Source organism: Kribbella rubisoli (assembly GCF_004217145.1).
Taxonomy (GTDB): domain Bacteria; phylum Actinomycetota; class Actinomycetes; order Propionibacteriales; family Kribbellaceae; genus Kribbella; species Kribbella rubisoli.
Genome location: NZ_SHKR01000018.1, coordinates 286,126 through 399,848, shown reverse-complemented (window position 1 = coordinate 399,848; position 113,723 = coordinate 286,126). Strand labels below are relative to the sequence as shown.

105 protein-coding genes and 6 pseudogenes (2 of these 111 only partly in view) are annotated in these 113,723 nt (G+C 68.4%); 64 read left to right on the top strand and 47 right to left on the bottom strand.

The genetic code is table 11. The features are described from left to right. A protein-coding gene (locus EV645_RS39970) for a helix-turn-helix domain-containing protein (protein ID WP_198682168.1) crosses the window boundary here: on the bottom strand, window positions 1-888 show its 5' portion. Its footprint begins 87 nt before the window's first position; the window shows 888 of its 975 coding nt (coding positions 1-888); its start codon is at window positions 886-888; the stop codon falls past the left edge of the window. Window positions 889-1,004: 116 nt separating this feature from the next. Here EV645_RS39970 and EV645_RS39965 point away from each other — a divergent pair, with 116 nt between their 5' ends. Further along, entirely contained in the window at window positions 1,005-4,334 is a 3,330-nt protein-coding gene (locus tag EV645_RS39965) for a S8 family serine peptidase (protein WP_130450169.1), read from the top strand. 175 nt (window positions 4,335-4,509) lie between these two features. Here EV645_RS39965 and EV645_RS39960 read toward each other — a convergent pair whose 3' ends face one another. Beyond that, window positions 4,510-5,124 (bottom strand): hypothetical protein, encoded by a 615-nt coding sequence (locus EV645_RS39960; protein WP_242000957.1) that lies wholly within the window; start codon window positions 5,122-5,124, stop codon window positions 4,510-4,512. Between the two features lie 149 nt (window positions 5,125-5,273). Between EV645_RS39960 and EV645_RS39955 the strand changes: the two genes are divergently transcribed. The 17 genes from EV645_RS39955 to EV645_RS39875 all read left to right on the top strand — a co-directional run bounded on the left by EV645_RS39955 (window position 5,274) and on the right by EV645_RS39875 (window position 23,188). After that, on the top strand, window positions 5,274-5,501 hold the full coding sequence (locus EV645_RS39955) for a hypothetical protein (protein ID WP_130450165.1): 228 nt from the start codon (window positions 5,274-5,276) through the stop codon (window positions 5,499-5,501). 26 nt (window positions 5,502-5,527) lie between these two features. Further along, complete coding sequence (locus EV645_RS39950) at window positions 5,528-5,923, top strand: hypothetical protein (protein ID WP_242000948.1); 396 nt, start codon at window positions 5,528-5,530, stop codon at window positions 5,921-5,923. Between the two features lie 82 nt (window positions 5,924-6,005). Then, complete coding sequence (locus EV645_RS39945; protein WP_130450163.1) at window positions 6,006-7,115, top strand: GNAT family N-acetyltransferase; 1,110 nt, start codon at window positions 6,006-6,008, stop codon at window positions 7,113-7,115. Further along, window positions 7,087-8,037: a potassium channel family protein gene (locus EV645_RS39940; protein WP_130450296.1), complete on the top strand. Its 951-nt coding sequence runs from the start codon at window positions 7,087-7,089 to the stop codon at window positions 8,035-8,037. The genes EV645_RS39945 and EV645_RS39940 overlap by 29 nt, the downstream gene beginning before the upstream one ends. Before the next feature lie 102 nt (window positions 8,038-8,139). Further along, a complete protein-coding gene (locus tag EV645_RS39935) occupies window positions 8,140-9,129 on the top strand; it encodes a LacI family DNA-binding transcriptional regulator (RefSeq protein WP_130450161.1) in 990 nt (329 codons plus the stop codon). Between the two features lie 235 nt (window positions 9,130-9,364). After that, window positions 9,365-10,282, top strand: a complete 918-nt coding sequence (locus EV645_RS39930; protein WP_130450159.1) for a carbohydrate ABC transporter permease — start codon at window positions 9,365-9,367, stop codon at window positions 10,280-10,282. Next, window positions 10,279-11,112 carry a carbohydrate ABC transporter permease gene (locus EV645_RS39925; protein WP_130450157.1) on the top strand — a complete coding sequence of 278 codons (834 nt, stop codon included), beginning with the start codon at window positions 10,279-10,281 and terminating at the stop codon, window positions 11,110-11,112. The genes EV645_RS39930 and EV645_RS39925 overlap by 4 nt, the downstream gene beginning before the upstream one ends. A gap of 20 nt (window positions 11,113-11,132) precedes the next feature. After that, window positions 11,133-12,413: an ABC transporter substrate-binding protein gene (locus EV645_RS39920; protein WP_130450155.1), complete on the top strand. Its 1,281-nt coding sequence runs from the start codon at window positions 11,133-11,135 to the stop codon at window positions 12,411-12,413. Continuing rightward, a complete protein-coding gene (locus EV645_RS39915) occupies window positions 12,410-13,549 on the top strand; it encodes an ADP-ribosylglycohydrolase family protein (RefSeq protein ID WP_242000947.1) in 1,140 nt (379 codons plus the stop codon). Before EV645_RS39920 ends, EV645_RS39915 begins: the two co-directional genes overlap by 4 nt. Beyond that, a complete protein-coding gene (locus EV645_RS39910; protein ID WP_130450151.1) occupies window positions 13,546-14,844 on the top strand; it encodes an ADP-ribosylglycohydrolase family protein in 1,299 nt (432 codons plus the stop codon). The genes EV645_RS39915 and EV645_RS39910 overlap by 4 nt, the downstream gene beginning before the upstream one ends. Beyond that, window positions 14,834-15,745 carry a ribokinase gene (locus EV645_RS39905; protein WP_130450149.1) on the top strand — a complete coding sequence of 304 codons (912 nt, stop codon included), beginning with the start codon at window positions 14,834-14,836 and terminating at the stop codon, window positions 15,743-15,745. The genes EV645_RS39910 and EV645_RS39905 overlap by 11 nt, the downstream gene beginning before the upstream one ends. After that, the gene (locus EV645_RS39900) at window positions 15,742-17,730 is read left to right on the top strand and encodes an SUMF1/EgtB/PvdO family nonheme iron enzyme (RefSeq protein WP_130450147.1); all 1,989 of its coding nucleotides are present in this window, start codon (window positions 15,742-15,744) and stop codon (window positions 17,728-17,730) included. The genes EV645_RS39905 and EV645_RS39900 overlap by 4 nt, the downstream gene beginning before the upstream one ends. Continuing rightward, complete coding sequence (locus EV645_RS39895) at window positions 17,727-18,914, top strand: CaiB/BaiF CoA transferase family protein (protein ID WP_130450145.1); 1,188 nt, start codon at window positions 17,727-17,729, stop codon at window positions 18,912-18,914. Before EV645_RS39900 ends, EV645_RS39895 begins: the two co-directional genes overlap by 4 nt. Window positions 18,915-18,948: 34 nt before the next feature. Further along, window positions 18,949-19,776, top strand: a complete 828-nt coding sequence (locus EV645_RS39890) for an HpcH/HpaI aldolase/citrate lyase family protein (RefSeq protein ID WP_130450143.1) — start codon at window positions 18,949-18,951, stop codon at window positions 19,774-19,776. 9 nt (window positions 19,777-19,785) lie between these two features. Then, complete coding sequence (locus tag EV645_RS39885) at window positions 19,786-21,378, top strand: phytoene desaturase family protein (protein WP_130450141.1); 1,593 nt, start codon at window positions 19,786-19,788, stop codon at window positions 21,376-21,378. Window positions 21,379-21,418: 40 nt separating this feature from the next. Further along, a complete protein-coding gene (locus EV645_RS39880; RefSeq protein ID WP_130450139.1) occupies window positions 21,419-21,826 on the top strand; it encodes a TIGR03668 family PPOX class F420-dependent oxidoreductase in 408 nt (135 codons plus the stop codon). 129 nt (window positions 21,827-21,955) lie between these two features. Continuing rightward, a complete protein-coding gene (locus EV645_RS39875; protein ID WP_130450137.1) occupies window positions 21,956-23,188 on the top strand; it encodes an RNA polymerase sigma factor in 1,233 nt (410 codons plus the stop codon). On the opposite strand, the gene EV645_RS39870 is transcribed toward EV645_RS39875, so the two are convergent. The 4 genes from EV645_RS39870 to EV645_RS39855 all read right to left on the bottom strand — a co-directional run bounded on the left by EV645_RS39870 (window position 23,178) and on the right by EV645_RS39855 (window position 27,275). After that, window positions 23,178-24,239 carry a class I SAM-dependent methyltransferase gene (locus EV645_RS39870; protein WP_130450135.1) on the bottom strand — a complete coding sequence of 354 codons (1,062 nt, stop codon included), beginning with the start codon at window positions 24,237-24,239 and terminating at the stop codon, window positions 23,178-23,180. The two genes, EV645_RS39875 and EV645_RS39870, sit on opposite strands and share 11 nt — an antisense overlap. Window positions 24,240-24,258: 19 nt before the next feature. Further along, complete coding sequence (locus tag EV645_RS39865) at window positions 24,259-25,224, bottom strand: Gfo/Idh/MocA family protein (RefSeq protein WP_130450133.1); 966 nt, start codon at window positions 25,222-25,224, stop codon at window positions 24,259-24,261. Beyond that, a complete protein-coding gene (locus EV645_RS39860; RefSeq protein ID WP_130450131.1) occupies window positions 25,221-26,228 on the bottom strand; it encodes an alcohol dehydrogenase catalytic domain-containing protein in 1,008 nt (335 codons plus the stop codon). The genes EV645_RS39865 and EV645_RS39860 overlap by 4 nt, the downstream gene beginning before the upstream one ends. A gap of 63 nt (window positions 26,229-26,291) precedes the next feature. Continuing rightward, window positions 26,292-27,275 (bottom strand): LacI family DNA-binding transcriptional regulator, encoded by a 984-nt coding sequence (locus EV645_RS39855; RefSeq protein ID WP_130450129.1) that lies wholly within the window; start codon window positions 27,273-27,275, stop codon window positions 26,292-26,294. Between the two features lie 75 nt (window positions 27,276-27,350). Between EV645_RS39855 and EV645_RS39850 the strand changes: the two genes are divergently transcribed. Both EV645_RS39850 and EV645_RS39845 read left to right on the top strand, forming a co-directional pair. Continuing rightward, window positions 27,351-28,655, top strand: a complete 1,305-nt coding sequence (locus EV645_RS39850) for an acyl-CoA dehydrogenase family protein (RefSeq protein WP_130450127.1) — start codon at window positions 27,351-27,353, stop codon at window positions 28,653-28,655. Beyond that, window positions 28,655-29,857, top strand: coding sequence for an acyl-CoA dehydrogenase family protein (locus EV645_RS39845; RefSeq protein WP_130450125.1), 1,203 nt, complete (start codon window positions 28,655-28,657; stop codon window positions 29,855-29,857). Before EV645_RS39850 ends, EV645_RS39845 begins: the two co-directional genes overlap by 1 nt. A gap of 39 nt (window positions 29,858-29,896) precedes the next feature. On the opposite strand, the gene EV645_RS42070 is transcribed toward EV645_RS39845, so the two are convergent. Beyond that, on the bottom strand, window positions 29,897-31,024 hold the full coding sequence (locus tag EV645_RS42070) for a tyrosine-type recombinase/integrase (RefSeq protein ID WP_157997270.1): 1,128 nt from the start codon (window positions 31,022-31,024) through the stop codon (window positions 29,897-29,899). Window positions 31,025-31,627: 603 nt separating this feature from the next. Here EV645_RS42070 and EV645_RS39835 point away from each other — a divergent pair. The 6 genes from EV645_RS39835 to EV645_RS39810 all read left to right on the top strand — a co-directional run bounded on the left by EV645_RS39835 (window position 31,628) and on the right by EV645_RS39810 (window position 37,663). Then, complete coding sequence (locus EV645_RS39835; protein ID WP_130450121.1) at window positions 31,628-31,936, top strand: PadR family transcriptional regulator; 309 nt, start codon at window positions 31,628-31,630, stop codon at window positions 31,934-31,936. Then, on the top strand, window positions 31,933-32,604 hold the full coding sequence (locus EV645_RS39830; RefSeq protein ID WP_130450119.1) for a hypothetical protein: 672 nt from the start codon (window positions 31,933-31,935) through the stop codon (window positions 32,602-32,604). Before EV645_RS39835 ends, EV645_RS39830 begins: the two co-directional genes overlap by 4 nt. A gap of 1,701 nt (window positions 32,605-34,305) precedes the next feature. After that, the gene (locus EV645_RS39825) at window positions 34,306-34,743 is read left to right on the top strand and encodes a hypothetical protein (RefSeq protein WP_130450117.1); all 438 of its coding nucleotides are present in this window, start codon (window positions 34,306-34,308) and stop codon (window positions 34,741-34,743) included. A gap of 292 nt (window positions 34,744-35,035) precedes the next feature. Then, a complete protein-coding gene (locus tag EV645_RS39820; protein WP_157997269.1) occupies window positions 35,036-36,160 on the top strand; it encodes an AI-2E family transporter in 1,125 nt (374 codons plus the stop codon). A 150-nt stretch (window positions 36,161-36,310) separates the two neighbouring features. After that, the gene (locus tag EV645_RS39815) at window positions 36,311-36,595 is read left to right on the top strand and encodes a DUF308 domain-containing protein (protein WP_130450113.1); all 285 of its coding nucleotides are present in this window, start codon (window positions 36,311-36,313) and stop codon (window positions 36,593-36,595) included. Window positions 36,596-36,721: 126 nt separating this feature from the next. Further along, complete coding sequence (locus EV645_RS39810) at window positions 36,722-37,663, top strand: magnesium and cobalt transport protein CorA (protein WP_157997268.1); 942 nt, start codon at window positions 36,722-36,724, stop codon at window positions 37,661-37,663. A 533-nt stretch (window positions 37,664-38,196) separates the two neighbouring features. Here the strand turns inward: EV645_RS39810 and mhpA are convergent. From mhpA to EV645_RS39785, 5 genes are read right to left on the bottom strand one after another with little or no spacing between them, the layout of a single operon-like run. Then, window positions 38,197-39,732: a bifunctional 3-(3-hydroxy-phenyl)propionate/3-hydroxycinnamic acid hydroxylase MhpA gene (mhpA, locus tag EV645_RS39805; protein WP_130450109.1), complete on the bottom strand. Its 1,536-nt coding sequence runs from the start codon at window positions 39,730-39,732 to the stop codon at window positions 38,197-38,199. Continuing rightward, window positions 39,729-40,082, bottom strand: coding sequence for a DoxX family protein (locus tag EV645_RS39800; protein WP_130450107.1), 354 nt, complete (start codon window positions 40,080-40,082; stop codon window positions 39,729-39,731). Before EV645_RS39800 ends, mhpA begins: the two co-directional genes overlap by 4 nt. Next, on the bottom strand, window positions 40,079-41,959 hold the full coding sequence (locus tag EV645_RS39795) for an acyl-CoA synthetase (RefSeq protein ID WP_130450105.1): 1,881 nt from the start codon (window positions 41,957-41,959) through the stop codon (window positions 40,079-40,081). The genes EV645_RS39800 and EV645_RS39795 overlap by 4 nt, the downstream gene beginning before the upstream one ends. Beyond that, window positions 41,959-42,897: a fumarylacetoacetate hydrolase family protein gene (locus EV645_RS39790; protein ID WP_130450103.1), complete on the bottom strand. Its 939-nt coding sequence runs from the start codon at window positions 42,895-42,897 to the stop codon at window positions 41,959-41,961. The genes EV645_RS39795 and EV645_RS39790 overlap by 1 nt, the downstream gene beginning before the upstream one ends. Continuing rightward, a complete protein-coding gene (locus EV645_RS39785) occupies window positions 42,894-44,027 on the bottom strand; it encodes a VOC family protein (RefSeq protein ID WP_130450101.1) in 1,134 nt (377 codons plus the stop codon). Before EV645_RS39785 ends, EV645_RS39790 begins: the two co-directional genes overlap by 4 nt. Window positions 44,028-44,171: 144 nt before the next feature. Here EV645_RS39785 and EV645_RS39780 point away from each other — a divergent pair, with 144 nt between their 5' ends. The 3 genes from EV645_RS39780 to phaZ all read left to right on the top strand — a co-directional run bounded on the left by EV645_RS39780 (window position 44,172) and on the right by phaZ (window position 47,543). Continuing rightward, window positions 44,172-44,834 carry a TetR/AcrR family transcriptional regulator gene (locus EV645_RS39780; protein ID WP_130450099.1) on the top strand — a complete coding sequence of 221 codons (663 nt, stop codon included), beginning with the start codon at window positions 44,172-44,174 and terminating at the stop codon, window positions 44,832-44,834. Window positions 44,835-45,024: 190 nt separating this feature from the next. Beyond that, window positions 45,025-46,716 carry a PHA/PHB synthase family protein gene (locus tag EV645_RS39775; protein WP_130450097.1) on the top strand — a complete coding sequence of 564 codons (1,692 nt, stop codon included), beginning with the start codon at window positions 45,025-45,027 and terminating at the stop codon, window positions 46,714-46,716. After that, window positions 46,713-47,543, top strand: a complete 831-nt coding sequence (gene phaZ, locus EV645_RS39770; RefSeq protein WP_130450095.1) for a poly(3-hydroxyalkanoate) depolymerase — start codon at window positions 46,713-46,715, stop codon at window positions 47,541-47,543. The genes EV645_RS39775 and phaZ overlap by 4 nt, the downstream gene beginning before the upstream one ends. Window positions 47,544-47,650: 107 nt before the next feature. Here phaZ and EV645_RS43530 read toward each other — a convergent pair whose 3' ends face one another. Beyond that, window positions 47,651-47,944: an AtuA-related protein gene (locus EV645_RS43530; protein WP_422386674.1), complete on the bottom strand. Its 294-nt coding sequence runs from the start codon at window positions 47,942-47,944 to the stop codon at window positions 47,651-47,653. A 306-nt stretch (window positions 47,945-48,250) separates the two neighbouring features. Between EV645_RS43530 and EV645_RS39760 the strand changes: the two genes are divergently transcribed. From EV645_RS39760 to EV645_RS39745, 4 genes are all read left to right on the top strand, one after another. Beyond that, a complete protein-coding gene (locus EV645_RS39760) occupies window positions 48,251-48,697 on the top strand; it encodes a hypothetical protein (protein ID WP_130450093.1) in 447 nt (148 codons plus the stop codon). 115 nt (window positions 48,698-48,812) lie between these two features. Continuing rightward, the gene (locus EV645_RS39755) at window positions 48,813-49,016 is read left to right on the top strand and encodes a hypothetical protein (protein ID WP_130450091.1); all 204 of its coding nucleotides are present in this window, start codon (window positions 48,813-48,815) and stop codon (window positions 49,014-49,016) included. Then, the gene (locus EV645_RS39750; protein ID WP_130450089.1) at window positions 49,013-49,369 is read left to right on the top strand and encodes a DoxX family protein; all 357 of its coding nucleotides are present in this window, start codon (window positions 49,013-49,015) and stop codon (window positions 49,367-49,369) included. Before EV645_RS39755 ends, EV645_RS39750 begins: the two co-directional genes overlap by 4 nt. A 13-nt stretch (window positions 49,370-49,382) precedes the next feature. After that, on the top strand, window positions 49,383-50,192 hold the full coding sequence (locus EV645_RS39745; RefSeq protein WP_130450087.1) for an AMP-binding protein: 810 nt from the start codon (window positions 49,383-49,385) through the stop codon (window positions 50,190-50,192). 421 nt (window positions 50,193-50,613) lie between these two features. Here the strand turns inward: EV645_RS39745 and EV645_RS43525 are convergent. Beyond that, a pseudogene (locus tag EV645_RS43525) lies at window positions 50,614-51,066 on the bottom strand (SDR family oxidoreductase); the annotation flags it as partial. Next, window positions 51,038-51,256, bottom strand: coding sequence for an SDR family NAD(P)-dependent oxidoreductase (locus EV645_RS43520; RefSeq protein ID WP_130450083.1), 219 nt, complete (start codon window positions 51,254-51,256; stop codon window positions 51,038-51,040). The pseudogene EV645_RS43525 and the gene EV645_RS43520, both read right to left, overlap by 29 nt. Window positions 51,257-51,334: 78 nt before the next feature. Between EV645_RS43520 and EV645_RS39725 the strand changes: the two genes are divergently transcribed. After that, window positions 51,335-54,106: a helix-turn-helix transcriptional regulator gene (locus tag EV645_RS39725; protein WP_130450081.1), complete on the top strand. Its 2,772-nt coding sequence runs from the start codon at window positions 51,335-51,337 to the stop codon at window positions 54,104-54,106. A gap of 41 nt (window positions 54,107-54,147) precedes the next feature. Here the strand turns inward: EV645_RS39725 and EV645_RS42490 are convergent, their stop codons facing one another. The 8 genes and pseudogenes from EV645_RS42490 to EV645_RS39695 form a co-directional block, all read right to left on the bottom strand. Continuing rightward, entirely contained in the window at window positions 54,148-54,333 is a 186-nt protein-coding gene (locus EV645_RS42490) for a hypothetical protein (RefSeq protein WP_198682167.1), read from the bottom strand. 180 nt (window positions 54,334-54,513) lie between these two features. Then, window positions 54,514-54,888, bottom strand: coding sequence for an FAD-dependent oxidoreductase (locus EV645_RS39715; RefSeq protein WP_130450079.1), 375 nt, complete (start codon window positions 54,886-54,888; stop codon window positions 54,514-54,516). Window positions 54,889-54,891: 3 nt separating this feature from the next. Continuing rightward, window positions 54,892-55,662 carry an SDR family oxidoreductase gene (locus EV645_RS39710; RefSeq protein WP_130450077.1) on the bottom strand — a complete coding sequence of 257 codons (771 nt, stop codon included), beginning with the start codon at window positions 55,660-55,662 and terminating at the stop codon, window positions 54,892-54,894. A 134-nt stretch (window positions 55,663-55,796) separates the two neighbouring features. Next, on the bottom strand, window positions 55,797-56,030 hold the full coding sequence (locus tag EV645_RS43055; RefSeq protein WP_242000945.1) for an alpha/beta fold hydrolase: 234 nt from the start codon (window positions 56,028-56,030) through the stop codon (window positions 55,797-55,799). A 161-nt stretch (window positions 56,031-56,191) separates the two neighbouring features. Next, window positions 56,192-56,611, bottom strand: a complete 420-nt coding sequence (locus EV645_RS43050) for an alpha/beta fold hydrolase (protein ID WP_242000944.1) — start codon at window positions 56,609-56,611, stop codon at window positions 56,192-56,194. Between the two features lie 115 nt (window positions 56,612-56,726). Next, window positions 56,727-57,353: pseudogene (locus EV645_RS43515) on the bottom strand (alpha/beta fold hydrolase); the annotation flags it as partial. A 214-nt stretch (window positions 57,354-57,567) separates the two neighbouring features. Next, a pseudogene (locus tag EV645_RS43510) lies at window positions 57,568-57,756 on the bottom strand (nuclease-related domain-containing protein); the annotation flags it as partial. 50 nt (window positions 57,757-57,806) lie between these two features. After that, window positions 57,807-58,442, bottom strand: a complete 636-nt coding sequence (locus EV645_RS39695; RefSeq protein WP_130450073.1) for a substrate-binding domain-containing protein — start codon at window positions 58,440-58,442, stop codon at window positions 57,807-57,809. 113 nt (window positions 58,443-58,555) lie between these two features. Between EV645_RS39695 and EV645_RS39690 the strand changes: the two genes are divergently transcribed. After that, window positions 58,556-60,211: a tannase/feruloyl esterase family alpha/beta hydrolase gene (locus EV645_RS39690; protein WP_157997266.1), complete on the top strand. Its 1,656-nt coding sequence runs from the start codon at window positions 58,556-58,558 to the stop codon at window positions 60,209-60,211. 503 nt (window positions 60,212-60,714) lie between these two features. Here EV645_RS39690 and EV645_RS39685 read toward each other — a convergent pair. The 3 genes from EV645_RS39685 to EV645_RS39675 form a co-directional block, all read right to left on the bottom strand. Next, entirely contained in the window at window positions 60,715-63,462 is a 2,748-nt protein-coding gene (locus EV645_RS39685; RefSeq protein WP_130450068.1) for an AAA family ATPase, read from the bottom strand. Between the two features lie 75 nt (window positions 63,463-63,537). Beyond that, on the bottom strand, window positions 63,538-63,954 hold the full coding sequence (locus tag EV645_RS39680) for a hypothetical protein (protein ID WP_130450066.1): 417 nt from the start codon (window positions 63,952-63,954) through the stop codon (window positions 63,538-63,540). Window positions 63,955-64,006: 52 nt separating this feature from the next. Further along, on the bottom strand, window positions 64,007-64,591 hold the full coding sequence (locus tag EV645_RS39675; RefSeq protein WP_130450064.1) for an HdeD family acid-resistance protein: 585 nt from the start codon (window positions 64,589-64,591) through the stop codon (window positions 64,007-64,009). Window positions 64,592-64,768: 177 nt separating this feature from the next. On the opposite strand from EV645_RS39675, the gene EV645_RS39670 reads away from it, so the two are divergent. From EV645_RS39670 to EV645_RS39645, 6 genes and pseudogenes are all read left to right on the top strand, one after another. Next, window positions 64,769-65,158 (top strand): nuclear transport factor 2-like protein, encoded by a 390-nt coding sequence (locus tag EV645_RS39670; protein WP_130450062.1) that lies wholly within the window; start codon window positions 64,769-64,771, stop codon window positions 65,156-65,158. A 6-nt stretch (window positions 65,159-65,164) separates the two neighbouring features. Continuing rightward, window positions 65,165-66,004: an alpha/beta fold hydrolase gene (locus tag EV645_RS39665; RefSeq protein ID WP_130450060.1), complete on the top strand. Its 840-nt coding sequence runs from the start codon at window positions 65,165-65,167 to the stop codon at window positions 66,002-66,004. Window positions 66,005-66,348: 344 nt separating this feature from the next. Beyond that, window positions 66,349-66,534 (top strand): annotated as a pseudogene (locus EV645_RS43505) (muconolactone Delta-isomerase family protein); the annotation flags it as partial. A 52-nt stretch (window positions 66,535-66,586) separates the two neighbouring features. Continuing rightward, entirely contained in the window at window positions 66,587-66,784 is a 198-nt protein-coding gene (locus EV645_RS39655; protein ID WP_130450058.1) for a three-helix bundle dimerization domain-containing protein, read from the top strand. 101 nt (window positions 66,785-66,885) lie between these two features. Next, on the top strand, window positions 66,886-67,212 hold the full coding sequence (locus EV645_RS39650; RefSeq protein ID WP_130450056.1) for a hypothetical protein: 327 nt from the start codon (window positions 66,886-66,888) through the stop codon (window positions 67,210-67,212). A 108-nt stretch (window positions 67,213-67,320) separates the two neighbouring features. Then, window positions 67,321-68,130 carry an alpha/beta fold hydrolase gene (locus EV645_RS39645; protein WP_130450054.1) on the top strand — a complete coding sequence of 270 codons (810 nt, stop codon included), beginning with the start codon at window positions 67,321-67,323 and terminating at the stop codon, window positions 68,128-68,130. Here EV645_RS39645 and EV645_RS39640 read toward each other — a convergent pair. From EV645_RS39640 to EV645_RS39625, 4 genes are all read right to left on the bottom strand, one after another. Beyond that, window positions 68,114-68,506, bottom strand: coding sequence for a VOC family protein (locus EV645_RS39640; protein WP_130450052.1), 393 nt, complete (start codon window positions 68,504-68,506; stop codon window positions 68,114-68,116). The two genes, EV645_RS39645 and EV645_RS39640, sit on opposite strands and share 17 nt — an antisense overlap. A gap of 4 nt (window positions 68,507-68,510) precedes the next feature. Beyond that, entirely contained in the window at window positions 68,511-68,879 is a 369-nt protein-coding gene (locus EV645_RS39635) for a VOC family protein (RefSeq protein WP_130450045.1), read from the bottom strand. 95 nt (window positions 68,880-68,974) lie between these two features. Continuing rightward, window positions 68,975-71,701, bottom strand: a complete 2,727-nt coding sequence (locus EV645_RS39630) for an ATP-binding protein (protein WP_130450043.1) — start codon at window positions 71,699-71,701, stop codon at window positions 68,975-68,977. Between the two features lie 52 nt (window positions 71,702-71,753). After that, entirely contained in the window at window positions 71,754-72,626 is an 873-nt protein-coding gene (locus EV645_RS39625) for a universal stress protein (protein ID WP_130450041.1), read from the bottom strand. Window positions 72,627-72,841: 215 nt separating this feature from the next. Between EV645_RS39625 and EV645_RS39620 the strand changes: the two genes are divergently transcribed. Then, entirely contained in the window at window positions 72,842-73,387 is a 546-nt protein-coding gene (locus EV645_RS39620) for a phosphoribosyltransferase family protein (protein WP_130450039.1), read from the top strand. On the opposite strand, the gene EV645_RS39615 is transcribed toward EV645_RS39620, so the two are convergent. The 3 genes from EV645_RS39615 to EV645_RS39605 are packed head-to-tail and all read right to left on the bottom strand — an operon-like array spanning window position 73,388 to window position 76,001. Beyond that, window positions 73,388-73,918: a DUF1440 domain-containing protein gene (locus EV645_RS39615; protein ID WP_130450037.1), complete on the bottom strand. Its 531-nt coding sequence runs from the start codon at window positions 73,916-73,918 to the stop codon at window positions 73,388-73,390. Window positions 73,919-73,931: 13 nt separating this feature from the next. Continuing rightward, entirely contained in the window at window positions 73,932-74,252 is a 321-nt protein-coding gene (locus EV645_RS39610; RefSeq protein WP_130450035.1) for a Rieske (2Fe-2S) protein, read from the bottom strand. An 18-nt stretch (window positions 74,253-74,270) separates the two neighbouring features. After that, window positions 74,271-76,001, bottom strand: a complete 1,731-nt coding sequence (locus tag EV645_RS39605; RefSeq protein ID WP_130450033.1) for a GMC oxidoreductase — start codon at window positions 75,999-76,001, stop codon at window positions 74,271-74,273. A gap of 176 nt (window positions 76,002-76,177) precedes the next feature. Here EV645_RS39605 and EV645_RS39600 point away from each other — a divergent pair, with 176 nt between their 5' ends. The 6 genes and pseudogenes from EV645_RS39600 (at window position 76,178) to EV645_RS39575 (ending at window position 81,656) form a co-directional block, all read left to right on the top strand. Beyond that, entirely contained in the window at window positions 76,178-77,029 is an 852-nt protein-coding gene (locus EV645_RS39600; RefSeq protein WP_157997265.1) for an enoyl-CoA hydratase/isomerase family protein, read from the top strand. A 102-nt stretch (window positions 77,030-77,131) separates the two neighbouring features. Continuing rightward, window positions 77,132-77,545 carry a hypothetical protein gene (locus tag EV645_RS39595; protein WP_198682166.1) on the top strand — a complete coding sequence of 138 codons (414 nt, stop codon included), beginning with the start codon at window positions 77,132-77,134 and terminating at the stop codon, window positions 77,543-77,545. Between the two features lie 154 nt (window positions 77,546-77,699). Continuing rightward, a pseudogene (locus EV645_RS43500) lies at window positions 77,700-78,020 on the top strand (Dyp-type peroxidase); the annotation flags it as partial. A 403-nt stretch (window positions 78,021-78,423) separates the two neighbouring features. Continuing rightward, complete coding sequence (locus tag EV645_RS39585; protein WP_198682165.1) at window positions 78,424-78,858, top strand: MFS transporter; 435 nt, start codon at window positions 78,424-78,426, stop codon at window positions 78,856-78,858. Between the two features lie 20 nt (window positions 78,859-78,878). Next, window positions 78,879-79,736 (top strand): enoyl-CoA hydratase/isomerase family protein, encoded by an 858-nt coding sequence (locus tag EV645_RS39580; RefSeq protein WP_130450029.1) that lies wholly within the window; start codon window positions 78,879-78,881, stop codon window positions 79,734-79,736. A gap of 15 nt (window positions 79,737-79,751) precedes the next feature. Continuing rightward, window positions 79,752-81,656 (top strand): glycoside hydrolase family 15 protein, encoded by a 1,905-nt coding sequence (locus tag EV645_RS39575; RefSeq protein WP_198682164.1) that lies wholly within the window; start codon window positions 79,752-79,754, stop codon window positions 81,654-81,656. Between the two features lie 2 nt (window positions 81,657-81,658). On the opposite strand, the gene EV645_RS39570 is transcribed toward EV645_RS39575, so the two are convergent. Continuing rightward, window positions 81,659-82,318 carry an orotate phosphoribosyltransferase gene (locus EV645_RS39570; protein WP_198682163.1) on the bottom strand — a complete coding sequence of 220 codons (660 nt, stop codon included), beginning with the start codon at window positions 82,316-82,318 and terminating at the stop codon, window positions 81,659-81,661. Between the two features lie 322 nt (window positions 82,319-82,640). On the opposite strand from EV645_RS39570, the gene EV645_RS39565 reads away from it, so the two are divergent. Continuing rightward, the gene (locus EV645_RS39565) at window positions 82,641-84,230 is read left to right on the top strand and encodes an MFS transporter (RefSeq protein ID WP_130450027.1); all 1,590 of its coding nucleotides are present in this window, start codon (window positions 82,641-82,643) and stop codon (window positions 84,228-84,230) included. A 65-nt stretch (window positions 84,231-84,295) separates the two neighbouring features. Here EV645_RS39565 and EV645_RS39560 read toward each other — a convergent pair. Next, window positions 84,296-85,542, bottom strand: a pseudogene (locus tag EV645_RS39560) (ISL3 family transposase); the annotation flags it as partial. A 600-nt stretch (window positions 85,543-86,142) separates the two neighbouring features. After that, window positions 86,143-87,048: a universal stress protein gene (locus EV645_RS39555; protein ID WP_198682162.1), complete on the bottom strand. Its 906-nt coding sequence runs from the start codon at window positions 87,046-87,048 to the stop codon at window positions 86,143-86,145. Window positions 87,049-87,253: 205 nt separating this feature from the next. Here EV645_RS39555 and EV645_RS39550 point away from each other — a divergent pair, with 205 nt between their 5' ends. Beyond that, window positions 87,254-87,484: a hypothetical protein gene (locus EV645_RS39550; protein ID WP_130450023.1), complete on the top strand. Its 231-nt coding sequence runs from the start codon at window positions 87,254-87,256 to the stop codon at window positions 87,482-87,484. 14 nt (window positions 87,485-87,498) lie between these two features. Here EV645_RS39550 and EV645_RS39545 read toward each other — a convergent pair whose 3' ends face one another. Then, the gene (locus tag EV645_RS39545) at window positions 87,499-88,707 is read right to left on the bottom strand and encodes an epoxide hydrolase family protein (protein ID WP_130450021.1); all 1,209 of its coding nucleotides are present in this window, start codon (window positions 88,705-88,707) and stop codon (window positions 87,499-87,501) included. A gap of 116 nt (window positions 88,708-88,823) precedes the next feature. Here EV645_RS39545 and EV645_RS39540 point away from each other — a divergent pair, with 116 nt between their 5' ends. Next, a complete protein-coding gene (locus tag EV645_RS39540) occupies window positions 88,824-89,909 on the top strand; it encodes a hypothetical protein (RefSeq protein WP_130450019.1) in 1,086 nt (361 codons plus the stop codon). Between the two features lie 125 nt (window positions 89,910-90,034). Here the strand turns inward: EV645_RS39540 and EV645_RS39535 are convergent, their stop codons facing one another. After that, a complete protein-coding gene (locus EV645_RS39535) occupies window positions 90,035-90,397 on the bottom strand; it encodes a hypothetical protein (protein WP_130450017.1) in 363 nt (120 codons plus the stop codon). 676 nt (window positions 90,398-91,073) lie between these two features. Between EV645_RS39535 and EV645_RS39530 the strand changes: the two genes are divergently transcribed. From EV645_RS39530 to EV645_RS39515, 4 genes are read left to right on the top strand one after another with little or no spacing between them, the layout of a single operon-like run. After that, window positions 91,074-91,847 carry an SDR family NAD(P)-dependent oxidoreductase gene (locus EV645_RS39530; protein WP_130450015.1) on the top strand — a complete coding sequence of 258 codons (774 nt, stop codon included), beginning with the start codon at window positions 91,074-91,076 and terminating at the stop codon, window positions 91,845-91,847. Window positions 91,848-91,870: 23 nt separating this feature from the next. Continuing rightward, window positions 91,871-92,152 carry a ScoMcrA-related endonuclease gene (locus tag EV645_RS39525; protein ID WP_198682161.1) on the top strand — a complete coding sequence of 94 codons (282 nt, stop codon included), beginning with the start codon at window positions 91,871-91,873 and terminating at the stop codon, window positions 92,150-92,152. Then, a complete protein-coding gene (locus tag EV645_RS39520; RefSeq protein ID WP_130450011.1) occupies window positions 92,145-92,861 on the top strand; it encodes an alpha/beta fold hydrolase in 717 nt (238 codons plus the stop codon). Before EV645_RS39525 ends, EV645_RS39520 begins: the two co-directional genes overlap by 8 nt. 9 nt (window positions 92,862-92,870) lie before the next feature. Next, window positions 92,871-93,200, top strand: a complete 330-nt coding sequence (locus tag EV645_RS39515) for a hypothetical protein (RefSeq protein WP_198682160.1) — start codon at window positions 92,871-92,873, stop codon at window positions 93,198-93,200. Here EV645_RS39515 and EV645_RS39510 read toward each other — a convergent pair. Beyond that, window positions 93,197-95,911, bottom strand: a complete 2,715-nt coding sequence (locus EV645_RS39510) for a helix-turn-helix transcriptional regulator (protein WP_130450009.1) — start codon at window positions 95,909-95,911, stop codon at window positions 93,197-93,199. The genes EV645_RS39515 and EV645_RS39510 overlap by 4 nt on opposite strands. Before the next feature lie 177 nt (window positions 95,912-96,088). On the opposite strand from EV645_RS39510, the gene EV645_RS39505 reads away from it, so the two are divergent. From EV645_RS39505 to EV645_RS39495, 3 genes are all read left to right on the top strand, one after another. Beyond that, a complete protein-coding gene (locus EV645_RS39505; RefSeq protein WP_198682159.1) occupies window positions 96,089-98,818 on the top strand; it encodes an ATP-binding protein in 2,730 nt (909 codons plus the stop codon). Between the two features lie 80 nt (window positions 98,819-98,898). Continuing rightward, window positions 98,899-100,338, top strand: a complete 1,440-nt coding sequence (locus EV645_RS39500; protein WP_130450006.1) for a dihydrolipoyl dehydrogenase family protein — start codon at window positions 98,899-98,901, stop codon at window positions 100,336-100,338. A 42-nt stretch (window positions 100,339-100,380) separates the two neighbouring features. Then, window positions 100,381-103,095 (top strand): ATP-binding protein, encoded by a 2,715-nt coding sequence (locus tag EV645_RS39495; RefSeq protein ID WP_198682158.1) that lies wholly within the window; start codon window positions 100,381-100,383, stop codon window positions 103,093-103,095. Here the strand turns inward: EV645_RS39495 and EV645_RS39490 are convergent. Then, window positions 103,092-104,165 (bottom strand): ABC transporter ATP-binding protein, encoded by a 1,074-nt coding sequence (locus EV645_RS39490; protein ID WP_130450004.1) that lies wholly within the window; start codon window positions 104,163-104,165, stop codon window positions 103,092-103,094. The two genes, EV645_RS39495 and EV645_RS39490, sit on opposite strands and share 4 nt — an antisense overlap. A 175-nt stretch (window positions 104,166-104,340) precedes the next feature. Here EV645_RS39490 and EV645_RS39485 point away from each other — a divergent pair, with 175 nt between their 5' ends. The 3 genes from EV645_RS39485 to EV645_RS39475 are packed head-to-tail and all read left to right on the top strand — an operon-like array spanning window position 104,341 to window position 105,925. Next, a complete protein-coding gene (locus tag EV645_RS39485; protein ID WP_130450002.1) occupies window positions 104,341-104,940 on the top strand; it encodes a sulfite oxidase-like oxidoreductase in 600 nt (199 codons plus the stop codon). Continuing rightward, the gene (locus EV645_RS39480) at window positions 104,910-105,665 is read left to right on the top strand and encodes a ferredoxin reductase (protein ID WP_130450000.1); all 756 of its coding nucleotides are present in this window, start codon (window positions 104,910-104,912) and stop codon (window positions 105,663-105,665) included. Before EV645_RS39485 ends, EV645_RS39480 begins: the two co-directional genes overlap by 31 nt. Beyond that, complete coding sequence (locus EV645_RS39475) at window positions 105,662-105,925, top strand: DUF6510 family protein (RefSeq protein WP_198682157.1); 264 nt, start codon at window positions 105,662-105,664, stop codon at window positions 105,923-105,925. Before EV645_RS39480 ends, EV645_RS39475 begins: the two co-directional genes overlap by 4 nt. Here the strand turns inward: EV645_RS39475 and EV645_RS39470 are convergent. Genes EV645_RS39470 through EV645_RS39440 form a run of 7 tightly spaced genes read right to left on the bottom strand, consistent with a single transcriptional unit; the run spans window position 105,911 to window position 111,875 of the window. Continuing rightward, window positions 105,911-106,837 (bottom strand): urease accessory protein UreD, encoded by a 927-nt coding sequence (locus tag EV645_RS39470; RefSeq protein ID WP_130449998.1) that lies wholly within the window; start codon window positions 106,835-106,837, stop codon window positions 105,911-105,913. The genes EV645_RS39475 and EV645_RS39470 overlap by 15 nt on opposite strands. Then, entirely contained in the window at window positions 106,834-107,505 is a 672-nt protein-coding gene (gene ureG / locus EV645_RS39465; RefSeq protein ID WP_130449996.1) for an urease accessory protein UreG, read from the bottom strand. Before ureG ends, EV645_RS39470 begins: the two co-directional genes overlap by 4 nt. 14 nt (window positions 107,506-107,519) lie before the next feature. Then, the gene (locus EV645_RS39460) at window positions 107,520-108,215 is read right to left on the bottom strand and encodes an urease accessory protein UreF (protein ID WP_130449994.1); all 696 of its coding nucleotides are present in this window, start codon (window positions 108,213-108,215) and stop codon (window positions 107,520-107,522) included. Further along, entirely contained in the window at window positions 108,215-109,933 is a 1,719-nt protein-coding gene (ureC, locus tag EV645_RS39455; protein ID WP_130449992.1) for an urease subunit alpha, read from the bottom strand. Before ureC ends, EV645_RS39460 begins: the two co-directional genes overlap by 1 nt. Continuing rightward, window positions 109,930-110,238, bottom strand: coding sequence for an urease subunit beta (locus tag EV645_RS39450; RefSeq protein WP_130449990.1), 309 nt, complete (start codon window positions 110,236-110,238; stop codon window positions 109,930-109,932). Before EV645_RS39450 ends, ureC begins: the two co-directional genes overlap by 4 nt. 11 nt (window positions 110,239-110,249) lie before the next feature. Next, window positions 110,250-110,603, bottom strand: a complete 354-nt coding sequence (locus EV645_RS39445) for an urease subunit gamma (protein ID WP_422386672.1) — start codon at window positions 110,601-110,603, stop codon at window positions 110,250-110,252. A gap of 3 nt (window positions 110,604-110,606) precedes the next feature. Next, the gene (locus tag EV645_RS39440) at window positions 110,607-111,875 is read right to left on the bottom strand and encodes a lactonase family protein (protein ID WP_198682156.1); all 1,269 of its coding nucleotides are present in this window, start codon (window positions 111,873-111,875) and stop codon (window positions 110,607-110,609) included. Between the two features lie 240 nt (window positions 111,876-112,115). Here EV645_RS39440 and EV645_RS39435 point away from each other — a divergent pair, with 240 nt between their 5' ends. From EV645_RS39435 to EV645_RS39425, 3 genes are all read left to right on the top strand, one after another. Continuing rightward, window positions 112,116-113,051, top strand: coding sequence for a TIGR03619 family F420-dependent LLM class oxidoreductase (locus EV645_RS39435; protein WP_130449988.1), 936 nt, complete (start codon window positions 112,116-112,118; stop codon window positions 113,049-113,051). 16 nt (window positions 113,052-113,067) lie between these two features. Then, window positions 113,068-113,556, top strand: coding sequence for a redoxin domain-containing protein (locus EV645_RS39430; RefSeq protein ID WP_130449986.1), 489 nt, complete (start codon window positions 113,068-113,070; stop codon window positions 113,554-113,556). A gap of 65 nt (window positions 113,557-113,621) precedes the next feature. Then, on the top strand, window positions 113,622-113,723 hold the 5' end (the start) of the coding sequence (locus EV645_RS39425; RefSeq protein ID WP_130449984.1) for a helix-turn-helix transcriptional regulator. The gene runs 2,679 nt beyond the window's last position; only the first 102 of its 2,781 coding nucleotides appear in the window; the start codon lies at window positions 113,622-113,624; its stop codon lies beyond the right edge, outside the window.

Sequence of the window (113,723 nt, the reverse complement as noted above, 5' to 3'; positions counted from 1 at the left end):
CTGGACCGTCCGCATGGACAGGTTGAGCTGGTTGGCTACTGCCTGGTCGGTGAGGCCTGCGAGGAGTAAGCCGAGGATGCGGGCGTCCAGGTCGGGCAGACCGTCCGTGGGGCCTTCCACCATGCCGTTCGTGCCCAGTACGAGCGGGAGCCCGTCGCGCCAGACGCGGTCGAACAGCGCGAGCAGGGCGTCGAGCATGCCGCTGCTGTGCACGATGAGCGCACCGATGCTGCTGCCGGCTCCTGACAGCAACGGCACCAAGGCGATCCGCCGGTCCACGATCAGCAGCCGCATCGGAAGCTCCTGTACGACGCGGACCTCCTCGCCGGCGTTCAATGAATCGGATGCGGCAGCGAAGAAGCCGGGGCGGTTGAACGCGCTCCGCTCGATCAGCACGCGGTACCGCACTCCTCGGGTGACCGCGGCGTCCTCCTCCTTGTTGTCCTCCGGGGGCACGACCGCGATCTGTGCCTTGACGAAGCCGAGCACCTCTTCCCGCGCCGACATCTGCAGCTGTGCGAAACGCTGCCCGACCGCATGGGCTCCGCGCACCACGTCCACCACGTCGCTGACCGACCGCTCGGTGTCCGTACCGCGGTAGACCTCCGCCAGCGATTCGATCTCGCGCTGCGCTCTTCGCAGCTCCTCTTCGCGCTGCACCGCCAGCGCAGCCAGAGCGACCGACGGCGGCGAGGCGACGTACCGGTCCGAGCTGCCGCTGGACCTCGCAGCCAGGCCGAGCGTCTCCAACGCGGTGAGCGAGCGGGCGGCCTCGATCGGGTGGCAGCCGAGTCGGGCGGCGAGCTCGGCAGCGTCGTACGACGGCACCTCGACGAGGGCGCGGTACGTCAGTTCTTCGGAGTCATCCAGTCCGAGCACGTCGAGCACGATGCCTCCCGGTGGGCGGGGGAGTGGGAGTCAGGGCCTGGCGGGTAACCGCATTGTCGCAATCTTGCCATCACCTGCCCATCCTTCGCTGGCGGTTTTACGATGAACTCGTCCCCATGCGCAAAGCCTTCCTAGGCGTGGCTCTCTCCGCCCTTCTCGCCCTCACAGTCACTCCCGCGGCCACTCCAGCAACCGCAGCGCCGCCCAAGCCCTCCCTGCCGGTGCAGGTCGACGGCACCAAGTCCGTCACGCTGATCACCGGCGACAAAGTGCAGGTGTCACCGGCCGGCTCCGGCCGCAGCAACGTGCGCTTCTTTCCTTCGAACGCAGCCGACTCCGGCTACGAGACGCGGACCGTCGGCAAGGACCTGTACGTCGTACCCGACAGCGCTGCTCGTCTCGTCAACAGCGGCAAGGTGGACCAGGCGCTGTTCAACGTGAGCGGTCTGATCCGGCAGGGGTACGACGACTCGTCCACTGACCAGATCCCCGTCATAGCGACGTACAAGCCGACCGCCCGCGCCGCGCAGCAGGCTGTGCCCACCGGCTCCACCCGCACCCGGACGCTGTCGTCTGTCAGCGCTGCGGCGTTCAGGACCGACAAGACGCGTGCTCACGACACGTGGAAGGCTCTGTCGACCGGTCGGGACGTCCAGAAGCTCTGGCTCGACCTCAAGGTGCACAAGACCCTCGATCAGAGCGTTCCGTACGTCGGAGCCCCGCAGGCCTGGGCCGCCGGGTACGACGGTACCGGTACGACTGTCGCCGTACTGGATTCAGGTGTCGACGCAGAACACCCGGACCTGGTCGGTGCGGTCAAAGAACAGAAGAACTTCACCGACAGCCCGGATGTGGCCGACCACGACGGTCACGGCACCCACACCTCTTCCACAGTCGCCGGTCGCGGTGTCGCCTCCAACGGCCGCAACAAGGGCGTCGCCCCGGGCGCACAACTGCTGTCCGGCAAGGTCCTGAACGACTCCGGCAGCGGTGACCTCTCCTGGATCATCGCCGGGATGGAATGGGCCGTCGCCGAAGGCGCCGACGTGATCAGCATGAGCATCGGTACGTCGGAGCCGGTCGACTGCACCGACCCGATGGCGGCCGCCGTCGACCGGATCAGCGCCGAGTCCGGCGTACTCTTCGTCGTTGCTGCAGGCAACCTTGGCGGACCGGCCGAGGCGATCACCAGCCCGGGCTGCGCCGCTTCTGCAATGACCGTGGCAGCCACCGACCTGACGCAGACCACCGCGGACTTCTCCAGCCGCGGCCCGGTCCTCGCGAACCATGCCGTCAAGCCCGATATCGCAGCGCCCGGCGTGGATATCACGGCCGCACGGGCAGGCGGGCGCGGCGACTCGGCGTACGTCGACATGAGCGGTACGTCGATGGCCACGCCGCATGTTGCGGGTGCGGCGGCGATCCTGAAGCAGGAGCACCCGAGCTGGACCGGCCGGCAACTGAAGGCGGTCCTGCAGAACTCGGTGCGCGCGGAGAGCAAGGTCGGCATCTACGAGCAAGGCGCCGGTGAGCTGAACGTCGCACAGGCAGTGACGCAACAGGTCACTGGTCCGGCCACGACCGATCTCGGCACGTTCGCCTGGCCGCACACCTCTGGCCAGAAGGTCACCAAGCAGCTCACCTACCGCAACGACGGAACCGATCCCGTCACGTTGACCGTCACGGCTGATGCCCGCGGCAACAACGGGAAACCGTTGCCGTCGTCCCTGATCAGCTTCGGCAAGTCACTGACCGTCCCGGCCGGTGGAACCGCCGATCTGCCCGTCACCATCGATCCGTCCAAGGCGATCGACTACGGGCTGTACGGCGCGATCAGCACGCGCGTGGTTGTCAAGAGCAACAGCGGCCAGACCGTCGTGACCCCGCTCGGGTTCTACCTCGAACCGCAGTACGTCGATGTCACGTTCAAGCTGATCGACCGCGACGGCAAGCCGGCCACGTCGATCTCCTCGCTGGACGTGTTCGACCTCGACAGCATCGCCGCACAGCGGGTCGGCTTTGCCGGCGCGGACCAGACGTTGCACCTGCGAGCAGGCACCTACTCGCTGGCCGCAACGATCGCGCACGACGGCACCGACGGGTTCGTCGACTCGTACGCGTTCCTCGGTGATCCCGAGATCACGCTCACCAAGAACACCACGATCACGTACGACGCCCGCACCGCCGCTGAGGCGAACGTGACAACGGACAGGCCGACGCAGCGCAAGGCCGGCAGCCTGACCTACGGGCGGGTGATCGACAACTGGATCCTGTCCTCGAGCCGGAGCTACGGCACCACGGTGAAGTCGATCTACCTCGGTACGACGTCGAAGGCCCGTCGCGGGACGTTCGAGGTCGTCGAGGGCTGGCAGTACGCATCGCCGGCCGGTGCGAAGTCGCCGTACCTCTACAGCCTGGCGTTCACGCATGAGCAGCAGGTGAAGGGCAAGCCGACGCATCGGGTCCGCGACCGCGACCTGGCAACGATCGACGCGACGTACTACACACCGGGCAAGGACTACACGTACTCCGAGTACGTCGACGTGTGGCGACCGTGGAGCATCAACCTGATCCCGACCGGTGATCGCGGATCGGTCGTGGCGCCGACGCGTGTACAGCACCTCGTCACGGCCGACAAGGACACCAAGGTGTCGCAGATGGTCGGGCACGCGGACTCGATGGCGTGGCCGTTCGCGACGCTCATGACATCGACAGCGACGGCGTACAAGGCGGGAAGCCGGCACAGCGAGAGCTGGTACAAGGCCGGGTTGCGACCGGGGCTGGTGACCGATCAGACGACCGGCGAGAAGTACGCCCCGGCCGCACGTGACGGCAACACGATCTGGAGCAACTTCGCCGGCTGGGCGGACACGCAACCGGGTCACTTCTCGTCACAGGGCTTCCTCGACCTCGGCGGAACCGAGCTGTTCGCGAACGGCGTCTCGCTGGGGGAGTACGGGTACTACGGCCAAGGTGTGTGGGACGTGCCGGCCGCAGCGAGCGATCTCGAGCTGAAGTACAACCTGATCCGCTGGCAGCGCGGCGACTACAAGTGGGAGTCACCGTCGACGGTCGAGACGCGGTGGAAGTGGCGCAGTTCGTCGGCGGACGCGGGTAAGCCGCTGCCGCTGCTGTTCCCCGACTACGACCTGCCTGTCGACCTGCACGACCGCGCGCCGCGGGTGCCCGCGTTCCCGGTCACGATCACCGCGGAGTCAGGCCAGTGGTACACCGCCGGCCGCTTCACGTCGGCCCGGGTTACTGCGTCGTACGACGACGGCGCGACCTGGACGGCTGTGCCGACCGTCAACCTCGGCACGAAGGCGATTGCGCTGGTCAACAACCTGAAGGCGACGTCGTTCGTCACGCTCAAGGTCGAGCTGACCGACACCCATGGGAAGTCGGTGACGCAGACGCTCGACCACTTCTATCCGGTGGTGAGTTAAAGGGTGCCGGACCGGGAAGCGCCTCACGGCGCGAGGCCGCTCGTAGCGGCTATTTTTGGGACCCGGGGCTTGCACCGGCCCGACACCTCGAACAGTGTAACCGGTGCCCAAACCCCTTGTCCTGTTGGGATCTCGGGCCGCGAGACCGTATAACATCCGAACGCGCCGGACGCAACTACCACAAATGTCCGGCGCGTTCGGCGCGGGCCGCGGTCTGCAGCTGATCTGCGGTCTCGACCAGTTTCGACGCGGACAACACGCGGTCGTGGCCGTCGTCCGCGAGGTGCGCCCGCCCGGTCGCGACGATCCGCGCGAACGCGGCCGCGCGGTCCAGCGTGGTGGCGAAATCGCCGGTCGCGACACCTCGCAGTACGGCGTCGACCATGTCGCGGACCTCGGCCGGTCCGGGCGGTTCGGCGACGCCCGCGACGGCGGCGTGCACCTCGGCGTACTCGCGGCCGGTGGCGAACTCGCGGGACACCTCTTCGGCGTTCGAGTGCACCCACGAGCGCAGTACGTAGAGCCGCCAGAGCGCACCGGGCAACGAGTCGGCGGGGGAGTCGGACCACAGCTCGGCCAGCTCGTCGAGACCGTACTCGTCGGCGAGCTTGACCACCCGGGCGTGCACCTCGGCGTCCTCGGACTTGCGCACGCCGCGGACCAGCAGCTCGGCGGTCCGGTGCGCGGCCTCGGTGACGGTCGCCGGATCCGCGGCACCGGGCAGCGACTCGAACAACTTGTTGCCCGGCAGGATCGGACGGCGCGGGTTGGGGGTGGTCACGGCGTCCATGGTGCCTGACCGGGCGAACCGCCGCATGCCGACGCGACCCGTGATCCCGAAAAGCGTTTGTCCGTACATCTGGAAGTCATCACCGCCGATCGTCAAGTTCTGGCGCGGAGTGGGCGATGTGACGAAGTTGAGCGCATACTGGAGATCTGATGGAGCCTTCTCGCGCGACGACGCGTCGTCACCTGTCCACGAGTCCTTTCACCCCCCGGACCACCGCCCCGGTCAAGACGTTCGAGGCCGGTGACCGGGTATCCCACGACAGGGAGGGCATCGGCCGCATCAGTGCGGTCGAGGGCACTCACGCTGTGGTGGTCGACCTCGGCGGCGGCAGGCTGCTGCGTGTCATGTCGCCTTTCGACAAACTGCATACGCTCTGACCGGCTGAGGTCAGTACGCTCGACCCATGGCGGGTGCGGGGAAACCGAGTGGCAAGCTGGCCAAGAACGTCGTCAAGTACGGCGTGCGCTACGGGCCGTTGATCGTCGAGGCGGTGCGGCACGGGCGTGAGCCGGCGCAACAGGCGGTCCAGGCCGCCTGGGCCAAGCGGTCCGCGCGCCGCAAGGCGGTCGAGCACGCCCTTACCGTCCGCGACGGATCCTTGCTGAAGGTGATCAAGGACGGTCAGGCGATCTTCTTCGTGTTTTCCGGCGACGCGATCGTCACGACGTACCCGCCGGTGCCCCAGGCGACGTACCCCGAGCTGCTGCGGCACGCGGACCTGGACAAGCGCGAGCCTGCCGTCGTACTCGCGGCGCGGAAGCCGAGACCGCATCTGCCGAAGGTGCGACGCAAAGGTTGACGCGGGCGTAACATCCCGGACCCGGCGGGGCAACAGGCGCGGCGGACAGTGGAAGCACGTTTCCACGAGGGAGGGCGTCCGCATGCTCTGGAAGATCAGAACCGAACTCGCCGACCGGCCCGGTGCACTGGCCGAACTCGCTGCACGGTGTGGTGCGGACGACATCAACATCCTCAGCCTCGAGGTCTTCACCGCCGAGACCGGCGCCGTCGACGAACTGGTGGTCTCCACCGGTGTCGGCTGGAACGCCGACGACCTGGCCGCACTCGTGGCCGAGGCCGGCTGCGTCGGTACGACGGTCCGCCCGTGCCAGGCCGACGTACTGAGTGATGCGCCGACGCGCTACCTGCGCGCCGTACTGCGGTTGCTCGACGACCCGGTATCGGTCGACGAGGAGCTTGGGAACCTGCAGGGCTTCGACGAGTACACGCCGGCGGAGTGGGCGCGGGCCGACGTACTCGTGGAGATCGCTGGACGGCTCGCGGACCGGTTCGACACCGTGGAGGGGCCTCGGCCCGGTAGCGGCGTACCCGTGCTGCGGACGGCGAGTGTCGAGGACGCCGACGCTGTGGTCGCGATGCATGATCGCTGCTCGTACGAGAGCCGCACCCGGCGATACCACGTGCCGATGCCGAAGCTGACTGCGCGTACTGCGCGGCACCTGTCCGCACCGGCCGGTGGCGTGTCGGTGGTCGCGGACGTGGACGGCGCGGTGATCGGGATGGCGACGGCAGCCCCGTGGGAGGAGCTGGGCAGCACGACGATGGAGGTCGCCGTACTGGTCGAGGACGGCTGGCAGGGCCAGGGCCTCGGGCTTCGGCTGCTGCGGCAGGTGGTGGAGGAAGCGCGTGTGCTGGGTGCGGATCGAGTGGTCTGCATGGTGCAGCCGGAGAACCACGCGATGCTCCGGACGCTCGAGCGGCTGCGGATGCGGTCGCGGGTGGTCCGGGACGGCGACAGTCTGATGGTCAGTGTCGCTCTGTCCGACCGGAGCCTGTCGCATGCGGTGGATCGGCCCGCGGTGCAATATCGTCGTACGCGTGCCACCCCTTCCCACTGGTCGGAACCCACACGGTCTGCTGGTCAACCTGCCCGCGAGCACTCGCTCGCCGCTCTTTCAGCTCTTCAGCCGAATCCTGATCGCGCTGGGGCTGCTGACCGTGATGGTGCTGATCGTGGTGGTCGACCGTGACGGCTACCGGGACAGCTACGACGGCAAAGTCGGGCTGATCGACAGCATCTACTACGCAACCGTCACGCTCACCACGACCGGGTACGGCGACATCACACCGGTGACGCCCACTGCCCGGCTGGTGAACGCCTTCATCGTGACTCCGCTGCGGATCGCGTTCCTGGTGGTTCTGGTCGGTACGACACTGGAAGTGCTGGCCAACGAGGGTCGCCGGATCATGCGCGACACGCGCTGGAGGAAACGGATGAAGGACCACACCATCGTCGTCGGCTACGGCACCAAGGGCCGCTCCGCCGTGCAGACCCTGATCAGCAACGGGGTCAAGCGCGACAACATCGTGGTGATCGACCCGCGGGCGCAGGCGATCGGTGACGCGGGCAACGACCAGATGGCCGCCTTCCACGGCGACGCGACCAACCGGACCGTACTGCGTCGCGCCGAGGTGATGACCGCGCGCGAAGTGATCGTGACGACCGACCGGGACGACTCGGCCGTCCTCGTCACGCTGGCAGTGCGGCAGCTGAACCCGAACGCGCACATCGTCGTCGCGGTCCGCGAGGAGGACAACGTCCCGCTGCTCCGCCAGAGCGGCGCCGACGCCGTCGTCACCTCGTCAGAGGCCGTCGGCCGCCTGCTCGGCCTGACCTCGGTCAGCCCGAACCTCGGCGAGGTGATGGAAGACCTCCTCACGTACGGCGAGGGCCTCGAGGTCGCCGAACGCCCCGTCCTGGGCCGCGAGGTCGGCAAGCCCCCCTCCGCCGTCCCCGACCGCGTCGTCTCCGTCGTCCGCGACGGCAAGGTCCACCGCTACTACGACTCCAACGTCTCCGTCCTGGCCGCCGGCGACAAACTGATCGTCGTCCGCCCCGCCAAGGAAACCCCCTGGGCCGAACGCCCCGGCGCAGACGAGACCGAGGAATAAGTCACAGGTTGGTCTAGCGGCGGTCGTGAGGTTGACCGTCGGGCGGCGGCGTCCTAATGTCGGGCTTGTAAACGATTACAAGAACGATTACAGGAGGTCGGCGTGAGTCGTCCGACGATTGCTGGGGTGGCCCGGGCGGCCGGGGTCTCGGTGGCGTCGGTGTCGCGCGTTCTGAACGGGTTGCCTGCCACCGAGGAGATGGTCGAGCGGGTCCAGCGGGCGGTGCAGGAGCTGGGGTATGTGCCGGATGCGCGAGCTCGGTCGCTCAAGGTCGGGCGGACGTTCCAGCTGACGCTGGCGGTCGCTGATGTCGGTAACCCGGTCTACGTGACGATGATGCGAGCCGTCGAGGAGGTCGTGTCCGCCGCCGGTTACCGGTTGGTGGTGACGACGACCGGTCCGGACGTGGTCGACGAGGTCGCGTTGGTCCGGGGGATGGCGCGAGGGTACGCCGACGGCCTGCTGATCAGCCCGATCCGCGTCGACGAAGACCTGGTCAAGTCGATCCGCGAGTGCGAGGTGCCGGTGGTTGTCGCCGGTAACGTCCCCGCCAAAGCCGGCGTAGACACCGTCCGAGCCAATTCCCCCAAGGGCATGCTCCTGGCGATCGACCACCTGGTCGCGCAAGGCCGCCACCGAATCGCCTTCCTGAACGGCCCCGCCGACACAGTTCCCGGCGCCGCCCGCTCGAAAGGCTTCTCCGAAGCCCTCAAAGCCCACAGCTTGCAACCCATCGCTCTCGCTGAAGCATCAGACTTCACCTTCGCCGCCGGCCGCGCATCCGCTCCAGACCTACTGACCGCGGGCGGGTTCGATGCGGTGGTTTGCGCGAATGACCTGTTGGCCGTCGGGCTTATGCATGAGTTGGCTGCGGTGGGGCTCGAGGTGCCTGGGGATGTCGCGGTGGTGGGGATGGATGACAGTGAACTGGCTGAGCAGTGTTTTCCGACGTTGACGAGTGTGAATCTGGGGTCGGCCGAGCGGGGGCGGCGGGCGGCTGAGTTGCTGTTGGCAAGGATTGAGGACAACGACCGGACGCCGCGGCGCATCGTCGTACAGCCGTCGTTGAGTATCAGGAGGTCCACCCCGTGACGGTATTGATGCCGCGACTCCGTCGCGGCGGGTCATGGGGCTGTGACTCCCGGCCTTCCCTCGTCGCTCCGGTCGCTGTGCTGGATGCCGCGACTCCGTCGCGGCGGGCCCTGGGGCTGTTGCTCCCGGTCTTCCCTCGTCGCTCCGGTCGCTTCGCTCCCTGCGCTCCTCAGTCCAGACCGGGAGGCCCCAGGGCCGGGCTCCCTGCGCTCCTCAGTCCAGGCCGGGAGGCCCCATGACCGCGACCCTGACTGCGCCGACGCAGGTTAAGAAGCCGGGTAAGCCCAAGCAGAACAGGGAAGCGATCCTCCTGTTCCTGCCGGCCTTGCTGCCGGTGCTGATCCTGAGCGTCTACCCGCTGATCCGCGGTATCGCGCTCGGCTTCACCGACGCGCGCGCCGGCCTGCACGTCGAGACGAACTTCGTCGGCTTCGACAACTTCAGCAAGCTGTTGCACAACAACCTGTTCTGGGACTCGTTCCGGATCGGCGTGATCTGGACGCTGTCGGTCACGATCCTCCAGTTCGTCGCCGCACTCGGCCTCGCTCTGCTCCTCAACACCGACATCAAGTTCCGCGGCGTCGCCCGCACGCTGGCGCTGATCCCGTGGGCGATGCCCCCGGTCGTCGTCGCGATCATGTGGCGCCTGCTGCTGCACCCGACCAACGGCCCGGTCAACGAGATCCTGCAGAACCTGCACCTCACCGACCACCCGATCAACTTCCTCGGCAACTTCAGTACGGCGCTGCCGGCCGTGATCGTGGTCGGTATCTGGGTCGGCATGCCGATGACCACGGTCACCCTCCTCGCCGGCCTGCAAGGCATCGACCGCACCCTGTACGAAGCGGCCGCGGTCGACGGCGCCGGCGCGTGGAGCCAGTTCTGGAACATCACGCTCCCGCAGCTGAGGACCGTCATCGTCGCGATCACGAGCCTCGACATGATCTGGAACTTCAACTCGTTCGGCCTGGTCTACGTCCTGACCGCAGGCGGGCCGGGCGGCAAGACGATGCTGCCGATGCTGTTCGCCTACAACGAGGCCTTCCGCTACGGCAACTTCGGAATGGCCGCGGCGATGGGTGACGTGATGGTCGTCATCATCATCCTCTTCCTCTTCTTCTACCTGCGGAACCGGTTGAGGAGCGAAGCATGAGAACCCGACCCACCACCCGCGCGCTCCAGTACATCGCGGTCCTGGCGTACCTGATCTTCCTCGGCTTCCCGCTGCTCTGGCTGATCTCCAGCTCGCTCAAGTCGCCGCGGGAGTTCGCGAGCGTCACCCCGTCGATCCTGCCGAAGCACGTCGACTTCTCCAACTACACCGACGCGCTCAACGAACAAGGCCTGGTCCGCGGCCTCGGCAACAGCCTGCAGATCTCGGTCTACAGCACGATCCTGGTGCTGATCGTCGCGCTGCCGGTGTCGTACGCGCTGGCTCGCTTCCGCAGCCGGCTGCGCCCGCTGACGAACGGCTGGATCCTTGTCAGCCAGGTGTTCCCCGTGATCCTGATCGTGATCCCGCTGTTCATGATCCTGCGCCCACTGCACCTGACGAACACGATCCCCGGCGTGGTGATCGTGTACATGGTCTGGTCACTGCCGTTCGCGCTGTGGATGCTGCAGGGGTACGTCGCTGCCGTGCCGCGCGAGCTGGAAGAGGCGGCGTCGGTCGACGGCGCGAGCCGGCTGCGGACGATCGTCTCGATCGTGATGCCGCTGCTCCGGCCGGGGCTGATCGCAACCGCGATGTTCACCTTCATCTCGGCGTGGAACGAGTTCTTCTTCGCGCTGGTCCTGTTGCAGGATCCGCAACTCAAAACACTTCCGCTGGTGCTCGCCCGCTTCGTCGGTGCCGAGGGCCAGGTGCAGTTCGGCCCGCTCGCGGCCGCGTCCGTACTCGCAACTGTCCCAAGCCTGGTGTTTTTCGCCTTCCTGCAGCGCCGGTTGACTTCCGGCCTGCTGAGCGGCGCAGTCAAGGGTTAGAAATCCCCTGAGGAGATGCAATGAAGAAAGCACTGACCGCTCTGGCGGCGGTGGGCGCCCTGGTGTCGCTCGCCGCCTGTGGGGGCAACAGCAACGACGACAACAGTTCGGGCTCGTCGACCGAGAAGGTGACGCTCAAGTTCCAGAGCCTCGCCTTCCAGAAGACGACCGTGGCGGCGACCAAGAAGATCGTCACGGACTGGAACGCCGCCAACCCGAACATCCAGGTCGAGTACGTCCAGGGCAGCTGGGACTCCGTGCACGACCAGCTGGTCACCCAGTTCCAGGGCGGGACCGCGCCGGACATCATCCACGACGAGTCCGCCGACATCACCGGCTTCATCAACCAGGGCTACCTCGCGGACCTCTCGCCGTACCTGAGCCAGGGCACCAAGGACTCGGTCTCGCAGGGCGTCTGGGACACGGTCTCGAACGACGGCAAGATCTACGGCGCACCGACCCTGATGCAGTCGTACGTCGTCCTCGCGAACTCCGCGATGCTCAAGCAGGCCGGGATCACCGCGACCGGTGACTCGCTGAGCTGGGACGACCTGGCCGCCGACGCGAAGAAGCTGACCGCGGGCGGCAAGTACGGACTCGGCTGGGGCCTGAAGAGCCCGACCGCGACCGTGCTGAACCTCGGCATGAATTTCGACGGCAAGTTCTTCGACGGAACCGGTAAGGACGCCAAGGCAACGATCGGCGACGCCGAGCTCGAGGTGCCGAAGCGCATCCACGACATGGCCTACACGGACAAGTCGATCGACCCGACCTCGCTGACCCAGAGCGCGTCCGACGTCCTGCCCGGCTTCTACGCCGGCAAGTACGGGATGATTGTGGCCGGCAACTATGTCGCGCAGCAGATCCTCGAGGAGGCGCCGAAGACCTTCCAGTGGGAGGTGCTGCCGCCGCTGAAGGGCACCAGCACCAAGCAGGCCGCGAACCCGCAGACCCTGTCGGTGCCGGCCGAGGGCAAGCACATCGAGCAGTCGGCGAAGTTCATCGACTACTTCATGAAGGCCGAGAACCTGGCCGCGGTCGGTGAGGGTGACTGGCTGATCCCGACCACGCAGGCGGCCCGGGACGCGATCCTCAAGACGACCGGCGGTAAGGACGGCTGGCAGCAGACGCTTGCCAGCGGCACCGAACTGACCAAGGCGCCGTTCCAGAGCGTCGAGAACTACCCGAAGTGGAAGGACCAGATCGCCACGCCGGCGCTGCAGGAGTACCTGGCGAACAAGACCGATCTGGCTGCCCTGGGCAAGAAACTGAGCGATGGATGGGGTCAGGTCAACCAGTGACGTCCTTGCTGGAAGAGAAGTCGGTAGGTGCCCTCGTCGGTTCCGCGGTCGGTGACGCGATCGGCGGAGCCGTCGAGGGCTGGACCCCGGAGGCGATCCGGGAACGGCACGGCGGCTGGGTGACCGGCATCGTCGGCCCGTGGTACGACGACTGGCGGACGGCGCGTCCGATCGCGCCGTACCACAAGGGCGACGGGCACATCACCGACGACACCTTGATGACGCACGCGCTGGTCGAGGTGTACGACGAACGCCGCGCCCACCTCGACGCGTACGCGATCGCGGAGTCGCTGGTGCCGAAGATGCTCAACGGGACCCGCTGGGTCCCCGAGCTCGAGGCGGACGCGTTGCTGCTGCAGCGCGTGTTCCTGGCCGAGAAATGGCTGGTCGCCCGGCTGCACTACGGGCATGTCGATCCGCGCGAGGCCGGCGTCGGCAACATCGTCAACTGCGGTGCGGCGATGTACATGGCACCGGTCGGCGTCGCCAACGCCGGCGATCCCGAGGGCGCGTACGCCGAAGCGCTCGACGTCGCCGGCGCGCACCAGTCGAGCTACGGGCGGGAGGCGGCCGGCGTGTTCGCGGCCGCCGTCGCCGCCGCGATGATCCCGGGCGCGACCCCCGCGTCCGCGGTCGAGACCGCGCTCGGCCTGGCCAAGGACGGCACTCGGAGGGCCGTCGAGGCGGTGGCCGAGGCGGCCGACGGCGTGACCGACTGGGAGCAGGCGATTCCCCTGCTGCGCAAGGCGATCGAGCCCTACGACACGGTCGGCCCCAACTACCGTGAGCTGTCGATGGACGCCCGCCGTCCGAGCCGTACGAAGGCGATCGAAGAGCTTCCGGTCGCCCTCGGTTTCGTGCTGGTCTCCGAGGGAGATGTCCGCCGGGCCGTCCTCGGCGGCACGAACTACGGCCGCGACGCGGACTCGATCGCGTCGATGGCCGGTGCGATCACCGGGGCGTTGAGCGGGCGCGACGGCGTACCCGCGGACTGGGCCGCCGATATCGCGGAAGCGAGCAAGACCGACCTGATCGAGCCGGGGCGGGTGATGGCCTCGGTGGCCCTCGACCTGCAGGCCGCCGACGCGCGTCGATGGGCGCGCCGCAACGAAGTACTGGAGACTTTGACGCGATGAGAATGACCTGGGTGCAGCCGGAGGACCTGCTCCCGCACCAGCTGGTCCAGGCGCGGTCCGAGGGTGTCGACGTCACCGACGTCCAGGCCCGCTGGCTGGCAGCAGGCGGTACGACGGACGCCCCCGTCTCGGGCGCCTCCGCCGAGCCCGCGCCACCGGCACTGCGCGCGCTGGCCCGGGAGCTGCTCGACGTACTGGACGCACGTACTGCGGTCTGGCGCGAGCAGGAGATCCCTGAGCTGCCGTCGCTCGGCGAGCCGGTGGACCTCGAGACGCGGACGGTGAACGCGTGGCTCGGCCGATGCGCGGGCAACCTCCTCGGCAAGCCGGTGGAGAAGATCCCGCGCGAGGGCATCCGGGAGATCCTCGCCAGCTCGGGCCAGTGGCCGTTGGCGCAGTACATCACCGCCGTAGGCGTGCCGGAGGACGTGCTGCGGCGCTGGCCATGGAACCGGCGGTCGAAGGTGAACAGCCTGCGTGAGGTCATCGACGGGATGCCCGAGGACGACGACATCAACTTCGCGATCCTCGCGCTGCTGATGATGGAGCGGTTCGGGCGCGGGCTGACCACGGAGGACGTCGCGCTGAGCTGGCTGAACGACCTGCCGGCCGGTCGCGTGTTCACCGCCGAACGTGTTGCCTACCGCAACCTTCTGGAAGGGGTCGACCCGGCCCGCGCGGCCGTCGTCGGGAACCCGTTCCGGGAGTGGATCGGCGCGCAGATCCGCACCGACGCCTACGGCTGGGCGAACCCCGGCGACCGTACTGCGGCCGCTCGGCTGGCCCTCGTCGACGCCCGACTGAGCCACACCGGCGCCGGGGTCGACGGTGCACTCTGGGTAGCCGCGATGTCGGCGGCCGCCCTGGTTCTCGACGATCCGGTCAAGGCCGCTGTCGCCGGCCTCGAGGCGGTCGACGGGCAAGGTGCGATCGCCCGTGCCGTCCGCTTCGGACTGACGCTCGCGGATGCGGAGCTCGACGACGCGCTGGACGCGCTGCATGCGGAGTACGGCGACCTGCATTGGGTGCACGCGGTGAACAACACCGCACTCACCGCGTACGCGCTGACCGCTCCGGACTTCACCACCGCGATCGGTCGTGCGGTGATGGGCGGCTGGGACACCGACTCGGCCGGCGCCACGGTGGGTGCTGTGTTTGGCGCGACGCGTGGGGTTCCGGCAGAGTGGTCCACACCACTGGACAACCGGGTGACCACAAGCCTCCCGGGAATGAACCAGATCGCGATCGACGAACTGGCGGCTAGGACTGTGGAGGTGGCCCGGGGTGCGGCCTGAGGTTGTAGTAGTAGGCAGCGCGAACGTGGATCTCGTGTTGCCGGTGCAGCGGATCCCGCGTCCGGGAGAAACCGTTCTGGCCGGCGTCATGAGCCGCGGACCGGGCGGTAAAGGGGCCAATCAGGCGGTCGCCTCGGCGCGGGCCGGTGCGCAGACTGCAATGGTCGTCGCGCTCGGTGCGGACGACGGCGGTGCGCTGCTGCGCGACGCGCTCGGCGGCTCCGGTGTAGACCTCTCGCTGGCGACGACCAGCGATGCCCCGACCGGTACGGCGATCATCACGGTCGAGGAGAGCGGCGAGAACTCGATCGTCGTCGCTCCGGGCGCGAACGGCGAGCTGACCTTGTCGGCCGACGCGTTGGCCGCAATCGGACAAGCGAAAATCGTGCTTTCCCAATTGGAGATCCCGTTTCCGACGGTGCAGGCGGCGGCCGCGGCATCGACGTACTTCATCCTCAACGCCGCCCCGGCCGCGGACCTCTCCGACGAGTTGCTCGCGGAGGTCGACCTGCTGGTGGTGAACGAGACCGAGGCCGAGGCGATCGGTGGTCCGGACCGGTCCGCGCTGCTGAAGAAGGTGCCGGCCGCGATCGTGACGCTGGGTGGAGAAGGTGCGGTCATTCTGACCCGGGACGAGGATGAAATCGCGGTTCCCGGGGTACCTGTTGAGGTGGTGGACACGACAGCTGCGGGCGATACGTTCTGTGGGGTGCTGGCCGCAGCGTTGGCCTCTGAGTTAGCTGCGGCGTCAGCTAACGACTCGATCACGGGAAGCGACCTGACGAACGCGGTCCGACGCGCTAACGTTGCTGCTTCATTGAGTGTTCAAGCCGCAGGGGCGATCTCCTCGGTGCCTCACGGGGATGCAATCGACGCGCGTTATGCGGAGGTGTACCTGTGAATCCGCTCGAACCGCGGCCCATCGATCTGCCCGCGAGGGTCGACCTGGGGCTCGGGAACGATCTGTCCTTCCTGGACGACGCCAAGATCCTCGGCGCCCCGGAGGACCCGTCCGATCTGCCGCGCTGGCGCGCCAAGCTGGCCGAGTGGCGGTTCGGCGCTATCGAGCGGACTCGGTACGACGGCTCGCACTACGACGAGCCGGGTCGCGAGTGGACCCAGACGGCGTACTCGGTGGTGCTGGTCTGGCTCTGGGACGACCTGCTGTACGACGTGGAGACCGGGAAGTTCACGCCGGAGAAGTTCGTGCAGCACGGGCTCGACGAGTTCGGCGGGCACGACGCGATCGTGCTCTGGCACGCGTACCCGGTGATCGGGATCGACGACCGGAACCAGTTCGACTTCTACCGGGACGTGCCGGGGCTGCGGGCGCTGATCGACGACCTGCACCGGCTCGGCCTGAAGGTGTTCTTCGACTACAACCCGTGGGACGTCGGCACGCGGCGGTCTCCGCGGCCCGACGCCGACGAGTTCGCCGGTCTGGTGACGGACTTCGCTGTCGACGGCGTCTTCCTGGACACGTTGAAGGAAGGCGACCCGGCCTTCACCCGCGCGCTCCGGCAGGCGAACCCGGCGATAGCCCTCGAGGGCGAATCGCGGTTGCCGATGGCAAGGATTTCGGACCACGCGTTGTCCTGGGCGCAGTGGTTCGCGGACACGGACACGCCGGGTGTGCTGCGTGCGCACCTGTTCGAGCGCCGGCACATGATGCATCACACCCGCCGGTGGAACCGCGACCACAGCGACGAGCTGCAGTCCGCGTGGGTGAACGGCGTCGGCATGCTGGTCTGGGAGTCGGTGTTCTCGGCCTGGGTCGGCTGGAACGCCCGCGACCGCGCGACCCTGCGCAGGATGGTCGCCGCGCAGCGCGCGTTCGCGCCGGTGCTGATCAACGGCGACTGGATCCAGCTGACGCCGGAGATCCCGGAGAAGGCCCGCGACCACGGCGTCTACGGATCCCGGTTCGATCTGGCCGACATCACCTTCTGGACGCTCATCAACCGCCATGAGGAGGACTTCGACGGCATCGTGCTGCGGTCCGAGGACCAGGTCGGCGACTGGTACGACGTGACGTCGGGCGTCCCGATCACCTCGGACGACGACGGCGTCCACCTGGTCGTGCCGGGTCGCGGTGTGGCCGGCATCATCCGGGTCGGCGCGACTGCGGGCGCGTCGTGCCGGGCGACTGCCCGCCGGCTGGGCACGATGCCGCGGGCGCACAACAGCGAGTCCGCGTTCCCGATGCGGCCGGCCGAGCTGGTGGCGGTGCCGACGCTCTCCGGCGACGCATCGATCGGTGCGACGGTCGCCGTGCCGGCCGGAGAGCGGACGTTGATCGTGCGGCACCGGCGGCGCGAGACCGGGCTGTACGACACAGCGCCGTACGTCGAGGAGTGGAAGCCGCTGCCGCCTCGCCTGCACGACATGCAGACGGTCAAGCGCGAGGTCTCGCTGGCCGGTGTCTCGGTCGCGATCGCCGAGGTGACGAATGCGGAGTACTCCGAGTTCCTGAACGAGACCGGTTACCGGCCCGTGGTCGCCAACCGGTTCCTGAAGCACTGGGTCGAGGGCGCTCCGGTTCCCGGGACCGAGGACCACCCGGTGACGTACGTCGACCTGCCGGACGCGCGCGCGTACGCCGCGTGGCGGGGTGCCCGGCTGCCGACCGAGGACGAGTGGCAGGTTGCCGCGGCTGTCGACGGGTTCGAACGCCGCGAGCCACTGGTGTGGAACCTGACCGAGAGCGAGCACCGCGACGGCCGCAGCCGGTTCTGCATTCTCAAGGGCGGTTCGCATTATGTTGCCAAGGGCTCCGATTGGTACGCCGACGGCGGGCCGCAGTCGCCCGAGGTCAGCTTCAAGCTGGTGCTGACCGGCGGTGGTCTCGACCGCTCGGAGACCATCGGCTTCAGGTGTGCGGGATGAGGACTGCTCCTCTTGACGGGGTGAGGGTGCTCGAGGCAGCGACGCTGTTCGCGGGACCGCTGGCGGCGACCTTCCTCGGTGACTTCGGCGCCGACGTGACGAAGATCGAGCATCCGTCCCGGCCGGATGCCGCGCGGACGCACGGTGCTTCGAAGGACGGCGTCGGGCTGTGGTTCAAGACCCTCGGGCGGAACAAGCGGCTCGCGACGCTCGACCTGTCCCGCGGGCGGGACGTGTTCCTGTCGTTGGTGAAGTCTCATGACGTGCTGGTCGAGAACTTTCGGCCGGGGACGCTGGAGCGATGGGGTCTCGGGCCCGAGGTGGTGTTGGAAGCCAATCCGCGGCTGGTGATCGCGCGGGTGACGGCGTTCGGGCAGGTCGGTCCGTGGTCGCGCCGGCCCGGCTTCGGATCGTTGGCCGAGGCAATGAGTGGGTTCGCGGCGGTCACCGGTGAGCCGGACGGTCCGCCGACGCTGCCGCCGTTCGGCCTCGCGGACGGAATCACCGCGCTCGCCACGGCGTACGCCGTTCTGGTCGCGCTGCGCGAGCGGGATCGGTCCGGGGCGGGGCAGGTGATCGACATGGCGATCATCGAGCCGATCCTGATGATGCTCGGCGGCGGCATCACGGCGTACCAGCAGACCGGGTACGTGCAGCCGCGGCTCGGGAACCGGTCGTCGAACAACGCGCCGCGGAACGTGTACAAGACTGCGGACGGTCGATGGGTTGCCGTGTCGACAAGCTCGCAGAGCATCGCCGAGCGGGTGGTGACGCTGGTCGGGCGCGCGGATCTGGTCGCGCAGCCGTGGTTCGCGACCGGGCGGGAGCGGGCCGAGCATGCCGACGAGTTGGACGACGCAGTCGGCTCGTGGATCGCGTCGAGGGGCCTGGACGAGGTGATGGCCGAGTTCGAGAAGGCCGAGGCCGCGGTCGGCCCGGTACACGACATCCGCGGGATCATGAGCGATCCGCAGTACGCCGCGCTCGGGACGATCGTCAGCGTCGACGACGACGAGCTCGGCGGTCCGGTGCAGATGCAGAACGTGCTGTTCCGGTTGTCCGAGTCGCCGGGGTCGATTCGCTGGGCCGGCGGGCCGCACGGCGCGAACACCGACGAGGTGCTCGCGGACATCGGCGTCACCCCCGACCAGCTCGCCGCGCTGCGGGCTGCCGGCGTCGTGTAGTCGGTGTGCTGATGGCGTGGAGGGGGCGTTCGAAGTGCTGACGGCACTGTATGTTCCGGCCAACCGGCCGGACCGGTTCGCGAAAGCTGTTGCCGCGGGCCCCGATCTGGTGGTGTTCGATCTGGAGGACGCCGTACCGGTCGACGCCAAGGCGGACGCGCGCGGCTGGGCGGTCGCCTGGATCGCGGCGAATGCCCGCGGCCCGGTCGAGATCCGGGTGAACGCACTCGGGTCGCCGTGGATCGACGACGACCTGGCCGCGATCTCCGCCGTACCCACGGTACGGATCCGGCTGCCGAAGGTCGAGAGCGCGGCCGACGTCCGCGCCGTGCTGGAGAAGGTGCCATCGGCAAGGATCACGGCTCTGATCGAGTCGCCGCTGGGCGTTGAGCGCGCGTTCGAGATCGCGACCGCCGATCCGCGGGTGGTCGCGGTCGCGCTGGGTGAGGCCGATCTGTCCAGCGCGCTCGGCGTCGACGACGCGGCCGGCCTGGCGTGGTCGCGCGGTCGGCTGGTGTCGGCGTCGCGCGCGGCCGGGCTCGGCGCGCCGATGATGTCGGTGTATCCGCGAGTCGATGACTTCGACGGGCTTCGGCGTACGTCGCTGGAAGGGCGGATACTCGGCTTCGTCGGTCGTACGGCGATCCACCCGCGCCAGCTGTCCACGATCGTCGAGGCCTTCACACCGACTGCGGTTCAGGTGGCCGAGGCCGAGGCGCTGTTGGCGGCGGTTGAGAAGGCAGGCGTCTCCGACGGCGGCGTGATCGTCCTGCCCGACGGCCGAATGGTCGACCCGGCCATGATCGGGCGCGCCCGCGAGGTGACCACCCTCCTGCGGGAGATCCAGACCCGGTCAAGTTAGTCTCGAAGCATGCTGCCGCGCAGTGTTGATGCCGTAGTGATCGGTTCGGGGCCGAACGGGCTCGTGAGCGCGATCACGCTTGCCGACGCGGGCTGGGACGTGCTGGTGCTGGAGGCCGCCGACACGTTCGGCGGTGCGGTCCGGTCGACCGAGGAGGGCGGCTGGATCAGTGATCGTTTCAGTTCGAACTACCCGCTCGGCGTCGCGTCGCCGGTGATCCGGGCGCTGGAGCTGGAGAAGTACGGCCTGAAATGGGCGAATGCCCCGCTGCCGCTGGTGCACCTGCTCGACGAGGACGGCGCTGCTGCGGCGATCCACCCGGATCCCGAGGACACCGCCAAGTCGCTCGGCGCCGAGCATCCCGGCGACGGTGACGCCTGGCTTCGGTTGTACCAGCAGTACGTCTCCGTCCGGGAGCCGTTGCTGAACGCGCTGCTCACCACCTGGCCGCCGGTCGGCCCAGGCCTGAAGCTCGCGCGGAAGCTGGGTTCGGTGGGGGAGTTGCTGCGGTTCGCGCGGTTCATGGCGATGCCGATGCACCGGATGGGTCAGGAGCTGTTCGCGGGGCGGCAGGGCCCGGCGATCTTCGCCGGCAACGCGTTGCACGCCGACGCGCCGTTGTCGGGCAGCGTCAGCGGGACGATGGGCTGGCTGCTGGCGATGATGGCGCAGGACGTCGGCTATCCGGTCGCGGCAGGTGGATCCTCGGCGTTCTCCAGCGCTCTGGTACGACGGGCCGAGCGTGCGGGCGCGCTGCTGATCCCGGATACGCCGGTGACGCGCGTCGAGGTGTCCGCAGGCCGCGTGACTGCCGTACAGACGGCATCCGGCGAGACCGTCTCGGTCGCACGCGCCGTCATCGCGGACACGTCCGCGCCGGCGCTGTACGGCGGATTGTTGCCGGAGGCAATTATCCCGGCGGGGCTGCGACGTGATCTCGACGAGCGGTTCGAGTGGGACTACCCGACGGTCAAGCTGAACTTCCGGCTCAGCGGCCCGATCCCGTGGAAGGCAGCCGAGGCGCAGTTGGCCGGCGTCGTACATCTCGGTGGGACGGCCGACGATCTTGTCCACGTGTCCGCGGATCTCGACACCGGACGGATCCCGGCGCAGCCGTTCCTGCTGATCGGACAGACGACCAAGTCGGATCCGTCCCGGTCGCCCGAGGGCACCGAGGCGGTCTGGGCGTACTCGCACCTGCCGCGCGGGATCGCCGACGACGCGGCCGCGGAGAAGCTGGCCGGCCGGATGGAGCGCGCGATCGAGCGCTTCGCGCCGGGCTTCGCCGACCTGGTCATCGCCCGCGACCTGCAGCGCCCGTCCGCGCTGGAGTCGGGCAACGCAGCGCTGGGTTTCGGTGCCCTCGGCGGCGGCACGATGCAGCTGCACCAGCAACTCATCTTCCGCCCGACCATCGGCCTCGGCAGCGCCCGCACTTTCGTCACCGGCCTCTACCTGGGCAGCTCCGCCATCCACCCCGGCGGCGGCGTGCACGGCGCCTGCGGCCACCTGGCCGCCCGCACCGCCCTCCGCGACGCTTCCCTCCTGGGCCCCGTAACCCGCACTCTCCCCACCGCAGCCCTACGCCACCTCCAACGCTGACCCCAGCCACACCCCCACGGCGGGTGGTTATGGTCGGGGGGTGAGACTTGATGAGGGTGGGTGTCGGGCCCGGGTGGCGGCGGCACGGGTGGGGCGGCTGGCTACTGTCGGGGCTGATCTGCGGCCGCATGTGGTGCCGGTGACGTATGCCGTACACGGGGACGAGTTGTTCATCGGGGTCGATCAGAAGCCGAAGACGACGACCGCGCTGAAGCGCCTGCGGAACATCGCGGCGAACGAGCGGGTCGCGGTACTGGTGGATGAGTACGACGAGGACTGGACGCATCTGTGGTGGGTCCGGGTCGACGGGGTGGCGCGGGTGGTGACCTCGGATGCGGCGGCGGTGGAGTTGCTGGTGGCGAAATACCCGCAGTACGAGGACGACCCACCGGGCGGACCGATCGTCGCGATCCGTGTCGACCGGTGGTCGGGGTGGTCGTTCAGCTGAGCTGCAAACTCGACAGGAGGTGTCCGCTGGTCCAGGCTCCGCTCTCGCTCAGCCGGACGGCCGATTCGGCTTAGTGGACGTATACGTCCTGTCGAGATTGCAGGCCACGTAGCGCGTAGGCTCGGCGGGGTGAATGTGGAGGCGCTGTTACGGGAGTTGGCGCCGCAGGTGCTGGGGTTCTTGGCTCGGCGGCACGGGCAGTTCGATCTGTGTGAGGACGCCGTACAGGAGGCTCTGCTCGCGGCGGCGACGCAATGGCCGGTGGACGGCGTACCGGCCAATCCTCGTGGGTGGTTGATCACCGTCGCGACGCGGCGGTTGACGGACGCGTTCCGGAGCGAGAGCGCTCGGCGGCGGCGTGAGGACAATCTTGCCGCGATGGCCGGGCCGGAGGAGTTGGTTGCCCCGGGCGCCGATATCGACGAGGCTCCGGATACCGATGACACGTTGACCTTGTTGTTCCTGTGCTGCCATCCGGCCGTCACGCCGGCGTCGCAGGTCGCGTTGACGTTGCGCGCCGTCGGCGGTCTGACGACGGCCGAGATCGCGCGGGCGTTCATGGTGCCGGAGGCAACGATGGCGCCGCGGATCAGCCGGGCCAAGAAGAGCATCAAGGCGGCGGGCAGCCGGTTCGCGATGCCGCCGGAGTCCGAGCGGGCCGAGCGGCTTCGCGTCGTACTGCAGGTGCTGTACCTGATCTTCAACGAGGGCTACACGGCGAGCTCGGGGGAGGAGCTGCAGCGGGTCGAGCTGACTGCGGAGGCGATCCGGCTAGCGCGCATGTTGCGTACGGCGCTGCCGGACGATGGCGAGATCGCAGGCCTGCTGGCGTTGATGTTGCTGACCGACTCGCGCCGGGCGGCGCGTACGACGGCGGACGGCGGTCTGGTGCCAATCGACGAGCAGGACCGGTCGTTGTGGGACCGCGCGCAGATCACCGAGGGTGCCGACCTGATCCTGCACACATTGCAGCAGGGAGGGCTCGGGCCGTACCAGCTGCAGGCCGCGATCGCCGCCGTACATGCGGAGGCGCCGAGCGCGGACGAGACCGACTGGCGGCAGATCCTCTCGCTGTACGTCGTGCTGGAGAAGCTCGCCCCGAACCCGATGGTGACACTCAACCGTGCCATCGCGCTCTCGCAGGTCGAGGGTCCGCAGGCGGGTCTCGACCTGCTGGCGACGCTCGAGGACGACAAGAACATCACCGAGACCCATCGCCTCGACGCCGTCCGCGCCCATCTCTACGAGCGCGCCGGCGAGCTCACCAAGGCGCACGAGCATTACCTGGCGGCAGCTCGCCGTACGACGAGCTTGCCGGAGCGGCGCTACCTGCAGGCGAAGGCCGACGCGATCACGGGATGAGTCGGTAGAAGCGGAACAGGTCGGTGTGGAACGGGAGCACCTGCGTCTGGCTGAACCCGGCCTCGGTGGCGTAGCGGCGGAGCGTATCCGGGCGCATCAACGCCCCCGTCGCGGCCGAGTCCGGATCGCCCATCGCGTCGGGCAGGCAGGACATCAGGCTCCAGCCGTAGTGGTACTGCTCCAGCGCGGGGGCCGGGGCGGTGAACTCGTCCTCGACCAGCTCGTCGAGGACGAGGACCGAACCGCCCTCGGCGAGCATGCTTCGGGCGGTGCGTAGCGCGTCGACGGGCTGCGACATGTCATGCAGCGCTTCGAGGATCGTGACCAGGTCGAACCGGCCGCTCAAGGTCTCGGATGCGTTGGCGACAGAGAACGTGACCCGATCGCTGAGTCCTGTTTCTTGCGCGTGGGCCTGGGCGGCTGCGATGGCGTCTCCGTCCAGATCCACGCCTTGGACGGTGATCCGCGGGTAGGACTGGGCCATCGCGATGGACGACCAGCCGGTGCCGCAGGCGAAGTCGGCCACCCGGGCCGGCGGGTCGGCGCGGAGACGTTCGTCGACCTCGGGGATGGCGGGCAGCCACTCCTTGCCCAGCCGGTTGAGGTACGTCGGGCGGTTGAACTCCGCGCGCCCCTCGGGCTCCCACGGCTGGTGCGGCGGGGCATCGCCGGTGCGGTACGCCTCGACGAGATCCGGGAGCATCCGGGCCGCTCGCGCGAGCTCGACGCCTTTGTAGCCGTGGTAGTTGACGTCCTCCTCGTCGGCCAGCACCGGGATGTGCTCCGCCGGCAACGTGTAGCGCCGTTCGCTCGGAGCCGCCTTGACGTCGTCGACGTCGACGAGACCGCCGGCGGCGTGGTGCTCGAGCCACTCGCGGATGTAGCGCTCGTTGGTGCCGGTGCGTTCGGCCAGCTCGGCCGAGGTCGCGGGGCCCTTGTCGGCGAGCGCCCGGTACAGCCCGAGGCGCTCGCCGAGGTAGATGGAGTAGAGCTCGAGTGCGGCCCCGGCGTTCCGGAAGATCCGCTCGACGAGTGCGTTGGTCCGGTCCATGGAGTGGATCGTACTGACGTCAGGGCGTGCTGACCCGGCGTCCGCTCTCGTGGGACTCGATCGCGGCCTGCGCGAGCTGCAAGGCCCGGCGGCCGGCTCGTGCGTGGACGGGTGGTTGCTCGCCCTTGCGCAGTGCGGTGAGCAGCGTGTCGACGTGGCGGTCGAACGTACCGGCGAAGTTGCGGGACTCGTCGTCGAAGTACGTCGAGTGCCAGCGCTGCTCGACCGGATCGCCGGCCTTCTGGAACGTCAGCGCGCGGACGGTGTCGTGAATGACGAGCCGGCCCGCGGTGCCGTTGACCTCGATCCGCTGCGTGTCGGGGTAGGCGTACGACGAGTCGTAGGTGCCGAGCATCGTGCCGACCGCGCGGTTCTCGAACTCGAGGGCGAGCGCGACCGTGCTGAAGGCGCCGTACATCTTGTCGGTCATCTGCGCGGATACTGAGGCTACTGGTCCGACCAGTTGCTCGAGCATGTCGAAGCCATGGCACTGGGTCTCGATCAGGTTGGCGTGCGGTGAGTTCCCGCGGTTCGCCTCGCCGCCGAAACGCCAGGTCGCGAAGACGAGGTCGCCGAGTTCGCCGGCCTCGATCAGGGCCTTCGCACGCTGCACGGGTTCGGCGTACCGGTGATTGAAGTTGATCGCGAAGAAGTTGTCGCCCGCCTCCGCGAGCAGGCTGTCCGCCTCGGCGAGGTCGAACACGAGCGGCTTCTCGACCAGCAGCGGTACGCCGGTACGCACCAGCTTCAGGGTGATGTCGTAGTGGTCCTCGTTCGGCAGGCAGACCGTGACGAGCTCAGGCTGCTCGGTCCGCAACATCGCGTCGAGATCGGTGTACGGCGTGGTGCCGTACTTCTCGGCCCGCGCCCGCGTGCGGTCCGGTGTACGACCGAAGATGCCGCACAGTTCGGTGTCCTCGCGCCGCGAGAAGATGCGGGCGTGGTGCTCGCCCCATCCGCCGGCGCCGACGACCGCGACCCTCATGAAGCGCCCTCCTGCGTGACGACGACCTTTCCGCTCTCGCCGCTCATGAACAGGCTGAACGCGTCGGCGATCTCCGCGACCGGGAACCGATGGCTGATCACGCGGGAGATCAGCTCTTGATGCTCCGACAGCAGCGCGAGGTTGCCCGGCATTTCGTCGTACCGGAAGTACTCGCTGCCGAGGATGGCGTGTTCGGGCGAGATCAGGTCGTCGGACACGTCGATGGTGAGTGATTCGCCGTGGCCGACGCAGATCAGCGCGCCGCGCCGGCTGACGATGTCGAGTGCGGCCCTGCGGGCGGACTCCTTGCCCGACGAGTCGAACGCGACGTCAGGAGAGCCGGCCTTGCTCAGATCGTCCGCGAGCATGGGGATCGCGCCGAAGGACTCCGCGAACTCGAGCCGCCAGCGCGAGAAGTCGGAGATGTAGACCGGGACGCCGGCGCCGTACTTGAGCTTGCTCATCACGGTCAGGCCGAGTCCGATCGGACCGGCGCCCGCGATGTACACGCTCTCGACGTCTGGTCTGACCAGTGACGCCCGCCCGATCGCGTGGCTGCTGGTGCCCATCACGTCGAGCAGCATCGTCGCGTTGCCGATCTCGATGTCGTCGGTGATCGGGAAGAAGTTCGACTCGTGCACCAGCTCGTACGGGCCGTAGCCGCCGTCGTGGCTGAACCCCATGTCGGCCCGCTTGGCGAGGCACTGGTTGGTGGCGCTCAGCTTGCAGCTGCGGCACTCGCCGCAGAAGTCCATCAGGAAGACGGCGCCGCGGGTGCCGACGGATGTGTTGGTGCCTTCGCCGGCCTGCAGGACGGTGCCGGCGGCTTCATGTCCGGGTACGACGGACGAGCCGTCGTAGTACTGATGCCGGTCGGTGCCGCAGAGGGCGTTGGCCTGGACGGCGAGGAGGAGTTGGCCGGGTCCGGGGTCCGGGTACTCGTGGTCCGCGAACTCGATCTTTCCGGCGCCGGTGAACCTGGGGGCGAGGGCGGTACGCGTCATGCTGCCGGAATTTACTACGTAGCAAATCCTGTCCACAAGGGTTTGCGCGATGGTCGAGGTGGATCAGCGGGTGGTGCTCTCCCGGACGCGGAGTTCATAGCCGGCCATCCGGTGCTGCGGGACGTGATCGTCGTCCAACTGCTCATCGAGCAGGTCGAGCGCTGAGCTGGCGAGGTCGTCGAGGAGCGGAGCGATCGTGCTGAGAGTCGGTGTGGACAGGCTCGACTCGACGATGTCGTCGAAGCCGATGACGGACACGTCGCCTGGTACGTCGATGGTGCCGCGCTGCAGCGCCCGGAGCGCGCCGAGCGCCGCGGAGTCGTTCATCGCGAAGATGCCGTCAGGGCGCAACTGTGGGAAGGTCTGGCTGATCGCTTGGGCGGCAGTCGTGGTGGTCCAGTCGCAGTCGACGATCAGGGCGGGGTCGAGGTCGATCCCGCGTTTCTTGAGCGCGGCCTGATAACCCTGGCGGCGGAGTTGGTACGAGCGTCTCGGGCCGTGGTTCGCTCCGAGCAGCAGGATCCGTTGCCGGCCGGTGTCGAGCAGATGCGTGACAGCGGCCTGAGCCGCCTCACGGTTCTTGATGCCGACATGGTCGATCGCGCTGCCGGGCTCACGGTCGCCGACAAGCACGACCGGGTGCGTACTGCGCTGGTCGGTGCGGCTGAGCGAGACCGCGCTCATGATCACGCCGTCGGTGAGGACGTCGCCGCCACCGCGGAGCAGCTCGACCTCGAGGTCGTGGCGGCCGCCGGTCGTCTCGACGAGGATCGTCGTACCGCGGTCGCGCGCAGCGGCGATGACGGCTTCGGCGAGGTCGGCGAAGTACCGCTCGCGGAACGTGGGGACGGCCAGGGTGACGGTGCCGGTGCGGCCGGTCCGCAGGCGGCGGGCCGCGGTGTTCGGGCGGTAGCCGAGGGCGTCGAGGCTGGCCTGGACGCGGGCGCGGGTCGCGGGGGAGACGTGGACGTAGTTGTTCACCACGTTCGAGACGGTGCGCTGAGACACGCCTGCATGGCGGGCCACGTCGGACATGCTGACCGCCACTGCTGCGCTCCTTCGGACCGGTTGCGTCAGGCTACAGCGTGACCTGGGTTGTAACTTCGGTTTACAGTTGGCCGCATGAGCCTTCAGGAGAAGACCCGCGGGCGCCGGGACGCGATCGGGGTCGGCGTGGCCCTGCTCAACAAGCTGGCCCGGTGGCGGGCGATCGACCGGTTCGGGCTGCGGAAGCCGGCCGAGCGGGTGGTGTTCGAGGCGACCAAGACCGGATTCCGGACGGCGGGAGCGCTCTCTCGGCGGTTCTCGGCCGCTACGAAGCTGACCGGCCCGTCGCGGTTGCCTGCAGCGAAGGGAACTGGACGGTTCGACCTGACGCCGACCGAGGACCAGCAGATGATGGTCGACGTCGTCCGCTCGTTCGCCTCCGACGTACTGCGGCCTGCTGCTTCTGCGGCCGACACGGCCTGCGCCACGGAGGCCAAGGTTCTGGAGTCGTCGGCCGAGCTGGGGCTGAGCCTGATCGAGGTCCCGGAGGAGCTCGGCGGCATCGTCACCGAGCGGTCCGCGATGACCGGCGTACTCGTCGCCGAGGCGCTCGCGTACGGCGACATGGGCCAGGCGGTCGCGTGTCTGGCGCCGTCGGCGGTGAGTACGGCGATCTCGTTGTGGGGCGACGAGACGCAGCAGGCGACGTACCTGCCCTCCTTCACCGGCTCATCTGTGCCGGCCGCCGCGCTGGCGTTGGTCGAGCCGCGGCCGGTGTTCGATCCGTTCTCGGTGCGCACACGGTTCACGGGTGGGCTGCTGAACGGCGTGAAGTCGTTGGTACCGCGAGGCGCCGAGGCGGAGCTGTTCGTGATCGGCGCGCAGACGGACGCCGGTCCGCGGTTGTTCGTGGTGGAGGCTGATCACCCGGGAGTGGTGATCGAGGCGGAGCCTTCGATGGGGCTGCGGGCCGCTTCGCTGAGCCGGGTGATCCTGACCGATGTGCCGGCCGTGCCGCTCGGATCGTTGGACGACTACGCCGAGTGCGTGCGGTTGTCGCGGCTCGGGTGGTGTGCATTGGCCCTCGGTACGGCGCGGGCGGTGCTCGACTACGTCACGCCGTACGTGAACTCGCGGGAGGCCTTCGGCGAGCCGATCAGCCATCGGCAGTCGGTCGCGTTCATGGTCGCGAACATCGGGATCGAGCTCGAAGGCATGAAACTCGTGACGTATCGGGCCGGATCGCGTGCTACGCAAGGGCTTTCGTTCGCCCGGGAGGTGGCATTGGCGCGGCGGTTGTGCACCGAGAAGGGCATGCAGATCGGGACGGACGGCGTACAACTGCTCGGCGGGCACGGGTTCGTGAAGGAGCATCCGGTGGAGCGCTGGTACCGCGACCTGCGAGCGATCGGCGTGATGGAAGGGGCGGTGCTGGTCTGATGATCAACCTCGAGACTCCGCGCAAGTTCCGGGCCTTCGTCAACCAGGCGCATCAGGTCGCGGCGGAGATGCTGCGGCCGAATTCGCGCCGGTACGACCTGGCCGAGCACGAGTACCCGGTCGAGCTGGACATGCTCGCCGCGATGGTCGACGGATTAGGGGCCTCAGGCACCGGCTCGGGCGCGGGGGCTTCCGGCGTACGACGTCCTTCGGCTGGGGAAGAGGGCGTCGTCAACGGGTCGAACCTGTCGTCGGTCCTGTCGATCATGGAGATGTGCTGGGGTGATGTCGGGCTGCTGCTGTCGATGCCGCGGCAGGGACTCGGCAACTCGGCGATCGCATCCGTGGCGTCGGACGAGCAGTTGCAGCGGTTCGACGGTGTGTGGGCCGCGATGGCCATCACCGAGCCGGACTGCGGCTCCGACTCGGCGAACATCCAGACGACCGCGCGGCTCGACGGCGACGACTACGTGCTGAACGGCGAGAAGATCTTCGTCACCGCCGGCGGCCGGTGCGATGCCGTGGTGGTGTGGGCGACGCTCGACAAGACGCTCGGCCGGGCAGCGATCAAGTCGTTCGTGGTCATGAAGGACACGCCCGGCATGACGGTCGAACGCCTCGAGCACAAGCTCGGCATCCGCGCGTCCGACACCGCGACCATCCGCTTCGAGAACTGCCGCGTACCGCGCTCGAACCTGCTCGGCACGGCCGATATCGACAAGGGCTTCGCGGGCGTCATGCAGACGTTCGACAACACCCGTCCGCTGGTCGCGGCGATGGCGGTCGGCTGCGCCCGCGCGTCCCTGGAACTCACCCGGGACCTGTTGGCGGAGGCCGGCGTACACGTCGACTACGACCGCCCCATCCATCTACAGCCCGCCGCCGCCGCGACGTACCTCTCGATGGAAGCCGACTGGGAAGCCGCCTACCTCCTCACCCTCCAGGCCGCCTGGATGGCCGACAACGCCCAACCCAACTCCCTCCAAGCCTCCATAGCCAAAGCCAAAGCCGGCCGCACCGCCAACGACATAACCCTCCGCTGCGTAGAACTGACCGGCACCCTCGGCTACTCCGAACACGAACTCCTCGAGAAGTGGTCCCGAGACAGCAAAATCCTCGACATCTTCGAGGGAACCCAGCAGATCCAGCAGCTGATCATTGCTCGCAGACTGTTAGGCAAGACGTCGGCCGAGCTGAAATAGCCTTGTTCGTAACGCCTTCCGGGCTACTCCGAGTTCCTCTCAGAGCGGGCCGGGACCTCGATCTATCTCGTCGAGATCCCAGCTCTGATCGGCACTGCTCCGTGACTGCTCCGTCAGCCGTTGCGCAAGTCGCGCCAGCCGCCGGTCGACAGCCTGCCGAGCGCGGTCGTAGGACGACGGCAGCATATGCGTGTACATCTGCAGCGTGAACCCCGGATCGTGGTGACCGAGGTACTCGGAGAGCTCCTTGATGTTGACCCCGTCCGCGAGCGTGATGCTTGCGAAGTAGTGACGGAGCGCGTGCAGTCCGGTCGTGCGATCGGTCTTGAACCGCCGACGGCCACGGCTGTCCTTGTACGGCGGCGGGATCACGCCGGCCGCAGCAAGCGCAGGCTTCCACACGAGCTCGTCATGCAGACGCGCCGTAAGGTGTCGACCGTCCGGCCAGCTGAAGATCAAGTCATGCTCCTGGACATCGCCGTCGAGCCGCTCCCACGGCAGCGAGATGGTGGTCGTTCCGAAACGCTCGATGTGGCTCTTGACCGCCTCCGCGAACACGGGTGCCATCGGAACGAACCGCTCCTTGTCGTTCTTCGGGAGCGCGAAGACGAACTTCTTTCCGAGTCGCTTCACCTGGCGACGGACTCTGATGAGCATCAGGCTGAAGTCGAAGTCGTCAACCGAGAGCCCGAACATCTCGCCCTGCCGCAACCCGGCCGCCGATGCGATCGTCGGAAGCAACCTGAACCGCTCAGGGTGCGCCTCGACGATGCGCTCCACCATGTCATCCGACCAGGCAACGACTTTGGAGAACCGTCTACTGGGCTTCTTGACGACCTTCGACTGGCCTGGGTTCCGTTTGATGAGTTCGTCCGCCACCGCGAGTTCAAGGCACCCGTTGAGCACCAGGAACGCGCTCCTGGCCGTCGATGGCCCATAGGCGCCCATGAGATCTGTCAGCCAGACCGCGACCTCAGACGGCAAGATGCCCTTGACCATCCGCCGCCCGAACACCGGCTCGACGTGCAGCCGCCACTTCGACTCGTACTGAATCTCGCTCGCAGGATCGATGGTCCGGGAGCCGATCCACCGTGGCCAGATCTCCGCCAGTCGCACCGTTCCGGCGTTCGGATCGAGATAGTCCCCACGATCCCGATCCGTCTCCATCCCATTCGCATACCGCAACGCCTGAACCTTGGTGTCGAACGCCCGAGACTTCTCCTTCCCCTGCGGATCGGTCCAAACCCCCAGCCAACGCTTACCGTGCCCCCAACGCTTATCGTCCCGCTCCCGCTTGACCTTCCCATCGGACTGCGTAACAGCCTTCGTCCACTGATCCTTCGCAAAGGCCACCCGCTGCCTCCTCGGCCCACTGACACAGACCGAGCTCAACGTTTGAGGCAGCGAGACTTTGGGATGGCATCCGCGACTGTCCGAGCAAGCGAGCCGGCGCACCCGATCGACAGGCCTCAGCGCAGGGCTTGGACCTGGCGGGTGTGCGGAATGCCGGTTGGACACCACGAGGCTGCTCATTGAGGCGATCCAGTTCGTCGCGTCGTACCGGGTCCTCGCGTCGCGCAGTCCAGGCGACGATCGCCAGTAGTCCGCGCAGCCGGCGGAATAGGTCCGGCGCACGGATCGGACGTGGTCGACCGGGATCTGCAGGAGGCGGGTGCGGCGGGCTGACCAGGGGTTCCCAGAGCGTCGGATCGATCCTAGTATTACGTGAGGCGATATAGCGTGTCGCGGAATAGTGGGGGTGTGGGGCGGATGGATGGTCTGGGGAGATTTGCCGAACCGAGTGTGTTGATCCTGACCAGCCTTGCCGGTGGCCCGAAGCATGGGTACGCGCTGATCAAGGACATCGAGGGACTCGCGGGCACAGTGGTCGGGCCGGGAACGCTCTACGCGGCACTGAGTCGGCTACAGAAGAGCCGGTTGATTGAGGCCTTACCGGAGGAGGAACGACGCCGGCCGTACCAGATCACGCCGACCGGGGTGCAGGCTCTACGGACGTATCTGGAACAGGCGCGCCAGGTCAGCACGGTCGGCCTCAAACGTCTGACAGCGTTCGCATGAAGCGCCTGATCCGGCTCTACCCGGCTCGGTGGCGGCGGCAGTACGGCGACGAGATGAGCCAGGTCCTCGACGACCTCCGGCCGATGAGCCTGCGCACCCGCATCCGGGTGGCGCTCGATCTCCTGCGTGGGGTGGTCGATGCCCATCTGACGGCGGGGCGCTCCAGAGCTCCGGAGATCGGAGCTGCCCTGCGCCGGGCGTTCCTCGCCGCAGGGATCGTCTGGGTCGCTCTGAGTATCGAGATCGTGCTGTCGAACGTGGTCTTCCCGACCACCGAGGACACCGACGGTGCGTCGGTGCTGATCAGCTACCTGGCGGTCTTCGGCGCCTTCGTCATCATCGGCGTACTGACGGCTCGGGTGACGAGCGACTGGCGGGTGCTCGCACTGGCCGGTGGTACTACGGGCGTGGTGATCGGAGCGTTGACGATCGGTACCTACGCGGTGATCGACAACGTGTTCCTGGACGTCATCAGCCGCCAGCAAGCAAAGATCGACGGGCTGGCCGGCAGCGGGTACACCTCGATGCGCACCTACGTGAACCTGAGTCTGCTGTTCGGCGCCGGCCTGTTGTCGGTGTTCCTCGGCGTGGTGGGTGCCGGTCTTGCCGTGACCGGCGGTCTGGCTCGTCCCCGGAGGACCGGATCGCCCTACCGGCCTGTCCCGTGAGGCTCGTTGCCCAGAAGCGTCGTTCGCAGTGGCTTTTGGTCGCGGCAATGGCCGAGACTTTGCTCGCCGTCTTCGGAGTATTGAACGACCGCGCTGCGCTCCGCGGTACTGGCGCATTCGCACTGGCAGGTGTGGCCGCGATCCAACTCATGTGCGTGGTGCTGGTCAGGTATGGTCCGCTGTCGACCAGTTCGACAGCACCCGAGACGGTCCGGGTGGGCGTCCGGCCAGTTTGCCAGCGGCGCCGCGGGACCTGATCGTTGTTGGCGCCGACGAAGGCCGGCGACGGCCAGCAGGCGTCGTGACTATTGGCCCGGGCGAAGTACCAGGTCGGTGCACCCGCGATGACGAAGTTGGTCAGATCACCCGGTACGGCGACCAGTCCGGTGTTCGCACTGGCCTGCTGCGACGCGGTGATCGTTCCCGCCAGCATGACCACGGCCGTGACCGCGGCCATGACGACAAGCATCGGCCAACGACGCAGCCTGCGAAATCGGTGCGGCATGTTGCTCCTAGAGGTGGTGGCTGATCAGAAGCCACCACCCTCGCGCCACCCGTTATACGCCAGATCGCAGTCATCCGGGTTCGGGATCCTGTATGCGGCCAGGTGTGCGCCGACGGCGAACAGTGCTGTCGTGGCGGCGACGTACAGCATGGTCCGGGGGAACAAGGTGTGGTTCCAGCACCGTCACCACAGCTGCGGCCAACTCCGCAAGTACGACGCCCTCGACCGCACCGGGCGCGACATGCCATCGGACGTCGACCTCCGGGTAAGCCATCTGCCATACCCGCACGGCGCCTTCGAGCCCACGGCGCCTCATCGACCCAGTTGCGTAGACGTCTGTCAGGCCGGTCCCACGACGCGGAGTCCCTGAGAGTGCGCGTGTGGTGGTGCTATCGGTCGTCTATCGAGCGGCTTTAGGGTCTGGCGCGCGGTGCCCGTTGGTGGGCCTCGTCGACGAGCTGAATGACATTGGAGGCGTTGGGTGGAGTCGCCGGTTCTTCACGAGCGGATCAATGAACTCTCGGCGTGCAGGCGAGCGCTGGCCGCTGCACGGGACAGGCGGGGTGACATACCCGCCCGTACCCGCTGCCGAATGAGCTGGTCCCGGCGGGGAGTTCAGGGTGCGCGGTACGCCGTCAACCAGAGCCAGCATGTTCCACCCGAAGGTGTCCTGCAGCTGGGTGTGTTTGCAGAGGTGCCCGTGACAAGCTGCCAGCCATCGGTAGACCCTGGGGGTAGCCGGACGGGCAGCAGTTGGCGGCGTGCCCGAGTCCGACACGGTCCAGTCCAGGCCTCCGGGGGTCGCGTGGGCTGGTCTGCGATCACCGTTGTCCTGCCCACCGACGCCGTGTGCTCGCAGGCAAGCCGGTCCTGCGGGCCCTTGGACGTGGCCGACTTCGTCGGCGCAGCCCAGCTGAGTGTCTTCCCCCCTGGCTTCCGATCCCGGGCCTGCCGTGCCCCCGACGCGCTACGTGCCACCCGGCCAGCGAACAACTGGCTGGCGCTCCCCGCGGTCATTGATTTCTCGGACTTCTGCAATGCGGAACCGGCTCGCGGGTGCGGCGCTGGCGTCCCGCGCAAGGTCGACTCCGGTCGACCTCGAAGATCGCGGGCTCGGGGTTGTCATGGGTCTTCACCAGGAGTTGGCTGTATCTGTCGGAAGCAGGCTCCGGAGTCGAGTAAGGGGAGGGAACGAGATGGATTTCTCCACGCAGTTCGAGGCCCTCGAGAAGCGCACTGCCGAGGGGCTGTCCGCGGTGAAGAGCGCGGCCGGCGAGTCGCGCGACAAACTGCGCTCGCGAATCGACCAGGCCCAGGTCGACCTCGATCAGGCCGGCAAGGACGTCGAACAGAAGGCGGGTGATACCGCCGAGCAGGCGCAGAGTAAGTGGGCGCAGATGAAGGCTGACGCGTCGGCCAAGATGGACGATGTGAAGGCGAAGATCGAGAAGCGCAACGAGCAGCGCGACGCCAACCTGGCCGCCACCGACGCGGATTTGGCCGAAGCGGACGCAGCCGACGCCATCGACTACGCCGCATGGACGGTCGAGAACGCGCGGCTCGCAGCCCTCGATGCCATGGACGCGCGGGCATACGCCGACGAGCGGGCCAGGGCTGCAGCAAACGCTCCATAATCACGCCTTCGCTGCCTTCAAAGGGGAAGCTTGGTCGGGTCGAGCGTCCCTCCCGCCTGCTCTCCATCCGCCGCACGAGCCCGGATCTCGACGTCCGGCGCAGTGGGAGATCGAACCGTTAGGCCGGAACCGACTGGAGCCGGAGTGCGGACCGGCGGCCGGAAGGTAACGGCTGGACCAGGAGGTGCGGATGGTCACCGAGCCTGGAGACGGCACCGCCGACCACAGGCCCGGCAGACCTGACCGAAGCGAGCCAGCGGAGGCCGCGCAGGCGCAGACCGGATCCACGAGCATGTCGGGACCTGAGCCGGCGCCGGCGCCGGCTCGGCCGGCATGGTCCCAGGTCTGGCCGCCGTGGACGTACTGGGTGCGGACCACGCTGGCCGTGGTCGCCACGCTGCTCGTGGTCGCCGCGGCGCGGCGGATCTCCCACGTGCTGCTCCTCGCGCTGGTCGCGTTCGTGCTGGCCATCGGCCTGGATCCGGCCGTCCAGTGGCTCGGCAAGCTGCGGATCCGCCGGGGCTGGGCGGTGGCCATCATCTTCGTCGGGCTGGTCGTGTTCCTGGCCTTGTTCGTGGCGTTGCTGATCCCGCTGCTGGCTCGGGAGGTGCCGCAGTTCGCCGCGGCGCTGCCGGGTTTTCTCGCCGACCTGCAACGGCGCGACGACTGGCTCGGCAACGCCTTCCGGCACGCCAGCGTCTCGGCCGAAGTCAGGCAGTTCATCGCCGACCTTCCGAGCAAGATCGGCAAGTCGTTCACCGCGATCGTCGGCGCCGCGGGGACGGCGTTCGGCCGCGTCTTCGACGTGTTCACCGTCGGCATCTTGTGCATCTACTTCATGGTCGCGCTGCCGCGCCTGCCCGCGACCATCGCCAAGCTGGTCAGCCGGGACCGCCGCGCCCACGTCAACCTGCTGCTCCAACGGTCGTTCGACAAGATCGGCGGCTACGTCTCCGGCAACCTGATCACCTCGACCGTGTGCGCAGCAGCGACCGTGGTCGCGCTGCTCGCCCTGCGCATCGACTACGCGGTACCGCTGGGCCTGTGGGCCGGCGTCGCCGACTTGATCCCGCAGGTCGGCGCCTACCTCGGTGCCGTGCCGGCGGTACTGGTCGCCCTGACCGAAGGGCCCGCCTACAGCGTCGCGACCGTCGTGTTCTTCATCGCCTACCAGCTGTTCGAGAACTACCTCCTGGCCCCGCGGGTGTACAAGAGCTCCATCGACCTCTCACCAGCGGCCGTCATCATCAGCACCCTCGCCGGCGGGATCCTGGCGGGCTTCGCCGGCGCACTGCTCGCCCTCCCGATCGCCGCCACCATCAAAGTCATCGCCGTCGACGTCGTCCTGGCCAGCCGATCCAACGCACCACCTGAGGACCCCGCCAACGACGGCCCAGCGGCGCCGCACGACAACTGAGCGCCAGCTTCCAGACCGGCAAGGACAACCCCCCGAACCGCAGGCGTGGCAGGACGCACGACCGCAAAGGTAGAAGCAGCCGCACCGCCGCGAGCTCATGGACATGGGAATCGGGGTCCCCGGCGGTGGCGGGCGGCAAGGGAGGTTGTGATGACACGCGATGAGACATTCTCGAGGATCCCATTGCGGGAGGCGGTCCTGGGAATCTGGGCGGTCCGCTCCTGGGAGCGGTCGCTGCTGACCCTGGTCACCGTGGTCGGGGTGTGGGCCGTCTTCTACCGGGTGAACGAAATCTTCGCCGCCTTTGCCTTACGTGAGGCGGCAAGGAGGCCGAGCGGCTGGCCGGCTGATCACCACCGCTTCGAGAAGCCAGCTTCCCTGCCACGGCCGGCGGCAGTGAAGGTGTGCAGGTCAAGGACTAAGGAGGAGGCGTGAGCGCGGGGGCGCGCCGTATGCTGGGCCATGCTTGTCGAGCCCGGACCGGGACCGAGCGGTGCTGGCCGCCGTCCGGCGGAAGCGGACGGCTGCGGGGCAGCTGTTGGACGGAGTGGCGGGAGCGTGATGGCCACCGCGCGAACCACGTATCAGGACGGGCGCGGCGCCGAGGGTGCCGGGCCGGACGGCCACACGTTCGTCTGGGTCAGCCTGCGCGACCCCAGCCCGGAGGAGTTGGCGTCCGTGCAGCACGAGTTCGCGCTGCCGGGGCCGCTGATCGACGACCCGGACACGTCGGCCAATCGGCCGGCCCTGGAGGTTTCCGACCAGCTGGTATTCGCGGAAGTCAACACGATCAGTTGGGTGGCCGCCGAGGAGGCCGTACGGCTCGCGAGGGTCCAGCTGGTGCTTGGCGACGGCTTCGTAGTCAGCGTCGACCGCAACGAGCCTGCCGTGGAGCGGGTGAGTCAGGACTTACGGGCCGACGCCGAGTTGGCCGGCGCTGGCCCGGCGGCGGTGCTCACCTGCGTCCTCGACCATGCCGTGGAGCGCTACGGCCCCGTCCTCAGCGCCCTCAACGACGCGGTCGACGAGGCCACGCAGGCCGTCTTCGACACAGATCGGTCCCGGCCGACCGAGCGCCTGTACCACCTCGCCCGGCAGGTGCTGGAGTTCCGGCGGGCCGCCGCCCCGCTGGTCGAGATGCTCGACCGTCTGGCCACCGAGTTGCCAGCGCCCACCGGCGACCGGTTCAGGCGGCACTTCCGCCTGCAGCGCCCCCACCTGCAGCACCTGGTCGATGGGGCCGACGCGCTCGGCAACCTGCTCGCCAACGCGCTCCAGGCTTACCTGGCCGAGGTGTCGGTGCGGCAGAACACCGATATGCGCCGGATCTCGGCCTGGGCCGCGATCTGGGCCGTCCCAACCCTGCTCGCCGGCATCTACGGAATGAACTTCCGGCACATGCCCGAGTTGGGCTGGCGCTTCGGCTACCCGCTGGTGCTGGTGGTGATGGTGGCCATCTGCCTGGGACTGTACCGCGCCTTCCGGCACTACGGCTGGCTGTAGCTGGCCGATGCCGGCCAGCCGCTCAAGCGGCGCCCAGCAGGAAGACGTCCGACTTGACGTGCCGCCACACCAACGGCCGCATCTCCGCGCACACGTGCAACCAAATCGACGGCTCGCTCGGATCGACGGGCACTCGATCACCTTCGGCCTCCTTCGCACGTTGCAAGGAGCGCGGCGACCGCGAGGCACCCCGTCGAAGGGCTTCGCGAGGCGCAGGATGCCCCCTCCGGCGAATGGTCCCCGGCAACCTGATCCAACTGCTGCTCAACATGCAGCTGCTGAACGGCGTAATCACCCTCGTCATCTAAACGTTCATCCTCGTCCTGGCCAACCGGCGCAGCGTCCTTGGCGTCGCCGCCAACCGACCCGCCCGAAGGCTCTCGCCAGTGTCTGAGTCGGCGTGGTCGCCGTCCTGGCCATCGCCGTGCTGGGTCATCACCGTCGCCGGCTGGCTCGGCCTGAACTGACCCGTTGCGCGCCGCCGCCGACGACGGACCGGACCGCGACCCGTCGTCTTGCGGGCGGACGCTTCCTCAGGCAACCAGGAACCTCGGTGCTGCGGCGCAGAGCCCTGCGACGTCGCGGCCGGCCCGCAGCACCGTGAAGTCCGGCCGCACCAATGCGGCCGCAGCGTTGCCGTCTGCGAGCCACTTGTACAGGGGCGAGCCGGGTTCCACCTCGAGCACGTCGGTCCCGCGGTCCGCTAGTAGCGCCCGCTGCTGAAGCGAGAGCGGTACGGCGGTCACGAACACGAACCCGCCGCGGGTCATGTCGTCGTACCGGATGTCATCCGCCAGGAGCGCGTTCGGGCACAGCCGTCCATTGAGGGACTTGCGGAGTCCGCGTCCTTCTACCAGTGCGGACCGGCGCAGCGGCGGCGTCTCGCTATCGAGGAGACGGTCGCGCAGGCCGGGGATCCAGTGGAGCCGCGGAGCGATCGCCCTGCGGAGCAAGTCACCAGCCCTGCCGCCTTGAGTCATGGAGACACCAATGAGTTTGGCGAGCTGGATGAGCGCCCTGGCATGCGGTTTGCGCTCGACCTCGTAGGTGTCGAGCATCGAGTCGGGCAGGTCGCCGGACAGAACCCCTGCAATCTTCCAGCTGAGGTTCATGGAGTCGCGGACACCGGCGCACAGCCCTTGTCCGATGAACGGCGGTGTCAGGTGGGCGGCGTCGCCGAGGAGGAACACGTTGCGGTCACGCCAGCGGTCGGCCAGCTGCGCCCGAAAGTTGTACTCCGCGACACGCGCCAGCTCGAGCTTGTCGCACGGGATGCCCTCGACCCACGGACCTATGAGAGGCCGGAGGGCTTCGATGGTCTCGAAGTCAGCGGCGGTCTCGCCCTCGAGGAGGCGGAACTCCCAGCGGTAGCGGCTATCCCCGATGCGCATGTACGTCGCAGCGCGCTGAGGGTCGCAGACCTGGTGAACGCCGTCCCACTGGTCGAGCTCGACCATGCTGGCCACGTCAATCACCAGCCAGCGCTGCTCGAACTCGAGGTCCTCCAACGTCGCGCCGATCGCCGTACGCACCACGCTGTTGGCTCCGTCGCACCCCAGCACATAGGTGGCCAGCACGGACTCGTGCTCGCCGGTGAGCCGGTCGGTGAAGTCCACCCGGACCCGGCCCTGGCCGTCCTGGGCGACGTCGGTGACCTCGACGTTCTCGCGCAGGCCGACCGTGGTCTGGTCCTTGAGGTTGGTGCGCAGCAGGTGCTCGAGCTCGGGCTGGTCGAACAGGGTGGCTCTCGGGTGCCCGTGCCGGCCGTGGTCGCCGGCCCGGTCGAACACCGCGAACGCCCGGTGGTTCCGGTCGGTCAGCTGCAGCCCTCGGGTGGGCCGGGACACGGCAGCGAACTGCTCACCGACGCCGAGCCTCACCAGGACCCGGTAGATCTCGTCGTCGAGGTGGACGGCGCGCGGCTGCGGGTACACGCCGTCCCAGCGGTCAAGCAGGAGGCAGTCGACGCCGTACTGCCCGAGCAGGGTGGCGGCGGTGACACCGACGGGACCGGCCCCCACGATGACGACGGGAATCGGGTCGGCGCTGGTCCGCTGAGACCTGTTCATCGAAGGTCTCCGACCACGAGAAGGAGGAAGGTCAGGGCCACCACACTCAGGACCACGGCCGGGGCGATCTCGCGCACACCGTCGCCCTTGCGCAGGTGCGCGACGACTGCCCCGCCCAGGAGCATCAGGAGTCCCGCGGCGGCCAGGGCACCGACCACTGGCGCGAAGGCGCCGACGAGCAGGCCGATGACGGCGAGGACCTCGGCGAAGCCGATCCGTCGGTACGCGGAGACACTCAAGCCCACGTGCTCGGCCTTCGCGCGCATGGCGGGTACGGCGGCGAGCTTGGCAGACCCGAGGGCAGCGAAGGCCACGATGAGGAGGCCCGCAAGAATCGATGTCGGGTTCATGACAGTTCCAATCTCCAGGTGATCGCGAACCGGCCGAGTGCTTCCTTGACCGAGGACTCGTCGGCACCAGGGGCCAGGCCGACGACCGCGACGACCGCACCGTCCTCGACCACTCCTTGGACGCCGGTGACCGAGGGCATATCGCGGAGCGCTTCGGCGACGGCCTCTCGGGTGGCCTCGGCGCGTAGGGCGGGCTTGAACGGCTTGCCCACCAGGGTGACGGGGAGTGCGTCCAGCACGGTGACGGCCTTGGGTGCCGCCGCCTGCTCAGGCACGTGGTCGGACGCCCAGGCGCGCAGCTCCTCTGCGGTCGCGTCGGCGCCCGGGGCGAGTGTGACGAACGCGACCGGCACCTCGCCGGCGTGCACGTCCGGACGACCCACGGCCTGCGCGGCCGTGACCTCCGGATGTGCCAGCAGCGCGTTTTCGATGACCGCCGGTTCGATGTTGTGACCGCCCCGGATGATCAGGTCCTTGGCTCGGCCGGCGAGGTGAATGAAGCCGTCCGCGTCCACCCAGGCCAGGTCCCCGGTGTCCAGCCAGCCGTCGCGCAGCTTGCCCAGCCCGTCCAGGACGCGCCCGTCAGGACCACGGTCGGTGACGTAGCCGGGAAAGACAGTCGGCCCGCTGATGGCGAGCACGCCGACCCGACCGGCCAGCAGGTCGACCCACTCGCCGTCGGCGGTGACCTGGACGGCCTTCACCTGCTGGTACGGCAGGCGCTGGCCGACGGATCCGGGACGCGGATGGTGGGGAAAGCTCAGTGCGCTGACACAGGTAGCTTCGGTGAGGCCGTAGCCCTCGACCAGCCGGATGCCGGTGGCGGACTCGAATCCGTCCCGGACTGCTGGCGGCAGGGGTGAAGCGCCGACGACAGCGAAGCGGAGGCTGCTGATGTCGGCGTCGACAGGGCGGCCGGCGAGGACGGAGTACACGGTGGGCACGGCACTCATCGTGGTGACCCGATAGCGTTCGACGAGCTTCCAGAAGCGCGAGTACAGCGCCTGGTCGCGGTACCCGAGGGGGCCTGCCCAGATGACCCGGAGGCCCCTGAACAGCGGGGCCAGAACGGTGACGAGGAGGGCGTTGACGTGGAAGAGCGGCAGCGCAGCGAACATCACCCCGTCGCTCAGCAGCCCGTTGGCAGCGATCATCCAGGCGTCGCTGACCTCGTTGGCGTGGGTGTGTGCTGCGAGCTTCGGCGTGCCGGTCGTGCCGCCCGTGTGGAAGACAGCGGCCAGGTCGGTGGCCGAGGGCGCCGGCCCGACGAAGGCGTCGGGTGGCTGCTCGGCCGCCAGCGCGGAGACGTGGGCGATCCGGAGGCCGTCGATCGGGTGCAGCTCCGGCTCTCCTGGGCCTACCCTCGTCGGGCCGAGGGCGAGCAGGGCTTCCATCCCGGCCTCGACGGCGAGCTCCCGTGCGCTCTCCCAAACCTCCGGCGCGAGGTCGGGGCCTGCAGCAACGAGCACCCGGGCGCCCGACCTGCGCAGCAGCTCGGCGATGTGCTCTCGGGACAGCCCGCTGTTGATCGGCGCGGCGATGCCGGCGAGTTCCGCCGCGAGGGTCGCGGTGATGAGCTCGTCGCAGTTCGGGGCGAGGAGCGCGATCCCGTCGGTCCGGCGCACCCCCAGCGCGTGGAGCATGTTGGCGTAGCGATGTACGTCGCCCAGCAGCTCGGCGTAGGATCGCTCCGCCGGCTGCTCCCACCGTTCGCCGTCCGGGAGCACCGACAGGGCGACGCGGTCCGGCCACAGCCGGGCGGCCCGGAAGAGCAGCTCGTACGTCGTCCCCGGCAGGCCACGGTCGCCCAGCGGCACGGCCTCGATCCCCGCGAGGTCGTCCGGCGTGTCGTACGTCGGCCAGAGGCGGTCGCCCATCACTCGCCCCTCACGACGGTGCGCTGCCGGCCGAGGTCGATCGCACCGTCGTCGGTCCCGATGGTGACCTCGACGACGTCGCCCTGCTTGAGGTACTTCGGGTTCTGGGCCTGCCGCTGGAAGAAGATCTTCCACTTCAATGTGGGCGGCAGGAATGCGGCGATGATCTCGAGCGGCTTGGGCGGTGCGCTCAGAGCGGTGCCCGCCGGGGTCCCTGTGAGGAGCAGGTCACCCTCGTCCAGCCGCTGGAACCGGCTCAGTCCCTGCAGCGCCTCCGGCGGGGAGTAGACCATGTCGTCGTCGACCACCGAGTCCTGGCGCAACTCGCCGTTGACCCACAGGCGCAGGCGAAGGTCGCCGAACCGCTTGAGCTCGTCGTCGTCGAGCAGGACCAGCGACGGCCCCACCGGCGTGAAGGTCGGGTACGACTTCGACTCGAAGAACTGGGTCTTCGGCAGCTGCACGTCGCGGGCCGAGACGTCGTTGGTCACCACCAAGCCGGCCACGAACGAGGCCCAGTTGTCCGCCATGACCGCCGTGCCCACCGGCAGCTCTCGGCCGATCACCAGGCCGATCTCGACCTCGTAGTCCAGGTAGCGCACGTGAGCGGGCCGGACAATGTCGTCGAACGGGCCGCTGATCGAGCCTGACGCCTTCCGGAAGAACGCCAGCGGGATCGTGTCCGGGTCGAGCCCTGAATCCTTCACATGGCTGGCGAAGTTCGTCATCTGCGCCACCACCCGGCAGGGCGTCGTCACCGGGGACACGAGCTCGAGGGTGGCCGGGTCGACGGTTGTCCTGCTGCCCCGGGCCGCCTCGATCTGCTCGTGCTCGGCGAGCAGCTCACCGGTGGTCTTGGCTTCGGTGTCGATACGTGCGGCGCCGTCGGGAGTGCGGACCCACCAGGCGTCGGGCGTACGAAGGATCGTGATGCTCATGAACTCGTCACTTTCAGGAGGCCGTGAAGGCGGGTCAGGTCGAACTCGTTGTCTTCGCGCAGCGAACGAGCCATCGACACCAGCTCGCGCAACGCCTCTCGTCCTGGGGTGAGACCCAGGAAGTCCTTGGTGGCCGGCGGTCCCCACTGGGCCAGCCCGGACACCGTCATCGGCGACCAGCCGGGCTCCAGGCTGGAGTCGAACAGGTCACCGTCGGCGAAGTGCTCGACCAGTAGACCGTCCGGGTCGCGCCAGTAGTCGAAGATCTGGCTGCCCTCGATGTGCCTGCCGATCCCCCAGGAGCGGTGGAAGCCGAGGTCGCGGAGGTACTCTCCGCCGGCGGCCATCGCGTCGAGGTCCCCGACCTGGTACGCCGAGTGCACGTACCGGTTGCTGGGGCCGAGCATCATCGCCAGAGTGTGGTGGTCGGTGGGAGTCATGCCTCGGTCGCAGCGGATAAAGCTCATGGTGGGGCCGCGCTCGCGTTGCCCCTCGTAGTACTTGAAGTCGCTGACGATCAGACCGAGGTGCTCCAGGTACCAGTTCAGGGACTCGACGTACCTCGTGGTCTGCAGCACCACGTGGCCCAATCGCTGGACCCTCGCGGGGACCCGCGGCGGGCGCTGCATGGCGTTGGCGCGCCTCACGTCGTGCCCGAAGTTCAACACCTGCGTCGACTGGGGCGGCAGGGTTGCGAGCTCATGGGTGTCGGCGACAACCCGGACCATGACCCCACTCGGGTCGGTCAGGTCCACAGTGAACCCGCCCAGGTGCTCCGGGAGCTTCTCGACCCTCGTCCCGGTGGCGTCGGCGAGCCGCACCAAATCGGTGGAGTCCGCCGCCCGGAAGGCCGCACCGAGGTACCTCGAGCAGGGTCCGCGCCGGACGACCACACACGGATCGCCGGAGTCGGTCCCGCGCAACAGCAGCTCGTCCGCCGTCCGGCTCACCGTGGTGAACCCGAACGCGTGCGCGAAGCGCTCCGAGGCGACCAGGTCGGGCTTGACGAACTGGAGCCAGGCCAGATCGAGCACCTTGATGACGGGGTTCTTCGCGCGTCCCGGGTGCTCGGCGCGTAGTGCGCCCTGCTCGCTGTGCAGGTCGCTGTGAGTCCCGCGGTGACTGGTCATCTGCTGCTCCTCGATTCGTTACTGACGATATCGTCATTCACGAACATATGCTCAGTCAAGAGCATCTGAGGAAAACGTCATTTCTGACAGCACCCACGCTAGAATGGGTGCACGCCACCCACCGATGGAGACGCCGAGGAGATCATGAGCAACGCACCAACGCAGCAGGCCAACCGACTGGACCGTCGCAAGGCCCGGACCCGAGCGGCTCTCATCCGGGCTGCGCAGACCCTCATCGCCGAGGGCAGGACGAATGTGCCGATCCTGGAGATCACCCAAGCCGCTGACGTCGGGATGGGCTCCTTCTACAACCACTTCGAGACCAAGGAGCAGCTGTTCGAAGCTGCTGTCGAGGCGGTGATGGACGGCTACGGTCAGCTGCTCGACGACCTGACCGCCGACATCGAAGACCCCGCGGAGGTGTTCGCCTGTAGTTTCCGGCTCACCGGACGGCTCCAACGCCGGGAGCCGGAGCTCAGCCGGGTGCTGCTCAACAACGTGCTCCGGCTGCTCGGCGCCGACAACGGCTTGGCGCCGCGCGCTCGGCGCGACATCGCGGCCGCCGCGGATGCCGGCCGCTTCGACGTCGAGGACCTCGACGTCGCGGTCACGATGGCTGCCGGCGCCCTGATCGCCCTCGGCCAGCTGCTGCACGACCAGCCGGAGCGCGACGTCGAGGAGACCACCGACCGGCTGACCGCGGACCTGCTGCGCATGTTCGGCGTCACGCGGCGGCAGGCGCAGCGGATCAGCACGCTGCCGCTACCGGAGATCGGCGCCGTTCGAGGCGACGGCTCGGCGGCCTGACGCTTCAATTCTGCCCCGCCGCTAGGAGCCGCGGCTACCAGCGCCCTCCGGGCGGCCGTCACCGCGGCGCTCAGCCCTCCGAACTATACTGACGAAATCGTCACTATCGAGGTATCCTTCAGTCAATTGGCGGCCCTAACCGGGAGCCACCTGCAAAGGTCGCCACCTGTGACCGCGAGGAGATCCTTCGATGAACACCGCCACTACCTCCAGGCTCGCCGAGAGCGCTGCTTCCCTCGACGTACTTCTGGTCGACGCCGCCCTCGGCCCGGTACGCCGCTTCGTCCCCGACATGTCGACGGCGAAGTGGGCGGTCTCTCTCGCGCGCAAGCCGGACATCACCGCGCGGCGCCTCGGCCGGCTGGGCGTCGAGGCCAGGCGCATCCTCACCGGCGCCTCGACGCTCGCGCCGCACCGAGGGGACCGCAGGTTCACCGATGTCGCCTGGACCGAGAACCCGTTGCTGAAGCGGCTGCTCCAGCTCTACCTGGCCAGCGGGCAGACCGTCGACCAGCTGGTGATCGACGCCGACCTCGACCCACGCGACCGCAAGCGCGTGCGGTTCTTCCTCGAGAACGTCATCCAGGCGACCGCTCCCAGCAACGTACCGCTGGTCAACCCGGCCTCGGCCAAGGCCGTCATAGACACTGCCGGGCTGAGCCTGGTGCGCGGGGGCAAGCAGCTGGTGACGGACCTGGCCTCGGCCCCCCGCGTGCCGGAGATGGTCGACGGCAGCGGCTTCGTCGTGGGCGACAACATCGCCGCGACGCCAGGCGAGGTCGTCTTTCGCAACGAGGTGCTGGAGCTGATCCAGTACGCGCCGCAGACCGACGAGGTCTCCGAGGTGCCGACGCTGGTGATCCCGCCCACGATCAACAAGTTCTACGCGCTCGACCTCGCCCCGGAGCGGAGCCTCGTGGAGTTCGGCATCCGGCAGGGCAGGCAGATGTTCGTTGTCTCCTGGCGTAACCCGGACTCGCGGCACGCCTCCTGGAACTTCGACACCTATGTTCGTGCCATCCTGGACGCTCTCGACGCCGTTGAGGAGATCACGGGCAGCGCGCGGACGGTGCTCGGTGGAGTGTGCTCCGGCGGCATCCTCGCGAGCATGGCAGCGGCCTACCTCGCCGGTATCGGCCGGCAGGACCGGCTGGCCGCGCTCTGCCTGGCAGTTACAGTCATCGACAACCACGATGCCGGGACTGTGTCTGCCCTCGTCGACGAGAGGTTGGCGGGCCGGGCCAAGGCGAAGTCGGCGCGCAAGGGATACCTCGACGGCCGGGCGCTGGCCGAGGTGTTCGCGTGGCTCCGGCCCGGCGACCTGGTCTGGACCTACTGGGTCAACAACTACCTGCTCGGCAAGCGACCACCGGCGTTCGACATCCTGTTCTGGAACTCCGACACCACCCGGATGACCACCGCACTCCACGCCGACTTCATCGACCTGGCGATGGAGAACTCGCTGACCCGGCCCGGCGCCCTCACCGTCCTGGGCGTGCCGATCGACCTCGGCAAGATCACGGTCGACTCCTACGTGGTGGCGGCCATCGCCGACCACATCACCCCGTGGGAGAACTGCTACCGCAGCGCCCAGCTCCTCGGCGGCACGACCCGATTCGTGCTGTCCACCAGTGGTCACATCGCTGCCCTGGTCAACCCGCCCGGCAACCCCAAGGCGTCCTTCCACACCAACGACGATCTGACCTCCGACGCCAAGGTCTGGCTCGAGGGCTCCGACGTCCACCGAGACACCTGGTGGACCGACCTCGGTCTGTGGCTCGACGAACGCTGGGGCGCGCAGCGTCCGGCACCCAAGGCGCTCGGGTCGCACCGCCAGGGCGTGCTCGCGGAGGCGCCCGGCACCTACGTTTTCGACAAGTGACCAGGTTCCTCCGGGTCCGTGTCCTCGGCCACGACGTCCGGGTGGCCGTCCGGCCGGGCACGGCACCGGGGCCGCCGCTGGTGCTCTGCAACGGCATCGGGGCCAGCCTCGACCTGCTCCAGCCGTTCGTCGACGAGGTCGACCCGCGGATCGAGGTGGTCCGGTTCGACGTACCGGGTGTGGGTGGTTCCCCGATGCCGAAGGTGCCGTACAACTTCGCGATGCTGGCCTGCCTCGTCGGGACGCTGGTCGACCGGCTCGGCTACGACCGGTTCGACGCGCTCGGCATCTCGTGGGGCGGCGGCCTGGCCCAACAGGTGGCGTTGCAGTACCCGCGTCGCTGCCGACGACTGGTGCTGGTCAGCACCGGGACCGGCATGCTGATGGTCCCGGCCCGCCTCAGCGTGCTTAGCAAGATGCTCACCCCGCGGCGCTACCGCGACCCGGCATACGCCAAGGCCGTCGCGCCGGTGCTGTACGGCGGCCGGATGCGGCGGCAGCCCGACCAGGTGAGGCACGTGGTCTACGAGCAGGAGCGCCTCGGGTCCAGGACCGGGTACTCCCTCCAGCTCCTCGCCGGGATCGGCTGGTCCAGCCTCCCCGCTCTGCCACTCATCCGGCAGCCCACCCTCGTCCTCGCCGGGAACGACGACCCGATGATCCCGCTGGTGAACGCGCGGATCATGCGGGCGTTGCTGCCCAACGCCACACTGCACGTGTTCGACGACGGCCACCTCGGCCTGCTTACCGCCGCCGACGAGCTCGGCCCGCTCGTCTCGCGGTTTCTGACCGCCCCCAGAGCCGATGGCATCTCATCGAGCCACTGACGGCTCGCTGCCCGCTCTCCCGAGGTCCGTTCGCTCGGCGAACACAGGATCGCGACTTCTTCTGGCCGTCGACGTAGGCGCATCGAGCTGTCCGTCGAGCTACGTCTTCACCAATGGATGCGACACCTCGGTGCTGCGTGAGCGCAGTCATTCACCGAGCGCCTTGCCTGCGCGTCCAGCCGCAGCGTCGAGGTGGCGCCGGCCCCGAGGAGTCCCCGGATGACGAAGTTCACCGCGCCCAGGTTGGGCAGTTCGCAGCGCGAGATTGCCAACTCACGCGTTTCCGGAAGGAGCTGGGCGGAGCTCGTCGATGGTGAGGGTCGACTTGAGCCAGACCCAGGCCTCACAGTCGCATACCCCACAAGCCGAGATTCGCGTCGCCGCCCTTGTCGCCGGAGCATGCACGATCTGTCCGAGTGAGGCGACGACCAGTTCATCGGCGGTCCATGGCGCCGGGACCGATGACGCGGGCGACGGTTCGGTCTGCCGGGTGGTCGTAGCCGTCCATGCGGGCAGGGTGCAGCAGCAGCGTGAACGGATGGTCCGCTCGACCAGAGTGCCGGTCGCGGACGAGCAGCTAACTGAGGATTTCGTCATGTCTTCGCCATGGCAGCTTGACCAGATTGCAGTACTGACGATATCGTCAGTACTGCAGAAACATTACAAGAGGCTCTCATTGGGCCCGAATCTAACGAAGGTGGTAGCTCATGACGCAACACACGAACTTCTCCACGCGGCTGGACGATCTGCAGAAGCGGGTTCAGACGGCGAAGTCGGCGGTGCAGACGGCCGCGACCGAGTCCGAAGCGCAACTCAAGGAGCGGATCGACCGGGCTCAGTCCAACCTGGACCAGTCAGCCCAGAACGCACGGCAGGAGACCTCGCAGGCCGCCGACAGCGCTCGGGCGAAGTGGGCGCAGGTAAAGGCCGACGCCGCGGCAAAGATGAGCGACGTCAAGGCAAACATGGACAAGCGGACCCGTCACATGGACGCCAAGCTCGCCGCGAACGACGCCGACTGGGCAGAAGCTGACGCGGCCGAAGCCCTCGATTTCGCCGACTGGGCGGTCGACAACGCGCAGCTGGTCATCCTCGATTCCATCCACGCCCGCGCCCACGCCGACAAGCTCGCCAAAGCCGCAGACAACTCGTAGTCCCCCAATCGGACCGGTGGCCACGAAGCCCCAGTTCTCCTTACAGCCCTCGCGCCGCGCCGGGCAGGAATGGCTGACTCCCTGCCCGGGCGGCATCACCCAAAGGAAGTTTGCAATGACTAATGACCTGAAGACCCCCGACCCGGTGCCCGACACGATGCAGGCCGGCGCCCAGGACGCGTCGGCGGTCAATGTGCACGACCTCGCCTGGCTGGAGTTCGAGAAGCCGGATCTGGACCTGGACGAGGTCGACCAAGCAGCAGGCAAGGCTGTCGTCGACGCACTCACCATTCCGCGGAAGTCGGAGATCCAGCTATGACTACCCCACTCCTTGTTTGCTTGGCCGCGCTCATCGCTGTCGCCTTTGCGGTGCTGGGCGCAAGCAAGATCCGAGCCGTCGCGTCGATGCAGGCCCGGGCCGCGCACGTCGGGTTCAGTGTCGGTGCCTACCAGCGCATCGGGGTCCTGGAGGTCGCGGGTGCCGCAGGAGTCCTGATCGGCCTCGCGATACCCCCGCTCGGCCTGCTCGCCGCGGCGGGTTTGCTGCTCCTCATGGTTGGAGCCCTCGGCGCGCACCTGCGCCAGCACGACGGCGTAGCCGAGATGGCGCCAGCGCTCGTCGTCATCGTGCTGCTCGTGGCCTATCTTTGGCTCGCCTTCGGCAAGATCTGACGAAGAGGCCGACATGACCAACCTCAGCCAGAACCTCACCGAGTCCGCCTCGATGTACCCGGACCACCCGGCCGTCCGGATGGATGACCACGTGCTGACGTACGCGGCTCTGGACGACGCCGCGTCCCGAATGGTCACGCTGCTGCGCGGCAGCGGCCTGGAGCCTGGCGACCGTGTCGGGCTGATGCTTCCCAACGTGCAGTTCGCGATCTCGTACTACGGCATCCTCCGTGCCGGCGGTGTCGTCGTGCCGATGAACCCGCTGCTTGGGAAGCGCGAGGTGGAGTACTACCTCCGCGACTCCGCCGCCAAACTGCTGATTGCCTGGCATGACTGTGCCGCCGAGGCGGAGGCAGGTGCGAAGGCCGCAGGCCCCGACTGCCTGGCGGTCGCGCCGGGGGACTGGGACTTCCAAGCCGCGCTGGCGGCGACCCCGCCCGCGACCGACCCCGTCAGCCGGTCCGACGACGACATCGCGGTGATCCTCTATACCCCCGGCACCACGAGCAAGCCGAAGGGCGCCGAGCTCACGCACGGCTGCCTGAACCGCAATCAGGCGGTGACCGCACGGGCCCTGATCAACGCCGCCAGGGTCCTCAGCGGCGAGCGGATAGGGACACGATCCACGCCACCCGCTCTGCTGCCGCGCTTGCCGACACCGACGTCTCGCAGGCCAGTCCCGGTGAAGCTGAGACGGCCGGCCGCGCCCCCGCCAGATCTCGGGTTGACAACCAACACCGGCCGTTGCGGAAGATCCGAGGACCGCCAGCCAGGACCCAACAGCTCCGACACCATCCACCACAGTCTCGCGCAACGTCGGTAAGCGTGCCAGTCGCAAATCACCTGCCATCGATGACGGTATCCCGGCCCCACTTCCACGCCGAAGACGGCGTAACCAGTGGTGCAGTGCAACGCTCAGCCCACCACACCGTCAAAGATCTCGCCGCCGACATTCGCAGCTGGGCCGAGACCTGAAACCCCAAAACGCTCACCTGGCACAAGTCCGCGGCCGTAATGAGAAGGTCGTCGGTTCAATTCCGACAGGCGGCTCCACCTCTGACCTGCGGAAACGCAGGTCAGACCCCCCCTCCAGGCAAGGTCCGTGGAGCCATTCGTGGATCCAATGCCCTCTACGATGCGGCTTGTGCAGAAGAAGACCAGCCCGAAGAAGCGCCAAACGGGAGGGATTCACGCGCTGCCGTCCGGCTCCCTCCGCGTCCGCGTGTACGCCGGCATCGACCCTGTCAAGAAGAAGAAGCGGTACTTGGAGGAGAGGGTCCCGGCCGGGCCGGACGCCTGGGATAAGGCTGAGGCGCTGCGGGCAGAGTTCGTCGCCGAGGTCTACCAGCGGCGTCACCCCAGACGGCCTTCGACCTGCCGGTGGCGGTCACCGCCTCGCGCACGGTCTGAGTCGCCCAGTCGGGGCGCCGGGTCACCGCGACGCTCGTGATATTCACGATGGCACCGTCGTTACGCAAGTGGCGAGCCGCCTCCCGATTGACGAGGCAGGCCGCCAGAGCGTGGCTCCGACAAAGGGCCTCGAACCCATCGAGTTCGACCTCAGCCAACGCGCACGTCGGAGGACGACTGCCGATGACGGCCTGGACGACGGCGTCGAGGCTACCGCACGTCTCTATGGTCTCGAAGAACAGGCGCTCGACGTCCAGCTCATCGGTCACATCGGCGCGTACGGCCTCGGCCGCTCTCCCCGCCGGCCAAGATCGTCTCGACGGTCGACTCGGCCTGTCGCTGGTCGTGGGCGTAGTTGACGATCACTGACCACCCTTCGCGCGCCAGTCGGCAGGCAGTGGCTCGACCGATCCCGCGCGTGGCCCCTGCGACGATCGCCACCCGGCTCGCAGGTGAGCCTCCGGTCGACGTGGTCATGCTCGGCAGTCTGCGGCGAGCGCCAAGTCGTCGCAGCAGGGAGTTCCCGTGCCGTGCCACTGGTTCTAGGGTGACAAAATGGCAGCTGTCCGGGAGCCATTCAGAGGGCGGACGAGGGAGCGTCACCAGCTGGACCGTCTACTGGACGGCGTGCGCGGTGGCGATAGCGCTGTGCTCGTGATCCGGGGCGAGCCCGGCATCGGCAAGACTGCGCTGCTGCACTACTGCCTGCGCCAGGCAGCCGGCTACCGGACCGCCCGGATCACCGGCGTCGAGTCTGAGCTGGAGCTACCGTTCGCGGCGCTCCACCAGCTCTGCCGGCCGATGCTCAGCGACCTGTCGATGCTGCCGGAACCGCAGGCGAACGCATTGCGAGTGGCGTTCGGATTCTCGGCGGGCAGCACGCCGGACCGCTTCGTGGTGGGCCTGGCCGTGTTGACCCTACTGACCGAAGCGGCTGGGTCACGTCCGCTGGTCTGCGTGGTCGACGATGCCCAGTGGCTCGACGAGCCCACTGCCCAGGTCCTGGGATTCGTCGCCCGACGCCTGCTGGCCGAGCCGATCCTGATGCTCTTCGCGGTCCGCGAAGCTGGCGACAGTCACCTGTTCCCCGGGCTTCCTGAGTTGACCCTCGAAGGGCTCACCGGCGAGGACGCCAGTGTGTTGCTCAGCGCCACCGTTCCGGGGCACCTCGACGACCGGGTCCGCGACCGGATCATCGCCGAGACGCGCGGTAACCCTCTGGGCCTGCTGGAGCTGCCGCGAGGCATGAATGCGAGCGAGCTGGCCGGAGGCTATGCCCTTCCATCTTCGAAACCGTTGTCCGGTCAGCTACACGACAGCTACGTGCGACGAGTGAGGGCCCTGCCCGGGCCGACGCAGCAGCTGATGCTGCTTGCCGCCGCCGACCCCACCGGCGATGCCACGCTTCTGTGGCGCGCTGCGAAGGCGCTGTACGTGGGTCGGGAAGCGGCCGCGCCGGCCGACCGCGAGCAACTGCTCGAGATCGGTTCGCAGGTCCATTTCCGACACCCGTTGGTGCGCTCGGCGGCCTACGCCGCGGCCTCGGCCGAAGACCGGGGAACCGCGCACCTCGCTCTGGCGACAGCGACCGACGCCGAGCGAGACCCTGAGCGCAGGATTTGGCACCTCGCGGTCGCGGCCACCGGACCCGACGAAGGGGTCGCGGCCGAGCTCGAGCGAACCGCGACTGCTGCGCAGGCACGAGCCGGGCTGGCCGGCACCGCGACGTTCCTCGAGAGGGCGTTCGTGCTGACCGCCGACCCGACCCGGCGCGTCGACCGGGGCATGGCCGCCGCCACAGCGAGCCTGCAGGCAGGCGACCTGGACCGGGCGCGCTCTCTGGTTGCTGAGTCCGCCGCCGGGAAACTCGACGCCCTGCAGCAGGCTCGCGTCGAGCAGCTCACCGGCCAGATCGAGGCAGCCTCCCGGCCCGGCGGCGAGGTACCGCTGCGGCTGCTGGAGGCAGCACGACGGCTCGAACCGCTCGACGTCGGGCTCGCGCGTGAGACTTATCTGCAGGCTTGGTGGGCAGCCCTCCTTGCCGGCCGGTTCGCAACCCCGGGTGGCGACCTGCTGGAGGTCAGCCGAGCGGCCCGCGCTGCGCCGCGGCCTGACGCCGCGCGGCCGTGCGACCTCATGCTCGACGGGTTGGCGACGATGATCACCGAGGGGCGACAGGCGGCTGCTCCAACGCTTAACACGGTGATCGACCTCTATATGGCAGACCAAGTGTCCGATGACGACTGGATCCGGTTCGGCCGGGGCGCGACGTGCTCCGCGATCGCCCTATTCGACTTCCCCCGATACCAGGCACTAAGCGACCGGCAGGTCGCACGGGTCCGCGAGTCCGGCGCGTTGGCTCAGCTTGCTCTATCCCTCAACCTGCACTCCAACGTCGTCGCGTGGCGCGGTGACCTGGCGGTGGGGGAAGCAGTCGTCGCCGAGCTGCGCTCCGTAAAGGATGTGACCGGCATTCGGATGGGTTCGTACGGCGGTCGGCTGATAGCCGCTTATCGGGGCCATCCGGACGAGCTCGCCGCGATCGACGACGAGCTCGCGGCACCCGATGACGGGTTTGCCGCGGACGAGGTCCGTTACGCCGCAGCCTTGTTGAACAACGGGCTGTGCCGGTACGCCGAGGCCGTCGACGCCGCTCGCGACGCGACCCCTGTCTGGTCGTTCATGCAGCCGTTCGTACTCAGCGAGCTGATCGAGGGTGCCGTCCGGATTGGGCATTCCGACCTGGCGTGCCAGGCGCTGGACGAACTGACGACGTTGGTCCTTCCAGGAGCGGACTGGGTGGTTGGGCTAGAGGCACGCGGCCGCGCCCTAGTGAGCGAAGGTGAGGAGGCTGGGCGCTGCTACGCCGAGGCGATCGCATGTCTGAGCCGGACGCCGGTGCGGATCGAGCTCGCGCGGGCTCACCTGCTGTATGGCGAGTGGCTGCGGCGCGACCACCAGCGCATCGCCGCACGAGACCAGCTCCGCCGTGCCTACGAGCTTTTCATCGCCACGGGCGCCGACGCTTTCGCCGAGCGCGCCCGCACAGAGTTGCTGGCCACGGGGGAGACTGTGCGTCGGCGCGACGTCACGACCCAGCACGATCTGACCCCGCAGGAGATGCACATCGCCCGACTCGCCCGAGACGGGCACTCCAACCCCGAGATCGGGGCCGAGCTGTTCATCAGTCCGCGCACCGTCGAATGGCACCTGCGCAAGGTCTTCGCGAAGCTTGGCGTCACCTCGCGCGGCGCCCTGAGAGAAGCCCTGCATACCGGGCGGGGCGCCGACGGCTCCGCAGCTTCGTTTCAAACAATCAGCAACTGAAACGGTGCACGCCGACACCGAGTTGCATAAGGTCCCGCCAACTACGGGTCCGCATCCTGTCCTAGGAGGAGTCCGAGCGGCTGCTCGCCGAGATGCCGCACCGGCTCCGCGCTCTCGTTGTTCGTCGGCATCGGCGAGGTGTGCAGGTACCTCTGGGTGGTCTGGATCTGGGCGTGCCCTAGGCGATCCATTTCAGACGTGAGATCTGCGCCCCGGCCAGCAGCCATGAGGCATGAGGGTGGCGGGTCATGCACTCGTACCCGGAAGTCGATCCGTGAACAGAGTCGGCCACTGAGTTAGGGCTGGGCCCGGTGCCTGACTCTGGTGGTTTCGTGGCTCGACGCTCGCGGCGCGGCTCAAGAGTGACTCGATTGGATTCCGTAGACACTGCATCGGCCCTGTCGCGGTCAGCCGTCGACGAGTTGCTGTCCACCGTCGACGTCGAATGTCGCGCCGGTGACGGCGATGTTTGTCATGAGTCTGTCGTAGGACAGCTCCGTCTCGCGACCCACGGTGTCGACCGTGAGCCGCCGATCATCGACGTCGAGGTCGGTGACCTCGCCGAGCACCACCCGCGTGTTGCGCTGATGGCGCAGGACGTTGCGGATCGGCGGAGCGATGTCGCCTTCGGAGAGCACGCCGGTGGCCACCTGGTAGAGCAGCGGCTGGAAGAGGTGGTGGTTGGTGCGGTCCACCACTACCACCTCGACCGGTGCCCGGCGCAGCGCCTTCGCGGCGAACAACCCCGCGAACCCGTGGCCGACGATGACGACGCGGTGCATGCCTCACACCGCCGCAGCCTTGGCCGCCGCCGGGATGTCGGCCTGCAGCGTCCTGATGTACTCGTCGTAGTCGCGCGCCTTGATGGCGAACTTCTCGAGCACCCACGGGTGCGTCGAGATCATGAAGTGTTCCTCGGCGAGCCCGTCCACCACGATCCCGGCGAGCTCTTCCGTGCTGATCGCGCCCCGGCCCTCCGGGGTGTCCTCCTTCCCCGCGAGGATCGCCGTGGCAACCGCCGCTGGGCACAGCACACTGACGCCGATGCCGCGATCCCCGTACACGACCGCGAGCCACTCGGAGAACCCGACCGCCGCGTGCTTGGTCACCGTGTACGAGACCGTGTCGGGGATCACCAGCAGGCCGCCCGCTGACGCCACGTTGAGCATGTAGCCGCTGCCCTGCTCGAGCATGTGCGGGATGGCGTGCTTGGCCGCGTGGACCTCGGCCATCAGGTTGATGTCGATGATCTTGCGCCACCCCTCGATGGGGGTGTCGATGCCTCCGTCGACGGCGATCCCGGCGTTGGACACGAACAGGTCCACCTGCCCGAAGCGGTCCACTGCGGCCGACACGAGGTTCGCGATGTCCTCCTCCCGGCTCACGTCGGCCGCGACGGGCAACGCGTCGATCTTGCCTGCCTCGCGCTCGCAGGCCTCCTGCTTGAGGTCCGACAGCACGACGTGTGCGCCCTCCTGGGCGAACCGCGTGCACAACCCCAGGCCGATGCCCTGGGCGCCGCCGGTCACGACCGCCACCTTGTCCTTGAGTTGCATGATGGGTCCTTTCGGCCTCGGGGTTGGTCCTACGTTTCGCGATCTCCATCAGGCTCCGCGTCCTGCCCCTCCTTCGCGCCCGTGACCTCCCGGGCGGGGTCCCTGGTCCCCGGGTTCACGCGCGAAGCCCGCCATCAGCTCGCCCCGAGGGCCGCCGCGTACTCCGCCGGCGCCTCTTCCCGGACGAAGTGGCCCGCGTCGATGACCACGAAATGGCTCGTGGGCAGCCGCTCGTCGAGGAACTGCGCGTTCGCGAGCGGGACGACGCGGTCCCGGACACCCTCGATGATCGTGACCAGCGTCGAGATCTGGGGCAGCAGCTCGGCCAGCACCGGCAGCTCCTGGGGGTAGCAGCGGACGTAGCGCATCGGCTCCGCGAACGGTCCCGGCGTAGCAGTCCAGGTAGTCGGCGCGAATGTCCTCGGGCAGGCCACCCTCGATCGTGTCGAGGGCCGCGCCCACGACCTCGCCCGCGTCCATCTGGCGGTACTTCTCGAAGTCGGGGTCGAGCACCCAGGGCGCGAGCGGCTCACCGAGCTGGATCGGTACCGCGGCTCCGCCGGTGCCCCGCGATCACGGTCGAGAACAGATCGGGGTGCGCCGCCGGTGCGAACAGCGCGGCCGAGGTTCCGACGTCCGGGGCGACGATGTGGGGGCTCGGCAGAGCGGCCTCGGCGACGAGGCGAGCCAGGAACTTCCCCATGGCCCGCGGGGACAGAAGGTCCTCGCGGCGTTCGGATCCGCCGAACCCGGGCGGGTCGACGGCGAACACCCGGGTGTGGTCGGTCAGGTTCTCCCAGATCGGCGCAAACGCGTACAGGCTCTCGGGCCAGGGACTCGTGCACAGGACTGTCTGGTCTGACCAGCCGCCGCTGTCGGCGTATCGGAGTCTCAGCCCGTCGATGGTCTGGAACTGCGGCTTGATCCCTGCCTGGAGGGAGGTATTCACGCGGACACCCGCGTCGGGGACAGGAAGCCGGTGAGCGCCTCAAGCATCTGATCGGGGCCTGCTCGGCGATCCAGTGACCGGTGTCGAAGATGCGGCTCTGGACGTCATCGGCGATGAGCTCCATCGTGTCTTCGACCAGGCTGCCGCTGCTCTCCGCGCCGGCGAGCGCCAGGACCGGCATCGTCAGCCGCGTGTTCGCGCGCTGCTCGTTCTGGGCCGCGCTGGCGTTCAACCCGCGGTACATCTGGAAGCTCCCGCGCAGGTGCTCGGGGCTGGTCTCGAGCGTGTCGACGTAGTACCGGACGGCGTCGTCGGGGAGCTTCTCCTTCCCGGCCGCCGCGGAAAACTCGGCCCCGAAGAATCGGCCCCGAAGAAGATGTCCTCCCGCCCGGTGACGAGCTGCTCGTTCACGGTGTCCTGCTGGTTGAACGGGATGTGCCAGAGCCGGGCCTTGACCTGGTCGGGCAGGAACAGCGGCGGGGGGCGACACGCCGGGGATCGGCGCCTCGCCCACCACCAGGTGGTCGACCCGGTCGGGGTGGTCCGCGGCCACGGCGTAGGCGATCAGGAGTCCCGTGTCGCAGCCGACGACGGCAAACCGCTCGTGACCGAGCGCGTCCATCGCCGCGACCATGTCGTTGGCCAGCGTGGCGGTGTCGTAGCCGTCCTCGGGCTTGTCGGACAACCCGATCCCGCGCTGGTCGACCGCCACCACCTGGAAGTCCCGCGGCAGGGAGGGCATCCCCTGGCCTCCCCCCGGTCCGTGATCGCACCAGGGCATGGACCAGGGGCTCCACGGGCGCGACGGAGCTCCGGGCAGGCGAACGTCGGCCCATGGCCCCGCGAGGAGCCGGGATGTCCATCCGATCCAAGATAGCGACGTCCTCGGGTGCCTGCTTGATGGTGACGTCCGGGATGAGGGTGCCGGTCAGGAACCCCAGCGTGCCCTTCACGAACACGGGGAACCCGCAGGCGTCGGTGAGTAGTCGACTCGCGCGGTCGGCCTCATGCCGAGAGTTGCGCAGGTAGTCGGTCCGGTGGCCGTCTACCCGGATCTGGTGCTTGCCGACCCAGACGCTCTTGCCCGGGTGGGTCTTGGTGTTCAGCGTCCACACCCCGCCAGGGCCGATGACGACGTGGTCGATGTCGGAGCCGCGGTCGCAACCTGTTGCTGTGCAACGGATTCCGACGTCCCTCAGCGCGAAGGAGGCGGCGCCGTCGACGACCGGACGATCAGGGTGGTGGCGAGCTCGACGCGGGTCGAGTCGAGAGGCTTCCCGGCCATCAACGAGGCCAGCATCTGCGTGTTCACCCGGCCCATCTCGGCCAGCGGTTGCCGCATCGTGGTCAGCGGCGGCGAGGCCCAGCGGGACATCGGCAGGTCGTCGAACCCGACGACGCTGAGGTCGCGCGGCACGTCGATGCCGGCGACGCGAGCCGCCTCGACCACGCCGAAGGCCTGCTCGTCGCTGCCGGCGAAGACAGCGGTCGGCGGATCGGGGAGCGCGAGCAGGTGCCGGGCCCGCTCGTACCCGCCGATGTGGTGGAAGTCGCCGTACCCGATCAGCTCCGGGTCGATGGGGACTCCCGCGGCGTCGAGAGCCGCGCGGTAGCCGTCGATCCGGGCCCGGCTGCAGAGCAGGTGCTGGGGACCGCCGATCACGGCGATCCGGCGGTGTCCCTGTTCCTGCAGGTGTCGGGTGGCGGCGAGCCCGCCCGACCAGGTGATCGCGCCGACGCTGGGGACCTCGGGGTCGGGCAGGTCCAGGTGGGACCGGCGCGCGCCACCCCGCGACGCCGCGCTGGCGGCACTATGCACGTGACTGGGCATCCCAGACCAGGGCGATGCACGTGACTGGGCATCCCAGACCAGGGCATCCCCCTGGCGCGATGTGCCGAGGAGGGCAAGCACGCTCTGGGTACAACCGAGCCCGGGAGGTTCCTATGCTGCCGAAGTTGATTGGGCTTGCCCATCGGCCTCGCTTCGCGGTCGCCGTGATTCCGGTGGCCGCGGCGCTGGCCGTCGTGCTGTCTATGCCAACGGCCGGATTGGCCGCTGCCTCGCGATCGGCCTCGGGCGCGCCGGCCGCACCGCGCTCGTGCGCCAGCCTGACCGCGCTGTCACTACCGAACACGACCATCACCAGCGCCGCCGACGCGCCCGCGGAAACGCTTCAGCCACCCATTCCGGGCCTGGGCCTCCCCCCGATGCCGATCGTCGCGGCGTGCCGCGTCCATGCCATCGTCACGACTCCTGGAGCGAACGATCAGATCGGCGTCGACGTCTGGATGCCCATCAGCGGCTGGAATGGCCGCTTCCAGGGCGTCGGTGGGAGCGCGTTCCTCGCCGGTCACCCTTACTTCATGGCGGGTGCCGTGGACGCCGGATACGCCGCGGCCGTCACCGATGCGGGCAACAAGTCCGGCAACCCCTTCGACGGTTCGTTCGCGCTCGACAGCACGCGCCAGCTCAACTGGACGCTGATCAAGGACTTCGCTTACCGCGGCGTCCATGACCTGGCCGTTGTGGGCAAGGCGGTGACCGCTGCCTACTACGGATCCATGGCGGCGTTCTCCTATTGGAACGGTTGCTCCACGGGCGGCCGCCAGGGCCTCGCGGAGGCGCAGCGCTATCCGTCGGACTTCGACGGGATCCTTGCTGGCGCGCCGGCGATCAACTGGCAGAAGTACGTCCCGGCCTCGCTCTGGCCGCAGCTGGTCATGCTGCAGTCTGGCGACTTCCTGCCGCAGTGCAAGTTCGCTGCGTTCCAGACCGCGGCTATCCAGGCGTGTGACTCGCTTGGGGACAGGGTCGTGGACGGCGTGATCGGCGATCCGGCCGCCTGCAGGTTCGACCCTCGATCGCTGATCGGGATCAGTACGCCTTGCGGGACGATCACCGCGACCGATGCGCGGGTTGTCGCGAAGATCTGGCAAGGAGCGCGGAGCACCACCGGGAAATTCCTGTGGTACGGGCTCGAACCCGGTGCGAGCTTCGCCGGCATCGGCAACACGGTCACCGCGAATGGCCAGACGATCGGCGCACCGTTCCCGCTCGTCCTGGAGTATCTCGGGACATGGGTCCAGCAGAATCCGCCCGTCCCGCGGGGCACCTGGGATTGGACGACCACGACGCACGCCCGCTTCGACCAGTTGTTCCGGCAGTCGGTCGACCTGTTCGGGGACGTGATGGGTACGGACAACCCTGATCTTCGTGGCCTCAAGAAGGCGGGCGGAAAGCTCCTCGTCTACCACGGGCTGGCCGACCAGTTGATCTTCACGGAGGGAACGGTCAATTACTACCAGCGCGTGCAGCGGTTGATTGGCGACCAGAAGGCTACGGCCGACTTCGCGCGAGTGTTCCTCGCGCCAGGCATGGCCCACTGCGGTGGCGGACCAGGGGCACAGCCGGCCAACGCGCTGAGCAAGCTCGTGGATTGGGTCGAGAACGGCAGGGCACCGAAGTCTCTCGATGGTGTCATTCGTGATCCGAGCACGGGCGCCGTCGTGGCGACACGGCCGATCTGCATGTACCCGAAGGTGGCCGCCTATACCGGGCAAGGTCCGACGACCGAGGCGTCGAGCTTCGCGTGCCGATAGCCCTGGACGATAACCGGAAAGACCAATCAGGGGCTCGGGGAGCCGTACCGGCTTCCCGAGCCGCTCCACCGCTCGACCGAGGGGATGCAAGACTGCTTCCCCATTCTCGGGAATGCGGACAGCTGACAGTCTGGGAGCCACGGGTGGGGGCCACGAGCGGCTCGTGCCGGAGCCGGACGGCGTGGAACTTCCACCGCCTGTGATTTCACCAGACCGTATGACGCGGCGACCGCTGCGCAGTGGCAGCCGGCACTTGCCAGATAGCGCTATCCCAGAAGCTAGCTCCGAGGGAGTTGACCGCAACACGCCACGGTCGTCATTGACCAAAAGTGCACATCTTGTTCTGCTGCCCCGTCGCGACGAGGTCGCCCGCCTCCCGACGACGGTCTCGGCCGCCTGCGCCTTGCGGTGAACAAGAACAAGGCCCTGCCGAGGCGCTGCTTGCTTCTGGGCGGGAGTGTCTAAATCGCGGGGCGATGCCCTAGATGACGGTGTGCCGGCGGTCAGAGTTGCTTGGAGCGCGAGGGCAAGGTGTCTTGGAGGTCTTTGCGGGAGGTTATCTGGAGTTTGGTGAAGACCTTGCGGAGGTGCCATTCGACGGTTCGGGCGCTGAGGAAGAGTTCCTCGCCTATTTCGGCGTTGGTTCGGCCGGTGCGGGCGAGGCGGGCAATGTGGAGTTCTTGGGCGGTGAGGTCGTGGTGGGATTCGGGTTTGCGGCGGCGGACGGAGTCGCCTACGGCGAGGAGCTCGTGGCGGGCCCGTTCGGCGAAGGCTTCGGTGCCGATGTCGGTGAGGAGGGCGTGGGCGGTGCGGAGTTGGTCGCGGGCGTCGAGGCGTCGGTCGGCGCGGCGTAGCCATTCGCCGTACAGGAGGTGGGTTCGGGCCAGCTCGGGGCGCAAGGGTGTGCGGGCGAAGTGATCGATGGAGTCGAGATAGCACGACTCGGCCGCGGCTCCCTTGCTGAGAAGGGCTTTGGAGCGTGCTTCGACTGCTGCGGACCAATGGGAGTCTTCCATGGTCAAGTCGCGCAGTCGCTGCAGGGCGCCGTCGGCGAGTTCGGGTTTGCCGCTGTGGACCGCGGCTTCGATGAGTTCGCCGAGCGCCCACCTGGCCCAGGCGGCGTAGGTCTCCTGTGATGCCCGGAGCGCTGCCGGCAGTGCCACGGAGTACCGACCGAGACCGTTGTTGAGGATTGCGGTGGCCAGATCGGCGAGTTGCCGCCCGAGGCCCTCGCCGCGGGCGCTGGCTTCCTCGGCGGTTGTCGTGAGGAGTCGTGCCGCCGGATCCGGGCGGCCTCGGTAGCCGGCCGCGAGCAAGGCGCCGTACGGCGTTCTGTTGCTGCCGGTCGCGTCCTTCAGCGCGTCTTCCTCCACGCCGAGCGATGTCGCGCGGTCCAAGTCGCCCGCCACGGTGGCGACCAGACGTTCAAGGCTGACAGCGACGACGAGCGGACCGAGTGCGCCGGACGATCGGGCCACGTCGGCCTGTCGCGCGCTCACCTTGGCCCAGGTCTCGTAGTCCCCGAGGTCCAGCGCGCCCATCGATGCGAGCCCGCCCCAGTGCAGCCACTGGTCCGGCGACAGTTCGCCGTGGAGACACGCGTCCACTCCTCGGCGGAGGGTAGGAGCGGCCGTCGACGGGCCGAGGGTGGCGTACTGCACCAGACCCTCGAGCATGTAGTCACCCGGTTCCGAACCCGAGGCTGCCCGCGGGACGGCCAGTGCGACGTCGATCAGCCGCCCACCGGGGCCGGCCAGTGAACCGGCCACCATCGAAGCCACGGCCGCGTCGAGGTAGGCGTCCCGCGCGAGCCGGGCGTCGTGCGGCTCGAGTCGCTGGGCGGCGCGGAGCAGGCGGGCCGGTGCCTCCGCACTGGTCCCTGCCGCGCGGTCGATCTGGCCTCGGAGTACGTCGACGAGCGCGCCCTGACGCTCGTCGACCGCGGTGGCCTCGGCCTCGGCGAGCAGGCCGCGCGCGACATCGAAGGCACCGGCGTGCTGGTGCGCGTGCGCGGCCGCGAGGATCCTGTCGGCCCGCAGCTTGCGGTCTGGGGTCAACGACGCCGATCGCTCGAGGAACGCTGCGGCGGCCGCCAGCCCGGCGCGGCCTTGTGCCCGGTCCGCCGAACGCTCCAGCTCTCCGGCCAGCTCCTCGTCGGGTTCGGCCGCCGCACTGGCCAGATGCCAGACCCGGCGGTCCGGATCGGTCTCGGCGTCGGTTGCCGAAGCGATGGCGAGGTGCGCCGCGCGACGTTCCGCCGGGGAGGCAGCCGCCTGGACGGCCGACCGTACCAACGGATGCCGGAACCGCACCCGGGAACGGATGTCGAGCAGATCCTTCTCCGCGGCGGCAGCTGCGGCGTCGCGGGTGATCCCAAGCGTCTGGGCGGCCCGCCACACCAACGTCGCGTCTCCGGTCGGATCGGTCGCTGCCAGCAGCATCAGTTGGCGCGTCGGTTCCGGCAGCGCATTGAAGCAGCGAATGTAAAGGTCCTGAAGCTGGCCGGCAGCGGCCGTCGGTGGTACGCCGAAACCACCGGCCAGCTCCGCCGCGGCCATCAACCTCGGCACCTCGAGCAGCGCGAGCGGGTTTCCGCCGGTCTCGGCGACGATCCGGTCCCGGACCTTCGCGTCCAGCTGGACCGACACGATCGCGTTCAGCAGGTCCCGGGCGTCGTCGCGGTTCAGCCCTTCGAGCGTGAGGGTCGGCAGCTCCCCGAAGGCCCGTACGTCGGGCGCCTCGCGGATCGCGAACACCAGCAACACGGACTCGGCCAGCAACCGGCGGGCGACGAAACGGAGTACTCGGGAGCTGACTTCGTCCAGCCACTGGGCGTCGTCGATCAGACAGACGAGCGGTTGCTTGGCGGCGACCTCCGCGAGCGAGCTCAGTACGGCCAGACCCACCAGGAACTGGTCCGGAGCGCGTCCGTCGACGAGCCCGAGGGCGATCCGAAGGGCACGCTCCTGCGGTTCGGGGAGCGGCGGGAGATCGGTCAGCAGCGGGGCGCAGAGCTGATGCAGCGCGGCGAACGGCAGCTCGAGCTCGCCCTCGATGCCGGCGATCTGTGCGACGCGGCAGTCGGTTGCCCGCGCGGCGCAGTACCGCATCAGTTCGGTCTTGCCGATGCCGGCTTCTCCGCGGATGACCAGTACCGCGCTCTCGCCGCCCCGCACGCAGTCGCTCGCGCGCTCGAGCTCTTCGCGTTCGCGCGAGCGCCCCCACAGCACCAGTTCCGGCGGGACAGCCACGTCGTCATGATAGGTCCGGCGGACGCGTCGGAGGCCGTGGTCGGCGACCACGGCCTCCAAACGGTTTCCACGGGGTCATGCGTGCTGCGCGGCCAGCTTGGTCAGGTCATCGGCGTGGTTGCGGGCATCGATCGCGTCGAGGATCGAGTTCCGTGCGTTGTCGGTTGCCCAGATGGCCAGGTCGACGGCGGAGGCGGCGTCGGCCTCGGCCCAGTCCGCGTCCGACGAGGCCACCTCGGCGTCGCGGACCTTGCGGCGTTGTGCCATGTTCGCCTTCAGATCGGTCATCTTGGCGGACGCGTCGGCTTTCACCTGGTTCCACTTGCTGTCGAGCTTGCCGTTCACGTCGTCCAACCGCTGCCGAGCCGACGACTCGTGCTTGTCGATGCGGGCGGCGAGGTGCTCGTGGTCCTCCACGGCGGCCTGCCGGATCTCGTCGACGGTGTCGTCGACACTCTTCTGCAGTGCTACCAAAGACTCGGTGTAGTTCATGATTCTGCTCCTTCGGGGTGGGTCGGGGTGGGTCGGGGTGGGGTGAGGTGGTTCAGGCAACGGCCCCGGCGACACGCCGGGTCGTGCGTTGCAGTTGGCGACCCTCGCGGGCGACCACGAGCGTGCTGACGCCGTAGAAGATGCTGTAGAGGCCGAAGATCGTCGCCAGCGAGAGCGCGCCGAGGTCGGGCCGGATGAACAGTGCGGCTGCGAACGCGACCGACACCAGCCCGGCCAGGATGAGCCAGGCCCGTTCGCCGGCCCGGCGACCGCTGGTGAAGACCATCGCGATTTCAACCAGGCCGGTGAAGAGCGCCCACCAGCCGACGATCAGTGTCAGGACCACGGCGGTGGGACCTGGCCAGATCAGCGCGATGACGCCGGCCGCGAGTGACAGCACCGAGAGCAGCAAGTGCCCGACGACGTACCCGCCGCGGTCGCCGCTGAACGCACGGGCTGCGTCCAGGCCCGCCGCGATGAAGGCGTACACCGCGAAGAGGATGACCAGCGCGCCGACGGTGACGTTCGGCCAGATGACCGAGATCGCTCCGATCGCGATCGCCAGTACGCCGCGCCAGACGAGCGCCTTCGAGAGGGTCCCGGCCAGTGATCCCTTGGTGGTTTCGTTCGTGTTCATGATGTGCTCCGTACTCCGATTGGGTCTCGCGGTACCGGGTGGTGCCGCTACCTCGAGGTTCTCGGTTCCGGGCGCACGGATGAGCCAGGGTGCGCCCCTGGCCGCACCCCTGGTCCAGGGCCTTACACCAGTGCCTTCACTGGCGCGATCGGCGTGCATCGGGGGAAGGCTGACGTCATGACAAACATTCCTAGTAAGGACTACCGCCCGGAGTGGGTGGACAAGCTGGCTGACGACGTCACCCTGGAAGGGTCGATACTCGACGGGGTCGTCCAAGGCCGAGACGCGGTTCTCGCTGTCATCGGCGGGGCGCGCGAACTGTACGACCGGCAGGACTTCGACCTCGTCGGACCGTGGGGCGACTCCAGCTTCATCGAGGACTACACCGCGGACGTTCAGGGCAAGCCGCTCGGGGCGGTGCATCTGCTCACCTTCAACGACGACGGTCAGGTGCAGCACATCGTCGTCAACTACCGGCCGCTCAGCTCGGTGATGTTCTTCTCGCGGCTGTTGCACGAGAAGTTCGCCGGAACGCCGTACGCCGAGCACTACCTCGCCGAGGAGTGAGCCGCCGTGAAGTCATACCTGGAGACTCCTACGCAAACGATCCACGCCGCGAACGGGATCGACTACGCCTATCGCGAGACAGGAGCGGGTACGCCGGTTCTCGTTCTCCTGCAGCATTTCCGCGGCAATCTCGACAACTGGGATCCCGCGTTGATCGACGCGTTGGCGAGCGGCCGGAGAGTCGTGACGTTCGACAACGCCGGCGTCGGCGGATCGACCGGTACGACGCCGAGTACCTTCGCGCAGATGGCGCGTGATGCCATCGCGTTTATCGAGGCCCTCGAACTCGACTCGGTCGACCTGCTCGGCTTCTCGATCGGGAGTTTCGTCGCACAGGAGATCGCGCTGACCAGGCCGGCGCTCGTACGTCGTCTCGTACTCGCGTCGTCCGCGCCGCGGGGCGCCGCGGGAATGCACGGCTGGGCTCCCGACGTGATCGCGGCGGTGGGTCAGCCGGCGCTGAACCCGGACGGGTACCGCGGCGTCTTCTTCACCGGCTCGGCCGCAAGCCGGCAAGCGGGTCTGGAGACTCTCGGGCGGCTGACGGCGAGGCGCGACGATCGCGATACGCAGACCACCTGGCAGACCCGGCAGGCGCAGTACGACGCGGTGTGCGAGTGGGGCATCCCGGACCACGGCCAACTACAGCGGGTCAGCGCGCTAGGCATGCCCGTGTTCGTGGCCAACGGCGACAGCGATCCGATGATCCTCCCGCACTTCTCGTACCTCCTCGCCGGGCTGATCCCGCAGGCGCAGCTGAAGATCTACCAGGACGCGGCCCACGGGTTCTTGTTCCAGCTACACACCGAATTCGCCCACGACGTCGACGTCTTCCTCACTGCGTGACGACCGGCCGCGCGTCGGTGACGATGAGACCAGGAAGCAGCGATGCATGGACTACCTCCTGAGAACGGCGGAAGGTGGCGAACCGTGGAGTGCTCCGGCCGGCTGGCAGTTGGTCCGGCACTGGAGGGCCAACGGCGAGTCGATCGAGCTGTACTCCGAGACGATCCGGAAGCGCCTGATGACCTGCCGGACCAGGTCACGCCCCTCGGTCCGCACCCGCATGACCCGTTCCCGGGGACTCCGCTGCCGGGGCCGTCGGGTGCCGAGTTCCTCTCGACTTTGATCGTGACTGTTCCCGAGGGATAACTGCTGACGAGGTCGAGAAGATGTAGGCGCGGGAAGGCAGCCACTCGCTAAGGCTGGCCGAGCAGGGTCTTCTGCTTTGTCTGTGGCGACTTCCGGGCACCGGGCGGGGTCTGTCGTTGTGGCAGGTCCGCGACGCCGAGCAGTTGGACGCCATAGTGGCGGACCTCCCGCTGGCTCCTTGGCTCTCGGTCGAGTCGGTGGCCCTGACGCACTTCTCCGGGTAGTCGAATGTTGGACGGGGTTGTGTGCGGGATGGTCGGCGGCCATCGTGGGGGTATGAACAGTGCGGATGAGGACCGTGCAATCGGTGAGGTTGTCGACCGGCTCGCCAAGGCGTTTCCCAGCGTCGCAGTGGACAAGGTGGCTCAGATGGTGAGCGAGGCCCGCCCCGAGTTCGAGGAGGTGCCGATCCGCGACTTTGTGCCGCTGTTCGTCGAACGCGGCGCCAAGCAGCGGCTGCGGGGGCTGGTGTAGTCGCAATTCTGGTCAACTGCTTGCGTGGGGGCGTGTTGTCTGGTGGGGTAACAGGCCTTGCACCGTGAGTGATGCTGACGAGAGGGAGGCGGCCGGTGGCGATGAGCGCGGAAGACTCGCTGCAGGAGGCGGGCGCGGCGTTGCGGCAGGCGGTTGAGGTCCTGCGTCACCGTGCGGCCGACGATGTGGCCGCGAAGATGCTGGTCGCGGAGTTTCATGAGCTGCGCAGTCTGATGTCGACCGCGACTCTGTTGATGCGCTCGTTCGGGCTGGCTGAGTTCGCCGAGGTGATGCGGGCGCAGGCCGAGGGCGAACGAGCGGACCGCCTGGCCGAAGCCGAGGCCGGCTTGAAGGCCGCTTCGGACCATCTCGATGAGTCCGCCGGCCACCTGACCGCCGCACGGCAGAGGCTCGAGAGCCTGACCTGAAACCCGGGCCTCGGACCGGTGAAGTCACTGGCGCGAAACGACCGGCAATGGGGCGAGCGTGGAGACAGCGCACAATCCCGTGCGCCGTAGCCCGGAAGGAAGCCGGCCGTGATCAAGACCCAGTTCCGCATCGTCGACGGTGTGCAGATCAGGTACGCCGACACCGGCGAACCGCACGACACCACCGTGCTGCTGACGAGCCCGTGGCCGGAGAGCCTCTACGCGTTCTCGTCGGTATGGACGACGCTCGCCGAGCACGCCCGCCTGTTCGCGATCGACCTGCCCGGTTTCGGAGCGTCCGAGGGCCGCGACGACTTGATGTCCCCGCGAGCGATGGGTGATTTCCTGACCAAGGTCATCGCCGCCGCGGACCTGGACCAGCCGTACATCGTTGCCCCGGACGTCGGCACCGCCGCTGCTCTCTTCGCAGCCGCACAACAGCCCGAGCGGATCGCCGGTCTGATCGTCGGCACCGGCGCCGCCTCGGTCCCGCTCGAGCTCGGTGAGCCGCTGGCTTCTTGGGTTGTCGACCCGGACCTCGGCAAGTACCGCAAGATCGACCCGAGCGTGATCGTCAACGTGGCGGTCGACGGGATCGCGGCGGAGGTTCCCGAGGAGATCCGCGCCGACTACGTCGCGTCGTACCAAGGCGACCGCTTTGTCGAGTCGATGCGCTACGTACGCCGTTATCCACAAGAGCTGCCCGAGCTCCGTGACCTCCTGCCGACGATCACCACGCCGGTCACGCTCATCAACGGCCGCCACGATCGCGTCGTACCGCTGTCCAACGCGGAGTTCCTCGACGCCCGCCTGCCCAACAGCCGCCTGGTAGCGGTCGACTCCGGCCACTTCATCTGGGAGGAAGCCCCCGAGCAGTACGCCGGTACGGTGATCGAGGCGATCACGGCGAAGGCGTGAAGAGCTCGATCGCGATCCCATCGGGGTCCTTGAGGTTGAGGTGCAGGCCGAATGGACTCGGCTCGATCGCCGAGCACGTGACGCCCTCGGCCAGCAGGCTGGCATGCCACGCCTCCAACTCGTCCCGGGACGGGACCTGCAACGCGACATGGTCGAGGCCGATCCGGCACGGATCGAAGCTCTGGTCCGGCGTCTCCGGATGATCGCGCAGGGCGAGCATCATGTTGCCGCGGGCCACGATCTCCAGCCGTTCGCCGGCGTTTCCGCCGAACGACCTGACGGTCTCGGTGCCGAGCACCTTGTTGTAGAACCGGGCGCTCCGTCCCGGATCGGAGACGGTCAGTGACACATGCGAGAAGTTGTCGAGCGCGGGCATGAACCTATGGTCGGTTCAGGGGCATGCTTTCCACCAGTAGCCACTCGTTCTCATCTGGATCGAGGAAGGAGACCGCGCGGACGCCGGTCGGCACCTCCCGGACAGGACCGGGCGCAGCACCGCGCGCGACGAGTTCGGCGCGGGCCGCTTCGATGTCCGGCACGGTCAGCAAGATGCAGCAGGGACCGGCCGTGGTGATCCCACTCCCGAACATGATCGAGCAGGTCGAACCGGGCGGCGTCAGTCGTACGACGCGGGAGCCGTCGCCGGTCGTCACGTCGAGGTCGAGCCGGAAGCCGAGGGCGCGGTAGAAGTGCCGGGACCGATCCGCATCGGACACCGGTACGACGACGGCCTCGAGTCTGGTCTGCATGGAAGAACTCCTTCGACGATGTACTTCGATCGTCGCCGGACCCGGCCGTCGTCGCGTCCGGGAGAATCCCTGGTCCCGACCTCAGCGTCCGTGCATCAGCCGGCGCGGTCCAAGGCGGCTCCGAGCTGGCGCCGCGAGGTGATGCCGAGCTTGGAGAACGTCTTCCGAAGGTGCCACTCGACCGTCCGCGGGCTGATGTACAGCTGCGCCGCGATCTCCGGATTGGTGTGCCCTTCGCGCGCCAGGCCGGCGATCTGCGCCTCCTGCGCGGTGAGGTCGTTGCTCGTTTCCGGCCGGCGTTTGCGCACCGTCTCACCGGTGGCCAGAAGCTCGTGGCGGGCGCGTTCGGCGAAGGCTTCGAGTCCCATCTCGGTCAGCTGGTCGTGGGCGATCCGTAGCTGCTCGCGCCCGTCGACGCGGCGCCCCTCGCGCCGCAGCCATTCTCCGTACAGCAGGTGTGAGCGCGCTGTCTCGACTCGGAGGCCGGTCCGGCTGAGGCACTCGATCGACTGCTCGTAGGCGGACTCGTCGGACTCGAGGAGGGCCCGGACGCGCGCCTCGATCCCGATGCTCCAATCGGTGGGTACGGCGGTCGTGCGGACACCGAGCCAGGTCAGGACGGACTCGACGAGCTTGGTGTCGCCGGTGCGGGACGCGGCTTCAGCGAGTTCGCTGGCGGCCAGGACGCCGTATCCGATGACGTCCTGCTCGAAGACGCGAGCGGCCGCGTCGCGGGCGGTCTCGTAGCGCCCCAATCCGTTGTGCAGAACGGCCTTCGCGTACGTCGCGAACGCCGCCATCCGCCCCTGGCTCCGCGCGGTCGCCGTGCGAATGGTCGCCTCGATCAGGCGGCCCGCAGAAACCTCGTTGCCACGAAATGCCTCGAGCAGCACGCCGCCGTACTCGATCTGCGGGGTGCTGGTCGCAGCCGCGATCTGACGGGCCTCGTCGACGAAACCCGCGACCACCGGCAGATTCCCCGCGAGGCACTGCAGATTGGCGCGGAAGTTCAGCGCGAACTGCAACTGCAGCAGCGCGCCCGTCTGACGGGCCATCCGGTCCTGCCGGTCGGCGAGCTGCAGGGCGGTCTCGAGATCCCAGACCTCGATCGCGATGATGCCGCTCGCACGGTTGCCGGCCAGCCAGAGCCAGCTGCCGACGTCGTTGGTGTCGAGCTCTGCCGTGCGGGCACTCGCGAGCGCGGCGGTCAGCTTGGGCGCCGCAGCGGCATACCCGGCGGTGAAGCGCAGGGCGAGGGCCTGGAGCAACAGATCGGCGGGTGGTTTGGACTCGGCCGGGGGAGGAGCGGCCGCGGCGGCTAAGGCGAGGATGCCAGGCGCATCTGGTCCGCTGGCCCACATCGCGGCCGACATCGCTTCCAGGTAAGTGATCCGGGCTTGGCGGGCATCGATCGGGTCCAGTTGTCTGGCTGCGCTGAGCAGAGTGCGGGCAGCCAGACGGGCTTGGCCCTGGTCGAAGGCGATCTCGCCACGGAGCCGCTCAGCGGCGGCGGTCAGCAGCGGGTCGGGCGGTCCTTCGGCCACTCCGCCGAGCAGGTCGAGCGCGGCATCCAGGGCGCCTGCACTGCGTTTCGCCGTCGCCGCGGCGAGCAGCCGTTGAGAGCGCCTGGCGGGGTCCAGGGTCAGTTCGGCTGAGCGTTCGAGGAACGCGCCGGCGGCGAAGAAGCCGCCGCGGGCCTGCGCGCGTTCGGCGGATCGTTCGAGGTCGGCGGCGACGTCCTCGTCGGGGCGCATCGTTGCCTGCGCGCGGTGCCAGGCGCGGCGGTCCGGATCCAGCTCCGGGTCGGTGACGTCGGCGAGCGCCTGGTGGACGGCCTGCCGATCCTGCGGCGACGCCATCCGGTACGCCGCGGACCGAACCAGCGGATGCCGGAACTGAATGTGCCGGCCGAAGGTGATCAGCCCCGACTCGACAGCCGCAGCTGCCGGATCCGCGCCCAGCCCCAGCTGCTCCGCCGCCCGCCACAGTAATGTCGGGTTGCCGAGCGGCTCGGCCGCCGCGGTGAGCATGAGCAGACGCGTGTCGACGGGCAGGGCCTCGAGCCGTCGGACGAAACTGTCCTCGATCCGGCTGGCGAGGGCTTCGGTACTGCGGTCGTCGGCAAGCTCGGCCGCGCTGCGTGCCAGAGGGAGTTCGAGCAGCGCCAGCGGGTTGCCGCGCGTCTCGGCGACGATCCGGTCGCGCACCCGCGGATCGATCGGCCCGGGCAGCACGGAGTCGAGCAGGGCACGGGCGTCGGCGTCGTCGAGGCCGCGGATCTCGAGCTCGGTCAGCCCGGTCAGTTCGTGCTCGACGCCGTCGCGGACCGCGAAGATCATCACCACCGACTCGGCGCCCAGCCGGCGCGCGACGAAGGCGAGGATCCGCGCGGACATCCGGTCGAGCCATTGCGCGTCGTCGACGATGCAGACGACCGGCTGCTTGGCGGCAGCATCGGAGAGCAGGTTGAGTACGGCGAGCCCGGTCAGGAACCGGTCCGGGGTCGTCCCGCTGACGAGGCCGAACGCCGTACCGAGGGCTGCTTGTTGGGGCGGCGGGATCCGGTTGAGGTGGTCGAGGAACGGCTGGCAGAGCTGATGCAGGCCGGCGTACGCGAGTTCCATCTCGGACTCGACGCCTACGGCCCGGGTGACGTGGAATCCCTGGAGCCGGCCGGCCAGCATGTCGAGCAGCGCGGACTTGCCGATGCCGGGTTCGCCATGCAGGACGAGCGCATCGCTGTGGCCGCTCCGGGCGGCTTCGACCAGCTGTTCCAGTACGGCGCGCTCTCTGTCCCGCCCGCGTAGTTCGCTGTCGGCCATCGTCACCCCCACTGTGGTCAGGTTTGCACCCGCAGGTGAGACCGCGCAACGCTCAGGCGGCGTCTGTCCCCACAACGACAACCGGACCGCGAGCCAACCGCTGAACCGTGCAGGCGGTGGATCCGTACAGCAGTCGCCGGAGCCATCCGTGGGTCGTGGAGCCGATGACGGTCAGGGCTGCCGCCGCGGATTCGGCCAGGATCGCGGAGTCGGCCGGCCCGCTGGTGACGGTCCACCGGACGTCGACCTCGGGGTAGGCCATCTGCCAGACACCGACGGTGTCCTCGATGTCGGCGCGCCGGTCGAAGGACGTGGCATGGACGACGGTCAGGCCGGTGCCGCGGCGGCGAGCTGCCCGGAACGCGAAGCCAAGGGCTGCCTGCGGACCGCCGTTCCCGTCGACGCCCACGACCACGCGGCCGGCCGACGATCCTGGCGCGTACGGGGAGGTCAGCCCGATCACGGCCACGGAGTTCGTCGTACGGCGCGACAGCCCGCGGATCCAGGAGCGGCGGCCGGAGCGATGGTCGTGCTCGACGACCAGAAGGCTCTGCCGGCCGCCGTCTTCGGCCGCGCTGGCCAGAGCGGCGGCTGGCTTGCCGGGGAAGACGATGGTGCTGGTCCGCAGGCCGGACGCGATGGTCCGCGCCCTGCGCTCCGCGACCTCGACGACCTTCTCGGCGGCCTCGCGGACTCGTGGGTCGACGGTCGTGTTGCCGAACGGGTCGAGTACGCGGGCCCACCGGAACGCATGCACGATCCGGAGCTCGGACTGCCGCGCTGCAGCCTCGGCAGCGGCCCATTCCACCGCGTCCTTGCTGTCCTCGGTGCCCTTGACCAGGACGATCACCGGACCGTGATCCGGTCCTGCAACCGCGGTCGCGGGTACGGCGCTTGCCGTCTGTCCACCGCGAAAGAGCTTCATCCGACGCCTCCCAATGCGATTTCTCTCGATGCCCTCAACTCTCGCGTCAGAGCCGCCGCATCACACCAGGGAGACTCACTGGCCAGCGTCCCTGGTCCGCGCGGGGCATTGGGCCGGCAGAGCCAGCACGTGGATAGGCCAGGTATTTGCCCAGGGGCGATCGGGTCCGCCCCGGCGGATCGTCGAATCATCAACCACTGCTCGAGGAGACGACCATGAACAGCGACCTCATCACCCGGCTCGCCAAGGTACCGGGGCTCGTGCGCCCGAACCTGGAGAACCTCCCGCTGTCGGTCGAGAACGCCTACGGCGACCCGCGACTGCTCCACGACCTCGCCGAACCCGGCGCGGTCTTCGCGGACCGGCTCGGGGTCGAGGTCATCGTCGGCGCCGAGACCGGCGGCATCCCGCTCGCCGCGGCCGTCGCGCTGGCCGCGGACCTCCCGTTCGCCTTCGTCCGGAAGCCCGGGTACGTCGGCCACGAGGACCACGAGGACCACGAGCCGATGGTCCGTGGTGCCTCGGTCGCGGGTCGCCACGTCCTGCTGGTCGACGACGCGATGTCGCAGGGCACCGCCTCCCTGGAAGGCTTTGCCGCCGAGCTCGAGCAGGAAGGCGCGATCGTTACCGCAGCCTTCACCGTGGTCGACATGCGCGAGGTCGCGGGCCCGGTCGTCCCGACCGCGCGCCGCCTCCCGATCGAGTCGATCGCCACCTACCCGCAGGTGCTGTCGACCGCCACCCACAGCCTCGCTGCGTAGTCAGAGGCGGAACCGGCGGGCGAGCCTGAAGGCCGCGGCCGTGGTGAGGCCGTAGACGAGGTGAGCGCTGAGGTCCTTTGCGAGGGTCTGGCGGTCGTATTTCCAGATTGGTTCGTAGAGCTTGGCGGCGGGCAGTACGACGTACCCCGACGCCCAGACGCCGGCGCCGAACGGTATGCCGTACCAGACCCGCGGAGTGCGTAGCGAGCCGGCGAGGACGCCGTACACGGCTGCGTTGGCGATGCCGTAGCCCCAGTGCATGATGTTGTTGACCAGCGCGGCCCGCTCGTCAGGCAACTCGCGCTGCAGGAGCCCGTCGTACAGGCGTCTCCCGACCTGGGCGGGTGCGGGCGCCTGATCCCAGCTGTGGATGTCGGCGGAGAACTCCCAGTGCGCGAATCCGCCGTTGCCGCCGCCCTTGCGGTAGCGGAAGTAGAGCAAGGTGTCCATGGCGATCGTGCCGATGGTTCCGGCCAGGAGACCGCGCGTAATCGCTCCGACCGGCGTCAGGCAGTCACGGTTGAGTTTCATGAGGTCGTCTCCTTCACAGCCGGATTGCGAGGTTGCCGTCGAGTTCCTGGACTTCGTAGCTGCTCAGCGGTCGGCTCGCTGGACCGTTGAGCACCGCACCGGTCGCGACGTCGAACCGGGAGCCGTGGCACTGGCACATGATCGTGTGCTCGACGAGGAGACCGCTCGACAGCGGACAGGGGTCGCCGCCGCAGGTGCACAGATCGTCGAAGCTGTACAGGCGGCCGTCGACCCGGGCGATTGCGATGCGTAACTTCCGGTCGCCGAGGTAGTACGGAACGACCACGCCATCTCCGATCGGGGCGAGGGGCTCGAGGGCGCGAAGATCGGTCATCTGTGTGCTCCTTTGGCCTTAGTACGGGTAGTCGGGGATGACGTCGGCCTTCTTGGCGTCGAGCCGCAGCTCGGCCGGAGCGCCCGCGGGTACGGCGGGACGATGCGGCATCACCGGGGCGACGCGCTGGTAGCCCGACCCCAGCGGCGGCCTCGGGTCCACTTCGCCCTTGTTCGGCCACAGCGACAGCGCTCGCTCGGCGAGGGCGGTGATCGACAGTGACGGGTTCACGCCGGTGTTGGCCGGCATCACGCTGCCGTCAATCACGTGGAGGCCGGGCTGGCCGAACACACGCTGGTACGGGTCGACCGCGCCGCTCTCGTTGCTGTCGCCGATGGGGATGCCGCCGGTGAAGTGGGCGGATGCGGTGCGGTTGACGACCTCGAACGGCAGGGCACCCTGGTGGCCGCCCATCAGAGCGGTCATCCGGTCGACGAACTGCTCCACGACGGGGATGTGAACCGACGGGGGTGTGCCGGTGTTCTTGCTTCGAAGTCGGCCGTCGCTCCAGTAAAGATCGATCGACGTGTCGGTCGTCTGAGAGCAGAGCATGATGACGGTGCGCTCGGCCCAGTCACGGGGGTCGTCGAAGCTGAGCACTGAGCTCGGCTCGTCGATCAGCTGCTTGATCCAGGCGGCTGTCGGGTGCTTCTGCGCGCCGTGCTGGTGGTAGGTGACCAGGAACGCGAACAGGTCGTTGCCGACGCCCCAGTACACGGGCTCGATGCTCGTGACGGGATCTGGCCAGACGCCGGAGGTGATCGACACCGACCCCGGCGTGAGCTGGATCTTGTCCGGATCGGCCTTCCATTCAGCGTGCGTGCGGGTGATTGCGAGGAGCTGTTCGGAGTTCGTCCGGGCGCGGCGGCCGAGTTCGGTAGAGACACCGTTGAGGCGACCTTCGTGTTGCATGTGCAGCAGGAGCTTCGACGAGCCGTACGCGTGGGCCGCTACGATCACCTGCTCGGCCGTATAGATGTGTTGCTGCCGGTGGGCGGCTCGTTGGGCCCAGCCCGGATGCCGCGCGCGCACTTCGAAGCCGCCGCCCTCGAGCGGGATCAGGTCGTGGACCTCGTGCAGCTCGTGGACCTGGGCGCCGAGTTTCTCGGCCAGGTACAGGTAGTTCGTGGTCAGCTTGTTCTTCGCGTTGTGGCCGCAGCCGATGTTGCACTTCCCGCAGGAGATGCACCCGGTACGGCGTGGGCCGGCGCCGCCGAAGTACGGGTCCTCGGCCTCGACGCCGGGGCTTCCGAAGTACACGCCGACGGGGGCCTTGTTGAAGGTTTCGCCGCGTCCCATCTCGGTCGCGACCTGCAGCATGACACGGTCCACGTCGGTGGGCAGGTAGGGGGAACGAACGGCGCCGAGCATCCGGGTGGCCTGGTCGTAATGCGGAGCCAGCTCGTCGGCCCAGTCGGTGATGCTCGACCATTGGGGAGCATCGAAGAACTGCTTCGGCGGTACGTACAGCGTGTTCGCGTAGACATGTGAGCCGCCGCCGACGCCTGCGCCGCACAGGACCAGTACGTCATCGAGGTACTCGACGCGCTGGATCCCGTAGAGCTCTGCTGCCGGGAACCACAAGAACCCGGGCAGATGCCACTGGCTCTTCGGGATGTCCGCGTCGTTCCAGCGCTTCCCCGATTCGAGAACGCCGACCCGGTACCCCTTCTCCGCGGCACGCAGCGCTGCAACACTGCCACCGAAACCGGACCCGACGATCAACACGTCGTAGTCGAAGCTCGCCATCGGAATCTCCCCTCCACGGCCATAGTCGTAACCACCATGGACTGTGGACGCCCGAGATGGCACCAGTGAACCCACTGGTGTACACGCGGGTCGGCGGCAATCCGCCCAGTGGCAACGTGGATCGACCAGTGATGGCACAGGCGCGATGGGACCTGCGCTCGCAACATCGTGGATTCATGAACAGACAGTGGTCATTCGAGACTCTCGACGTACGGCCGAACGGCGCTGTACTTCGAGTCGAGATCGGAGCTCCGCCGATGAATCTGCTCGGGCCTGAGCTCGTCCGGGATCTCGTAACGCTGATTCAGCAGGCCGAGGCAGATGCGGCGATCAAGGTGCTCGTCTTCACCAGCGGCGATCCGCAGTACTTCATCTCGCACGTTGACCTGCGCCGTGTCGCGGAGTACCGGGCCGAGGCCGCGAAACTGACCGGAGAACCGTCGATAGCGCTCCTCTTCCGCGATCTCAGCGCCAGCCGGCTCGTGAGCATCGCCCAGATCGAGGGACGGGCCCGAGGCGCCGGCAGCGAGTTCGTCCTCGCCTGCGACCTGCGGTTCGCCGCCCGCGAGACTGCGATCTTCGCGCAGATCGAGCCTGCGTTCGGTCTGGTCCCGGGTGGTGGTGGCGTGGAGTACCTCGTCCGGCTGATCGGCCGCGCCCGAGCCCTCGAAGTACTCCTCAGCGCCGACGACTACAACGCCGACCTTGCCGAGCAGTACGGCTGGATCAACCGCGCACTACCGGCGAAGGACCTCGACGGCTTCGTGACGGCGCTCGCCCAACGGATTGCAGCGTTCCCCGTCGCGGGTCACGTCGCCGTCAAGAGCAGGGTGAACGCGATCTCCCTCGCCCCGATCGAAGACTTCAGGCTCGACTCGGACCTCTTCGGCAAGCACGTCGGCACGCCCGAACCGCAACAACTGACTCAGGCCGCGTTCGAACGCGGCCTGCAAACCCCCGATGGGGAGCTCGAGCTTGCCTCGATGCTTCCAGAACTAGTGAAAGCAAAGGATCATGACCACCATTGAGCAGGCGACTGTCGAGACCAAGATCGATCAGTTGCGGGAACTGTTCGCGGACGCCCGGAGGTTGGCAAGGTCGCGCTGGAGAAGGCGCTCAGCCGGCTTGCGTTGGACGCTTCCCAGACGCCACCGCCGCCGGTGGAGAGCGCTGGGCGGACCGGCAGTCGGCTCGGGAAGGTCTCCGAGCTGACGATCATCGTTCCGTTCGCACCCGGGGGAGCCGACCGGTTGCGGGCGTTCCTCAAGCTGTTCGGCGGCAATCTCGCCGGCGCGGACGACGTCGGCACGGTCCACGGCATGCGATTCGTGTGCCTCGACAACGACACCCGGACGCTGTTCGCGACGGCGTACGACGGTGACTGGGACGCCTACATCGACGACTTCGCGACGAAGATTCCCGACTTCCTCGACATCATCGACTCGGCCTGGGAGGGCTGGCCGGGGATCCGCAGCCCCAGGCGAAGGACTACCTCGCGAAGTACCAGGTCACTGCCGAGGGCTGGTACGTCGCGAACGACCTGACCGTCGCGGAGAGGCTGGCTGCGACGCGCCGGCGAGGCCGTCGACGAGTACCTGGACAAGATCGCGGACTAGTGCGACGGCACTGGTCGAGCTCGACGACATCCAGGCGACCGTTCTGCGCTACCGCCCGGAGCCGTACTACGGCACGCACGTCATGCTGCACATCGACGACGTGCGTGCCGGGCGCGAGTTCCTTCGCGACCTGGCACCGCACGTCGCATCGGCCGCCGAGTGGTGGCAGAGCGACGAGCCCTGGATCGCGGTGGCGATCACGTACTCCGGGCTGGTGGCGCTCGGTCTGCCGGAACAGTCGCTGCAGAGCTTCCCGGAGGCGTTCCGGGTGGGGATGGCCGCGCGTGCTCGCGAGCTCCGGGACGACGGCGTCAACGATCCGGTGCATTGGGAGCCGGACTTCGGGACCGGTGCCGTCCACATCGCCGTCAGCGTCTTCAGCGATTCAGAGGAGAGCTGGCGTCGGACGATGGAGCTGGCGCGCAGGCATTACGACGGCCGCCACAGTCTGACCGTACTGAGTACTCACGACTTCGGCGCTCAGCCCGGCGACCTGAATCCACTGGGCTACCGGGACTCGATCGGCCAGCCCGCCATCGAGGGCAGCGGCGTCGATCCGCTGCCCGGTCAGGGCCTAGCGATCAAGGCCGGCGAGTTTCGTGCTCGGCTACCCAGGCGAGTCCGGCGTACCCCTTCCGTCACCGCAGCCCGACATCCTCGGCCGCAAAAGGCACGTACGTCGGGGTGCGCAAGTACCAGTCGCAGGTCGGAGCCTTCAACCGCTTCCTGCACGCTCATGGTGGGACCGATGGCGAGGGCGACTGCTCGCCGCCAAGCTGATCGGCCGCTGGCGCTCCGGCGCTCCGTTGACACTTGCCCCCGATCACGACGATCCCGCGCTCGGCGCCGATCCGCTGCGCATGACGATGCTGGTCACCGCCGCGGCAATCGGTTCGCCGGTCCTGTACCTCACCGGTGCGGTCATCGGTGGCGGCGGATTCGGTGTCGCCTTCCTCGGCGGACTGCGCGCCCTGACCGCGGTCATCCCCGCCGAGCACCGCGCCGCCGTGATGTCCGCCTTCTACGTCGTCGCCTGCGCGGCGATCTCGCTGCCGGCCATCGCCGGCGGGATCGTGGCCGGGTTCGCCGGAGTACGGATGGCGTTCGTGATCTTCGGCGGCGCCGCGGCTGGTGTCGCTCTGCTTGTCGCGTTGCTGGCCGCAGACTCCCGGCCGCGGACCGTGCGCTCGGAAAAGGTCGTGGCCCTGGCTAGTGCAAGTCACAAGGAATGCGTCGCATGATGAATGGTCGAGGAGGCAACATGTCCAGTGCGGATTCCGCCAAGGTCCAGTTCACGGTCGACGAGGTGTCCCCGGCGTACTGGCGGGTGACCTTCGAGAACGGCCCGGTGAACCTGCTCGACCCGGACTCGGTCGACGAGCTCGCAGCTCTGGTGAACCGGATCGAGCAGTCGCCGACCGTCACCGTGGTCGTGTTCGACAGCGCGAACCCCGAGTACTTCATGGCCCACTGGGACTTCAAGGCCGACAAGGCCCGGGTTGCCGCGATGCAGCCCGGGCCGACCGGCCTGCACCCGTACGTCGACAACCTGATCCGGCTGAGCAAGGTCCCGGCGGTCACGATCTCGTCGATCCGCGGCCGGGCTCGAGGTGCCGGAAGCGAGTTCGTTCTCGCGACTGACATCCGATTCGCCGGCGATCGGGCCATCCTGGGCCAGTTCGAGGTCGGCATCGGAGCTGTGCCGGGTGGCGGTCCGATGGCACGGCTCGGTCGATTGGTCGGCCGCGGCCGGGCCGCCGAGATCCTCTTCGGCGGCGACGACATCCCCGCCGCCCTCGCCGAGCGCTACGGCTACGTCAATCGCGTGCTCCCCGACGCCGGCCTGGCGGGGTACGTCGACGCGTTCGCCCGGCGGATCGCGGGCTTCGACAAGGACGCAGTCGCCAGTACAAAGGCCCTCCTCGACGTAGCCACGCTGCCACCCGACGACGAGTTCGGGCCCGGCCTCGCCGCCTTCTTCCGTACGTCGGCCCGCCCAGACAACGCCCTCCGCGCCAAGGCACTGTTCGACAACGGCCTCCAAACACCGACTGGCGCGGAACAGGACCTCGGCCGGGTGGTCGCGATGCTGCTGGCGTCGCCAGAAACAGCTTCCTGACATGGAGGAGGGGAAGTGACGTCGCCGGAGCCCTTGGTACGTCGAAGCGCGCACCCGCCGATCGCGGACTACGCCTTCCTGTCGGACTGCGAGTCGAATTGCTTGATCGCGCCCAGCGGCGCGGTGGAGTGGATGTGCCTGCCGCGGCACGACTCGCCCAGTGTGTTCGGGGCGATCCTCGACCGCGCGGCGGGGAGCTTCCGGCTCGGCCCGCACGGCGTACGGGTGCCTGCTGCACGTCGGTACCTGCCAGGCAGCCTGATGCTCGAAACGACCTGGAAGACTCCGACCGGATGGTTGATCGTCCGTGACGCCCTGCTGATGGGTCCTTGGCACCAGGTCTCCGAGCGGTCCCACTCTCATCGCCGTACGCCGACGGACTACGACGCCGAACACTGCTTGCTGCGGACCGTCAAATGCGTCAGCGGCGTTGTGGATCTCGCGATGGTGTGCGAGCCGATGTTCGGATACGGCCGGCGAGAAGCACGCTGGTCGTACGACGGTCCTGGCTACGGCGAGGCCGTGGCGAGCTGCCCTGACGTGGACCACGACGTCACGCTGAGGCTGACCACGGATCTACGCGTCGGGTTGGAGGGCCGCACGGCCGGGGCCAGGACTCGTATGTCGCAGGGCGATACGGCATTCGTGGCACTCTCGTGGTCGGCCGTGCCGGCCCCGCAGACCTGGACCGACGCTGTTGAACGGATGGGGAGCACGGCGGAGTACTGGCGGCAGTGGATGAACGTCGGCGTCTTTCCGGATCATCCGTGGAGCCGCTATCTGGCGCGCAGCGCACTCACGTTGAAAGGACTCACCTACGCTCCAACCGGTGCACTGCTCGCCGCTGCGACGACCTCCCTGCCCGAGACGCCGCGCGGTGAGCGGAACTGGGACTACCGGTACTCGTGGATCCGCGACTCCACGTTCGCTCTCTGGGGGCTGTACACGATCGGGCTGGATCGCGAGGCCAACGACTTCTTCTGCTTCCTGACCGAGATGTGCGACGGCGATCACGACATGCAGATCATGTACGGCATCGGCGGGGAGCGCGACCTCCCCGAACAGATCCTGGACCACCTGAGTGGGTACGAGCGCGCGAGACCGGTCCGGGTCGGAAACGCGGCCTATTTGCAGCGCCAGCATGACGTCTGGGGTGCGGTGCTCGACTCGGTGTATCTGCATGCCCGGTCCCGGGACCAGGTGCCCGAGAGTCTCTGGCCGATCCTCAAACGGGCCGTGGAAGCAGCTGCGAAGCATTGGCGCGAGCCCGATCGCGGCATCTGGGAATCGCGTGGTGAACCGCAGCACTTCACGTCGTCCAAGCTGATGTGCTGGGTGGCGTTGGATCGTGGCGCGAAGCTGGCCCGGCTGCACGACGAGCCGGGGTTCGCCGACGATTGGCAAGCGATCGCCGACGAGATCCGCGAGGACATCTGCACCCAGGGTGTCGACGAGCGGGGAGTCTTCGTGCAGCGGTACGGCGCGACCACGCTCGACGCCTCGCTGTTACTCGTGCCGTTGCTACGGTTCCTGCCTGCGGACGACCCGCGGGTTCGAGCCACCGTACGGGCGATTGCCGACGAGCTCACCGAGGACGGCATGGTCCTGCGCTACCGCGTCTCGGAGACCGACGACGGGCTGACCGGCAGGGAGGGGACGTTCACGATCTGCTCGTTCTGGCTGGTGTCCGCGCTAGTCGAGATCGGTGAGCTGGCCGAGGCCACGGCGCTGTGCGAGAAGCTCTTGTCCTACGCGAGCCCGCTCGGCCTGTACGCCGAGGAGCTCGACCCGCTCACCGGCCGCCAACTCGGCAACTTCCCACAAGCATTCACCCACCTGGCCCTGATCAACGCCATCACCCACATCATCCGCGCCGAGGAGGCAGCCGGCACGTTCATCCCCGCCCGGCGGCGGTTCTGAGGTCAGGCTGCGTGGTCGAGTAGGGACCAGCGGGGGTCGTCGTTGGTCCAGTGGTTGACCAGGGCGTTGACCGCGAGCTGGTGTACCGCGGGATCGAGGATGCCGGCGTCGGTCGCCGCGTCGAGGACCTCGAGATAGGTCGCGACGGACTCGATCGGGAGGGTCTTGGTGATCGGGGCCACCGAGGTCGCGACGTCGCGCATGTCGACGAGAGTGAAGACGCCGACGAGGATCGCGCCTTCGCTCTGGAGTTCGTCCGCGAACGCTTCGAGCGCCGTACCCGAGGAGACCGCATCGTCGACGAGCAGCACCCGCCGCCCGGCAACCGAGGCTCCACGGACCCGCGGCTCGTGGTCCTCGTGTCCCACGTATCCGGGCTTGCGGGCGAACGCGAACGGAAGGTCGCCGGCCAGCGCGACCGCGGTCGCCAGGGGGATGCCGCCGGTCTCTGCGCCAACGACCACATCCGCGCCCATCCGGCGGGCAAACTTCGCACCCGGTACGGCGAGGTCGTGCAGCAACTGCGGGTCGCCGTACGCGTTCTCGTTGGACAACGGATGCAGCGGCAGCCGCGTCTTCATATCCCAATGCGAGACACCGGGCCGAACCAGTCCCGGCACCGTCGCGAGCCGGAGGATCAGATCGGTCTTGATCGCAGGCACGGCTGTGAGCCGAGCAATGTCGCCCCGCCCGACAAGCCTTGTCCGCCGGGGATTCGCCAGGGTCGTCCGATTCGTTGTCATGCCTCGACGATCGCGCGACGACGGGTCCGTCGCACCCGTCGTACTCCCTGGTGATCGCCCTGGCCGCGCGGGCACCGGCGCCAACTGGTCCCACGGCTAGAGGGCCTCGCGATCGAAATGCTCCCGAGTGCAACTCGGGACCGGTGACCTCGCCAGTGGATCCGACTGGCGTGACGGGCTGCTGTCCGATCGATGGTTGAAACATCAATCGTGTAATGGCGCGGTACCGGGAGGAGAAGACATGACGATCAATGAGATCGACGAGAGCACCAGGCGGACGTCGTCGCGGCAGCGGTGGACGCTTCTGCTGGTGCTGACGGCGGCGTTCATGCTGCTGCTGGACGTGACTGTGGTGAGTGTGGCGCTGCCGTCGATTCAGCGCGACCTGCAGGCGAGTCTGGCGGACCTGCAGTGGGTGAGCGCGGCCTACGCACTGGGGTTGGCCGTGCTGCTCTTACCGGCGGCTACGTTGGGCGACCGAGTGGGTCATCGCCGGGTGTTCCTGGTCGGCATGGTCGTCTTCATGATCGGGTCGCTGGCGAGCGCGTTGGCGACGACCACCCTGGCGCTCGAGTTGTTCCGCGCGTTGCAGGGGCTCGGCGGCGCGGCGCTGTTCGCCGTCGCCACGCCGCTCTTGCGTGTGGAGTTCTCGGGTCCGGCCTTGGGCCGGGCGTTGGGCGCCTTCGGTGCCACTCTCGGCGGTGCCAGCGCCATCGGGCCGCTGGTCGGTGGGGCGCTGACCGACTCCCTGGGCTGGCGGTCCATCTTCTTTATCAACCTGCCGGTCGGCGTGATGGCGTTGGTGATCGGATGGGCGAAGCTGCGCGAGTCCCGTAACCCGGCCGGCGGTCGGGCCGATTGGGTAGGAACGGCCCTCATCATCACGGCGCTCACCGCGCTGATGTTCGCGCTGATCCGCGGCAACTCCTCCGGCTGGACGAGCCCGGCGATCCTGACTCTGTTCCTGATAGCGTCCGTCGCCCTTGCGGTGTTCGTGTTGTACGAGTTGCGGTTCGCGCACGCACCTATGGCCGACCTCCGGCTGTTCGGGCGCCGCAGCTTCGCCGCGACCGGGTTCGTCGCGTTCGCGATCTCGGCGACTGTGATCGGGACAATCACCTATCTCTCGCTCTATGTGCAGAACACCCTCGGCAACTCACCGGTTCAGGGTGGGTTGCGGTTGGTGCCAATGTTCGTGGTCTCGTTCACGGTCGCCCTCCTGACCGGCCGGTTGATCGGCAAAGTGCAGATGCGAATGCTGCTAGGCGCGGCCATGGCCTCGGCCGCCGCCGGGTTGGCCTCGATGGCTCACCTGACCGCCACGTCCGGCTGGCTCGTACTGCTGCCCGGCCTGATCCTGGCTGGGATCGGCCTAGGCATCACCTCCACCGCCTTGGCCTCGGCGGCGCTTGCGGCGGTGGAACCGGCACGAGCCGGGATGGCCGCCGGCCTCACGAACACGCTACGCCAGGTCGGCACAGCCACCGGTGTGGCAGTGTTCGGCGCGCTGTACGCCAACCGCGTCAGCACCGCCACGCTCCACGAACTGGCAGGCCTGGCCGCGCCACCCGACGCGATCCACAGGCTCGCGGCCGCCGTCGCCTCAGGCGCGGGCACCCGGGTAGTCGCCATCCTGCCACCCCAAACCCGCGCCGCGGCCGCCCATGCCGCCCGCGCCGGCACGGCGAACGGGCTCAACGGTGTGCTGCTCGCCGCGGCTGCCTTCGCGGCGCTCGGGGCCGTAGTCGGCTTCGCCTTCGGCCCCGACCCAGCCAAGCAGGTGAACGCCCGTCCCGCGGCCGTCAACAAGCCCGCCAATCCACGCCCGTAGCCGAGCCCGCCCGGGCGCGCAGTGCGAGCGCACCCGCGTCCTCGTCACACGCTGAATGATGGTCGACCGAGCGCTGATCCGCGGAGGTGTTCGAGCCGTCCGTTGATTGCCTCCGTTGGGCCGTTGGACGTGCCGGGTCGGTCGAAGTAGGCCAGCGCGTCGTCGGCTCGCTTCTTCAGGGTCCGGCCGAGCGTGATGACTTCGGTCAGCGCCTTCGGGACGCCGTGGCTGACCGAGTCGATGAGCTTGGTCAGCAGTTCGCGACCTCGACTGCGGACCTCGTGACGGTAGGCGGCGATCATCGGCTGATAGATCCCCCAGGTCGCCTCGACCTCGACGTGCTCCTCGGCCGCGAACAGGACTGCGAGCCGGTCCTTCTGCTTGTCGGTGAGCAGCTCGGCACCGGTGTGCAGCGTTCGGCGCGCCCTGTACAACGGGTCGTTCTTGCGGCCGCGGCGGCCGTGGATGGCCTGCAGGACCCGGCGTCGGCACCGATCCAGTGCATCGCCGGCCAGGCGGACGACGTGGAAGGGATCCATGACCGCGACTGCGTCGGGGAGTTCCTCGCTGGTGGCGGTCTTGAAGCCGGTGAACCCGTCCATCGCGACTACCTCGATCGCGTCGCGCCAGACGTCGGGCCGTGCGGCGAGCCAGGTCTTGAACGCCTGCTTGGAGCGGCCTTCGACCATGTCGAGCAGCCGGGCTGGGCCGGCGCCGTCGCGGATCGGAGTGAGGTCGATGATGACGGTGACGTACTTGTCGCCGCGGCGAGTGTGTCGCCACACGTGCTCGTCGACGCCAACGACCCGGACGCCGTCGAAGCGCGTGGAGTTGTCGATCAGGACCCGCTGGCCTTCGGCCAGGACGGCGTCGTTGGCGGTGTTCCAGCGACCCCGAGCCCCTCAGCGACCCGGGAAACGGTGAGGTGAGCGACCACGATCCCCTCGAGTGCCCACCGCAGCCCACGACGAGACAGCCGAGCCCGCGGCTCCGCCGCCCGGGAGGTGTCTTGGCGCCACACATGACCGCAATCGCCGCACCGGTAGCGGCGGATCGTGACCAGCAGCGTCGTGGGCCGCCAGCCGAGTGGCTCGTGGGCCAACTGCCGGTTGACGGTGTCCCGCGGGGTCCCTTCGCAACCGCAACGGCGACACCACTGGTCGGGTTCGAGGACTCGGCACGCGAGGACCGCGCGATCAGGCTCGAGGCGCTGCCGCGTGACGACCAGCCCAAGCTCGTCGAGGCGGCAGAAGGAAGTCAGATCGGGATGGGCGGACGCGTCGGAGCGCTCGCCGACGGTAGCGTCGGGCACGTCGAGGTCTTTCAGAATGAGCGTGTAGGAGCCTTCATCCTCGGGAGACCTCGATGTCCATCCCTGGACCGCCACGCCAACGCCCGCTACACCCTCATTTGTGAAGAGCCTATAAACGATTCGTGCCCACTATGGATGGCGATTGGTGCGGCCGGGTCGATCGCGTCGACGGCATCAACCTCTGCTCATCCGCGTCGTTCTCCGCCATCTTCGCGTCCAGCTGAGCGTGCGTTTGTCGATCCCGGCTTTGACGTCGTCCATGCTCGACTTGGCGTCGGCCCTCATCTGCGCCAACTTGCTCTACGCGTTCCGCTGTCTTGGCCGCCTGCTGCTGCGCGTCCTTGCCCGCGAGATCGAGGTCGACCTGGGCCCGATCGATCTGCCCGCGGAGTTGGTCTCGCGACGCGGTGGCCGCAGTGCGCGCTGTCGCCAGCGCATCCGACGTACGCTTCTCGAGTTCCTCGAATTATGTCGAAAAGTCCATCTCGACCGTCCACTGGACGTCGACTGCACAGTCCAGCGAACACCTCCTGACGCCTGAGCGCAACCCCAACCAGATCAGGAGATCTTGCCGCTTACGATTCGCCCGATGCCTCCGGTCTACGGGCGTTCGTGGACGATGGCGATGGGGTGGGTGGTGTGGTGGAGGATGCCCCGGGCGGTGGAGCCGAGGAGGCGTTCGGCGGCGCGTGAGCGGCGGCGGCCGCCGATGGCGAGGAGTTGAGGGTTGAGGTTCTCGGCGGCGGCGAGGAGGCCTTCGACGGCGTGACCCTGGTGGAGGTCATGGGTGATCTGGAGGCCGGGACGCTTGGTACGCCAGTGTTCGACGAGTTCGGTGCCGCGGGCGTCGGTCATGTCGTGCCATTGCTCGATGTCCTGATCGGAGACTGGTTGGTCGGAGGCGACGACCCAGGGGAAATCCCAGACGAGGACCAAGGTCAGCGGCACGCCGTGGGCCGCGGCGTGGTCGGCGGCGAACTCGATGGCGGGCTGATCGGGATCGGGTTCGAGCCAGTCGACACCAACCAGGACCGGATCGGTGGTGTGCTCCTGCTGGTCCGAACCGGTGGGTACGACGACCACTGGACCGCGGCCACGGTTCGCGACCGCCTCAGAGGTGGATCCGATCAGAAGGTCCGCGAAAACGCCGTGCCCGCGCCGGCCGAGCACCAGCATCGTCGCGGACTCGCTCAGCTCGACCAATACATCCTCGGGCTTGCCGACCCGCTGATCGACGTCGACGTCGAGGTCGGTCTTCGTCTTGGCCAGCCGCGCCCGCACCTCGTCGGTCACCTTGGCCGCCGCCTCGTCGATCTTGACCGGGACGATCGAGACCCCGTCGGCCATGACCGGAGCGTACGCGTCCTCGTTACTGTGCCTGGACTCCACGACGTGGACGGCGCGTAGCGGCAACTGCCGGGCCAGCGCCTCGTCGATGCCCCAGTCGAGCGCGCGGCCCTTGTCCCACGCAGCGTCGACTCCCACGATGATCACGTCGTCGGCCATCTGCGGCCCCCTCTCCTGATCCTGTGATTGTGCCCCTCCCGACCTTCCCCAGCACCTCCATGATGCAAATCGGACCGTTCCCCGACGTCGCGCCCATACGTGGCAAGCGACACCTGGTGTTCTGACAGCTTCGTGCTCGACTCTGTTGTCGTACGACGATATCCGCACGCGCGGCTCCGGCCGCCTTCCAATGCCAGGAGGACGCATGGCCCACGATTCGACCGGCTTTGAGACGGACATCAAGCCCTTGTTCCGCGAGAAGGATCGCGAATCGATGCTGAGGTACTTCGACCTCTGGTCGTACGACGACGTCAGCCGGCACGCCGATCGCATCCTGGCCCGCCTGAGGCACGGCTCGATGCCCTGCGACGGCGCGTGGCCCGAGGCACAGGTCAACCTCTTCCAACAGTGGACAGAGAGCGGCAAGCGGCAGTAAGCGCTCAGTGTCGGCTAGCGCAGCGGGCGGAAGGCGGCGCGCAGCTCCTCCGAGAAGAGCCCAGGTTCCTCCCAAGCGGCGAAGTGACCGCCCTTGTCCACCTCGTGGAAGTAGATGACGTTGGGGTACGCCTTCTCGACCCAGCTGCGCGGGGTGCGCCAGATCTCTCCGGGGAACGTCGTGAAGCCGACCGGAACCGAGACCGGCGTGGGAGTCTGGCCGACCGCACGAGCGTTCTCTTGCCCTTCTTCCCAGTACGAGCGCGCAGCCGACGCCCCGGTGCCTGTCAGCCAGTACAGGGTGATGTTGTCGACGATGTGTTCCTGGGTGAGGTTGCCCGAAGGTTGTCCTTCGACGAAAGCGCGGGCGATCTTCTGGTAGCTGTCGGTATCGTGATCGATCATCCACGCCGCCAACGCGACGGGGGAGTCCAGGAGGGCGTAGCCGATCGTCTCCGGGCGCGTCGCCTGCTCCACGAAGTACCCGGTACCGGTCGCGTGGAATTCGGCGAGCTGGTCGAGGGCGGCACGTTCTTCTGTCGACGGCGGCGACTCGCTCAGGGCCTCGGCATCGCCGAGCGCCGGCGTGAGGAGGTTGGTGTGGATGCCGATCAACCCGTCGAGTGCGAGCCGGCCCATCGCGTCGGTGACCTGGGAGCCCACGTCGCCCCCCTGTGCGACGTACGCCGTGTAACCCAGGCGCCGCATCAGCTCGTCCCACGCCCTTCCTATCCGGATCGGTCCCCAACCGAGCTCGGTCGGCTCATCGGAGAACCCGTAGCCGGGGATCGACGGCAGCACGAGATGGAAGGCGTCCTCAGCGCGGCCGCCGTGCGCGGTCGGGTCGGTGAGTGGGCCGATCGTCTCGAGCAGCTCGACGACGGAGCCCGGCCAGCCGTGCGTCACGATCAACGGCAACGCGTTCTCATGCGGTGACTCGACGTGGATGAAGTGGATGTCCAGCCCGTCGATCTCGGTCTTGTACTGCGGAAGCGCGTTCAACCGCGCCTCGCACTGGCGCCAGTCGTACTCAGCTGTCCAGTAGCGCGCGAGATTCTGTAGCGCCGCCAGTTGCACACCCTGCGACCGATCGGAGACGAGTTCCTTGGTCGGCCAGCGCGTGGCGTCAATGCGGCGGCGCAGCTCGTCGATCTCGCCCTGAGGTACGTCGATTCGGAACGCTCGGACCGTGCCCTGCGCGCTCGCAGCCGTGGTGTCACTCATGATCCTGTCCTCCCCTTGCGTTCGCTGCTCGTTGTCGATCGTCAACTGACCGACGTCGTTACCCTGGGACGGCGCTTACGATCGTTGCACGAATGGTTGTCCCGGGGGTGGGGGCGATGGGCGTCGATGTCGTGTTCTGGAGCGTGGTGCTGGCGCGCTTCGTGTTGCCCCTGTTCATCCCGAAGTATCCGCTGCCGGCGATCATCGCCTGTCTGGTGCTGGACGCGGCTGATCAGACGATCTTCCAGACGTTCGGATTCAATCCGCCGTTCTACCAGAGCTACGACAAGGCGATGGACGTGTTCTATCTGTCCGTTGCGTACACAGCGGGCCTGCGCAACTGGGCGAATCTGTCGGCGTTCCGGATCAACCGATTTCTGTTCTTCTACCGGCAGATCGGTGTGGTGGCGTTCGAGCTGACCGGCCTGCGCTGGCTGTTGCTGGTGTTCCCGAATACGTTCGAGTACTTCTTCATCGCCTACGAGACTGTCCGCACGCGGTGGAACCCGCGGCGAGGCGGGTTCAAGTTCTGGCTGATCGTCGCGGGTGCGATCTGGATCTTCATCAAGCTGCCGCAGGAGTACTGGATCCATATCGCGAAGCTCGACGTCACGGACACGATCCGCGATGTGCCGTGGTTCGGTCCGGCGCTCGCTGCCGGCATCCTGATACTGATCGCGGTCCTGCTGTTCGTCGTACGGCCTCGGCTGCCGCAGCGCGACTGGTCGTTGCGGATCGCGGCCGACCCGTTGCCGTCGGCGGTCGCCACGGCCCGCGAACGGGCCGCCTTCCAGGCAAGACACCGGAAGGTCTTCGACGAGGCTGCGCTGGAGAAGATCTTCCTGATCGGGCTGATCAGCGTGATCTACGGCCGGGTCCTGCCAGGGGTCGACGCGACCAGTCTGCAGATCTTCCTCGGCGTCGCCTTTTATGCGATCGTCAATGCCGCGCTGGGGCTGTGGGCGGCGAAGCGAGGTCATTCGTGGCAGTCGGCCGGGATCTCGTTCCTGGTCGTCTTCGTCACCAACATCGCCTTGGTCACCGTCGCGGCGCTGCTGCTAAGGCGGGGCGAGGGGCACATCCAGCCGATCGACACCCTGTTCTTCGTCTTCTTGTTCAGCATCCTGACCACGCTGTACGACCGCTACCGCCCGATCTACGACTACCGCGTCGAGATGGCGAAATCCGAAACGACCGCGTGAGCGCCGTATGTCGGTCGCGTAGGACCGGCTCGCGGCCGGGCGCTCCTGACCCGACCTACGATTCCCGCACCGTGCTGATCAGGCCAGCCGGCTCGGTTCGTGCGAGGGTCGGCCGGGTCGGATCCTCAGACCGCGGGCTGGCCGTGATTCGTCATGACACTGAAGATCGTGTGCAGGTAGCCGGTTGGGTTCGCGTCCAGCTCGAATCCAACGCCGACATGCCCGCCACTTGTGGGGATGACCAACATCTCGAAGTGGCCGTACGCGACGATGAGGTACCGCAGCCCGCCGCAATCGATGTTGCCGCGCCGGGTGGCGAGGGTGAGCAGGGTGGGGTTGACTAGCAGCTCCTCGTACAGGTCGCTGTTGCCGCTGGACGCATTCTGCAGATCCGGCCGGGATCGCATCACCAACTGCTGACCCTGAGCGGCAGCGACATAGCGAATGTCGGGCGATATCGCGAAGACATCATCATGCAGATCGTTCATCGATTTCCCTCCAAGGGTCCGCTCGGGCAGTTGTGTGAGGCCGTTGCGCTGCCGGCCCCGACGTCTGACCCATGACTCCCTTACGGAGTGTCAAGCATCCCGGAGTCAGTGTGCTCACGCTCATGAACGAAGAGGTATCGGCCGCCGCCCCAGGTCTGGTCTCCCTCGCCTGCACGCTCAAGCGCGAGGTCCCTGCGCCGAAGCCTTGCCCCTCTCCGTGCGAGAGCGGCTGAGAGAGGTGCGGTGCGCCGGGCCGGTGGTGTGAGCGGCGTTCCCCGGTGTCGATCCCTGGGGTTTGTACCGGTACGACGCGTTGATGGCGGCGGCAGGCTCGGGTCGTGGTCCACGCTGGGCCCGGGAGGAGAGCGGTCATGAATTCGAGTTCATCAGCTGCTTCGAGCGCAGCCGCAAGATCGTCGAGGAGCCAAGTCGTACAGCCGGGGAGTTTGTGGGTGGTGCAGCAGCACGCCGCCCAACTCCACCGCCTCGCCCAAAGAAACGCCGACAACGCAACGTGAACAGTGCGCCTGTTGCGGCCGTGGAATGTGTAAGCGGCACTGACCAGGGGGTTGGCTCGGTGGGTCCCTGAGGCGGTTCGGGGGCGGGCGGCGTGACGGTTGGTGGGTGAGCCGGGATGCGGCTCCGGGACCGAAGTGCCGGGCGGATGGAGAGTGTGATGATCGAAGCGTTCGAGGGGCGGAAGCTGGTTGTCGTCGGGGGAAGCAGCGGGATGGGGCGGCAGACGGCCGCCGACGTCGTGGCCGGCGGCGGCAGTGCGGTGATCATCGGCCGCGACGAGAGCAAGGTCGACCAGACGGTGATGGAGCTGGCGGCGATGGGCCGGGCCTGGGGGATCCCGGCTGATCTCGCCGATCGTGCGCAGGTCGCCGATGTGCAGAAGCAACTGGCGGCCGAGCACTCGGATGCGACGCTGCTGGTCAACGCGGCGGGCATGTTCAGCCCGAATCCGTTCCTCCAGCATGACGGCGCCTTCTACGACTCGTACCAGGAGATCAATCGCGCGATCTTCTTCCTGACCCAGACCGTCGTGCGCTGCATGGTCGAGGCCGGCCAGGGCGGGGCGATCGTGAACGTCGGCAGTATGTGGGCTCATCAGGCGCTCGCCGCCACACCCTCGAGCGCGTACTCGATGGCCAAGGCCGGTCTGCACGCGTTGACCCACAATCTGGCGATCGAGCTGGCCGAGCACGGGATCCGGGTCAACGCGGTCGCGCCGGCCGTGGTCGCCACTCCGATCTACGAAGCCTTCATCCCGCCGGAGAAGGTGGCCGAGACGCTCGAGAGCTTCGCCGGGCTGCACCCGCTCGGCCGGGTCGGTACGGCCGAGGATCTGGCGTCGGCGATCACGTTCCTTTTGTCCGGTCAGGCGAGCTGGATCACCGGCGCGATCCTGAACGTGGACGGCGGCGTCATGGCCGGCCGCAACTGATGCCGGCGCCGGCGTGGGACCGGGTGACGCCTGCGGAGGTGGAGCGCGCGCTCGCGGAGTACGACCGGCTGGGGCCGAAGGCCTTCTTCGCCGAGCACGGCTTCGCGCCGACGACGACGTACGAACTCGTGTGGCAGGAGCGCACCTACCCGCCGAAGGCGGTTCTGGGCACTGCGTACGAGTTCGCGACCGGGCAGCGACTGGCCCCGACCGATTTCGAGGGCGGCAGGTCGGGCGCCGTGAAGGTGCTCGGCGTACTGGGATTCACCGTCCGCCCGATCAGCAAGGGAAACCAACATGTCTAGAGCAACAATCGTATTCGTCCACGGAGCGTTCGGCGACGCATCGAGCTGGCGGCCTGTCTTCGACCGCCTCGCCGGCGACGAGTTCGACCTCCTGGCAGTCGCGGTGCCGCTGCGCGGGGTCGCTGCCGATGTCGCCTATCTCAGTGCGGTCATCGACCAGTTGGACGGTCCGATCGTCCTGGTCGGGCATTCGTACAGCGGCAGCGTGATCACAGCCGCCGGTGTCGCGGACCAGGTGGCCGGATTGGTGTACGTCGCCGGATTCGTGCCGGCCGAGGGCGAGTCCATCGTCGATCTGCAGGGGATCTATCCATCGCTTGCTATGGGCAACTTCCTTCGGCCGCGGTCGCTGCCCGACGGCACTGCGGAGCTCTCGGTCGACCCCGCGCGGTTCCGGGACATCTTCTGCGCCGACGTACCCGAGGCCGACGCGGCGTTCATGGCCCGCGCCCAGCGTCCGCTGCTGGCCACTGCGTTCGAGGAGCCGGTCGTCGCGGCGGCCTGGAAGTCGAAGCCGTCCTGGGGCGTGTTCGGTACGGCGGACCAGCCGATCGCACCGCAGCTCCACCGGTTCTCGTACGACCGGGCCGGTTCGAAGGTCACCGAGGTCGACGGCGCGTCACACTTCCTGGTGCTGTCGCAGCCGGACGTCGTCGGCGATGTGGTCCGTGAGGCCGCGCGGGCCTGCTCACGCGGCATGGTCGCCTGAGGGCCGGACGTGGACAGCCCACTGACCGACATCCATGCCGATAACGGTGATTCGGTCGCTCGCGCGCAGATCGCGGCGGCCGTCACCGCGGGTCGTCTCGGGTATGCGGACGGAGCGACTCAGATCTTCGAGCGCAACGGCGCAACCACCTACACCGAGGACGGCCACGTCACGCGGGGCGAGTGGTACGTCGACGACCGCGGCCGGTTCTGCTCGTTCTGGCCGCCGTCGTACCGCGCCTGCTACCTGCTGCAGTGGCTGGTCGAGGACGGCGTGATCGTGGGGCTGACGTTCGTGGACCTCAGCGGGCGGTCACGTTTCGACGGGCGCTACCGCTAGCCGTGTTCACCGGCCACGTCCGGTGTCAGCTTGCGGAGCAAGGCTCGCCGCGAAGAGATACCGAACTTCTCGAAGACCTTGTGCAGGTGGTATTCGACGGTGCGCGGGCTGAGAAACAGACGTTCGCCGATCTCCGGATTCGTCAGGCCCTGGCCGGCCAGCGCGGCGATGCTCGTCTCCTGTGGTGTGAGCTGGGCCCGGTGGTCGACGATTCGGCGCCGGGCCCGGTCGCCGGTGGCGAGGTACTCGCGGTGCGCCCGTTCGGTGAAGGCGGTGGCACCGGCGGCGGCGAGGCGATCGCGTGCGGCCTTGAGCTGGACCCTGGCGTCGACGCGTCGGCCCTCGCGCCGCAGCCATTCGCCGTACACGAGTTGGGTTCTGGCCAGGTGGACGACGACACGGGTCCTGGACAGGTGATCGATGGCTAGCTGGTACAGCCGCTCTGCCTCGGTACCGTCGGCCAGCAAGGCACGGGAGCGTGCTTCGAGACCGAGCGCCCAGTCGGTGCCGACCGCTCGCGCTCGTTCGGCCAACGCTGCCAGCGCGGATTCGGCGGCGCCGGGCTGCCCGCTACGCGCGGCGGCCTCGATCAGCTCGGTCAGACCCCAGCCGTACAAGACGAGCTCGTCGTCCGCCACCACGTCGCGCGCGGCCGCCAACGCGGCGTCGTACCGTCCCAAGCCGTTGGCCAGTACGGCGGCCGACAGACCGGCCGTGGTGATCACGATGCCTTCGCCTCGCTCCATGGCCTCCTGGCGAGCAGCCTCGATCCGCGCGTGGGCGGCCTCCTCGGCGCCGCGCCATCCGTCCAGTAGGAGTGCCCCGCACGGGAAGCCGGGACCGTGACTCGACGTGGTCAGTGCGTCGATGCGGTCGAGCAGGTACTGCGCGGTGTCGAAGTTGCCGAAGTGGAGCTCGGCCAGGCAGCGGTCGGTCAGTGCGTACGGCAACTTCATCAACGAACCGGTCTCCCGCGCGATGTCCACCGTCCGCGAGGTCAGGTCGTCCCACAAGTCGTCGTCCCAGAGGTCCGCAGCGATCCGGGAGGCGATCCCTAGCCACCGCTTGCTTGCATGGTGGCCATCACGGCCGGCAATGGCCCGTACCGTCGGTCTCAGCAGTTGATGGCTCGCTGCGAACCCCGTGGCGAAGCGAGCGGTGAGGCCGACGAGAAGGTCCCGGGTCCTGCCGTCGCGGGTCCAGTCGGTGGGTGTCCGGCGAGCGAAGGCCCCGGTACCGGGCCCGAGCCGTCCCGCGTAGGTCGCCGCGACCAGAGCCTCCAGAAACCCTTCACAGGCCAGGGGCTCGTTCGCCCGGCGCAGCTCTTCGGCCGCCCGCAACATCTGCTCGGCGGCCGGTCCATTGCGCTTGTCGACGAACGCTAACCGGGCATGCTGCCGACCGAGACAGCGGCGGACCTGTCCGTCGAGCCGACCGAGCCCGGCGGCAGCGAGCAATTGGACCGCGGCGGAGGCCGAGCCGATGTCGAACTTCGCCACCGCCGCAGCCAGCAGTCGCGCCGAGCGTAGGTCGGCATCACGGGTCAGCAGAGCGGACCGTTCGAGGAACGCGGCCTCGCCGCCGCGGCCGCACCGCCGACGCGCATGTGCCGCGCAGTGCTCGAGCTCTGCCGCCAACTGGTCGTCCGGGCCGGTCGTTGCGACAGCGAGGTGCCATGCGCGGCGGTCACGGGCGACGACCGCGTCTGTCGCGGTGGCCAGGGCCAGGTGGACCTCGTCGCGCTCCGAACTCGTGGCCAGGCAGTACACCACCGGCCGAAGTCTGGGGTCCACGAACAGGACTCTCGTCTCTTGCCGAAGCCAACCCTGGTCGTGAAGAGTCCTGGTCACCTGACGGTCGAGACCGAGGACGTCTGCCGCCCTCCACTGGAGTGCCGGGTCGCCGGTCGGGTCAGCTGCCGCCAGGATGAGCGCCAGGCGCTCCGCACCCGTGAGGCCGGCGATCCGCTCGCCCAGAGCTCCGGTGTCCGCGCCGACGACGCCGTAGCCGCCGGCAAAGTCCGGCGACATCACCCCGTCCACAGCCGCCAGAATGTCGCGTGGGTTGCCGCGGGCTTCGGCGACGATCCGGCTGAGCACCGCCTCGTCGACACCGCCGTACGACGCTGTCCGCAGCAGCGCGCGTCCGTCGGCGTCGCTCAGTCCGGTCAGTCGCAGGCTCGGGAACTGCGCGAACTCGTCGTCGGCGTCGGTACACGTCGTGAGAACGACTGCGATCGGGAAGGCGTCGAGCCGTCGTACTGCGAAGGCGAGTGCTCGCGACGTCGGGGTGTCGAGCCAGTGCGCGTCGTCGATCAGGATGAGCGCAGGTCGCGCCTTGGCGACCCCGGTCAGCAGTGCCCGTGCGGCCAGACCGACGAGGTAGGGATCGGCCTGCCCCTCGGTGACTCCGAAGGCGACCTCGACGGCGGCGCGCTGAGGTGAGTCGAGCGTGGTCAGGTCGGCGCGGAGCGTCGTACAGAGCTGCTGGAGACCGGCGAACGGCAAAGCTCGCTCGGACTCCACCCCGCAAGTCCGGACGACTTCCATTCCCGGTGCATCGGCCGCCGCGAGGTCGAGCACGGCGCTCCGGCCGATTCCTGCCTCGCCACGCACGACCACGACCCGGCCCTGCCCGGACCGGGCGCTGCGGAATTCGTCCTCCAGGTGCCGCAGCACATCTGAGCGTCCGATGAGAGATGGGCTCACCATCGCAGCATGTCCTGAGCAGCCGTCAGGCGGACCCGTGGCGGCCACGGGTTCCGCCCCGGGACGCTGGCCGGACTGGCTGGTCCTCGCCGCGCACTGGCTGGTCCTGAGCTCAGCGAGGACATGTCGTGCTTACAATTTCGGCGATCGCGGGGTTCTAATGGATGGCGGCGCGTTCTGGTGTTGCAGGGTCGGCGCGACGAGAGTGAGCTGCTCGATCGTCTCATCGAGGCGATCCGGTCAGGTCAGGTCCGCAGCCTGGTGCTGACGGGCGAGCCGGGGGTGGGCAAGACCGCGCTGCTCGACCACCTCACCGCACACGCGGCAGATTGCCAGGTCGTGCGGATGACCGCTATCCAGTCCGAGATGGAGCTCGCGTTCGCGGGCCTGCATCAGCTGTGCAGCTCGATGCTGGGTCACCTGGACGCGCTTGCGGAGCCGCAGCGCAAGGCAATGGGCACGATCTTCGGGCTGCGGTTCGGCGACCCGCCGGACCGGTTCCTGGTCGGCCTGGCGACGCTGAACCTGCTCGCCGACGCAGCGCGTGATCAGCCGCTGGTCTGCGTGATCGACGACGCGCACTGGCTCGACCATGCCTCGGTGCAGGCGCTGACCTTCGCCGCCCGACGTATGGTCGCTGAGCCGATCGCGGTTGTGTTCGCAGTACGGACGGGACAGCTGACCGGCGACTTCGACGGCATCGCGCGACTCCCGGTCGACGGGCTCGGGGACCATGATGCTCGCGTCCTGCTGAAGTCCGTGCTCCCGGGACCGGTGGACGAGCGCGTCGTCGACCGGATCGTCGCCGAGGCCGGCGGCATTCCACTCGCCCTCCTCGAGTTGCCGTCGGGACTGACGTCGGCACAGCTGGCTTCGGGGTTCGGGCCGCAGGGCGGCGGGCGGGTGCCGGCATCGATCGAAGACTCCTACGCCCGCAGTTTCGCCGAGCTGCCGGCGGACGCCCGACGGCTGCTCGTGCTCGCCGCGGCAGAGCCGATCGGTGACCCGGTCCTGCTCTGGCGAGCGGCCCTCACCCTGGGTATCGACGTGATGGTGGCCGGACGCGCCGAGGCGTCCGGCCTGGTGCGATTTGGAACCAGGATCCAGTTCCGCCATCCGCTGGTGCGGTCCGCGATCTACCGGTCCGCCCCGGCCGACGACGTCCGTGAGGTCCATGCCGCGCTGGCGGCGGCGACCGATCCGGCCGTCGATCCGGACCGCCGGGCCTGGCATCGCTCGCAGGCCGTCTCCGGGGTCGATGAGCAGGTCGCGATCGAGCTCGAGCGATCGGCCGAGCGTGCGCAGAGCCGTGGCGGTCGCGCCGCGGCGGCTGCGTTCCTGGAGCGGGCTGTCGAGCTTTCCGCCGATACGGATCGGCGCGCCGAGCGCGCGATGGCTGCCGCTCGTGCCCATCACCAGGCGGGGGAGCCGGACCAGGCGATGCGCTTGCTGTCGGTAGCAGAGGCGGGACCGCTCGACGATGCCGAGCGCGCGCAACTGGACCTGCTGAGGGCTCAGATCGCGTTCACGCTGCACCGGGACGACAGAGCTCCCCGGCTGCTGCTGCAAGCAGCGCAGCAGTTGACGTCGACCGACGTCCGGCTGGCGCGGGAAACGTACCTGGACGCTATCCTCGCCGCGATGTTCGCCGGAGACCTCGCCGGCCGGGACTGCCTGCGAGACGCGGCGGACGCGGCGAAGAGCGCGCCCGCCCCGGACCTTCCCGGGGCTCCGAACGACGTACTGCTCGATGCCTTGGCGGTGCGGTTCACCGACGGGTATCTGCCCGCGGTGCCGTTGCTGCGGCAGGCGTTGGCCGCGTACCGGGACGCCGAGCTCACGCCGGAGTCGTTGCGCTGGTTCTGGCTGGCTCACATCACGGCCGGGCACCTGTGGGACGAGCAGACGATCGACAACGGCCGGCACCTGGAACTCGCTCGTGCACTCGGCGCAGTGGAGACGCTGCCGTTGGCGCTGAGCGTCCGCATCGGCGGGTTGGTACTGAGCGGCGAGCTCGGCCACGCGGCAGATCTGGTCGACGAGCTGAAGACCGTGCTGGCCGCGACCGGGCTACCGGCGGCGCCGTACGGCGCTCTGCTCCTGGCAGCCTGGCAAGGTGACGAGCAGCGGGCCAGGGAGCTGATCAAGCAGGCCGAGGCGGAGGCACGGTATCGCGGCGAGGGCTTCCTGCTGATCATCGCCGGGATGGCATCGGCCGTGATCAACAACGGCCTCGGCCAGTACGCCGATGCCTACGAGGTGGCCGCCCGGGCTGCTGAGCAGCCGCCGCTGATGGCTGTGGAACCGTGGGCGGTCCTGGCCGAACTCGTCGAGGCAGCGACCAGGATCGATGAGGACGAGGCCGCGGAGGCGGCGCTGGCGCGGCTGGCCGAGACGACCCAGGCCACCCGCTCTGCGTGGGGCCTCGGCATCGAAGCCCGGTGCCGGGCGCTCCTCTCGAAGGACGACGCCGCCGAGGCGCTGTATCGCGATGCCATCGAGCGGCTGGCCGCGACCAGGATCCGCGGCGAGCTCGCGCGGGCCTACCTGCTGTACGGGGAGTGGTTGCGCCGGCAGGGCCGTCGGGGCGAGGCCCGCGATCAGTTGCGAATTGCCCACGAGTTGTTCGTCGCGATGGGAATGCGGGCCTTCGCGAACCGGGCGTCGGCCGAGCTGCGAGCGGCCGGCGAGCTGGTGCGTGCGACGTACCCCGAGCCCCCCAGTGTTCTGACCCGCCAGGAGACACAGATCGCTCGGCTGGTCGCGGATGGTCTGTCCAATGCCGACATCGCAGCCCGCCTGTTCCTCAGCCCGCGGACGGTCGAATGGCATTTGAGCAAGGTCTTCGCCAAGCTGCAACTGACGTCGCGCCGTCAGCTCCGTACCGTGCAACTGCCGACGCCTGACTGACCGGACCGGGGTGTGTCCCGGGGTCGGACCGGGGGTTCCTACTGAACCGGGATACGCCGGTCCCGCCGCAGACTGCAGCCATGGCTGGCAACGCACACGAATTCGATGTGATCGTGATTGGTTCGGGACCGATCGGGCAGACGCTCGCGGACAAGGTCCGCGCGGGTGGTCTGACCGTGGCGGTGGTGGAGCGCGAACTCGTCGGCGGCGAGTGCTCCTACTGGGCCTGCATTCCGAGCAAGGCGATGCTCCGGCCGGTGATCGCGGTCACCGAAGCGCAGCACGTCGACGGAGCGCGTGCAGCGGTGACCGGTCCGATCGACGCGGACGGGGTCTTCGCGCGCCGGGATCGATATGTGACGAGCCTTGACGACACCGGTCAGGCGAACTGGGTGAAGAGCATCGGGGCGACACTGGTCCGTGGTCATGGTCGGCTCGAAGGACCGCGTCGCGTCGCCGTGACTACCCCGGACGACGAGGTGGTGGTGCTCACTGCACGGCACGCGGTGGCGATCTGCACCGGAAGCCTGGCCGCGATGCCGGACGTGCCGGGCATCGCGGAGGCCCGCCCGTGGACGAACCGGCGAGGTACCGACAGTAGTAGCGTGCCGGCCCGCCTGGCGATCGTCGGCGGCGGCCCGGTCGGGGTCGAGCTGGCGACCGCCTGGAACGGACTCGGCTCGGCGGTGATCCTGCTGGATCGTGAGCAGCGGCTGCTGCCGCGGATGGAGCCGTTCGCCGGTGAACTGGTCGCCGAAGGGCTGACGGAAGCGGGCGTGACGGTGCGGACGGAGGTCACGCTCGAATCCCTGCGGCGTCCGGTGGCCGACGGTCCGGTGACCGTGACGCTTGACGACGGCAGCAAGCACGAGGTCGACGAGGTGCTGTTCGCGATCGGCCGGACGCCGTTGACCGGGGACATCGGGCTGGAGACCGTGGACCTGCCGGCTGGATCGTGGCTGGACGTGGACGACACTTGCCGGGTGCGGGGCACCGACGGCTGGCTGTTCGCACTCGGCGACGTCAATCACCGGGCATTGCTGACGCACCAGGGCAAATACCAGGCTCGCATCGCCGCACAGGTCATCCTCGATCAGGCAGCCGGTGAGTCGGTGGACGAGGCCACGCCGTGGGGAGTCCACGTCGCGAGCGCGGATCGATCAGCCGTGCCGCAGGTCGTCTTCACCTCGCCGGAGGCTGCGGCCGTCGGCCGAACCGCCGAGGAGGCCGTGGCCGAGGGGTACCGGTGCAAGGTCGTCGATGTCGACCTGGGCGCGAAGGTGGCCGGTGCGAATCTCTATGCGGACGGTTACCGCGGCCAGGCCCGGATGGTCGTGGACGAAGACACCCGGTGCCTGCTCGGAGTGACGTTCGTCGGCCCGGGGGTTACCGAGCTGCTGCATTCGGCGACGATCGCGATCGTCGGCCAGATCCCGATCGAGCGGCTGTGGCACGCCGTACCGTCGTTCCCGACGATCAGTGAGACCTGGCTCCGCCTGCTCGAGGGGTACCAGAACTGACGATCCGTCCTCTATCGCTGGGCCCAGGGGTAGCGTGATGGCGTGGGTCCCGTGGAGCTGACCGGTCGTCGGGCTGAATGCGGTGTCCTCGACCAGCTGATCGGCGCGGTACGCGCCGGCGAGAGCCGCGCCCTGGTCCTGCACGGGGAGGCCGGCGTCGGCAAGACCGCTCTGCTCGAGTATGTGGCGGCCGGTGCGGACGGGTGCCGGCTGGCCCGGGCGTCTGGCGTCCAGTCCGAGATGGAGCTCCCGTTCGCAGGCCTGCATCAGCTCTGTGCTCCGGTCCTGGATCGCGTCGACCGGCTGCCGCCACCCCAGCAGGAGGCGCTGCGGGTCGTCTTCGGCCTGAGCCAAGGGGCTCCGCCCGACCTGTTCCTGATCGGCCTGGCGGTCCTGAGCCTGCTGTCCGAGGCGGCGGTCCGCCAGCCACTCGTCTGTCTGGTCGACGACCAGCAGTGGCTCGACCGCAGCTCGGCGCAGATCCTCGCGTTCGTCGCGCGCCGGCTCGGAGCCGAGGCCGTGGCCCTGATCTTCGCCACCCGGGAGGTCGGCGATCTGCTCGATGGCGTACCGGAGTTCCCCATCGGCGGTTTGAACGATACCGACGCGCGGACCCTGCTGAACGCCGTACTGTCAGGGCCGATCGACCAGCAGGTACGCAACCAGCTTGTGGCCGATGCCCACGGCAACCCGCTGGCGCTGCTCGAACTGCCGCGTGGTCTGACGCCGGCGCAGCTGGCCGGAGGGTTCGGCCTGCCGGGTGCCGGCACCGTCGAGGAGACCTTCGTCCGCCGGGTAGCCGCCGTACCGCCGCAGACGCGCCAGTTGCTGCTGCTCGTGGCCGCCGACCCGTCCGGTGACGCGGCTCTGGTACGCCGTGCCGCGGCGCGGCTCGGGATCAGCCCGGATGCTGCGCTGGCTGCCCGCGAGGCAGGACTGACCGAGAGCAAGCCGAAGCCCCGGTTCCGGCATCCACTGGTCCGGTCAGCCGTGTACCGATCTGCCTCGGACGCGGAGCGACGGCTGGTGCATGCGGCGCTGGCGGCCGAGACCGATGCGCAGATCGATCCCGACCGGCGCGCCTGGCATCGCGCCCAGGCGGCGTCCGGGCCTGATCCGGACATCGCCGACGAGCTCGAACAGTCCGCGGGCCGAGCGCGGGCTCGCGGCGGGCTGTCGGCCGCAGCCGCGTTCCTGCACCGGGCGGTGACCTTGACTGTCGACCCGGCGCAGCGGGCAGAGCGAGCGCTGGCCGCCGCTCAGACCGAGCTGCAGTCCGGAGGGTTTCCCGCCACGGGCGAGCTGCTCGAGCTCGCGGAACGGGAGCCGCTCACCGAGCGTCAGCGCGCCCGCGCGGATCTGATCCGTGCTCAGCTCGCCTTCGCCACCAGCCGCGGCAGCGACGCTCCTCAACTGATGCTGCAGGCGGCGAAACGGCTCGAGCCGATCGACGTCGACCTGGCGCGGACGACCTACCTCGACGCCATCTCCGCGGCGACCTTCGCCACCCGGCTCGCGACGTCGGCGGGCGATCTGTCCGCGGTCGCCCGCGCCGCCGCGGCAGCGCCCCGCCCGAACGGTGCCCGGCCCGGCGATCTGTTGCTGGACGGGACGGCGGCCGCGTTCACCGACGGCTACGCCGCGGGTATGCCGGCGCTGCGCAAGGCGCTGGCCGAGTTCGGCGCCGGGATGTCGATGGAGCAGGAGCTGCAATTGTTGTGGATGGCAACTACCACGGCGATGCGGCTCTGGGACGTCGAGCGCTGGCAGCAGTTGTCCGATCGGCACATCCACCTCGCCCGCGAGGTCGGCGTGGTCAACGATCTGGCCCTCGCCCTCGCGGGTCGCGCCTACGTGGAGCTCTTCACCGGCAACCTGGGTACCGCCGCGGCGCTGACGGCCGAGGCGGAGTCGGTGAACGAGGTGACCGGTGGCAACGTGACGCCGTACGGACTGCTCGGCGTCGCGGCCTTGAGCGGCAACCGGTTCGAGACCGAACGGCTGGTGGCGGCGACGACGCGGGACGCGATCCAGCGCGGCGAGGGGATCGGGATCACCATTGCCGAATGGGCCGCCGCGGTGCTCGACAACAGCCTCGGCCGCTATCAGGAGGCGGCGTCCACCGCCTCGCGCGCCTTCGAGCATCCGGGCGACCACGCCGTCTATGTCTGGACACCCGCCGAGCTCGCCGAAGCCGGTGCCCGCAGCGGGCAGACCGAGCTCGCCGAGCTGGCCTGCCGTCGGCTGGACGAGATGGCCGATGCGGGCGGCACGGACTGGATCCGCAGCGTTCGGGCCCGGAGCCGGGCGTTGCTGGCCGAGGGCAACGAGGCGGAAGCCGGATATCGTGAAGCGATCGGCCGGCTGGACGGTACGTCGCTCCGCGTCGACCTTGCGCGGGCGCAACTCGTCCACGGTGAATGGCTGCGCCGTGAACGCCGTCGACTCGAGGCACGCGAGCAGTTGCGGGCGGCGCACACGAGCTTCGAATCGATGGGGATGGCCGCGTTCGCCGAGCGTGCCCGGCGTGAACTGAAGGCAGCCGGTGGGACCGCCCGCAAGCGTGTCGTGCCGGCGCAGAGCGAGCTCACCGCACAAGAGGCCCAGATAGCCCGGATGGCGCGAGACGGCCTGTCCAATCCCGAGATCGGCACCCGCCTGTTCATCAGCGCCCGGACGGTTCAGTACCACCTTCGTAAGGTGTTCACGAAGCTGGGCATCACCTCCCGGAGCCAGCTGCCCCAGGTGCTGCCCTAACCGAGCCTCTTCTCCGTGGAGATGGAGAAGAGGTGGAGCTTGTCAGGGTCGGGTGCCAAGTGCACGAGTGTGCCTTTGTCGTTGTTGAGGCGGGTGCCGATGCGGGCGATGATCTGCTGGTTCTCGGCGTGGTCCGCGGAGCCGTACAGGAACGCGTCCGAGCCGAGCTCCTCGATCACCGAGACCTTGACCGGCAGACCCTTGTCAGCGATGTGCAACGCCTCCGGCCGGACACCGAGCGTCAGTGTCCTGTCGTCGCCGGCCTTGGCCAGCAGCTCCCGCGCGATCGGTACGACGTAGTCGCCGATCTTGGCGCCGCCGTCGACGATCTCGGCGTTGATCAGGTTCATCGCCGGCGAGCCGATGAAGCCCGCGACGAACTTGTTGCGTGGCCGGTCGTAGAGGTTCAGCGGGGTGTCGACCTGCTGCAGGACGCCGTCCTTGAGTACGGCGACGCGGTCGCCCATCGTCATGGCCTCGACCTGGTCGTGGGTGACGTAGACGGTGGTGACGCCGAGGCGGTGCTGCAGTTCGGCGATCTGGGTGCGGGTCTGGACCCGGAGCTTGGCGTCGAGGTTCGACAGCGGCTCGTCCATCAAGAACACCTTCGGGCTGCGCACGATCGCGCGGCCCATAGCGACGCGCTGACGCTGACCGCCGGACAGTGCCTTCGGCTTGCGCTCGAGGTACTCCTCGAGGCCGAGCAGCTTGGCGGCTTCCATCACGCGCTTGGCCCGCTCGTCCTTGTGGATGCCCTGCATCTTCAGCGCGAACCCCATGTTGTCGGCGACCGACATATGCGGGTAGAGCGCGTAGTTCTGGAACACCATCGCGATGTCCCGCTCTTTCGGCGGGGCGTTGGTGACGTCCTTGTCGCCGATGTAGATACCGCCTTCGTTCACCTCTTCGAGCCCTGCCAGCATCCGCAGCGCGGTCGACTTGCCGGAACCCGACGGTCCGACGAGCACCATGAACTCGCGATCCTCGATCTCCAGGTCGAGGTTGTCGACCGCCGGAGCGTCGGTGCCGGGGTAGACCCGGGTGGCTCCCTTGAACGAGACAGTTGCCATGTCGCTCTTTCCTCCACTGGTCGCGGGCGTCCTGACGCAGCGAGCCTCCTCCGCGGCGGCCGTGCTCGCATCCGGGAGTGTCCCGGGGGTGCCCCGGGGCACTCACGGATGCGGGGCGATGCCGCTCCCGGGCAGGCTCGCAGTACCGAGTCTGACGATCTGGAGGACGTTCCCGATGGCGGTTACCAGAGGTTTCCAGGGGCGGCGTTCCACGGCGGAGTCGTCGCAGCTACCGCCCGGCCAGTACCTCACCAGGGACTTCCCGGTGCTCTCGGCGGGACCGACGCCGTACACCCCGCTAGAGAGCTGGGACTTCACCGTTCGCGGCGCCGTCGACACGCCGGTCACGTGGTCGTGGGAGGAGTTCCGCTCGCTGCCGGCCGAGAGCTTCACCGTCGACATCCACTGCGTGACCAAGTGGTCCAAGCTCGACACTAGCTGGCGAGGTGTTTCCGTGGACGCCTTGCTCGGCGCGGCGTCGCCCCGTGCGGAGTACGTCACCGCGTTCTGCGATGGCGGGTACACCACGAATCTTCCGGTCGCGGACCTGCGCGGCGGACAGGCCTGGGTGGTGTTCGAGTACGACGGGAACCCCCTTCCGCCCGTCCACGGCGGACCGGCGCGGCTGCTGGTCCCGCATCTGTACTTCTGGAAGAGCGCGAAGTGGGTCAGGGGCCTCGAGATCCGCGCGGACGACGAACCCGGCTTCTGGGAGATGTACGGCTACCACAACTACGGAGATCCATGGCGAGAACAGCGATACCAGGGCGACTGACCTGGCAGCAGGCCACGGTCGTGGAGACCAGGTTCGACACACCGCAGGTGAAGAGCATCGCCTTGACCGTACCGGGGTGGAGCGGGCACCGGGCCGGCCAGCATGTCGACGTACGGCTGACGGCGCCGGACGGGTACCAGGCGGAGCGGAGCTACTCGATCGCGTCGGCGCCGGAGGACGGCTATGTGGTGCTGAGTGTCGAGCGACTCGACGACGGCGAGGTCTCGCCGTTCCTGGTGGACGAGCTCCGGACCGGGGACGAGCTCGAGCTCCGCGGTCCGGTCGGCGGGTACTTCGTCTGGGACGAGCCGCTCGGCGGACCGCTCTTCCTCGTGGCCGGTGGCTCCGGCCTGGCGCCGCTGAGGGCGATGATGAGGCACCATCGGGCGACCCGCAGCGAGGTTCCGGTCCGGGCGCTGTGCTCGGCCCGCTCGCTGGAGGCGCTGCTCTATCGGGAGGAGCTGATGGAGCTTGCGGCGTGCGACCCGTTCGACATCTCGATCACTCTGACCCGGGTGCAACCCAGCGCCTGGCGGGGCTATCGCCGCCGGATCGACAGCGACCTGCTGGCCGAGGTGGCCTGGCCGCCGGCGGATCGGTCGTTGACCTACATCTGCGGGCCGACCGCGTTCGTCGAGACCGCGGCGGCCGGGCTCGTCGGCCTGGGCCACGATCCGGCACGGATCAGGACGGAACGCTTCGGCGGGACAGGGGTACAGCCATGACGAGGTACGACGGGAACGCGATCGCCGGCACGCTGGAAGACATCTTCGGCGGCGACCTGACGACCGCGGCCTGCGTCTGTGGCCAATGCGGGCAGTCCGGCGTCGTTGCCGAGATCGCGATCTACTTCGGCGGCCCGGGAATAGTTGCCCGGTGCCCGTACTGCGACCACGTACTGCTCGTGATCACCCGACACAGTGGCATGTACTGCGTTGACGTGACCGGCTTCGCGCAGCTGTCCACTCCGTCAGCTCTTGCGTAGGTCGGGCGCCGGACAGCCGACAAGCAAGCGGCGGACGCAGTCCCACGTCCGGCGGAACATTTCCTGGATCCGCTCGCCGCTGTTGCCGAGCAGTCGCACCGCGACACCACACGAGTTCGGGAGTTCGGTCGCACCCAGGATCATGTCCGGTTCCTCGTCGAGCGCACGCACGGCGCTGATCAACGTCTCCGGCGCTACCTTGCCGGTGATCACGAACAGGTTGGCCAGAACGGTGAAGCCACCCAGCACAGCGGGGGACCCAGGGGTGGCGTCTCCGCCGGGGATCATCCGTTGGCAGTCGAAGAACAGGAGTCCGCCATCCGCGCGATCGTGCACCGCGAGCTCTGACCAGTAGAGGTCATAGACGTGCGATTCGCCGTAGGCGACCCGTCCTGGCAGGACCATGTCCCCGAGGATCACGGTGGACGTCCGGTCCCAGCTGACGTTCATCCGCTGGAAGAAACGCGATCCGGCGCAGGGTACGACCGCATCGGGCAGGTGTTCGACGTACGCGTTGTTCCCGGTCGTCAGCGTGACCAGCTGGGACACGAAGTCCTGCCGTGCGGCGAACACCTTGGTCGGGGTCTGGGTGGTGACGTGGACGAGGCTGTCGTCGGCGCAGGTCAGATCGACCCGGTACCGGTCGCCCTGGACCAGGCCGTCGCCGGACTGCTGGAGATACAGGAACGCCATCCCGGGCAGGCCCGGATCGAGATAGATCGGCCGGTAGAGATGCAGCGGAGCGCGCTGGAGTTGGTGGACGACGCGGGTGACGCCGCTCACCGGCGCCAGGCTGAGCTCGAGAACGCCGAGCTTGCCCGTACTCCCGACGCCGAGGTTGCCGTCGACAACTGCGCTGTAGGCGGCCACCTCCGGGGGCAGGTCCTGGTCGGGAGCGGACGCCGTACTCACGAAACCGCAGCTGCGACGACAGCGTCTATGCGGTCGGCGACGACGTCGAGCCCCTGCCCGGTGAAGCAGTTCGTGAGCACGAACGGACGGTCGCCCCGAACTGCGCCGGCGTCGTCGCGCATCACCTGCAGACTGGCCCGGACATGCTCGGCCAGGTCGATCTTGTTGATCACCAGCAGATCCGAGTTCGTCACCCCGGGACCACGTTTACGGGGAATCTTGTCGCCCTGGGCAACATCGATGACGAAGATGTAGAGGTCGGCGAGCAGCGGACTGAACGTCAGGGTGAGATTGTCCCCGCCGGACTCGATTAGGACGACATCCCCGTCCGGGAAGGAGGCGGTCAACTCGTCGACGGCCTGCAGGTTCATGGTGGGATCGTCGCGGACCGCCGTGTGCGGGCAGGATCCGGTCTCGACCCCGACGATGCGCGCGCTGTCCAGGACGCCGGCGAGTGCGCTGCGGACGTGGATCGCGTCCTCCCGGGTGAAGATGTCGTTGGTGACGACCAGGGGAGCGCGCCCGCGTTCGATCAGGCGTGGCACCAGCGCCTCGATCAGCGCGGTCTTGCCGGAGCCCACCGGACCGCCGATACCGATCCGCGGTACGCCGGGATGCCGGGCCCGCTGACCGTTGCTGCTGGCAACAATGGTGTGAGTGTGTGTCATCTCGGATCTCCTTGCTAGTTGGCGAACAGGCGTACTTCGGCCACCTCGTGCCGCATCGACATCAGGTCGAGCGCGGGGGTGTAGCCCGCAACGGAGCTGACGCCTCGCCGACCGGCTTCTTGCGTCGCCTGGTCGGCTACCTCGGCAAGCGCGGTCCGCGAGCCGTGCAGGATGCGCTGCGCGACCTGGTGGTCGGCCAGGCCGAGACGCACTGCCGCGGAGGTGAAGTTGGCGGCGAACGCGTACAGCTCGCCGGCCACCGCCTCCTGTGCGGTCAGACCGATCGACGCGCTGAGCAGTCCGAGAACGACCGCATGGTGCCCGGCAGTTGCCCCGTCGCGCACCAGTGCGGCGTACGCGTCGAGTTCAGGATCGTCGACGAAGGTGCGCGCGGTGTCGAGCAACGCCTTGCCGGTTCGGATCGATCCGTTGCGCGCCTCGGTCGTGAGTTTCACCGCAGTCAGCCTTCGATCGACAGCCACTGCCAGCTCGTACGACGAGTGCGCGCAGGCGACGGCTGTTCCGTCGACCGGCCCGGCGCTCAGCCGAAGACAGTCGACGAGGAGCTGCTGCAACGCCGGGATCGTCGCCGGAACCGCTCCGCTCTGGACAAGCGGCTCGAGACCGTGGGACAGCGTGTACCGGCCGCTGGGAAAGGCCGAGTCTGCCAGCTGCAACGCGGACAGGTGGGTGACCGGACTGCTGCTCATCAGACGATGTAGTACAGCTGGGACAAGGAGACCTGGTCGACGGCTTCGACCGTGGCAGGCTGCCCGTCGACACGGACCTGGTACGTCTCCGCATCCACGGTGATCTCCGGTGTCGCGTCGTTGCGGAGCATCTGCGCCTTTCCGACCGTCCGGCATTGGCGGACAGGCTCGATCCAGCGGTCCAGACCCAGGTCCGCGACGGTGCCGGCCTCGACCGCCGCCTCGGACACGAACGTCATCGACGTACGGCCGACAGCCCGCCCGAGCGTTCCGTACATCGGCCGGAGCAGAACCGGCTCCGGGGTCGGGATCGAGGCGTTGGGGTCGCCCATCACCGCCCACGCCACGAAACCGCCTTTGATCACGTACTTCGGTTTGACGCCGAACGTGTTCGTCGGCCAGAGCACGATGTCGGCAACCTTGCCCACTTCGAGCGAGCCGACGAGATGGCCGATTCCGTGCGTCCGCGCCGGATTGATCGTCAGCTTGGCGAGATAGCGCAGGATCCGCTGGTTGTCGTTCCGCGCGGAGTCGCCGTCCAGGCTGCCGGTCAGGCGTTTCATCTTGTCCGCCGTCCGCCAGCAGCTGGCGACCGTATCGCCGATCCGTCCCATCGCCTGCGAGTCCGAGGAGTACATGCTGAGCACACCCCAGTCGTGCAGTACGTCCTCGGCGGCCTGCGTCTCGGCCCGGATCCGCGACTGGGCGAACGCGACGTCTTCGGGGTTCGCGGGGTTGAGGTGGTGCGTCACGACCGTCATGTAGAAGAGGTTGTCGGTCGTGTCGGTGGTGAACGGGCGGGTCGGATTCGTGGACGACGGCAGCACGTTGGGCAGCGACGCGATCGACATCATGTCCGGCGCGTGCCCGCCGCCGGCACCCTCGGTGTGGTACGAGTGGATCGCCCGGCCGTCGATCGCCGCGATCGTGTCCGCCAGGTAGCCGCTCTCGTTCAACGTGTCGGCGTGCAGCGCGACCTGGACGTCGTACTCGTCCGCGACCGTGAGGGCACAGTCGATGGCGGCGGGCGTCGCGCCCCAGTCCTCGTGCACCTTGAGGCCGCAGGCGCCGGCCCGGATCTGGTCGGCGAGTGACTCCGGCCGGCTGCTGTTTCCTTTGCCCAGCAGCCCGATGTTGACCGGTAGGCCGGCCGTGGCTTCGAACATCCGGGCCAGGTTCCATGGCCCCGGCGTGCAGGTCGTCCCCTTGGATCCGTCGGCAGGTCCGGTGCCCCCGCCGATCAGCGTCGTGAGACCGCTGGCCACGGCATGCGGAACCTGGTCGGGCGTGAGGAAGTGGACATGCGTGTCGATCGCCCCCGGGGTAGCGACGAGTCCTTCACCGGCGATGACCTCGGTGCCCGCGCCGACGATCATGCCCGGAGTGACTCCGTCCTGGAGCTGTGGATTGCCGGCCTGGCCGATACCGGCGATCCGGCCGTCGCGGACGCCGATGTCGGCCTTGACGATCCCGAGAACCGAATCCATCACGACCACCGAGGTGATGACCAGGTCGAGCACACCGTCGGCCGTCCGTAGCCCGGGGGCCTGGCCCATGCCGTCCCGCAGCGACTTCCCGCCTCCGTAGACAGCCTCCTCGCCCGGGGTCAGCAGGCTGCGTTCGACCTCGGCGAGTAATGCGGTGTCCGCCAGCCGGAAGCGGTCGCCGGTGGTCGGGCCGTAGAGCGACGCGTACTGCTGGCGGCTGATGGTGCTCATGGCAACTGTCCGTCGACGAGTCCGCTGAAGCCGATCACGCGGCGGAGGCCACCGTACGCGACGAGGCCGACGGTGCGCTCGTCGCCGGCCTCGAAGCGGATCGACTGACCGGCCGGTACGTCGAGCCGCATCCCGAGAGTGATCGCGCGATCGAATTCCAGCGCGCGGTTCACCTCAAAGAAGTGATAGTGCGACCCGACCTGGATCGGCCGGTCGCCGGTGTTCCGCACACTCAGCCGGCACGTCCGCCGACCGGCGTTGATCTCGACCGGCTCGTCGGCCAGCAGCCACTCTCCGGGAATCATCGTTCCTCCGCTCAGGGGATCGGGTTGCTGACCGACACGAGCTGGGTGCCGGTGCGGAAGGTTGCCTCGACCTGGACGATCGTGATCATCTCCGCGACGCCGTCCATGACCTCGGTCCGGGCCAGGACCTGCTTGCCGAGCGCCATCGTGTCCGCCACGGACCGGCCGTCCCGCGCTGCTTCGAGCAACGTCTCGGTGATCACGGCGATCGCCTCGGGCAGGTTGAGCCGCAGACCGCGGGCACGCCGTCGCCTGGCCAGCTCCGCGACCTGGTAGATGACCAGCTTCTCGGTCTCCCGCGGAGTGAGCATCAGCGACGACACCCACGACTCGATCCGCGGACCCGGCCCGCTCTCGATCGTCATGGCCTAGAAGCCCGCCAGACCCTGCGGACTGTTGTACGGGATCTCCGCCTCCGTGATCGGCACGAGCGAGGCGTCGGCCTGTACGGCGTACCCGACGAGTTTCGAGGCGTTGCCGAAGAGCTGGTACAGGAACGTGCCTTCCGGGCACAGCCAGTTGTCGCTCGGACCGCTGCTGACGGTCCCGTTGAGCGCGCGGAATGTACCGTCGCCGGCCACTCTCGGGCTGGCCTGGTCCTGCGCGACCGACACGACGTTGCCGTCGATGCGGAAGCTGGACAGGCTGCTGTAGCCGAAGTTCGTCGCGTAGACGAACCGGTCGTCAGGACTGACGGACAGCCAGCAGAGCTCGGACGGACGTCCTGCGCTGGTGTCGATCTGGACCAGCGGCCCGGTGGTGATCTTGCCGTTCGCCCCGATGCTCGCCAGGACGATCCCGTCCCCGACCGCCGCGCCGATGACGAAGTGGTCAGGGCGGTCGTGCAGGAAGGCCGGGTAGAACGGTGAGCCGCACCCGGCGTCCTGGAACGATGCTTCGCCGAGGGCGCCGTCCTCGCCGACTCCGAACACCGCGAGGCCGTCGGGGTCGGGCGCGTTGGAGGCGATCGAGCGTGGCCGGCCGTCGTCGCCGGTCACCCACAGGATCGGTGAGCCGTCCGGATTCGCGTGCGGCAGCTGGTCGAACGTGGTGCCGACGATCAGGTACTGGCCGTCCGGCGTCAGCACCGCCATGGTGGGCACCCGCTCGTCCTTGCCGGGCGTGTTCACGGTGTGCTTCTCGCTGCGCGGGGTCAGCCGGCCGTCGCCGTCCACGGACATGAGGCGTAGATGATCCGGGCCGAACGAGTGCAGCACGTAGAGCGTGTTCGACGCGGGCGCGTACGCGAGGGACTTGGCTGTTCCGCTCGGGCCGGTGACGAGGTTCCCGGTGCGCTTGACGTCGATCAGGCTCAGCTTGCCGTCGGCGCTGACGCCGAAGCTGGAGACCGAGTTGTCGCCGCCGTTCGTCGCGAACAGGAACCGCCGGTCAGGGCTGAGGATGACGCTGGCCGCGCCCTCGAACGCGTTCGGTGCGCTGGCCTGACCGCTGATCGGCTTGAACACGCCCGAGCCGGCGCCGCCGGTCGGGATCCGCTCGACCTCGGCGATCGTGCCGTCGGTGGCGCGGTGGTAGTGGATCAGGTGATTGCTCAGCTCGTTCGTCTGCAGGTAGAGGTTACCTGCGATCTGCGCGTCAGTCGCCGATTCGCTCATGGACATCTGTGGGGTGGGCATGACGCCTCTCCTTGCTCGATCGGTCGCAGGATCCCGGCTCCGGCTGTCCCGGGTGCGCTGCGATCGTCGCGCCGGCCGACCGCCCGCCGCGTCCGGGATCCACCCGGCCGGACCCCCGGTGTGGGCACCTGCCTCGCATCCCTCGCCAGGTGCACCGGGGGATCGCCAGGGACGGTTCCCGAAGCGAACACCGCAACGACCCGGACACCCTGGAGGCCGGCTCACAGTGAGGAACAGGCGATGGCGTTGAAGCTCGGCACGTTGCTGCCGCAGAACTGGAACTACACCCCCGGCACGGATCTGATCTCGGCGGCGAAGGCGGCCGAGGAGATCGGGTACGACAGCGTGTGGGTCTACGAGCGGGTGCTGTACGCACAGGACCAGACCGGGATCCACCGGCTCACGGAGTACGGCGACGGTTCCTGGCCCGAGCTGTACCGCCAGGTGATGGACCCGTTGGTGGCCCTGTCGATGGTCGCCGCCGTGACCAGCCGCGTCGAGGTCGGTACCGCGATCGTGGTCCCGCCGCTGCACATGCCGTTCCGGCTGGCCCGGTCCTTCGCCTCGATCGCGGCGGCCAGCGGTGGCCGGGTCGTCGCCGGCTTGGGCAGCGGCTGGTCGTACGACGAGTTCAGTGCGACCGCACCGCGGCCGATCGCGGAGCGTGGTGCGGCGCTGGACGAGTTCCTCGACATGGCGGCGGCGATGTGGGCTCCTGACCCCGTCTCGTTCGAGAACGAGCGATACACCGTGTATCCGGCCGAGGTCGGGCCGAAGCCTGCGGAGCCGATCCCGGTGTTCCTGGGCGGCCCCAGCCGGAGGGCGCGGAACCGGGTGGTCCGACGGGCGTCCGGCTGGATGCCGAGCCTGCTGCCCCCGGCCGACGTCACGTCGAAGTACCGCGAGGTGCTGAAGATGGCCGAGGAGTACGGCCGGGACCCCGACGAGCTCAGCTGCCGGTGCTTGGTCGGACTCGGCCCGATCGCCGAGGTGCCTGCCGCTGGACGACCGCCGTACACGGGCAGTATCGACCAGGTCCTCGACGATCTCGCCGAGCTCGCCGCCGGAGGTGTCGACGAGGTGATCCTCACGCTCCCGTTCGTTGCCAACGGCATTGATGAGCTGAACGAGCTCGCGGCCGAGTTCCATGCCCGCTTCCGTGCCGCCGGGCTGTGACCGAGGAGTCAGCCCCATGACTTTGCTCCAACCTGGCGATGCCTTTCCGGAGTTGTCACTCACCGTGCCCGGCGGGGGAGGAGTGACCGTGCCGGAGGTGTTCGACGGCGAGTACGGCGTGATGTTGTTCTATCGCGGATCGTGGTGTCAGTACTGCAACCACCAACTGCGAGCGTTCCAGCGCGCTCGCGCCGCCCTGACCGACGTCGGGATCCGGGTGGCGGCGTTGTCGGTCGACGACGAAACGACCACCGCCGGCCTGATGGCGAGGCACCGCGTGAGGTTTCCGGTCGGGTACGGCGCCGACGCCCGCGCGATCGCCGACCTCACCGGTGCCTTCGTCCATGAGGACCCGCTGTACCTGCAGTCCACGGGCTTCGTCCTGAACCCTGACGGCAAGGTCATGGTCAGCGTCTACTCCAGCGGAGCCATCGGACGCCTAGTCCCCGAGGACGTGGCGGGCTACGTCCGCCATGTGCAGGAGCACGAACCCTCACCGGTCTGACGACAATCCTCCGCGAACACGGCCGGGTTTAGAGTGAGTTTCTCGCTTGGTTGTGGGAGCTGCCGATGGAGAGATCTGGTAGGCGGCGTTCCTTCAGTCGGCCGCATCGCTCGGTGGAGATGCGGGACCGGCAGGTGGAGCGCGAGGTGATGACGGAGTTCCTGGGG

Coding starts and splice junctions, on each gene's coding strand:
- EV645_RS39965 (WP_130450169.1), top strand. CDS start 1,005: ATGCGCAAAGCCTTCCTAGGCGTGGCTCTCTCCGCCCTTCTCGCCCTC.
- EV645_RS39960 (WP_242000957.1), bottom strand. CDS start 5,124: ATGGACGCCGTGACCACCCCCAACCCGCGCCGTCCGATCCTGCCGGGC.
- EV645_RS39955 (WP_130450165.1), top strand. CDS start 5,274: ATGGAGCCTTCTCGCGCGACGACGCGTCGTCACCTGTCCACGAGTCCT.
- EV645_RS39950 (WP_242000948.1), top strand. CDS start 5,528: ATGGCGGGTGCGGGGAAACCGAGTGGCAAGCTGGCCAAGAACGTCGTC.
- EV645_RS39945 (WP_130450163.1), top strand. CDS start 6,006: ATGCTCTGGAAGATCAGAACCGAACTCGCCGACCGGCCCGGTGCACTG.
- EV645_RS39940 (WP_130450296.1), top strand. CDS start 7,087: ATGGTGCTGATCGTGGTGGTCGACCGTGACGGCTACCGGGACAGCTAC.
- EV645_RS39930 (WP_130450159.1), top strand. CDS start 9,365: ATGACCGCGACCCTGACTGCGCCGACGCAGGTTAAGAAGCCGGGTAAG.
- EV645_RS39925 (WP_130450157.1), top strand. CDS start 10,279: ATGAGAACCCGACCCACCACCCGCGCGCTCCAGTACATCGCGGTCCTG.
- EV645_RS39920 (WP_130450155.1), top strand. CDS start 11,133: ATGAAGAAAGCACTGACCGCTCTGGCGGCGGTGGGCGCCCTGGTGTCG.
- EV645_RS39910 (WP_130450151.1), top strand. CDS start 13,546: ATGAGAATGACCTGGGTGCAGCCGGAGGACCTGCTCCCGCACCAGCTG.
- EV645_RS39895 (WP_130450145.1), top strand. CDS start 17,727: ATGAGGACTGCTCCTCTTGACGGGGTGAGGGTGCTCGAGGCAGCGACG.
- EV645_RS39885 (WP_130450141.1), top strand. CDS start 19,786: ATGCTGCCGCGCAGTGTTGATGCCGTAGTGATCGGTTCGGGGCCGAAC.
- EV645_RS39870 (WP_130450135.1), bottom strand. CDS start 24,239: ATGGACCGGACCAACGCACTCGTCGAGCGGATCTTCCGGAACGCCGGG.
- EV645_RS39865 (WP_130450133.1), bottom strand. CDS start 25,224: ATGAGGGTCGCGGTCGTCGGCGCCGGCGGATGGGGCGAGCACCACGCC.
- EV645_RS39860 (WP_130450131.1), bottom strand. CDS start 26,228: ATGACGCGTACCGCCCTCGCCCCCAGGTTCACCGGCGCCGGAAAGATC.
- EV645_RS39850 (WP_130450127.1), top strand. CDS start 27,351: ATGAGCCTTCAGGAGAAGACCCGCGGGCGCCGGGACGCGATCGGGGTC.
- EV645_RS39845 (WP_130450125.1), top strand. CDS start 28,655: ATGATCAACCTCGAGACTCCGCGCAAGTTCCGGGCCTTCGTCAACCAG.
- EV645_RS42070 (WP_157997270.1), bottom strand. CDS start 31,024: ATGGAGACGGATCGGGATCGTGGGGACTATCTCGATCCGAACGCCGGA.
- EV645_RS39835 (WP_130450121.1), top strand. CDS start 31,628: ATGGATGGTCTGGGGAGATTTGCCGAACCGAGTGTGTTGATCCTGACC.
- EV645_RS39830 (WP_130450119.1), top strand. CDS start 31,933: ATGAAGCGCCTGATCCGGCTCTACCCGGCTCGGTGGCGGCGGCAGTAC.
- EV645_RS39825 (WP_130450117.1), top strand. CDS start 34,306: ATGGATTTCTCCACGCAGTTCGAGGCCCTCGAGAAGCGCACTGCCGAG.
- EV645_RS39820 (WP_157997269.1), top strand. CDS start 35,036: ATGTCGGGACCTGAGCCGGCGCCGGCGCCGGCTCGGCCGGCATGGTCC.
- EV645_RS39815 (WP_130450113.1), top strand. CDS start 36,311: ATGACACGCGATGAGACATTCTCGAGGATCCCATTGCGGGAGGCGGTC.
- EV645_RS39810 (WP_157997268.1), top strand. CDS start 36,722: ATGGCCACCGCGCGAACCACGTATCAGGACGGGCGCGGCGCCGAGGGT.
- mhpA (WP_130450109.1), bottom strand. CDS start 39,732: ATGAACAGGTCTCAGCGGACCAGCGCCGACCCGATTCCCGTCGTCATC.
- EV645_RS39800 (WP_130450107.1), bottom strand. CDS start 40,082: ATGAACCCGACATCGATTCTTGCGGGCCTCCTCATCGTGGCCTTCGCT.
- EV645_RS39795 (WP_130450105.1), bottom strand. CDS start 41,959: ATGGGCGACCGCCTCTGGCCGACGTACGACACGCCGGACGACCTCGCG.
- EV645_RS39790 (WP_130450103.1), bottom strand. CDS start 42,897: ATGAGCATCACGATCCTTCGTACGCCCGACGCCTGGTGGGTCCGCACT.
- EV645_RS39785 (WP_130450101.1), bottom strand. CDS start 44,027: ATGACCAGTCACCGCGGGACTCACAGCGACCTGCACAGCGAGCAGGGC.
- EV645_RS39780 (WP_130450099.1), top strand. CDS start 44,172: ATGAGCAACGCACCAACGCAGCAGGCCAACCGACTGGACCGTCGCAAG.
- EV645_RS39775 (WP_130450097.1), top strand. CDS start 45,025: ATGAACACCGCCACTACCTCCAGGCTCGCCGAGAGCGCTGCTTCCCTC.
- EV645_RS43530 (WP_422386674.1), bottom strand. CDS start 47,944: ATGCTCCGGCGACAAGGGCGGCGACGCGAATCTCGGCTTGTGGGGTAT.
- EV645_RS39760 (WP_130450093.1), top strand. CDS start 48,251: ATGACGCAACACACGAACTTCTCCACGCGGCTGGACGATCTGCAGAAG.
- EV645_RS39755 (WP_130450091.1), top strand. CDS start 48,813: ATGACTAATGACCTGAAGACCCCCGACCCGGTGCCCGACACGATGCAG.
- EV645_RS39750 (WP_130450089.1), top strand. CDS start 49,013: ATGACTACCCCACTCCTTGTTTGCTTGGCCGCGCTCATCGCTGTCGCC.
- EV645_RS39745 (WP_130450087.1), top strand. CDS start 49,383: ATGACCAACCTCAGCCAGAACCTCACCGAGTCCGCCTCGATGTACCCG.
- EV645_RS43520 (WP_130450083.1), bottom strand. CDS start 51,256: ATGACCACGTCGACCGGAGGCTCACCTGCGAGCCGGGTGGCGATCGTC.
- EV645_RS39725 (WP_130450081.1), top strand. CDS start 51,335: ATGGCAGCTGTCCGGGAGCCATTCAGAGGGCGGACGAGGGAGCGTCAC.
- EV645_RS42490 (WP_198682167.1), bottom strand. CDS start 54,333: ATGGCTGCTGGCCGGGGCGCAGATCTCACGTCTGAAATGGATCGCCTA.
- EV645_RS39715 (WP_130450079.1), bottom strand. CDS start 54,888: ATGCACCGCGTCGTCATCGTCGGCCACGGGTTCGCGGGGTTGTTCGCC.
- EV645_RS39710 (WP_130450077.1), bottom strand. CDS start 55,662: ATGCAACTCAAGGACAAGGTGGCGGTCGTGACCGGCGGCGCCCAGGGC.
- EV645_RS43055 (WP_242000945.1), bottom strand. CDS start 56,030: ATGCGCTACGTCCGCTGCTACCCCCAGGAGCTGCCGGTGCTGGCCGAG.
- EV645_RS39695 (WP_130450073.1), bottom strand. CDS start 58,442: ATGCCCAGTCACGTGCATAGTGCCGCCAGCGCGGCGTCGCGGGGTGGC.
- EV645_RS39690 (WP_157997266.1), top strand. CDS start 58,556: ATGCTGCCGAAGTTGATTGGGCTTGCCCATCGGCCTCGCTTCGCGGTC.
- EV645_RS39680 (WP_130450066.1), bottom strand. CDS start 63,954: ATGAACTACACCGAGTCTTTGGTAGCACTGCAGAAGAGTGTCGACGAC.
- EV645_RS39675 (WP_130450064.1), bottom strand. CDS start 64,591: ATGAACACGAACGAAACCACCAAGGGATCACTGGCCGGGACCCTCTCG.
- EV645_RS39670 (WP_130450062.1), top strand. CDS start 64,769: ATGACAAACATTCCTAGTAAGGACTACCGCCCGGAGTGGGTGGACAAG.
- EV645_RS39655 (WP_130450058.1), top strand. CDS start 66,587: ATGAACAGTGCGGATGAGGACCGTGCAATCGGTGAGGTTGTCGACCGG.
- EV645_RS39650 (WP_130450056.1), top strand. CDS start 66,886: ATGAGCGCGGAAGACTCGCTGCAGGAGGCGGGCGCGGCGTTGCGGCAG.
- EV645_RS39640 (WP_130450052.1), bottom strand. CDS start 68,506: ATGCCCGCGCTCGACAACTTCTCGCATGTGTCACTGACCGTCTCCGAT.
- EV645_RS39635 (WP_130450045.1), bottom strand. CDS start 68,879: ATGCAGACCAGACTCGAGGCCGTCGTCGTACCGGTGTCCGATGCGGAT.
- EV645_RS39630 (WP_130450043.1), bottom strand. CDS start 71,701: ATGGCCGACAGCGAACTACGCGGGCGGGACAGAGAGCGCGCCGTACTG.
- EV645_RS39625 (WP_130450041.1), bottom strand. CDS start 72,626: ATGAAGCTCTTTCGCGGTGGACAGACGGCAAGCGCCGTACCCGCGACC.
- EV645_RS39620 (WP_130450039.1), top strand. CDS start 72,842: ATGAACAGCGACCTCATCACCCGGCTCGCCAAGGTACCGGGGCTCGTG.
- EV645_RS39615 (WP_130450037.1), bottom strand. CDS start 73,918: ATGAAACTCAACCGTGACTGCCTGACGCCGGTCGGAGCGATTACGCGC.
- EV645_RS39610 (WP_130450035.1), bottom strand. CDS start 74,252: ATGACCGATCTTCGCGCCCTCGAGCCCCTCGCCCCGATCGGAGATGGC.
- EV645_RS39605 (WP_130450033.1), bottom strand. CDS start 76,001: ATGGCGAGCTTCGACTACGACGTGTTGATCGTCGGGTCCGGTTTCGGT.
- EV645_RS39600 (WP_157997265.1), top strand. CDS start 76,178: ATGAACAGACAGTGGTCATTCGAGACTCTCGACGTACGGCCGAACGGC.
- EV645_RS39580 (WP_130450029.1), top strand. CDS start 78,879: ATGTCCAGTGCGGATTCCGCCAAGGTCCAGTTCACGGTCGACGAGGTG.
- EV645_RS39565 (WP_130450027.1), top strand. CDS start 82,641: ATGACGATCAATGAGATCGACGAGAGCACCAGGCGGACGTCGTCGCGG.
- EV645_RS39555 (WP_198682162.1), bottom strand. CDS start 87,048: ATGGCCGACGACGTGATCATCGTGGGAGTCGACGCTGCGTGGGACAAG.
- EV645_RS39550 (WP_130450023.1), top strand. CDS start 87,254: ATGGCCCACGATTCGACCGGCTTTGAGACGGACATCAAGCCCTTGTTC.
- EV645_RS39545 (WP_130450021.1), bottom strand. CDS start 88,707: ATGAGTGACACCACGGCTGCGAGCGCGCAGGGCACGGTCCGAGCGTTC.
- EV645_RS39540 (WP_130450019.1), top strand. CDS start 88,824: ATGGGCGTCGATGTCGTGTTCTGGAGCGTGGTGCTGGCGCGCTTCGTG.
- EV645_RS39535 (WP_130450017.1), bottom strand. CDS start 90,397: ATGAACGATCTGCATGATGATGTCTTCGCGATATCGCCCGACATTCGC.
- EV645_RS39530 (WP_130450015.1), top strand. CDS start 91,074: ATGATCGAAGCGTTCGAGGGGCGGAAGCTGGTTGTCGTCGGGGGAAGC.
- EV645_RS39520 (WP_130450011.1), top strand. CDS start 92,145: ATGTCTAGAGCAACAATCGTATTCGTCCACGGAGCGTTCGGCGACGCA.
- EV645_RS39510 (WP_130450009.1), bottom strand. CDS start 95,911: ATGGTGAGCCCATCTCTCATCGGACGCTCAGATGTGCTGCGGCACCTG.
- EV645_RS39500 (WP_130450006.1), top strand. CDS start 98,899: ATGGCTGGCAACGCACACGAATTCGATGTGATCGTGATTGGTTCGGGA.
- EV645_RS39490 (WP_130450004.1), bottom strand. CDS start 104,165: ATGGCAACTGTCTCGTTCAAGGGAGCCACCCGGGTCTACCCCGGCACC.
- EV645_RS39485 (WP_130450002.1), top strand. CDS start 104,341: ATGGCGGTTACCAGAGGTTTCCAGGGGCGGCGTTCCACGGCGGAGTCG.
- EV645_RS39480 (WP_130450000.1), top strand. CDS start 104,910: ATGGCGAGAACAGCGATACCAGGGCGACTGACCTGGCAGCAGGCCACG.
- EV645_RS39475 (WP_198682157.1), top strand. CDS start 105,662: ATGACGAGGTACGACGGGAACGCGATCGCCGGCACGCTGGAAGACATC.
- ureG (WP_130449996.1), bottom strand. CDS start 107,505: ATGACACACACTCACACCATTGTTGCCAGCAGCAACGGTCAGCGGGCC.
- EV645_RS39460 (WP_130449994.1), bottom strand. CDS start 108,215: ATGAGCAGCAGTCCGGTCACCCACCTGTCCGCGTTGCAGCTGGCAGAC.
- ureC (WP_130449992.1), bottom strand. CDS start 109,933: ATGAGCACCATCAGCCGCCAGCAGTACGCGTCGCTCTACGGCCCGACC.
- EV645_RS39450 (WP_130449990.1), bottom strand. CDS start 110,238: ATGATTCCCGGAGAGTGGCTGCTGGCCGACGAGCCGGTCGAGATCAAC.
- EV645_RS39445 (WP_422386672.1), bottom strand. CDS start 110,603: ATGACGATCGAGAGCGGGCCGGGTCCGCGGATCGAGTCGTGGGTGTCG.
- EV645_RS39440 (WP_198682156.1), bottom strand. CDS start 111,875: ATGCCCACCCCACAGATGTCCATGAGCGAATCGGCGACTGACGCGCAG.
- EV645_RS39435 (WP_130449988.1), top strand. CDS start 112,116: ATGGCGTTGAAGCTCGGCACGTTGCTGCCGCAGAACTGGAACTACACC.
- EV645_RS39430 (WP_130449986.1), top strand. CDS start 113,068: ATGACTTTGCTCCAACCTGGCGATGCCTTTCCGGAGTTGTCACTCACC.